Below are 88440 nucleotides of genomic sequence, written 5' to 3' on the forward strand. Positions count from 1 at the left end.
GAAGATTCAGATTTTTTCTTTTCAAAACAGGCACTTAGAAAGCACCGAACCAAGAGAAGAAAGACTGGAAAACTTCGCTCCCCAACCGCGCTCAGCGGCGAGGGAGGCGTATAATAGTCTTTTTGCGGCCGCTGTCAACGGCCGCCATGGGGAAAGTTGAAAGAAAGATGACAATCAACAGAAAGGAGCGTCCACGAATCTTATTTTAAGGTGACCCGAGCCAGTTTTTTCTTGCCAGCCTGAATCAAATAATCACCAGCGCCCAACTTCAAACCAGCCTCGACTACTTGCCAGTCAACTTTGACGCGGCCGTTTTTCAACATGTCACGCGTTTGCGCCGCGTTTGTGGCCAGTCCCGCCTGATTCACGATGGCGGATATCGGCAACTCTGCTTGATCACCCAACTCCAAAACCACTTCCGGCGTGTCTTCCGGCACCTCGCCTTCGCGCACAATATTACCTGCCCCTTTATGGGCGTTGGCGGCCGCTTCATCGCCATGGAAGCGAGCGACCAGTTCGCGCGCCAGTTCGATTTTGATGTCGCGAGGATTAGCACCCTCATTTATTTGATGTTTCAGCGAATCGATTTCGTCCAACGTTTTAAAGGACAACAATTCGTACCAGCGCCACATCAATGAATCAGGAATCGAAACGATCTTCTGGAACATAGCGCCCGGGCTTTCAGTGATACCAACATAGTTACCCAGCGACTTGGACATTTTTTTCTCGCCGTCCAGCCCTTCCAACAAAGGAGTCATCATGACCACCTGAGGTGTCTGACCTTCGGCTTTCTGCAATTCGCGCCCGACCAGCAGGTTAAAGCGCTGATCGGTTCCGCCCAGCTCGACATCGGCCTCCAGCGCCACAGAGTCGTACCCCTGAACCAGAGGATAGAGGAACTCGTGAATAGCAATGGGCTGGTTGGATTTATAGCGCTTTTTAAAGTCGTCCCGCTCGAGCATCCGCGCCACACTGTGCTGGGCGGCCAGCTTGATCATGCCGGCAGCACCCAGCTTGTGCATCCACTCTGAATTGAACCGGACTTCGGTTTTCTCCGGATCCAGAATTTTAAACACCTGCTCTTTATAAGTTTCCGCATTCTGCGCAACTTCTTCGGGCGTCAGTGGCGGACGGGTCGCATTCTTGCCCGATGGGTCACCAATCAGGCCAGTGAAGTCACCAATCAGAAAAATGACGGTATGGCCGCGCTCTTGGAATTGGCGCAACTTATTAATAAGAACCGTATGGCCCAGGTGCAAATCCGGTGCGGTTGGATCAAACCCCGCCTTGATGCGCAGCGGGCGACCGCTTTTCAACTTTTCAACCAGCTCGTCTTCCAGCAGAATCTCTTCGGTTCCGCGTCGAATTTCCGCCAGTGTCTGCTCCAGAGACATGAAGGACCCTCAAAAGAATTTACATATAAACAGAAGACGTATTATATCAGTATGTGCTATCAGTTAGCACTCGACGGATCTACTGTTAAGATATTAGATTAACTTTACGAGCCAATTACCTGTTTTCAAGATGATCAGTACGCTCCTATACCGCATTCAAGCCTTTCCTCGCTGGCACGCTATTGGTGTTGGCAGCCTCACTGCGTTGATGCTGCTATTGACACTTTGGCCCGCCACCAGTGAATCCGTCATTGTCGAGATTCCCGCCCGGCTGCAATTGCAGTCATCGCCTCCGGCTGGGGATTCAGCCGATTCCTTCAGCCGCGTTGCAGCGGAGGTTCGCCCTGGTGATACCTTGTCGACGCTGTTCGAACGAGCGGGCGCGGGCGTCAGCGTCCTGTATCGTATGCTGGCCGATGATGAGATCAGCCATTCGCTCGATCGCATCTACCCAGGACAATCCTTCAGTTTCGGTTTTGACAGCACGGAAACACTCAGAGAAGTCACCTTCAGCGAATCACAAATGATTCAGCACCGCATCACGCTGGGGGATGAAAGCTTCGAACTTGAACAAATTGTTCGCGAACCGGAAATCCACACCCGCTTTACTCAAGGCTCTATCGATACCTCCCTCTACCTGGCAGGCAAAGACGCCGGCCTCAGCGACAATATGATCATGGAATTGGCGACGCTGTTCGGGTGGGACATCGATTTTGTGTTGGATATCCGCTCCGGCGATTCATTTTCACTGATCTATGAAGAGCACTTCCTGGACGGTAAAAAGCTGAGCGATGGCCCTATCTTGGCGGCACGCTTCATTAACCAGGGCCGTGAAGTAACCGCTATTCGTTATACCGATGCTGGCGGTCGTACCGATTACTACTCGCCCAACGGCGACAGTATTCGCAAAGCTTTCCTGCGTACTCCGATGGATGTTTTCCGAATTTCTTCGGGTTTCAACCTTAACCGGCGTCACCCCGTACTCAATACCATTCGGGCCCACCGTGGCACCGATTATGCCGCACCGACCGGCACCCCAATCAAAGTGACGGGCGATGGCAAAGTTATCTCCGCCCGTCGCAGCAGCAGCTATGGCAACGTGGTGGTGGTTCAGCACGGCGGCGGCATGCGCACTCTTTACGCCCACATGAACCAGTTCTCCCGCTACGCCCGAGTCGGCAACCGGGTCAGCCAGGGGCAGATTATTGGCTATGTAGGGTCCACCGGCCTGGCTACCGGCCCACATCTGCACTATGAGTTCCTGGTAAACGGTGTACACCGCAACCCACAAACCGTGCCTCTGCCCACTGCCCAGCCACTGGAAGAGCAATACCTGACGGCATTCCAGGACTTCGCATCCAACATGATGGGCCAGCTAGATGTCTTTAATGGCAACTACGCTCAGGCCAACAGCGACTGATCCCAGTCGCTATCTCAGCTCTCCACAAACTTGGTTTATCGGGCTATCGATCAGAAATGGTCATAGCCCTGTTTGAGCAATTGTTGCTCAACAGCGGGACCATAAGGAACGGTAGAAACAAAAGGCGGTAACTGATCCGCCGACACGGCATTATCACGCATCCAGGTTTCACACACCTGCACATCAATGACGTTATAGGCATCCAGGCGAGCAGCCTGATCAACCAGCGCTCTGTTGGTGGAGTAGTTTGCTTTGAGGAAAGCTCGCGTCTCGTCTCCGTGCAGGATTAACGCGATGGGGCTTTGGCTGGGGTAACCCTCGGCGGAATCAAGCAAGGATTCAGCACGCCCTAAAATCGTCGACACTTCTTCAGGCGTATGCGCCTGCAAATAGGCAACCCAATGCTCGTCAGTTGCATTTAGACTCGGCGTTTCGGCCTTGGCCAAGCCCAACTGCAACACCAGCGTGAACGCAGCCAGTCGCCGAAGCATGAATCTGGAGTTAGATAGAGAACGAGGATCCGCAGCCACAGGTTGTCTCCGCAGCCGGATTATCAATAGTGAAGCGGCTACCATCCAGCCCTTCGGTGTAGCTCACCGTTGAGCCATGCAAATACTGCACACTTAATGAATCGACCAGAAACCGCACACCTTCACGCTCGATCACAGTGTCATCGTCGGCCAGTTCATCATCAAAGGTAAATCCGTATTGGAACCCAGAGCAGCCGCCGCCGGTGACAAAGACCCGCAGCATCAGTTGCTCATTACCTTCTTCTTCAACCAACTGACGGACTTTGATGGCAGCCTGGTCAGTCACCAGCAAGGCATCATCTTGAATTGCAGTTTCAGTCATCACCATTACTCAATCATCAGTCTGCCAACACAAGCCTGCGCAGTGCAGGCCCGCTGTTGCACGACGAGATCAGGGCCATGAAACCGTTTTTCAATGGCCCCTACGCTTACTTGAGTGTAGAACTGCCAGTCGGTGTCGTTTTCGGCTTGTTGTCGCTAGCCCCAGGACCAGACTGAAGGTTCGCGGCCGGAGACGACAAACCCGTGGCGCTGTTAGAGCTTGTGTCAGCGGTATTTTCGGACGCCGCTGGTTTGGCCTTCTTGCTCTTATCGGTCGCCACGTGCAACAACTTACCGTTGACCTTGGCGCCCATGACCATTTCCATCATGACGTAATGAACGTCACCGGTGACCACCGCTTTTTTAGCCAGCTCAATATGTTCGGAAGAGTAAACGTCGCCTTTGACTTCGCCATTGATGACGATGTTGGGGGCACGAATCTCACCTTCCACCAAGCCTTTGTCGCTGATACGCACCGCAGCACCACTGTCCGGATCGGCCAGGATATTGCCTTTGATACGTCCATCGACATGGAGGCCTCCCGAAACCCGGATGTCACCGTTGATTTCGGCCTTTACTGATATAAGAGTTACGTCGTTAGCCACTGTTTTCTTATTGCCCCACATTGTTTCCGTTCTCCAAATCCGACCAGCTATAAGCGCGTTCTACCCGAGCGGAACGATTGCCCACTGCTTGCGCCACGACTTGAATCTGGTCGGGAATGAACCCTTCCGGTAACACTAAGTCACCTGCGATTTCTTGAAAATAGCGGTATCGAAAACGGATATCTACCTCATCCACATCATCCGATACATCGGCGAGCGTCATCGCAACTCGCTCACCGTTCTGGCTACCCACGAGGTTGACGCCAACAAATCCCTGCAAATACTGAGAGTTATTGCCAACCTGAGTCAGCATCAGATTATACCGATAGCGATCCGGTGAACTGGTCGGTTCCAAACGGACTTCCTGTACACGCAGACCTTCGGCATTCATTGAAGGCGCCATAATGCCTTGATAAAGCGTCACTTCTTCTTCAAGGCGAGCAATTCTATCACTAAGCTCCCGATTCACCTGGCGGACTTCTTCGGTGGCCTGACGGTCCACATCCGAGCCCCGCTCCAGCGTCGCCACCCGCAAACGCAACTCTTCACTGCGCTGTACCGATTGTCGTAAAGCGGTTTGCAATCGATTGCGCTCGGCAACCAAATCGACCTGAGCATCAAATCCAGCTTGGCGACCATACAGGTAAGCGCAATACACCACCAGGACCAGAATCACAGTTCCAATCGCTGAAACGACCCTACGTCGCCAGGGTTGATAAGGCACGACCGACATCCGGTCAAAGCGCGACAGCTGTTCTTTCGCCATTAGGACTCCAAGGCCAATGAAGACATCCAGTGCAACTTGCAGCGTAGCGCACCAATTACCAATGCGTATCACTCAAGGCACGACAGCACTGACCGGCTGTAACCGGTGACCCCAAGGGTCGTGGCAATCAATGCGTAAGCCCCCTATGATAAGGGCCGATCGAAGCCAGTGACAAGCCGCCCTCCATGCCAAATACTCGCTTTACGTTGTTTCGTACCTGGCTGAGTAGGCCTGAAAGTTTGTTGGTACTGGTGTTACTCGGCATGGTTACCGGAGTCGCAACCGGACTCGTTATGACTGGCTTTTTGCTGTTGCTCAATAGCTTGCTCGGCCTGCTCAACGGCGACTCTTTGGAAGATTTTGAATCCCTTTCCCTACCCATGCGCTTTGCGCTTCCTTTACTAGGCAGTCTTGTCCTGATCGCACTCTATCGATGGACGCCTAGCCGGGTTCACAATGTGGGCATCGCTCATGTGATTGATCGCCTGCAGCGCGGTCGCGGCAAATTGGCCGCCGGTAACGCCTTCTTTCAATTGGCCGCCGCCATAGTGGCATTGGGTAGTGGCCATTCGGTCGGCAAAGAAGGTCCAGCGGTGCATATCGGTGCTGGCATTGCCAATCAGCTGGGACAACGCACCCACCGGGTTCCAAGCCAGCTCCGTTTGCTGATCGGTTGTGGTACAGCGGCGGCGATTTCGTCAGCGTTCGATACGCCCTTAGCCGGTGTTTTATTTGCCATGGAAGTGGTGCTGATGGAGTACAGCCTGCTCGGCTTCACGCCCATTATAGCGGCGGCCGTAACGGCTTCGGCGACCAGTCGCTGGTTAATCGGCGAACACCCCAGTTTTATCGCCATTGAACTGCAATCTGCGCACATTTCTGATTGGCCATTGCTGGTGCTCACCGGCCTGGCAATCGGCCTGCTGGCAGTAGCCTTTCACCATCTGGTTCGATTAATGCAACGGCATGGCCCGGCGCGGCGCTCAACCCGTTTGCTGCTCGCCGGTTTGCTGGTGGGCAGCCTGGCGACGCTGGTTCCGGAAATTCTCGGCTCCGGTTTCGATACGGTTAACCAAACCCTCAGCGACCCTCAGCCCTGGCAAATTCTGGCGTTAATACTAATCGCCAAAATAATTGCCACCGCCTGTGCCGTAGGACTGGGCATCCCTGCCGGCGTCATCGGCCCCATCCTCGTTATTGGCGCCTGCGGTGGTGCTCTTATGGCAGCCGTTCTGCCTGCCTCCGATATGGCGCTCTATGCACTACTGGGTATGGCCGGCATGATGAGCGCCGTACTGCATGCGCCGCTGGCTGCACTGGCAGCGGTATTGGAGTTATCACTCAGCGCTCAGGCGATGTTTCCGGCGATGATCGTTGTGCTGTCGGCCAACCTGGTTTGCCAGCACGGGTTCCGGTTGCCATCGTTGTTTCGCGGCATCCTTGAAGCTCAGGGACTGTCGATTCAGACTCACCCGGTGCGCACGGCTCTGGCGCAACGTTATCTGTCGGAGCTGGGCACTCGGCAGTTCGACAGCTGCGATCCAGCCACCGAAAGCGAACGCATCGCCACTCTGGCTAAAAGTCCTTATCGATGGGTGGTATTACAACTCGATAACAAAGCTTACCTGCTGGCGCGCGAACGACTGACCGCCTGCCATCAGGATTGGATTCAACTGGAAGCCGACATACGGCCACCCTTCGCCGAGGCGGTTCAATCACTGATCGGTCCATACAGCCGCCTACACCCACTGACAGAAGACATTACCCTGCTTGAAGCCGTCAAATCCCTGCAACAGGAAGAGACCGCCGGTTTCTTACTGCCGCTGGATGATGGCAACACCGGACTGGTCACCCGTGCGCAACTGGTCTCGGTACTCACCTCAGAAGGAGACATCCAATAATGCTGTATCTGTGGCTTAAGGCCTTCCACATCATGACCGTCATCACCTGGTTTGCGGGCATCTTTTATCTGCCAAGGTTATTCGTCTATCACGCCATGGCCGAAGACGAGGCCAGTAAGGAACGCTTCAAGATCATGGAGCGCAAACTTTATCGCGGCATCATGACACCCTCGATGGTGCTGGCGCTGGCCTTTGGGATCGGCATGCTGTTCACCGCCAGCGGACAAGTCTGGCTGAGCATGGGTTGGTTGCACGTCAAGCTGGCGCTGGTGCTGGCTTTGATCGGTTACCACCACGCCTGTGGCCGCCTGGTACGCGCTTTCGCAGCGGACGCCAATCGACATTCACATCGCTGGTTCCGCTGGTTCAATGAAATGCCGGTCATTGCCCTGGTGGGTATTGTGCTGCTGGTGGTGCTAAAACCCTTCTAATCACACTGTCGAGCAGACACAAAAAAAGGCCAACGACCGCCAGGTCGTTGGCCAATGACTACCTATCAACTAGACAATCCCCAGATCATAAAATCTGACGATCAGCGCGAGTCTAGACGCTAAACGCCACTGACTCCAGAGCCAGGGCAGCGCCTGCGTTTGCCAGAGTTGAGTCGAAACAGGACAATGGCCGGCATCGCATAACCAATAGGCAATACAGACCATGACCGATTCCTTTGCGGCGCTGTTCGAACGCGCCCAGAAAGTCATCCCCGGTGGCGTCAATTCACCCGTGCGTGCGTTCAAGGGCGTCGGCGGCACCCCCGTCTTTTTCAAGCGCGCCGAAGGCTCCCGCCTGTATGACACCAACGACAAGGCGTACATCGATTACGTCCTTTCCTGGGGACCGCAAATTCTCGGCCATGGCGATGAAAGCGTGCGCGCGGCCATTCACCATCAGGTTGATCAGGCTCTGACCTTTGGTGCGCCCAGTGAACTGGAAACGCTGATGGCAGAAAAAGTCTGCGCCCTGGTACCGTCCATCGAAAAGGTACGCATGGTTAACTCCGGTACCGAAGCCACCATGTCGGCCATTCGGCTGGCACGTGGTTTTACCGGGCGCGACCTGCTGGTGAAATTCGAAGGCAACTATCATGGTCATTCCGACAGCCTGCTGGTCAAAGCCGGCTCCGGCATGTTGACCACCGGCGTACCCACTTCGCCCGGCGTGCCGGCCAACATCGCCGAGCACACCCTGACGCTGGAATACAACAATGCCGAGGCCGTGCGCAGCTGTTTTGCCGAACTGGGCGAGCGCATTGCAGCGGTGATCGTCGAACCCGTCGCCGGCAATATGAACTGCGTCTTGCCCGAGGCGGGCTTCCTGGAAACCCTGCGCGAACAGTGCGATCAAAGCGGCGCTGTGTTGATCTTCGATGAAGTAATGAGTGGTTTCCGCGTTGCCCTCGGTGGCGCTCAGCAATACTTTAACGTCAAACCCGACCTGACTACTTTGGGCAAAGTCATCGGCGGCGGCATGCCGGTTGGCGCCTTTGGTGGCCGAGCCGACATCATGGATTATCTGTCACCGGTCGGACCGGTTTACCAGGCGGGTACCCTGGCCGGTAACCCAGTTGCCATGGCTGCCGGACTAGCCGTGCTGAACCAGATTGATCAGCCCGGCGTGTACCAGCAACTCACCGATCGCACCACAGCCCTGACCCAAGGCATGCGCGACCTGGCCAAGGCTGCCAACATTCCATTCACCACCAATGCCGCTGGCAGCATGTTCGGCCTGTTCTTCAGCGAAGAAGAAACCATCAGCCGCTTCAGCCAGGTGATGGCCTGCAACAGCGAACGCTTTAATCGCTTTTTCCACGCCATGCTCGACCAGGGTATTTATTTGGCGCCTTCCAGCTTTGAAGCCGGCTTTATGTCGTTGTCGCACAGCGAAGAAGACATCGAACGAACCCTTCAGGCTGCTCAAAACGCTTTCAGCCAACTGTCCTAACACCAGCCAGTTAAATGCAGATGGCCACCAGTAGGTGGCCATATTCCGAATTTAGCGCTTTTCGAAGACATTCCCTCCCAAATCCTGCTTGTTCAATACCAATTGATTCTTGAGTAACGGTTCACATCTGAGTTCAGTCTGGTAAGGTGAAAAACGTTTAAAAAATACTGAACGTTCAGAACACTGGATTTTTCCGGATTTGGATCCGAACCATGTCACCATCGACGCCTTCACAAGCCAGAACCGAAGACGACACCCTGTCGCTAGATGATCGCCTGGAAGCAACCCGCGGTCTGGTCGTGGATGCCATCGCTCAGACGATGGACCACTATGGCGTCAATGCCTCTACGGCTTTGCTTTATGGCCTGATGTATTTTCACAACGATCCCATCACGCTCGATGAGATGTGCGACAAGATGGGCATGAGTAAGGCCAGCATGAGCACCGGCGTGCGCAAGCTGCAAGACAACCGCATGGTGCACCGGGTATTTCGTCCCGGCAGTCGCAAAGACCTCTACCGCGCCGAAGAAGACTTTCATAAAAACTTCATCAACTTCTTCTGTCGACGCTGGGAAGAAGAAGTCACCATCAATAGCAAAGCCATCGCAGCGGCGGAACGCCAATATCAGGCATTACTCGACGACCCCAACCTGGACGCCAAGACCGAACGCGAAATTGAACGCGATCTTGCCAAGATCGACGAATCCAAGCATTACTATCATTTTTTGGAAAAGCTCATCGCTCGTAGTGAGTCCGGTGAGTTATTCCGCTGGTTGGCCGACGACTCCCCCGGTTAGCCCGTTCTACGCAAACTATTAGATTGGATGTTCAGCGCTTGCCCAGGCAACGCACTGGCCAATCCAGCCCATAAAAAAAACTGCGCGATACGGAAACAACAACGAGGAGATAGGACGATGTCCAACGAACTGAATTTTTTGACTGAACAGGCCCGTCGAGGCCGCATTTCCCGCCGCGACTTTCTCGGCCGCGCCATGGCATTGGGTATGGCCTTGCCTTTCGCCAGCAGCGTTTTTGCCGACGCCGTTTCCGGCACACCAATCAAAGGCGGTTTGCTCAAGGCCGGCATGCAAGGTGGCTCATCAACCGACAGCCTGGACCCGGCGTCCTGGACCAGCCAGGTGCAATTTATGTTTGGTAAGTCCTGGGGGGAATGTCTGACCAACGTTGCCCCCAATGGCGATCTGGTGCCGCGTCTGGCTGAAGAAGTCCGCTCATCCTCCGATGCCAAAACCTGGACGTTTAAACTGCGTCAGGGCGTGCTGTTCCACAATGGCCAGGAAATGACCGCTGCCGATGTCGTGGCCACTTTAGAGCGGCACTCCGACGAAGCCTCCGAATCAGGCGCACTGGGTATTATGCGTGGCCTGGCTGACATTCGCGCCAATGGCAAATACGAAGTCGTGGTGACCACCACCGAAGCCAACGCCGACCTGCCTTACCTGTTCTCCGATTACCACCTGATGATCCAGCCCAATGGTGGCAAAGACGCGCCGGACGCGGGCATCGGCACCGGCCCATACAAGGTCACCGAGTTCGAACCGGGCGTGCGCCACAGCGCTGAACGCTTCGCCGATTATTGGAATCTCGATGAATGGGGCCACGCGGCGGAAATCGAAATCACCGTCATCAACGATCCGACCGCTCGAATGGCTGCACTGCAAAGCGGCCAGGTACATATGATCAACCGCGTTGAACCGCGCGTTGTCGACATGGTGAAACGCCTGGCCAATATTGAAGTTCACAACGTCTCCGGCCCGGCTCATTACGTCTTCCCAATGCATTGCGACACCGCTCCGTTCAGCAACAAAGACCTGCGCATGGCGTTGAAACTGGCGATGAATCGCGAAGATATGGTGGAGCGCATCCTGCGTGGCTATGGAAGTGTCGGTAACGACTTCCCGATCAACAGCGCTTACCCTCTGGCGCCAACCGACATTCCGCAGCGTGAATTCGATCCAGACCAGGCGCGCTTCCTGTACGAGCGTTCCGGCCACAGCGGCCCCATTGTGCTGCGCACCTCTGACGTTGCCTTCCCGGGCGCCGTCGATGCCGCTCAGCTCTATCAACAAACCTGCGCCCAGGCCGGCATCAACCTGGAAGTGGTACGCTCACCGGGTGATGGTTATTGGTCTGACGTCTGGAACAAAGAGCCGTTCTGCGCCTCTTACTGGAGCGGTCGTCCGACTCAGGACCAGATGTACTCCACCGGCTACGTTTCCGGCGCCGACTGGAACGACACCCGCTTCTTCAATGAGCAGTTCGACCAACTGGCCGTTCAGGCTCGCGGCGAACTGGATCAGACCAAGCGCGCCCAGATGTACCACGACATGGCGATGATTCTGCGTGACGAAGGTGGCTTGCTGCTGCCGATGTTCAACGACTACATCGAAGCGCATAACAACCAGGTTCAGGGTTGGGTCGATCATCCGCAGTTTGAGATGATGTCCGGCTTCGCACTGAGCCGCTGCTGGTTGAGTGCCTGAGCGACCAAACCATGAACCTAATCGTCGCAAGACTGATCGCCCAGCGCCTCGCGCTGGGCGTCTTACTGCTGTTCGCTGTTTCCATCCTGATCTTTGTTGGCACCATGATGCTGCCGGGCGACGTCGCCCAGGCCATCCTGGGTCAGTCCGCTACGGATCAGGCGGTTGCCAATTTACGCGCCGAGCTAGGGCTGAACGATCCAGCCTGGATGCGTTATCTCGACTGGCTCGGTGGCATCCTGACCGGCGACCTGGGAACCTCCCTTTCCAACGGCCAATCCATTGCCGACTCTTTGCTGGGTCGTGCTGGCAATACTTTCTTCCTGGCGTTCTGGACGGCGCTGATTGCCGTTCCTCTGGCTATTTTGCTGGGTCTGGTGGCGGTGCGTTACCAGAACCGCTGGCCAGACAGAGTCATTTCCGGGGCGACCTTAACCACCATTTCACTGCCCGATTTCTTTATCGGCTACCTGCTGATCTACTTCGTCGCAGTCAAACTGGGTTGGTTCCCGAGTGTGTCCACCGTCTACGACGGCATGCCTTTTGTGGAACGCATGCGCGCCATCGCGCTGCCGGCATTCACGCTGACGCTGATCATTCTGGCGCACATGATGCGCATGACCCGCGCCGCCATTTTGAATGTCATGCAGTCGGCTTACATCGAGACGGCCGAACTGAAAGGGCTGGGCGGACTGAAGATCATCTGGCGTCACGCCTTTCCCAACTCCATCGCACCGGTGATTAACGTCGTTATGATCAACCTGGCGTTTTTGGTAGTCGGGGTGGTGGTGATTGAAGTGATCTTTGTCTATCCGGGCATGGGCCAGTACCTGATCGACCACGTGGCCAAACGCGACGTCCCCGTCGTTCAGGCCTGCGGGCTGATCTTCGCCACCGTTTATATCGGTCTGAACATCATCGCCGATGTGGTGTCCATCCTCTCCAACCCGCGCTTGCGGCATCCGAAGTGAGGCGCAGCCGATGAAACTCCCCAATAACCCTCTGGCCAATATTCCTATCACCGCGCTGATCGGCCTGATATTGACCACCTTGTTTGTGCTGGCGGCGGTCTTTGCGCCCTGGATTGCGCCCTACAGCCTGTCCGAATCGGTCGGCGATATGTGGGAATCGAGCTCCACCATTCACCTGCTGGGTACCGATAACCTGGGCCGCGACCTGTTTTCTCGCCTGCTCTATGGCGCCCGCACCACCATGACCATCGCTGCACTGGCGACCGCTCTGGCATTTGGTTTGGGCTCGATTCTGGGCATTCTGGCGGCGGTACTCGGCGGCTGGGCCGATCAGCTGATGTCACGCACTATCGATCTGCTGATGTCCATTCCGACGCTGATTTTTGCCTTGGTCGTGCTCTCGGTCATGCCCAGCACCACTCTGATACTGGTGCTGGTTATGGGCATTCTCGATTCCACCCGTGTTTACCGGATCGCCCGGGCGGTATCCGTCGATATCAACGTTCAGGACTTTGTCGAAGCCGCCCGGCTGCGTGGCGAAGGCCGGGTATGGATCATCTTCCGTGAGATTCTGCCCAACGCCTTATCGCCTTTGGTCGCGGAGCTGGGTCTGCGCTTTATCTTTGCGGTGCTGTTCTTATCGTCGCTGTCGTTCCTGGGCTTAGGCGTTCAACCGCCGGAAGCCGACTGGGGTTCCATGGTGCGCGAAAACCGCCAGGGCATTGTCTTTGGTGTTCCCGCCGCGCTGATTCCTGCGGGCGCCATCGCCTTGCTGGCCATCTCCGTCAATCTCGTTGCCGACTGGGTGCTGCGTCGCACCACCGATCTCAAAGGAGGCCGCAGTGGCTGATCAATTACTGGAAATTACCGATCTGCGCATCGGCGCCACCGTTTATCCGCCCGGCGAAAAGCCGCGTGATGTCACTCTGGTCAAGGACGTCAGCCTGACGCTGGAAAAAGGCAAAGTGCTGGGGCTGATCGGTGAATCCGGCGCCGGGAAATCGACCATCGGCCTGAGCGCTGCCGGCTACGGCCGTGGTGGCGTGCGCATTACCGGTGGTGAAATCCGCGTCAACGGCGAAGACATTCTGGCCAACGGCCAAGGTGGATTGCGTCGCCTGCGCGGTAAAACCGTCTGCTACGTAGCGCAGTCAGCAGCTGCGGCTTTTAACCCGGCGCATCGACTCATGGACCAGGTGATAGAGGCAACGCTGGCGCATGGCGTGCTTGGCCGTGCCGACGCCGAAGCTCGTGCCGTTGAGTTGTTCAAAAAGCTGGGGCTGCCTGATCCGGAACACTTTGGGCAGCGTTATCCGCACCAGGTCTCCGGCGGCCAGTTGCAACGCGCCATGACGGCCATGGCGCTGTGCTCAGAACCCGATTTGATCATCTTTGACGAACCGACGACGGCGCTCGATGTCACCACCCAGATTGATGTATTGGCCGCCATCAAAGATGCCATTCACGACACCGGCGTCGGCGCGCTCTATATCACTCACGATCTGGCGGTTGTCGCTCAGGTAGCCGATAACATTCTGGTGCTGCGTAACGGCGATGCCGTGGAATACGGCCCAACGCGTGACATCATCGAGCGCCCTAAAGAAGACTACACCCGAGCCCTGGTCTCGGTCCGCTCCATTGACCACCAGGCGCGTCAACCACAGGCGCAACCATTGCTCGAAGTCGATGCTGTCAGCGCGCGCTACAGTACTGAGTTACCACCAGTATTGAAGCAAGTGTCGGTGCAGCTCTCTGCCGGCCAGACGCTCGCCGTGGTAGGCGAATCAGGCTCTGGTAAATCAACGCTAGCGCGTTGCATTACCGGCTTGTTGCCAATCGAATCTGGCGCTATTCGCTTTGCTGGCCAGTCCTTACCCAAGGCGTTAAAAAGCCGTGATAAAGAAACGCTGCGCCAGTTGCAGATGGTCTATCAAATGGCCGATGTGGCGATGAACCCACGCCATACCGTAGCGACCATCATTGGTCGCCCGCTGACGTTCTATTTCGGTTTAAAGGGTGCCGCTCGCCGCAAGCGTGTACTGGAGCTGCTCGACGCCATCGAACTGGGTCCGGAATACTATGACCGTTACCCGGCCGAGCTCTCCGGCGGACAGAAGCAACGCGTCTGTATCGCTCGGGCCTTAGCCGCCGAGCCTAAGCTGATCATCTGCGATGAAGTGACCTCAGCGCTCGATCCGCTGGTCGCCGACGGCATCCTGAAACTCTTGCTGCGCCTGCAGGAATCCGCCGGTGTCGCCTACCTCTTTATTACTCACGACTTGGCGACAGTGCGCGCCATCTCCGACTCCATAGCGGTGATGTTGCAAGGTGAGGTGGTGCGCTACGGCACCCATGAACAGGTTTTGACGGCACCTTTCGATGATTACACTGACTTATTGTTGCGTTCCGTACCCCAGATGAAACTGGGCTGGCTTGAAGAAGCCATCGACGGTCGGAAAATGCAGAGTCAGGACCAGTAAGCGGCCTCAAGCCGTTGTTTTGGCAGTGGTTTTTCGTGGAAAACGGGAAAGACTGTTGACAGCGGCCGGGCCGCTCACTAAGATGCGCGCCTGCTTACCGACGGTGAGTGCATCCGGAATGCCTGGGTGGTGAAATTGGTAGACACGCTAGCTTCAGGTGCTAGTGGGGGCAACCCCGTGGAGGTTCAAATCCTCTCCCAGGCACCATCTGTACGACTCTTTTATTACTCAATCCGACCTTTCATAAATCGCTCGCGGTTCTCGCTTTTCTTGCGTTCGCTTTTGCGCAGCAGCACATAAAGCGCACCAACGCCGCCGTGGAAATTCTGCGCCGAATGAAACGCCAATACCGCCGGTATCTGTTTCAACCAGGTATTCACGCAGCTTTTTAGAAATGCCTGAGGTTCGCTGCGCTCGCCCTTGCCGTGCAGAATCATCGCCGAGCGTACGTCATATTTCAGACAGTCTTCGATAAAGCCAAACACCTCAGCACGCGCCTGCTGCATGGATTTTCGATGCAGATCCAAACGGGCATCGATCGGATACTGACCCCGTTTCAACTTGCGATAAACACCATGCGAAACACCATCGGTGCGGTACTCCAGCACATCAAGCGGATGTACCAGATCGATGATTTCTTCGGTCAGATGATTGCTGTCTTTTGCGGTTGTGGTCACCGCCATCTGGCGCCGATGAATCAGACTCGGCTGAGGTGTCGACCCCTTCGCCAGATCCACCTTGGGTTTGGTTTTCAGCGGCTGAACGCCCTTCATCTCCTGCAGGAAGAGGTCCAGTTCATCGTCATCACTCATAGGACACCTAAAGCTTTTGGCGCTATTCTATCAGCTAGTACAGGCGCCGCCTAAGGCGCTCGGGGCGGTGTAAACGAGCGGTAAAAGGAATCGCGAGCCTCCAACGGTTGGGACAAACTAATGGCCATGAATGAAGCGCATATCCTCCTCATTGACGATGATCGTGATCTGGCCGAACTGCTCGGCGAGTATCTCGACGCCGAAGGTTTCCGCCTGAGCGCCGCCCACAGCGGTGAAGAAGGCATCCAGGAACTCAGTCGTGGCGACTACGACCTAGTCTTGCTGGATGTCATGATGCCTGGCATCGATGGCTTTGAAACCCTCAAACAGATTCGCAACACCTCTGCCGTTCCGGTCCTGATGTTGACCGCCAAAGGCGAGGAAACCGACCGGGTACTCGGCCTCGAACTGGGCGCCGATGATTACCTGGCCAAACCTTACAGCCACCGCGAGCTGCTAGCCCGCATAAAAGCCTTGCTACGCAGGATCGAACTGGATCGTGCCCAGAAAGAAAACGATACCGGCACGCTGGAGTGCAATGGCGTCACCCTGAATTTCGACACCTACGAAGTCGACTGCGATGGGCAGACACTGCCCATGACAACCAGCGAATTCAAAGTACTGCGCGTACTGATGAGCCGTGCCGGCAAAGCGGTTCCCAAAGAAGACCTTTATCGCGAAGTTTTGGGTCGTGAAATCATGGCTTACGATCGCTCTATCGATATGCACGTCTCCAACGTGCGTCGTAAGATTCAGACCGTCACCGAAGACCCCAAAATCCAAACCATTCGAGGCATCGGCTACCTCTTTGTTGAAGCCAGCTAATCAATGTCTCTGCCTGTACCATCCGTGACCTGGTCCAAGCTGAATCCACTGGGGTCTGTGTTTGGCAAGATCTGGATCAGCTTCTGGGTCACCTTGCTGCTCATCGTACTGGCCGTCGCCTTCGTCTCGCATCAGGTGGCGCAGGTCTATCAGATCGGCGCTCCCAACTCCAACCACATCCGCCTGCTTAACCGCGTCAAACTGCCCAATATCGATCGCCTGGCCAGCAGTCGCCAGGAAATCATTGACGAGCTAGACCGCTTCAACAGTCAGTCCAGCTATCAATGGTATCTGGTCGATGACACCTACCACCTGCTCGGCACACCCAGACCACCTCGTCGCATTCTGGTCATGTTGTCGGAAATGATGGAAATGGAAGGCGTTAAAGTCGGGCAATGGCGTCAGGAAACCTGGATGGGGCCGATCACCATGTCGGTCGGTGGCGAGGTGTACCGGATGTTTATTCGTGGCGTGCCTCCTTTGCCGCCACCCAATCTGCCACTCTGGCTCGACAGCCAATGGCTGCGCATCATCTTCGGTCTGGTCGTTTCCGGTTTAATGAGTCTGTTGCTGGCTTGGTCTTTCACCCGGCCACTGGAACGCTTGCGTCGGGTATCACGTCAGCTTGCCGGTGGCAGTCTGGATGCCCGGGTTGGCGATTCGGTCACCCACCGCGCTGACGAACTGGGCGAACTGGGTCGCGACTTCGATGACATGGCCGAACGCCTGCAGCAATTGGTTTCCGCCCAGCAACGTCTGCTCAGCAACGTCAGTCACGAACTGCGTTCGCCGCTGACGCGACTGCAGGTCGCCCTCGGTATTGTGCGACAAAAAGCACCCACCGATTTGGAAAGTGCCCTCAATCGCATTGAGCGCGAAAGTGATCGACTGGAAAGTCTGATCGCTCAGGTACTGAAACTGTCGCGCTTTGAAAACGACATGCAGCAGCTCGATCCCAGTGAAGTACAACTGGATGATCTGGTGCATCAGGTCGCTGAAGACGCTCGGTTTGAATCACGCCAACGCGAGGTCAATATCGTCGAAATCATCGACCAACCGACAACCCTCTATAGCGACGGACAACTGATTCACAGCGCGCTGGATAACGTGGTGCGCAACGCTTTGCGCTTTTCACCGGATGGCAGCGAACTGCGTATCGAACTGCACAGCGATCGGCATCATGCCACCATCGAAGTGTCGGACCAGGGCCCAGGCGTCCCCGACGACAAGCTGGAGCAACTGTTTGATCCCTTCTATCGGCTCGACCAAAGCAATCCCGGCGCTGGACTGGGTCTAAACATTGCCCGTCACGCCATCCAGGCACACAAAGGTGAAATCCGCGCCTTTAACCGAGCCGAAGGCGGACTCTGTGTGCGCATCGTGCTGCCGAAACCCCGCCAACGCTAAAGCGCAACTTGCCGCTTTCGGGCGGAATCGCTAGCCTGTTGCGCTTTAGCGGAGTCAGTAGCGTGCAGATTCGCCCCTTTCAGGAAACCGACCGGGAAGCCGTTATCCAGCTTTGGCAGGATTGCGGCCTCACAGTGCCTTGGAATGATCCCAACAAAGACATCGATCGCAAATGCCAGGTCGGCGCGGAATTGTTTCTGGTCGGCGAACGCGACGGCACGGTCATCGCCTCAGTCATGGGCGGTTATGAAGGCCACCGCGGCTGGGTGAATTACTTGGCGGTGGACTCCAACCACCAGCGCCAGGGTCTGGCTAAACAACTGATGCAAACACTGGAGCTGAAACTGACCGCGCTCGGCTGCCCGAAGATTAACCTCCAGGTGCGCAGCAGCAATGCTAGCGTTTTGGCGTTCTACGAAGCGCTGGGTTATCAGGTCGATGCGGCGGTCAGTCTCGGCAAACGCCTGATCAGCGACCAGCCATGACGCTGAACGACACCAGCCAATTTCCATTGCGTCTGACCGTCCTGGCCAGTTGGCCACGCCTGCTGTTACAGACCTTTGAAAAACTGGGACTGCCCGCCGATCAATTGGCGCGTGAAGCAGGGCTGCTGCCGGAACAACTGGTTGATGCCAATGCCCGGGTTCCGTCCATGGCGGTGGTCCAGTTATGGCGTCTGGGACTGGCTCAAACCGATACCAATCTGCCCATCGCCATTGCCGAACACGTCAATGCAGGCACCTTCCATGCGCTGGGATTTGCCATGGCCAGCAGCGAAACCGGGCGCGATGCACTGGCCTTACTGGAACGCTATTACTCTCTGTTAACCACCACCATTCAGTTACACAAAGTCGAACGGCCCGGCCAATGCGGCCTGCGCATGCACTCCAGTCCGTTGCTGCATCATCTGTTGGAAAACTTTGTCGAAGCCGATCTGAACGACAGCTTGGGTCAGTTGCGTGAAGCTGGCGCCCTGGCACTGGTGTCGCTGTGCCGACACTATTTCGGGGTGCACTTTACGCCGCACTCGGTCAGCTTTCGCCGCGATCTCGGCACCAGCCGTGACGACTACGCGCGCATCCTCGGCTGCCCGGTTCAGGACAACGGCAACCAAGACACCATCTGGTTTGATAACGACCTGCTCGACCGGCCGCTACCGTCGGCCAACGCTCATCTGGCAACCGTCAACGAACAGGTTGTCGCCAGCTATCTGCGCTTGCTGCAACAAGACTGGCCCAGTCAGGTGGTATCAGAAATCATCCTGCAAATGCCCGCCGGCAAAGTCTCCCAGCAGAGCGTCGCCGACGCCTTACACCTGTCATCGCGCACGCTGCAACGCCGCTTGAACGAAGCCCAAGTCAGCTTTCGCGAATTACTGCAGCAGGCGCGTCAAGAGCTGGCCGTGCAGTACATTCGCCACAGCGACATTCCCATTTTAGAAATCGGTTATCGCCTGGGTTTCAGCGAACCGGCAAACTTTACGCGGGCCTTTCGTCAGTGGACCGGGGAAGCGCCGGCACGGTTTCGCGAACGGGCACGCAACGCAACGCCATAGCCAAACCGCCATAGAACAACGCCAACAACCAGAGTCCCCACGCCGAGGCATCGACGCCCATAAAAGCGGTTCCCAACAAAGCCTTGGCGGCTTGTGTCGCCGGTAACCAGTCAGTCAGCGGCAGCAACCAGTCGGCCATGGCAAAGTGTGGCCAGCTGATACCAGTCAGCAATAACAGCGGTACCGACAAGGGCAACAACCACAACAGCGGCGTTTCCAGTCGTTGCATCGGTCGCGAGACGATCATCCCGAACCAGATAGCGCTGAGCACAAACGGCAAACCAAAGCCGAACAACTGAGCGCCATTCAGCGCTGGCCAAACACCTTCCAACGGCAACGCCCAACGAAACAAATAGAGCACCAACACCAAACCGTGCACGCCATAAATTAAGGTTTGGGCGAAAAATCCATAACAGGGTTTAGCGAAGGAACCCTCTTCACGCTGCGCTCCCCAGTGCATGCCCACGGCCAGCATCAGCACTTGCTGCACTAAAAACAGATAAACGCCTGGCACCAGATATTGCAGATAAGAACGATCCGAATTGAACAGAGGCGTCAGCGCCAGCTGCAACGGCTCCGCGCGAGCCTCGGCTTGCACAGCATTGCCCAGCGTTTGCAGTCGATGCGGCTGCGCCCAGCGATCCGACTCGGCGCGAATCACCTGCGCCATAGCACGCGCTGCGGTACCGTAAACCAGGAAATTACTGGCACTGCCGCCATAGGCCAGCGTCACGGCTTCACCGCGCTCCAAATCAGCCTGCATACCCGCCGGTATATTCAGATAGGCCTGCACCTCACCGGCAACCAAGGCTTCGGAACGACCGGCATCGGTTGGCGTCACCTGGTCTACCCGCAATTGGGGGGCCGCATCCAAACGATCAATCAGACGCCGGCTGGCCTGGCTTTGATCGGCATCGACGACCCAAAGCCCAACCTCAGTCACCACCGCCGATTGATAGGGCAGCGGATAAAAAAATGAATAGAACAAAGGCGCGAAGATCAGAATCAACAGGATGCCGCGATAACGAAACAGCAACGCCCATTCAGCTTTTAAGCTCGACCACATCGGACTCAACCTCATCAGTAATGCCCGGTCCATTTGGGATGAACCACCTTCTGACGCAACAGCAACAGCGCCGGCTGCCAGAGCAATAAAGTCACCAAACCCAAAGGCCATAACTGCGGCCACAAAACAGCCAGACTGACGTCAAAGTGCAGCACCTGATCCTGCCAGCGAATGAGACTGCCGACCGGTAACAGCGACTGCCAGAAGCGCGCCGCGCCGATCATATTGGTCACCGGAAAGGTCACCCCGATAAAGGCAAAGGCGGGCAGGGTGTAGATCGCCGCTACCGACAGCGCCTTGCGCAGGTTATGCAACAAGGCCATCACCAACACCGCAGCACTGATATAAAAAGCCGCCACCCAGGCGCTGAGCAGCAGTAAACGCGGCAGTCGCCAGCCCCAAGGCAATTGCAGTGAGTGCAACGCCAGCAGATGAAACAGCGCCGCCCAACCCAGCAAGACCAGCGTTAACGGCAGCAGCTTGCCCATCAGGGCGACACCCAAACGCTCGCCACTGGCCCGCCACCAATCCTCGGTCGTGCCCTCACGAAATTCACGACCTAAGGCATAGAGCGTGCTCAGCACCAAGAGCACATGCCAGACATGGCTGTGCAGAGAGGCCCGCAAAAAGGACTGATAATTCAGCCACTGATTACCGGCCACCGAACGCTCACCGCTGATCGGCACCACCTGCGCTTTGGCCTGAGCCTTGGTCTGGCCGTGCACCACAAACTGGCTGGCGGTTTCGCGCAAACTGTTTTCAATAACGAAGCGCACCAACTGGTTAGTGAGCAAGGTACCCATCATGTAACTCTGCTGATTCACATACGCAGGAATCTGCTGTGGCAAACCGATTTGTAGCTGTTCGGCGAAGCCTTCCGGGATCACCAGATAACCAAAGCTGCGTTGCGCGCGAACCTCCGCCAGTGCCGCCTCACTGCCGGCATGAACCAGGCTGACATCCAATGTCGGAGAGCTGTTTAAGCGATATGCCAGATCACGGCTGGCCGGGCTGTTGTCCTCATCGACCACCTGAAACGGCACCGACTGCACCGCAGGCGTCGAGACGATGCCACCGAGCAGGATTGCCGCCAGCGCAGGAGCACCGAACAACAAAAACAGATAGCTCGGCTGACGCACCAGGGTGCGCAACTCACGCCGCAACACCTTGATCACCGCAAACTCAGCCATGTTCAGCCGCCGTCTCAATGATCACCGTCATACCGGCGCGCCAGTCATCGATGGGTTCTACCGGCCGGGCGCGTACTTCAAAGGTGCGCAAATCCGCTTCGCCGGTGTGGGTGGCGCGCCAGGTCGCGTATTCACCCAAGGGCGAGACGTAGCTCACGCGCAGCTCAACGCTGCGATCCAAGGCCGGCAGATAACCCTGAACGATGGCGTCTTGGGCAAACTCAACCAGACGATCTTCGCGCACATGAAAACGCACCCAGGCATCGCTCAGGTCGGTCAGAGTGACCACTGGAAAACCCGCCGGGGCGATTTCGCCGCTGTGAATCAACACCTCAGTCACTTCGCCCGCCGCCGGAGCGGTAATGCGCGTTTCGGCAACCATCGACTGCACTTCTGCCAGTTGCGCCTCGGCGGCATTGGCTTCGCTGCGCGCGGCGGTACGCAATTCATCATCGGTGCCGTTTTGCGCCTGGATGTATTGCTGATGCGCGGCCTCAGCGGCAAAACCGGCCGACTCGGCCTGCGTTTCAGCCTCGTCTAAACGCTGCTGTGACACCAGGCCATCGGCTTTCAGATTGCGCAATCGCTCGGCCGTGGTCTGCGCCAAGTCGGCCGCGGACTGAGCGCGCTGCCACTGATCGCGCGCTTGCGCCAGTTCTTCTTCGCGCGCACCACGATCGGCGCGCTCACTCATCGCCTGTTTGGCACTCACAGCTGCCTGCGCCTGATCAAGCCGCGCCTGTAATTCCGGGCTGGTCAGTTCAAACACCAACTCGCCAGCGGCGACCTGGTCACCTTCGCGCACCGCAACCTGAGCCACTCGGCCGGCGATCTTGCCGCTGACACGAATGGTCTGGGCATCAACAGTACCCTGCAATAAGGGCTGCGGTGCCTGGGCTTGAGTCATATAGCCGTAGCCGAGAATGCCACCCAAAGCGGCCAGATAGGCCAAACTGAGGATCATGGCTTTGTTATTCATGGTGATCGGTTCCTGCGGTCAAAAAGATAATAAAAGTGGCGCTCAGAGCGCCGCCGAACGATCCAGCAAAGCAAAGAAAGCGGCGCTGTCACCAGCGCGAATATAGAGCCGCGCCATGGCCTGATGCTGCTCGATCACGGCCTGCAAACGCTGCAACCGAACCGCCGCCAAAGCGGTTTCTGCCTCGATACGGTCGAGGTCGGTGCTCAGACCCTGGTGGTAACCGCGCTGCGTCAGCTCTACCTGCTGCTGCACCAACGCTTCGGTTGAAGCCAGTGAATCGATATTGGCTTCGGCGCGACGCACATCGCGGTAGTCCAACTGCAAGCGACTGCTCAGATCGCTTTCACTCTGAGTGCGTTGCTGCTGCACCTGATCCACCCGCGCCAGGGCGGCCTGACGTTGGTGCCATCGATTACCGCTGTCGAGCAGCGACCATTGCATCGACACACCAGCGGCCCAACGCGGATCGAGCGCGGTCAAACCGTCCGGCAGTAATTCATAACGACCGAACAGCGCGACCGTCGGTAACCAGCTGGCATCACTGCCATCGGCGCCCGCAGCAGCCAACTGCTGTTTGGCCTGCAACTGCGCTATTTCCGGTGATTGCGTCAACAGCAGTTGGTGCAGACGATCGAGATCGGGGTTAGCTGATAAAGGCGCCAATTGGCCGGGCTGCGGCAAGGGGACAGACGCCCCGACCAACTGACGATAAACCAGGGTGGCCAATTCCAGATCGGCCTGGGCGTTGGACAGTTCGCGTCGCGCTTCATCGCGTTCAACCTCAACAGCCAGACGATCGGCCGTGGCGATCAGACCTTCCTGTTCGCGCCGCTCGGCGCTGTAGACCTGACGATCGAGGCTGTCGAGCCGGCGCTGGCGGATATCCACCGCTTCGCTCGCCAACACCAGGCTGTAATAGCGATCAACCAACTGCAGCAAAACCGTCTGCTGTTGCTGCTCGGCCTGCGCCTGCTGATCGTCGATACGCGCATCGGCGGCGGCCACCGCCGCTTGCAGACGCCCACCGGTATAGACCGGCAAGGTCGCTTCGAGTGTGGCGGTGGTGTAGTGATCTTGCTGAATGGTTTCGCGCATCGGCGGTGCCAATGGATTCAAAGCACTGATATCGACGCTTAACGACAGGTCGTCATTCAATTGCGTATAGCGACTGTTCAAAGTCAAAGTCGGGCCATAACGCCAGCGCTCGGAACGAGCCTCAGCCTGGCTTGCCACCACCGCTGCCGACTGTGCCTGCAAGCCCGGGTTCTGGGTTTGTACCTGATGCCAGAGTGTTTCCAACTCGGATGCTTGTGACAGTGGCGTCAGCAAAACACCGACCATCACCAGCAGGTAAGACTGTTTCATAACGCCTCTTTCGATTGATCGCTGGGCGCCGAGTTTAGGAGGATGGGTGAGGAGCCCGGCTGTCATTTGCCGCCAAGCAGTTGTCAGTGGTGACGTTATTTTCGATACTCGCTCGACTTAGCTGTCATCGAGATCCTTATGTCCGTTATTACCCTGGCCTCCGGCGCCCAATTGCGGCCGGCCACCGCTGACGATCTATCCGCCATTCTTGGCTTTATCTGCGAATTGGCTGACTACGAACATTTGCGTCACGAAGTCACCGCTGACGAAGAAAAACTGCGCGCTACGCTGTTTGGTGAGCAGCGCTACGCCGAAGTTATCCTCGCGGAAGTCGACGGCAAGGCTGTCGGTATGGCGTTGTTTTTCCACAACTACTCGACCTTCTTGGCGCAGCCAGGCATTCATCTGGAAGACTTGTATGTGCAGCCAGGACATCGCGGCCTGGGTCTGGGCAAAGCCTTGATCACTCGCCTAGCGCAGCTGGCGGTAGAGCGCGACTGTGGTCGCCTGGAGTGGCAGGTGCTGGACTGGAACGAACCGGCACGACAGTTTTATCGCTCCTTAGGTGCCAAGGCACTCGATGGCTGGCTGACCAAACGCGTCACCGGCGACGGCCTTACTCAGATGGCCAATCAATTCGAGACCTGCCTGTGACACCGGCGGTTAACCAACTCGACAAAGCCAAAGTCGACTATCAACTGCACCGCTTTGAAGTAACCGACAGCGACGAAGGTTATGGCCTGGCGGCTGCCAAGGCGTTAGGGGTCGCACCGGAACGGGTTTTTAAAACCCTGCTGGTCAGTTTTAACGGCGATGCCAAATCGCTGGGTGTGTGTATTTTACCGGTCACTTCTACGCTCAATCTCAAGCGTGCCGCCAAGGCTCACGGTCAGAAATCGGCGCAGATGGCCGACCCGGCGATTGCCGAAAAAACCACCGGTTATGTGGTCGGCGGTATCAGCCCCTTGGGTCAGAAAAAGCGCCTGCCGACAGTGCTCGACAGCAGCGCTGAAAGCTTGCCCAGTATTTTTGTCAGCGGTGGCAAGCGCGGGCTCGATCTGGAACTGGCAACCGAGTCACTGCAAAAACTGACCGGCGCCAGCTTTGCGATGCTGGTCAACGACTAAGCTGCAGCCCAGCGGCAACGTACAAGAGACCCAGCCATGTCCTTCACCATTCGCGCCAGCGCCAGCTACCTGCCACGCCAGGCGATAACCGCCGAACAGTTGGACCAACGTCTCAGCCTGCCGGAAGGAAGCTGCCGTTCGCGTTACGGTGTTGACACACGCCACTATGCTGCAGCCGACGAGACCGCACTTTATATGGGCGCTCGGGCAGCTCAAGCAGCGCTCAATGACGCTGGCCTGTCGCTGGCCGACATCGACTTATTGCTTTGTGCCAGCGGCACCAGCCATCAAGCCTTGCCTTACAACGCGGCCGGAATATTGCGAACCTTAAAAGCCCCGGTTCCGATCGCCAGCATGGACGTCAATGCGACTTGTCTGTCATTTCTGGCCGCGCTCGATCTGGCCGATGCAGCCCTGGCGCGCGGCCGTTATCAACGCATCCTGATCGTCTCCAGCGAAGTCGCCAAAATCGGCGTGCTCGATCATGAAATCGAAACCGCCACCCTCTTTGCCGACGGCGCAGCGGCCTTTATTCTCGAAGCCAGCGACAGTGACAGAGGCTTGTTGACCAGCCGTTTTCACACCTACCCGGAAGGCTATGAGCTGTGTCAGATTCGCGCCGGCGGCAGCGGGCTACACCCACGCCGACACGGCGCTGAAGCCGCCGCCCAGGGCAGCTATTTTGAGATGCAAGGCAAGGCGCTGTACCGATTGGTATCACGACTGGCGCCAGACTTTATTCAACAAGGCCTGGCGCCCTTAGGCTTAACGCTTGCCGATATCGACTACTACGTTCCCCATCAGGCCAGCCACGCCGGCCTGGTCAATCTGGTGCGGCAGTTGGAACTGGATAATGACAAGGTAATCAACCGCTTCGCCACCCTGGGCAACCAGATAGCGGCATCGATTCCCATCGCCCTGGATTACCTGTTACGTAACCGACCGACGAGCAATAATCAGACGGTATTACTCTTTGGCTCGGCGGCGGGCTTGTCATTAGGGATGGGAGTATTGCGGCTGTGAAATTGCTGATCACCGGCGGCACCGGCATGCTCGGCCAAGCCCTGGTGCGCCTTTATCATGACCGTTTTGACATCCGTTTTAGCGGTCGCAATCGCACCCTCGGTAACGCTCTGGCTGCCGAAACTGGCGCACAGTTTTTTGCCGTTGATCTGGCTGACCAGGACGGGCTCGAACAGGCCTGCCAAGATATCGATGCAGTGATTCATTGCGCAGCCCTGTCCAGCCCCTGGGGCCGACTGAGTGATTTCGAACAGGCCAATCTGCACGGCACCCAACAGCTATTGACCGCTGCCGAACGGCAAGCCGTGTCACGCTTTGTGCACATCTCCACGCCCAGTTTGTATTTTCAGTTTCGCGATGCGCTGGATATCCACGAAACCCAGCCGTTGCCACAACGTTTTTGCAATCACTATGCGACGACCAAAGCCGCCGCCGAACAGGCGGTTATCAACAGCGCAATACCGAGCGTTATTTTGCGCCCGCGGGGTATTTTCGGACCAAACGACAACGCCATTTTGCCGCGCATTATTGCCGCCGTGCGCAATGGCACTTTGTGGTTGCCATCCGGACGTAATCCCCGTGTTGACCTGACCTATGTCGACAACGTCGCCGATGCCGCCATACTGGCCGCAACGCGCGAAATGACATCCGGTTCAATCTACAACATCAGCAATGGTGAGCCGGTGCAGTTACTCGATGCGCTGTCGTTATTGTTCGAGCAATTAGCGAGTCCAACGCGCATTCGCACTCTGCCTTATCCGCTGTTGGCGCCAGTCATTGCGGGCGTGGAAAAATGCTACCAACACTGGCCCGGCCAACCTGAACCCACCCTGACGCGCTACAGCGCGGCACTGTTTCATTATCACCAGACACTGAATATCGAACGGGCTCGTCGCGATCTAGGTTACCAGCCCAAAATCTCTATCGATGAAGGAATTCAACGCTATGTCCAATGGCGTCAGCGTTCGCTGGTTTGAAGCCGGCCACTGCGTACATCCGGGTTTTATGGTCAAACCGGGCTCGGGATTAGCCCCGCGCCATTTTCCGGCAGGCGTGGCTTTGGTTGACCATCCCAGGTCAGGCAAGCTGTTATTCGACACCGGCTATCACGCTCAGTTTGCACAGAGCACTCGGCATTTTCCGGAGCGTTTTTACGCCCTGGTCACGCCTCATACCTTGCACGGTGGTGACAGCGTTAAAGAACAATTAGCGGCGCTAGAAATTTCCGCTGACGATATCAACCATCTGGTGCTGTCGCATTTTCATGGCGACCATGTTGCTGGTATCTGCGACTTCGATCATGCGCAACTGCACTGCCATCCCGCTGGCTATGAATTCTTGACCAAACGCAATCGTCTGCAACGTTTGCGCAAAGGTTATCTGCGTGATCTACTGCCTGCCGACGCCGAAAAACGCCTGCATTTTGTCGATCAGTTTGATCAGGATCTGGGTGATATTCTACAGCTGGACGACGGACCACTCGGGTTATCGGCAATCGATTTATTCAAGGATCAGTTATTGTATCTGGTCAACCTGCCCGGACACGCCGCCGGGCAGATTGGCTTGCTGGTTCGGCTGCAATCCGGTTTTATTTTCTTTCTCGCCGACGCCTGCTGGTTGATCGATAATCTGCGCGAAAACATCAACCAACATTGGCTGGCCAATATTCTCTGTGATGATCGCCAGCTTTATCTCGATACACTGAATAAACTGCGCCACTGTTATCAACAAGCCGGCGATCGTGTGCGTTTTGTGCCGTCGCACTGTCAGGAAACCTCGCAGCAGCTGTTGCGACTAGGCTGGATAAGCTGAAAATTTTTTACAACGTTCTTTTAGAAAGTCCTTATGGAAAGCCCTTATGGAAACGACGTTATGGAAAAGCTGACCATTCTGCGCCACCTGCTTGCGACACGCCTGCGACGCTTTTCGTCACGGTCGCAACTGGAAGCCTGGCAACAGCAAAAACTGCGACAACACCTCGACTGGGTTTGCCAGCACTCGCCGCTGTATCGTCATTACCAAGGTCAACCGCTGGATACTTTTCCGTTAATGGACAAAGCCAGCATGATGGCGAATTTCGATCAGCTGAACACCAGAAATCTAAAGCGCGACGACCTGTTTGAACGCGCGCTTAGCGCCGAACAAAATCGCGATTTCAGTCAGTCACGCCTTGGTGATGTGACCGTCGGTTTATCATCTGGCACCTCCGGACAACGCGGTCTGTTTTTGGTATCGCGACAAGAGCGATTGGAGTGGGCCGGCGTGGTTCTCGCCAAGTTATTACCCTCACTTTTTGCGCGCCAACGCGTCGCCTTGTTATTGCGCGCCGACAGCCCGCTCTACCAGACCGTCGGTAAAGGCCGCATCGAGTTTCACTACGCCGACCTAACTCAACCGGCTGACCAATGGCTGGCAAAACTCGAAGCCTTTAATCCGACGCTATTGGTCGGCAGCGCCCAGGCGTTGCAATGGTGCGCCCGTCACAGCCAGCAGCTAAAGCCGTCGCTGGTTATCTCCGGTGCCGAAGTATTAACGCCAACCGACCGCCAATTACTGGCCGATCGTTTTGCCTGTCCGATTCACGAAATCTACCAATGCACTGAAGGCTTTCTGGCCTGTACGCACAGCGATGGTGTGCTGCGTTGGAATGAAGACGCCGTGCATATAGAACCGCTTTGGCTCGATAAAGAGCGGCGTCATTTTTCGCCCATCATTACCGACTTCCGGCGCCGCACTCAGCCCATTATTCGTTACCAACTTGATGATGTTATTGAAGCAGGCGATGCGCCTGGTGTGTTTCGCGCCATCGCCAGCATAGGCGGCCGCCGCGGCGATCTGCTAAAACTGCCGGGCCTAGAAGGCACCGTTCCTGTACTGCCCGATCTGATTTATCGTGCTATTGCCTTAGTCAGCGATCAACCGCTGGATTATCGCATCAGCCAGATAGCCGCCGAGCGAGTTCGCATTGAAAGCGACCAGCAACACCAAGACATCGAGCAGGCATTGCGCCGCTTATTTATCAGTCAGGGCGTGGTCGAGCCGTTGCAATTCGATAAAGCACCGGCACCGGTTTGGACGGCTACGAACAAACAGCGGCGAGTGATTAATCCATGGATGTCCTGATCACTGGCGCTCGTGCCCCGGTCGCCTTGGAATGGGCCCGACTGGCTTTGGCCGGTGGTCACCGAGTGTGGCTGGCAGACAGCCTGAAGTGGCCGTTAGGTTGCTTTCTAAAAGGCATTGAAGGTTATCTGCAGTTACCACCGCCACGACTGGAAATCGATGCCTTTGCTCAGCAACTGAATCAGTTTCTGCAAAGGCAAAATATCGACCTGCTGATACCAACCTGTGAAGAGATTTTTTATCTGGCACAGGTGCGTGCGCGTTGTGAATCGTCCACTCAGTGGTTAATGCCCGACACAGATTTATTGTTCCAGTTGCACCATAAATACCAGTCTTTGTCGTTGCTCGATGGTCTGGCCTCGGTACGGGTTCCCGCGACACTGCTGTGCGAACATCCCGACCAGATATTGGACGATCCAAACACCATTCTTAAACCGGTTTACTCGCGCTTTGGACGACAGTTTATTGCACAGGTTAAGCACCACCTACTGAGTGCTGATCAGGTTAATACTGAGTTTCCCTGGGTGCAGCAAGAACGCATCGAGGGTCAAGCGTTGTGCAACTATGCATTGTTCAACCATGGCGAACTGATCGCGCACCAGGCTTATCAACCGCGTTATTTATTAAACCGGGCCGCATCCAGTTATTTCGATCCAATAAACGATTCAAGGCTGCAACAATTTGCGCAAGCCTTTGGTCAGAAGACAGGATTTCATGGTCAGGCGGCTTTTGATTTTATCGACCGCCATGGCGAGTTGTTTTGTCTTGAATGCAATCCACGGGCAACCAGTGGACTGCACCTGTTACGGCATCAATTGCAGTTCACCCAAGACGGTCATTTTAAATTGATCGAAGGCACGGCCAAAGCGTGTCGTGTTGGTTTTTCTTTACCGCTGATGTTCGGATTATCGGCAATTAAAGCGGGCAAGTTTCGCCAACTCTTGCGCGATTATCGTCGCGCTGAGGATGTGCTCAAAGACAAGAGCACACCGCTCAAACATCGAGCGCCCTGGCTCGCCTTATTGGAAATGCTGTATCGCATGATTCGCTGGCGTAAACCAATCACCGATGCCAGCACCTTCGATATTGAATGGAATGGCCCGGATCCGGGAGCAAAGATCTCATGCTGAAGGCGAGCGAACAGAACCGTCGTTTCTTTGAGCAGATGCAGCAACCCGGTTTGATCCGTAATCTGCAAACCGACTTTATTCTTTACAGCCAGGATTCAGTGCTGGTACCTACCAGCGTTAATGAAGCACATCCGGATAATTGCTGGGTCGTCTCACCCCTGACTCAGATCATCGGCTACGCCCAGGATGAATTGCCCAAAATTGGCTCTGTTATTGTGCGTGCTTTGAGCCGATTGTTAATTGCGGTTCTGGCTATCCCATTACGGCTGGCCAGACTGGATCGGCTACAGGTGTTCAATAACCAATGTTTGTCGACCAACCTCTATGCCGACGAATGGCAGCGTGTGAATCTTTGTCAGTTGCGCCAACAAGCCTTACAAAAATACCCCGACCATACGTTAATGTTGCGTTCGCTGAACGATATTCAGAACGCCAATATTATACATCAGGCCAAGCGGGATGGATGGCGTCCCATCGTTACCCGCCAGGTGTATTTGTATCAGGATCGAGCCCTATGGTGGGCACGCCATAATGCGCGCATGGACGATCGTTTATTGCAACAAAGCGGTTGGCGTTTTCAATTATTGGATCCAGACAATAGTGCTCAGATGGCTCGCGCCGAGCAGCTCTATAATCAGCTCTATCTTGAAAAATACAGTCGCCACAACGTGCAGTTTTCGGCCGACTGGCTGCGCACATTTTCGGCCACGGGATTAATCGAGCTGTACGGACTTTTTTACCAGGAAGAGTTGCTTGGTGTTGCTGGTTTATACGGCGTCGATCAAACAATCACAGCACCAGTGATTGGCTACGATACCGAACGACCAATGCGCTTAGCGTTGTACCGACGCTTGATCGCCTTTGTCATTCGTTATGCCATGGACCATCAGTTAACGCTCAACCTCAGCGCTGGCTCGCCCGATTTTAAGCGTCGTCGCGGTGGCGTAGCGGCCATCGAATACAGCTACGTTTATGTGCGCCATCTGGGTCTTTACCGACGAGCGGTTTGGTGGCTGTTATCCTGGCTTAGCCAACATTTTTATCGACCCTTATTGGAGCGGTTCAAATTGTGAACGACCTTACCGATTTCCCCTATCCCGGTGTCGCGGGTTGTTGGCATCCGCTGCTCGCCAGCCGCGATTTAAAAGATAAGCCGGTCGCTGTCTCGCTGATGGGAATACCCCTGGTGCTGGCCCGACTGGAAGGTGCGCCGCGCCTTTTTACTGATCGCTGCCCGCATCGGTTAATTCCACTGTCGCAGGGATTTATCGCCAGCGACCGACTGGTCTGTCCTTATCATGGCTGGGCGTTCGACGCCGCCGGTCAGTTGCAACGCACACCGGGCACAACGACATGCAGCACACACGCCAAACTGAGTGCTTACCCACTGATGGAACGTGATGGCTTGTTGTGGACGCGCTTGCAAGAGGGTCAGGATGAACCTCTGGGTTTTTCCGATTTACCCGGTTACGTCTATGCCAGCGCTTACCGCCGCTTGCCCTGTAATCTTTTTCAAAGCATCGAGAATTTTCTCGACCCCTGCCATACGCCCTATGTGCACAAAAGCCTGCTACGCAATCGCGGTGCGCAGCAGATGGACATTTCACAAAGTGTACATAACGGCGGTTTCCGTACTCAGTTTAAGTTGACCCAAAAACAAAATGGCTGGATTAATCGGCTGTTTGATCCGGGTGTTGACCACAATGTCGGTCGCTTCGATCTGCCCGGCCGGGTCGAGTTGGATTATCTGAAAAAAGATAAAATTCTGTTGCGCGTGGTGCTGTTTTTTGTGCCACACAGCGAAAGCGAAACCGGACTCTTTGCACGCCTCTATGCGCCCAAATCCTGGTTGCCAGCCAGCCTGCGTTTTGCCTTGTTCAAACCCTTTGCCGAAACCCTTTTCCGTCAGGACAGAGCCATGCTTCTTCAGCAGCAACAGGCGGTGGAAAACTTCGGCGAGCACTATCGTTTTGCTGAAACCGATATCGTGGCCCGGCCGTTGTGGGCGCTGTTGCACGGTCAAGCGGCCAAAGCCGGTGCTGATATCAGGCTGGATGTCGAAGCCGGACAGTGACGGCATTGCCGATAACGGCTCGCCGGATCGTCACCGCCAGTGCACTAATGTTGAATAAAGCTCACGAACTGTCGCTTCCAGCTTGAGCCGGGATCGGAATTTGCTATGTTGCATGCATCACAGTCACAAACGGAACAACAACAATGAAAAGCCTGATTTCTACCGTGATCGCTCTGGGCCTGCTGCTGCCACTGGCGGCCTTTGCCGAATCCATGTCCGCAGAAGGTAACTGGCGTACCATCGACGACGAAACCGGTGAAGCCAAAAGTATCGTGCGTATCTGGAACGACGGCGGCGAACTGAAAGGTGAGATCGTCGAGTTACTGAACCCCAGCGAACCCAACCCGGTCTGCAGCGAGTGCAAAGGCTCACGCCGCAACCAACCGCTGGTCGGCCTGAACATCATCTGGGGCCTGGAGCAGGATGGCGATGAATGGGTCGACGGCAAGATTCTCGATCCGCAAAACGGCAAAGAATACAGCGCCCAACTTAAAGTCACCGAAGGTGGCAGTCAGTTGGAAGTCCGTGGCTATCTCGGTTTCGCACTGATCGGTCGAACCCAAACCTGGCACCGGGTTGACTGATAAAATCGACTGATAGCGTCGACTGATAAGGACAGCGGTAACCGCCAAGCGCTTGCCGCTGACTGGCCTTCCATCCCCCCGACACCCTAGAATGCGGCCCAACGTTAACCTTTGGATGCCCGCTTGTGAGTCTGTTGATTGCCCTCGTTCTGGCGGTTGCCTTGGTCGCTTCGCCTGACGCCCTCCGCTTTGAATTATTTCGCGCGCTGCGTGCCCAACCTGAGCGTCTGTGGTCCGCTGTGCTCTGGCGTCTGCTGACCACCACAACGCTGACGCTGCTGCTGGCCTGGCTGGTTCATTTTTGGGCAGCGTCGAACCCGGCAGGACCGGCCATGGTGGTATTCAGCGGCGTGCTGACGGCGCTGTGGTTGTGGATGCGTTTTTGGACCCGCACCTTTATCGCCGATCCGGATCATCCCTTCTTCCGCACCGATGCCGGTGCCATCGTCTTATCGGCCCTGTTATCGCTGACCTTGTGGCTGGCGATCTTTACGCACCTGGCCTTACTGGTGGCCTGGACCGGAGCCTCAGCGCAGTTATTTATAGTGGCGCTGATCTGGCCGCTGGCCGACGCCATCGTGCTGATCTGGGGGAGTCGTTCTGAGCGTGCCGGCGAATGGCTGGTAGAAGAAAGCACTCAGCAGCGCTGGGGACGTGGACTGGGTTTGTTGTTGGTGATTATCGCTTTTTGGGCCATCTGGGCCGTCCTGGCCCAGGGTTGACTGGCGCGCTGTCAGTAGAATTCGCCGTCTTCGGCCATGGTGTTGATGACGGTGAGCTGCTTGACGCCATCGGGCGTACCCAGCAACAGAACATCGGCCGGACGCAACGCAAACAAGCCGTTGGTGACCACGCCGGGAATGTTGTTGATGTCTTTTTCCAGTGCTACGGCGTCTTTGATGTCGAGCTCAAAGACATCGAGAATCTGATTACCGTTGTCGGTAACAGCGCCTTCGCGATACACCGGATTGCCACCCATGGCTTGCAGCTTGCGCGCCACCGCACTGCGCGCCATCGGAATCACTTCCACCGGCAGCGGAAAACCACCAAGCTTTTGCACGGCCTTGGATTCATCGGCGATGCAGATAAAGGTCTTGGCCACCGAAGCGACAATTTTCTCCCGCGTCAGCGCCGCGCCACCGCCTTTGATCAGCTGCAATTTGCGGTTGGCTTCGTCGGCACCGTCGACATAGACGGTTAACTTATCGACTTCGTTCAGCTCGAACACTTCAATGCCGTGACCACGCAAACGCTCAGCGGTGGCATCACTGCTGGCGACGGCGCCGCGGAAATTGTCTTTGACAGTGGCCAACTCATCGATAAAGCAGTTGGCGGTAGAGCCGGTGCCGACACCAATAATGGCGTCCGCTTTAAGGTCCGGCTTGATGAACTTCAGCGCCGCCTTGGCGACGGCTTGTTTCAATTCATTCTGATCCATATCGGTCTCTCGTCATCTCTGGCTGCATTATAGCCCGCAAAGGGACCTCGGTTGAAAAACAGTATGCCGCAATTCGCGGCCGTCGTGCATTTCCGGGCCATAGCAAAAACCGTACAATCCCAAAGCGCCCAGCGCGCCCCATTCATCCGGACAGTAGGATTCGTTCATGCTCGAACAGACCGTTAAGAAAATCCTCAACGCCAAAGTCTACGATGCCGCCATCGAAACGCCTTTGGAACCCGCTGCATTTCTCAGCCGCCGGATGAATAACCAGATTTTGATTAAACGCGAAGACCTGCAGTCGGTGTTCTCGTTCAAATTGCGTGGCGCCTACAACAAAATGACCACCCTGACCCAGGAGCAACTCGACAAGGGCGTTATCTGCGCCTCGGCCGGTAACCACGCTCAGGGTCTGGCCGAGGCCGCCCGATTAATGGGCGTCAAAGCCACCATCGTGATGCCCAAGACCACACCCGACATTAAGGTCGCCAATGTCCGCGCCCGCGGTGGCAAGGCCGTGCTGGTCGGCGATTCGTTCGACGAAGCCCTGGCGCACGCGCAAAAACTGGAACAGGAAAAAGGCCTGACCTTTATTCATCCGTTCGACGATCCGGACATCATCGCCGGTCAAGGCACCGTCGCCCGCGAGATTCTGCATCAGCATACCGGTGCGCCCATCGACGCCGTCTTTATTCCGGTTGGCGGTGGCGGCCTGGCGGCGGGTATGGCCGCTTACATCAAATACCTGCAGCCACAGATCAAAGTCATCGGCGTCGAATTTGAAGAAAGCGCCTGTCTGGCGGCGGCCATGAAAGCCGGCAAAAGAGTCACGCTCGATCAGGTTGGCATCTTTGCTGACGGCATCGCCGTGGCGCAGATCGGCAAACACAGTTGGAAAATCTGCAAAGATCACATCGACGAAGTGATCACCGTAACGTCCGACGAAATCTGCGCGGCGGTCAAAGACATCTTCGATGACACCCGCTCAATCACCGAACCGGCCGGCGCCACCAGCGTTGCTGGCATGAAAAAATTCGTCGCCCGTGAAGGCTGGGAAGGCAAGACGCTGGTAACCATCTCCTCCGGCGCTAATACCAATTTCGATCGCTTGCGCTATATCGCCGAGCGCGCTGAAGTTGGCGAACACCGCGAAGCGATTTTGTCGGTCACCATTCCTGAACGTCCCGGTGCTTTTAAGCAGTTTATTTCCATCATCGGTAAACGCGCGGTGACCGAATTCAATTACCGTTACGCCGACGACAAAGAAGCGAAAATCTTTGTTGGCGTCAGAATCAGCAGCAACGAAGAACGCCAGGAACTGGTGCAGGCGTTGCGCGACGCAGACCATCCAGTGCTGGATTTGACCGACAACGAAGTGGCCAAATCGCATATCCGTCATATGGTCGGTGGCCACGCGCCGCACATTACCGACGAGCGACTGTACCGCTTCGAATTCCCGGAACGCCCCGGCGCCCTGGGTAAATTCCTCACCACCCTCGGCGGCAACTGGAACATTTCTTTGTTCCACTACCGCAACCACGGCGCGGCCTATGGTCGAGTGCTGGCGGGCATCCAGGTGCCCAAAGCGGAACTGAAAGAATTCCGCACCAAGCTGGATGATCTGGGTTATCCGTACTGGGATGAATCGGAGAATCCAGTTTACAGCGTGTTCCTGGGGTAACCGCCGGGAGACGCTGGGTTTGCGTAACTTGCGTCTCCCGTCTCCCGGGTGCGCAGCACCCAAGCGTCGCCCACTTCCCGCTATACTCCCAGACTCACCCAAAACCCCCGCACCAAATGACTCCCGCCGAACAGGAAAAGATAGAACTAGAACATCAAGCTGCGCGGCTGTTTATGCGCCATTGGGAGCGCGAGCAGGGCGTGCCGATCCGGCATATCTGGCACAACCGGCCGGATAAACCGGACGTCTCCTGTTTTCTCGACGGCGAACGGCTGGACCTGGAAATCGCTCATCTGTACGGCAGTGAAGCCGAAGCCATGGCCATTCTCGGCCGCGAACTCAGCGACACCACCCTCAGCGAGCTGGCGCTATTGAATGCCGGTGATACTGACGGTCGTTTGGTGCGCGCCCTGAACCGCATCCTGGCGATCAAGGCCGAGAAAACCTACAACAGCGAGCGCGTCTGGCTGGTCATCCGTAATTCCAACCCGCACTGGTCACGTGCGGAGATCGAAGCGCTGCAGCATCGTATCGAAGTGCCTGGCGGCCATCCGTTCGAGCAAATCTGGCTGGTGGCGGATATGCAGGCCGACAGCGGTATTGTGCAGTTGTATCCATAGTGACGCTTGACGCTAAACGGGAGCGGTACGCCGCCCGGACTTCAGACGCCAAAGACCGCTAACACAGCGTCCTGCGTCTCCCGTTTAGCGTCTCCCGGCGCAACGCGCCAATCTGATCCTTTTTTATTCAGCCTAAGCGGTTATAATGCGCGCCCCTTATTTCCCGGAACACTGACGTTGTGATCGATAACCTGCGTAATATCGCCATCATCGCCCACGTTGACCATGGTAAAACCACCCTGGTCGACAAGCTGCTGCAGCAGTCCGGGACCCTCGGCCGCAAGGACCAGGGTTCCGAGCGCATCATGGACTCCAATGACCAGGAGCGTGAGCGTGGTATTACCATTCTGGCCAAAAACACGGCCATTAAATGGCAGGACTATCGCATCAACATCGTCGATACCCCCGGACACGCCGACTTTGGCGGCGAAGTAGAACGGGTTCTGTCGATGGTCGATTCGGTCTTGTTGCTGGTCGACGCCGTTGACGGCCCTATGCCGCAGACGCGTTTTGTGACCTCCAAGGCGTTCGAAAAAGGCCTCAATCCTATTGTTGTTATCAACAAGATCGACCGCCCGGGCGCGCGTCCGGACTGGGTTATGGATCAGGTGTTCGATCTGTTCGACCGCCTCGGCGCTACCGATGAACAGCTGGATTTCCCGATCATCTATACCTCGGCGCTGAACGGCATTGCCGGAGACGATCCGGAGCACATGGCCGAAGACATGACGCCGCTGTTCGAAATGATCACCCGCCAGGTGAAAGCGCCCAACGTCGAGATGGACGGCCCGCTGCAGATGCAGATTTCCGCCCTCGACTACAACTCCTACGTTGGTGTTATCGGTGTTGGCCGCATCAAGCGCGGCAAGCTGAAAACCAACGATCAGGTGGTGGTGGTTGGCCGCGACGGCAGCAAGAAAAAAGGCCGTATTCTGCAGGTGATGGGTTACCACGGCCTGGAGCGCGTCGAAGTGCCTGAAGCCGAAGCCGGCGATATCGTCTGCATCACCGGCATCGAAGGCCTGAACATCTCCGATACCATCTGCGAACCGAACACTCCTGAAGCGCTGCCGGCGCTGACCGTTGACGAACCGACGGTGAGCATGACCTTCCAGGTTAACGATTCCCCCTTCGCCGGTCTGGAAGGCAAATTCGTGACCTCGCGCAACATCAAGGATCGCCTGGATCAGGAATTGATCGCCAACGTCGCGCTGCGCGTTGAGCAGGGCGACACTGCCGACAAATTCAAAGTCTCTGGTCGTGGCGAACTGCACCTGTCGGTGCTGATCGAAAACATGCGCCGCGAAGGTTTTGAACTCGCCGTATCCCGTCCGGAAGTGGTACAGAAAGTGATCGACGGTGAAATTCAGGAACCGTACGAGCAAGTTGTTATCGATATCGAAGAGCAACACCAGGGCGGTGTCATGGAAGAACTCGGTTTGCGCAAAGCCGAGATGACCAACATGGAAAACGACGGCAAAGGCCGTATCAAGTTGGAATTCATCGTACCGTCACGCGGCCTGATCGGTTTCCGTGGCATGTTCCTGACGCTGACCTCTGGTTCCGGCATCATGACCTCGATCTTCGATCACTACGGTCCGGTCAAAGGCGGTGATATGGCGGGTCGCCAGAACGGCGTGCTGGTGAGTATGGCCAAAGGCAAGACGCTGGCCTACAGCTTGTACCAGTTGCAGGATCGCGGTCGTCTGTTGCTCGGTCACGGTGAAGAAATCTACGAAGGTCAGATCATCGGCATTCACAGCCGCGACAACGACCTGGTGGTTAACCCGACCAAGGCCAAGCAGCTAACCAACATCCGTGCCGCCGGTACCGATGAAGCGCTGACGCTGAGTCCGCCGATTCGTCATACCCTGGAACAGGCGCTGGAATTTATCGAAGACGATGAACTGGTTGAAGTCACCCCGGAATCCATCCGTCTGCGCAAGAAACTGCTGACCGAGAACGAGCGCAAGCGCGCCGGTCGCAGCAAAGGCTGATAAAACAGCGGGCAAAGCCTCAGCTTTGCCCGCTTTTCCAACCCGCTCACGGCATTCCATAGCCAGCTGAACTACACTCTTCCACTTGATGTCTGTTCGCTTAGTGGAAGAGCGCCTGTGCCCAAACCTGTCCTGGCTCCGTCACGGAAACGACTGTCCTTGTCCCGGCGTTTATTGGTCTGGATCGCCGGCCTGTTCGTTACCCTGGTGGTGCTCACCACCAGCATTCAATTAAGCCTCGAATACTCACTCGAAGAAGAATCCGGTGCCCGCGACATTGCCTTCACTCTGGCCAGCAGCCGCGATGTCTTAGCCAATGCTTTGTGGAGTTTCGATCCGGTTCAGATTGAAGCCTCTGCCGACCTGCTCTATGAACATCCGCTGATCACGGCGGTGTTTATCGAATCCGAAGACATCGCGCTGAACGAATGGCGCGGCCCGCACAATACCTGGCCCAGCCCCAGCCAGCGTTTTGAACTGAACGACTATCCCGACATCCACATCGAAAGCATTGGCAACCTGATCAACAAGCGGCTACGTTTTACGCTCGATATCGTCTTCCCGGCCAACGGTGTGCAATACCCGGTCGGTCGCGTCGAGGTTTACTCTGATGTCGGCGTTATCCTGGGCAAAAGCTGGCGCAACCTCACCTTCACCGCCATCAGCGCGGTTTTGCTGTGTGTCATCCTGGTGCTGGTAACGGCCGTGTCGGTGCGGCGTCTGGTCGAAAACCGGCTGCAGGCAATGCAGGACGTCATCGCCACCATCGAACCTGAAGACGATGTTTTTCGGGCCCAATTGCTGCCCGCCTGGCTGACCCGCGAAGGCGACGAGATCGGCCTGCTGGCGGTCACCTTGAATCGCCTGCAGGTGCAACTGGCCGACCGTTCGTTGCGCATCAAACAACATCAGCAAAACCTGGAACAACAGATCCAGCAACGCACTCAGCAACTGGAAGATACGCTGACGCAGTTGCGCATCAGCAACGCCCACAAGAACGAATTCCTGGCCAATATGAGCCACGAAATTCGCACCCCGATGAATGGCATTATCGGCATGGCCGAACTGATGCAGGACAGCGAACTGAGCGCCACCCAACACGATTATCTGGCCACCATTCTCAATTCTGCCCAGGCCCTGACCACCATCCTCAATGACATTCTTGATCTGTCGAAAATCGAAGCCGGCAAGCTGGAACTGGAAATCATTGATTTCGATCTGCCCGATCTGGTCGACGAAACGCTGGCGCTGTTTATCAAGCCGGCCGAAGACAAAGGTCTGGCGCTGACCGTCACCCTCGATCCCGACTTACCAAGACGCGTCAACGGTGACCCCAATCGCTTGCGCCAGTTGCTGTTGAATCTGCTCGGCAATGCATTGAAGTTCACCGACCAGGGACAGATCGAAGTGCGGGTGCGCTGTACCGACCGGCCCAACCAGATGCATTTTGAGGTCAGCGACACCGGTATCGGCATCAGCCCGGATCAACAAAGCGCGCTCTTCGATGCCTTCTTCCAGGCGCACAGCCAGGGCCATTATGGCGGCACGGGTTTGGGTCTGGCGATCTGTCAGCGCCTGGTTGAACTGATGAATGGCCGCATCGGTTTCACCAGTCAGCCGGGACAGGGCTCGACCTTCTGGTTCGATATTGAACTGAGCCAATATCAGGGCGCACCGGTCCAGGCGTCAGCGCAGCACCAGGAAGCGCCGCAGCGACCACTGCGTCCCGCCCATCTGCTGTTGGTGGAAGACAATGTGGTGAACCAGCGTGTTGCCGAAGGCATGTTGCACTATCTGGGCATGTCGGTGGTGCTGGCCGAAAATGGCGCAGAAGCTCTGGCCCGACTGCAGACGGAAGCCTTTGATCTGGTACTGATGGATTGTGAAATGCCGGTGATGGATGGCTACGAAGCATCGCGGCGCATCCGCGCTCTGGACGATGAAGCCTTGCGTCGGGTTCCCATTATCGGCCTCTCCGCCCACGCCATGATGGACCACCAGCGCGAAGCGCTGCAGGCTGGTATGGACGGTTATCTGACCAAACCGCTGCGCCGTCAGGCACTGGCCGCCATGCTGGCCCGCTGGCTGCCGGCCGATCAGTCGGGATAAAGCTGGGTCGGGTCTGGCTCGGTTGGTTGTGCCCGGCGCTGGCGTTTTATCAGGGCTGCCAGTAACACCTTGCGTTCGGCGCGGCTCGGTGCCGCTATCGATTGCCGACCGTACAGGCCGGCATTTATACGTCCCCAGACCGCAGCCGCCGAACCGGACAGTTGCGCCAGTGCCTGATACGGTTCCATGCCTTCCTGTTCCAGCCAAGCTAACAAGGCCTGCCGAAAGCGCAGTGGATCGGACTCGGCCAGCAAATCCGCCGGGCGCAACGCCTTGGCGGGAGTCGGTGCTTTGGCTGAATCTGCGGCTTTGTTCAGTGTCTTGCGCCGACGCCTGAACCACAACACCAACGCAGTGAACAACCACCCCACCGCCAGCGCCAGGCTGATCCAGGGCCAGACAAGGCGGCTCGGCAAAACCGTTTCAGGCGATACCGACTCCGCCAAGGGTGTCGGTTGCAGCGCCTGGCTGGCCTCCGGCGTCACCTCAACGGTACGCGCCGGAAGCTCGGCATAGGCCAGTTGATCGCGCTGCAGATCCCACCAGGGTAAACGCACCGCCGGCAAGCGCTGACGGCCGGGTTTGGTAAACACCAGGGCCGCCAAATCGCGGCGCTGGTGGTCATCAAACTCCGGCGCGTTGCGATACAGACGCCAGGCATCGCCACCCAGGCCGGCCAGCGGGTCAGGCAGGCGCGTCGGTGGCAGACCTTCAACTTCGGTGGTGACAGTCCACTCCTGATGGGCGTGGGCCGCTAACTGCAATTGCCCGGGCAGATTATCACTCAGACTTAATTGCCGCGCCGGCAGCCAGGCGGCATCGTCAGGGTACTCAGCGGGAATGGGTTTCACCGCTATGCCGATCGCCGCATGCGTGCGTTCAACCGAGCGCCGTTCACCATAAGGGCCGGCCTGATATTGGCCGACAAAACGAATCGGCGGCAGTTCCAGTTGACCGGGATGATCCGCCGTCAGCCGGTAGATTAAACGATAGCGCCGCAACTGCCGGCCATTGCGGTATTCGGTGACGTTGTTTTCATCGAGCAGTTCGACGTTAAAGTCGCCAAAACTCAAATTCGCGTATTCGCCCTGCAAGCGCACCTGATACCACAGATCGATGGTCAGTTGCGTCGGCTGGCCGATGTACAGCTCGCGCTCGGCCAGATTCACTTCCAGGCGAACGGCGTCAGCCGGCAGCGCATCACCACGATTGGCCGGATCGAGCACTTCAATCAGAATGCGTTCGCTGCGCTCATCGCCCAATCGAAACGACGGCACCTGCAAGGTGCCAATATGACGCGGCCGCAACCACAGATGCCACTCGCGCCAGGCTTGAATGCTGCCATTGCTGGCGCGCCGCAAACGCTGACCCTGGCTTTGCTGATCGATATCAAAGAGCGCCGATAACGGCGTCAAATCGAGCGGATAGCGGGCGCTGTCCGGGTCGGCGCGAATGGTGAGTTCCAGCCGTTCATCCTGATACAGCCGGCTGCGATCGACCTCGACTTCGACCGCCGCCCAGACGCGCCCCAAGGCGACGCTGAGCACGAATATCAATAGCAGCAGACGAGCTACCATAGCGTCGCTCCCGGATCGTCACTCGGCGCCTGGCGGTATTCCTGCTGCAGCCGACGCTCCAGCAGATTGCCACGCGGTGGTGGCACCCGATTCAGCAACTGCTCCAGACGCGCATTTTGCACCCGCTGTTGCGCATCGAGAATGGGATCGGCCGTCGCATCACCCTGGGCGGACTGAGCGTCCGTCTCGCTTTGATCGAGACCGAGCGACTGCGTCGGCTGCGCTTCCTCTTGCTGTGCATGGTCTTCTTCCGGTGGCCGGTTCTGCGCCAGAAAATCGGCCACCAACTGACGATTGTATTGGGCCGCCGGGTGGTCACTCTTCGCCAGCGCCTGGTCATAGGCCGCCAACGCTGCTTCCAACTCACCCTGATACACCAGAGCGTTGCCTCTGTTGTAATGCGCATCGGCACTGTCGAGCTGGCTCCAATAGCGCGCGGCCGTGGCGTAATCGCCAGCCTCGAAGGCCAACTGAGCCTGGAGTTCAGGGCGTTCGGTTAAGTCACGGCTGCGTTCCAGCTCGCCATGACGCCAGGCCTGAAAAGCCTGCTGCTCCGAGTTCTGCAACAGCGCTTCGGCCGCAACCGGAATCGGCTGCCAGAGCAACAGTTGCGCTACCAAAAACGGCAGCGCAAACACCAGACCACGCCGGTACCAGGGCAACAGCAAGACTAACGCCGGCAGCAATAACCAGGGCCCGATATCCTGCAACGACGACCCGGCCAGACCGACACTGCGGCGCGCCGTCAACCACTGTTCGGGTGGTTCAGAACCCAAGGCCAGTAACTGACCATCGAGCCGCCGGGCAGCGCGTTGAAAGGCGTCGCGGTCCAGACTGGCGACCACCAGACGATCACCGTCGGTGACAAAGCCATCGCCATTGGGCAGCGGAATAGGGCCACCCTGTTCCGTGCCGACCGGCATGATCCAGGTGCTGCCACCGGCAGGGTTGCTGCTGTCGACCTCGGCCAGTAAGTCGCCGCCCGGATCGTCAGTCAGCCACAGCCGATGCAGTGGCTGACCCGCCAGTTGCGACTGTTTTTCACCGAGCAGTTGAAAGGCCAGATCAGGACGATTGCCATAACGCGGCATCTGGAAGGGGTCCAGTTGCTCCAGTTGCAGCGCCAGGGTTTGGGCGTCTTCGGTCAAGGGCATCAGCCAATGCGCCGAGGCGGAATAGATGATGACGGCGGTGCGTTCGAACAAACCCGAATCGGCCCAGTCGAGCACGGTGCGACGGGCGCGCTCCAGCCGCGAGGGCGTCAGATCCTCAGCGGCCATCGACAGGCTGTTATCCAGGATCACCACCAGATTGCCGTAACTCAGCCCGGTGGTGGTCGGCTGGGTGCGCGCCGGCCCGGCCAGGGCGACGATGATCAGCACCCCGGCCAGGCCCAGCATCCACTGATGACCGACCGGGTCACGACCAGGTTGATGATCGAGCGCGCGGAGTAACTCAGGCTGAATCAAGCGCGACCAGCTGCCGCTGCGACGGCGACGCCGGCTCCACCACCAGGTCAACATCCAGGGCAACAGCAGCAGCAACAGCCAGGGGCGCAGCAACATCATGCCGAGTTCCTCTGGCTATGCATCACCCGACCCAACGTCAGCAAGCCTAACGCCGCCAACGACGGCAGCCAGAACCAGTCGTGGGTCTGACGACTGTTCAGCGACCGTTGCCGGCTCGGCTCTAAAGCATTGAGTTGCTGATACACCGTCGCCAGCTCCTGCGTCGAACGCGCCCGGAAATAACGCCCCCCGGTTTGTTCGGCAATAGCCGACAGGGTGGCTTCATCGACGGTGCTGTTGGTCATGCTGAAGACGCCTAACCGCGGGTCGGCGCCAAAACCGATGCTGTGCACGCGCACGCCACTGGCCTCGGCCGCCTCCGCGCCTTGCCACGGCTGCAACTCGCCGGCGGTGTTTTCACCATCCGATAACAGAATAATCACCGCCTCTTCGGCCTGCGCCTGACGCAAGCGCTGCACCGCCAGCGCCAACGCATCACCAATGGCGGTACTGTTACCGGCCATGCCCGGCTGCAAGGTGGCCAATACCGCTTCAACTGCATCGACATCCGGCGTTAACGGCGCCTGTAAGGCAGCAAAATCACCAAAGACAATCAGCCCCAGGGCATCGCCGCGACGCTGGCGTACAAAGTCACCGACCACCGCCTGTACCGCCTGATAGCGACTGACAGTCTGGTTCTGCCACTGCATATCGGCCTCGGCCATGCTCAAGGACAGATCCACCACCAGCATCATGTTGCGCCCGGGTTGCGCCGGTATCAGCGGTGGACCCAGGGTTTGTGGGCGAGCCAGCGCGACGATTAACAGCGCCCAGACCAGCCACAACCAGAATCCGGCCCGACCGGAACGCGCCGGCTCGCGCTCATTGCTGTCGCCCAGCCAACCTTGCACCACTGGATGCCGCAAGCGATCGGCGGTGGCACGTGCCGGCAAACGCCACCACAGCAGCCAGGGCAAGGGCAGCGCCAGCAACGCCCAGGGCCAGGCGAAAATCATCGGCACCACCGCCGAATCAGACGGCGCGCATCGCGCCAGTTAATGCGTACAGTGCGCCGCCGATAGTGAGCGTTTACCCAGGCCGGCGCCGTGGATTGCCCCAACGTCTGGGCAATAACATCGGCGAACGCCTGGGCGTTGAGTTGCCGCACCCGGGCGCCACCAGCGTTGCGCAGCAAGGCGTGTAATAAGCGCAGCCGACTTTGCGGCGGCCGCTTTTTCAACTGCCGCAACGCCTTCAGATAATGGCGCCGGCGCGCACTGGTACGCAGGTAAACCACTAGGAGCACCAGCGCAGCGATCAGCAGCAAAGCCAAAACCCAGAACGGCCAGGCCGGTGGCCAGGCAGAAGGCGCCGGCGGCGCACTGTTAGCCAGCAACTGCGCACTCAGCTGACTCAGATCGGCAGCGGCCATTGGCGCACCTCCGACCAGTTAAAGGCTTGGCTGGCGGTCGGCAACCAATGCGCCTGGCGACGCTTCGACCACTGCCGCCAGTCATCCTGACGTTCGGCAAAAGCCTGACGATGACGATGTCGAACCCGGGCAGCATCGGTCGACAGACGCTGTTCACGGGCACCATTGTTTATCGACAGCGTACCCACCGCCGGCAATTCGGCCTCCACCGCATCGACCGGTTGCAGCACGGTCAAATCGTTCAGCCGTTGCATCGGCAGCGCCAGATCCAGCGCCGTCGGTGTCCAATGGCTCAGATCCGACAACAACCAGAGTGTCGGCCGCCCCGATAACGCCGCCTGGATACGTCCGACCGACGGCGCTGCGCTGCCATTCAGATGAGCCTGAGCCAACTGACCGTGCGCCTGCGCCAAGCGCTGACAGGCGGCCGCCACGTCGGCCGGACGTCGTAAATTAAGCCACAGCTCGATGCCCGGGCCGGTCACCAGCAAACGCACCGGCTGACCCAGACTGATCAGCCGCCAGCAGAGAAAGGCCGCCCAATGGCTGGCCAGTACCGACTTAAATACCTTGGTCGTACCGAAATAGAGGCTGGCGCTGAGGTCCAGCCAGATCAGTTGCGGCTGACGACGTTCAGCTTCGAACAGGCGCACATAGGGTTCATTACGCCGGGCGGTGACGCGCCAATCGATGCGGCGCACATCTTCGCCACTTTGATAGGCGCGCAGTTCGGCAAATTCGCGGCCCTGACCACGCTGGCGGCTGCGTTGCTCGCCGTCCAGATGATGGTGCGCCGGGCGCGACGGCAGGCGCGACAGATCCGTTGCGATCAACCGCAACGCCAATAATTCCGCCAGCCGGACCTCGGTGCCCGCCGGCGCCAGATCGGCCTGCATCAGGGTACCGCCACGCTGTCCAACAGATGATCGACCACGGCGCTGGGCGTCCAGCCTTCGGCCTGGCCAGACAAGGACAGCACCAGCCGATGCTCCAGAATGCGATGCGCCAAACGATGCACCTGATCCGGCGTAACAAAGTCCTCTCCTTCGAGCCAGGCCAGGGCGCGCGCGCACCGTTCCAGCGCCAGGGTGGCGCGCGGTGAGGCACCGAATTCGATGACATCGGCCAGGCGGCCGCTGTAGTAAGCCGGACGCCGGGTGGCATCGACCAGATGCACGATGTAGTCGCTCACCGCCTCGGCCACGTGGACATCGTTCAAGGCCCGTCGCGCTGCGCTAAGCTCCGCCAGACTGGCCAGGGTGACCGGTTCGTCGGCCACCTGGGCTTCACGCCGCCGCGCCAGTTCCAGCACGCGGCGTTCGGTGGCGGCATCCGGGTAATCCAGTCGCACGCGCATCAAAAAGCGGTCCAGCTGCGCCTCCGGCAAGGCGTAGGTGCCTTCGTGTTCAATGGGGTTTTGCGTGGCCATCACCAGAAACGGATCGGGCAAGGTATAAGTAGTACCACCCACGGTAACCTGACGCTCCGACATGGCTTCGAGCAGTGCCGACTGCACCTTGGCCGGTGCCCGGTTGATCTCATCGGCCAGCACCAGGTTGGCGAACACCGGGCCGGGCTGAAACTCAAAGCGATGGGTTTCGGCGCGGTAGATGTCCGAGCCGGTGACGTCAGCGGGCAGTAGATCAGGGGTGAACTGAATGCGCTGGAAATCGCCATCAATGGCGGCGGCCAAGGCCTTAATGGCCGTGGTCTTGGCCAGGCCTGGCGCGCCTTCAACCAGGAGATGACCGTCGGCCAGCAGCGCTAACATCAGGGACTCGATCAGCTCCGGCTGACCCAGAATGCGTGTCTGCAGCGCCATCTGCAGCCTGGACAGGGATCGATCGGTGGTCATGGCACGCCTTTGGCTAAAATTTGTTCTGATTCTAGGGCCTGACCGGCGCGCTGCAAAGGTTTGTCAGGCAGCGTTCGATGACGCCGGCTTCTGGCCGCGCACAAAGGCATCGACCCGCTCCAGGGGAATATGGTCGCTGGTATCGCGGCCATACCACAGATCAACCACCTGGCCGTGTTCATCGATCAGGAAGTCGGCCGGAACCAGACGAATATGCGGATTGTTCGGATCGGGACGACCACCCACCCTCAGGCTGCGCACAATACGCGGCAACTTAAACACCACCGCCTTGAATAACGCCAACAGCGACTGCTCGACACCATAGTCGTTATAAAGCTGCAGATCGGGATCGGCAATCAATCGAAACGGCCGTGGATGACGCGACACATGGCGCCGCACGTCCTGGTCGCTGCAACTGAAGACGGCGAGAATTTCCAAGCCTTGCTGTTGCCAGTCCGGGTAGCGATGCGTCAATTCGTGCACTCTAAAACTGCAGAACGGACAGGCGGCATCGCGGAAAAAACTCAGCATGACGCGACGGCCACGATAATCGCTCAAGCGAATCGACTGGCCGTAAACATCCTGAACGGTAAAATCCTGACTGTTGCAGGGCGCGGTCAAGCGCATGCGAACCTCGTTAAACTGTGAATACCCGAATGGCTCAATACGTACAGACTAGCCGTCTGGATCGACCGTCACTGGAACGGTCCATTCAGCAGCGGCAGTCGAGCCAGCCGCACCGCTTCGGTTATGCTTGTACGATGCAACCGTCCACTATCCTGCCATGACCACAAACTCACCGGCCAGCGCCAATGCCTGGCGTTTCCGGCTGGCCGGCTGGACGCTGATGGGCGTTATTACACTGGCCATCAGCGCTGCCCTCTATGATCCCTGGCCTGCCTGGTCCGCCGGTGTGCTGGTCTGGTTAGCCGCTTTATTGTTACTCGGCAGCCTGAAAGGTCCGCAACGCTGGCAGGTGCGCGCCATGTTCGCTTGCGGCGTGCTTGGACTGAGCCTGGGTTTACTGCGCGGTGCCGACTGGCTCTATTTGCGCAAAGCCCTGGAAGCCAACCAGACGGTGATCGCCATGCTGATGGGCGTCAGCTTTTTGCGTCTGGTCGGCAGCACGGCAATCGACGGCGCCGATGATCGCCCGGTCGGTAAAGCAGCGCTGATTCGTACCTTGCTCGGTGGCCATTTGATCGGTTCGGTGATCAATATGTCGACCATCGCCATCATCGGCGACCGCTTATCCCAGTCCGGAAAACTCAGCTCATTACAGGCCTTGGTGATACTGCGCGGTTTCAGCACCGCCGCTTTCTGGTCGCCGTTTTTCGCCGCCATGGGTATCGCCCTGATCAGCGCCCCCGGTGCGCAACTGGCAACGCTGGTCACTGTTGGTTTGCCCGCCGCTGCGGCCGCCCTGGCCATCACCATCTGGCAGATCAGCCGCCATCCGCAGGTTGATCAAACCCTCGGTTACCCGATGCATCTGGATTCACTCTGGCTGCCCATGCTGTTGGCCGTGCTGGTGATGGTCGCGCACCAATGGTGGCCAAATATTTCGGTGTTGACCTTAGTGACGCTGATTTCCGTGCTATTCGCGCCGTTATGGGTAACGCTGCGCCAGGGCCGCAGCGGCGTGCGCGCCACGGTCGATCATATTCAATTGGGTTTATCGCGCCTCGGCGGTGAGGTGTCGCTGTTTCTCGCCGCTGCAGTCATGGCCGCTGGCGTGGCGGCACTGCTGGCGTCGTTCAACGTCGAAGTTCGCTTTGAGCAGTTTGGCGCCAACCAGGCTTTTGTGGTGCTGGTGATCATGATTGGCCTGGCCATGATCGGTATGCATCCGGTCACCACCGTGGCGCTGGCAGGCAGTTTACTGATGCCGGCCATCGACGATCCCAATCTGCTCGGCCTGGTGTTTTTGATGAGCTGGTCGTTGGGCGTGGCGCTGTCGCCCTTTTCCGGCATCCAGCTGGCGCTGCAATCGCGCTATGGCGTCTCGGCCCGTGCCCTGCTGCGCCTGAATCGGTGGTACGCGCCGCTGCTGCTGGGCATCGATTTTATTGCCCTGCACGCCTACCAGTTGTGGCTCGCTTAAGATGCCGAGCCTGGCTTGAGGTTGTACACTGCCGTCCATTAAAACCGGTGTCGACGCGCACCGTTGCCCAACAAAAAGGAAAGCCCCATGAAACAGAGCACCGATCGCATTCTCACCACCCACGTCGGCAGTCTGCCGCGCTCCCAGGCCGTGGTGGATGTATTGATGGCCCGCGAGCACGGCGAGGAAACCGATCCCAGCAAATTTGAAGCCGTGGTTTCCGAAGCTGTGCGCGAAGTCGTCAAGCTGCAGGCTGAAGCCGGCATCGATGTCATCAGCGATGGCGAGCTGAGCAAGATCGGCTACGCCACTTACATCAAGGATCGTCTCAAAGGTTTTGACGGTCACCAGGCGCGCAAGGTCGCCCTGGATCTGGCCGACTACCCGGAATATCAGGAAAAGATGGCGCTGGTCGCCGGCAAGCAAAGCTTTAAGCGACTGTGCTGCACCGGCCCGGTGGAAGTCTCGACCACCGAACCGCTGGAATTCGATCTGAAGAATTTCAAAAGCGCGGTCGATGGCGCCGGTGTCACCGAAGCCTTTATGAACGCCGCTTCGCCCGGTGTGGTTTCCGCCTTCCAGCCGAACCAGTACTACCCGAGCATCGCCGAATATCTGGAAGCCATCAGCAAGGCGATGCAGGCCGAATACGAAGCCATCGTTGATGCCGGCTTTATTCTGCAACTGGATTGCCCGGATCTGGCCATGGCGCGTCACACCGGTTTTCAGGATTTGAGCGAAGCCGAATTCCTGGCCCAGGCCGAATTGCAGGTCGAAGCCTTGAACGCGGCGCTGGTGAATATTCCGGCGGAAAAACTGCGCATGCACGTGTGCTGGGGCAACTATGAAGGCCCGCATACGCACGACATCGACTTGCGCAAAATCATGAACGTCATCTTGAAAGCCAAGCCGTCGGCGATTCTGTTCGAAGCGTCCAACCCGCGCCATGCGCACGAATGGCAAATCTGGAAAGACACCAAGTTGCCCGACAACAAAATTCTGGTGCCGGGCGTGATTGATTCCACCTCCAACTACGTTGAGCATCCGGAACTGATCGCCCAGCGCATTCAGCAATTCGCCGACATTGTCGGTCGTGAACGCGTTATGGCTGGCACCGACTGCGGTTTCGCCACCTTCGCTGGGGTCGGCAAGGTCGACTCCAAAATCGTGTGGAAGAAACTGGCGTCACTGGCCGAAGGTGCGGCTTTGGCGAGTAAGAAACTGTTCTGATTGATCGATGGCGCCGACTCAGTCGGTCGGCGCCTGTTCCCGGTCATAACGACCGTAGTCGCGCAACACCTGCGCTACCCGCAAGCGATAATCCGCAAAAATTTCCGTTTTCCCCAACTGCTGTGCCTGGCGATGATCGCTCTGTTCGCGCCACAACCGCACCGCCGTTTCGTCCTGCCAAAACGACAGCGACAGCAACTTGGTCGACTTGCTCAAACTTTGAAATCGTTCAATAGAAATAAAGCCTGGCTGATTGGCCAGATGCGCCCGCAACTGTTCAGCGGCAGCGAGATAATCGTCCTGCCGCGCCTCGTTGGCTATCGCCTCAAAAATCACCGCTATCATTGCGCAGCCTCCGTCAACCAATCACAGCTTTCCGGAACCGGCGCCAGAAAAGTCCGCCGCTCTTCGAGAATAAAACCCTCGCGCTGGGCAAACTCAAAATTGGCACGGCCGTCGGGATCGCTTCGCAACCGCGCCCGATAGGCTTCATAGTCCGCCAGACTGGCGAAACTGATCAGCCCCCAGGCTTGATAGTTAGTGCCTTCCCAAGGCAGAAAATAACCCAGTAACTGACCGCCACAAGCAGGAATAATTCGGCCCCAGTGACGCGCATATTGCGCAAACTGCTCGCGCTTGGCCGGATCGATGCGATACTCAATAAAACAGCTGATGGTCATAGCAAGACTCCTGGTCATTGGAGTTGCCAGAGTAGAAAGGCCGCTCTCGCCTTGCTTCGATGAGCATCGAAGTATTCACCATCGAATTCACCCAAACTGGCTGCGCTTGCACAGCAACGAGACCGCACCATGCAACCGGACATCGCTCAACTCGCCGCCGAACTGGGTGACCCCAGCCGCGCCCAAATGCTGACTGCTTTAATGAGTGGTCAGGCACTGACCGCCACCGAACTGGCGCTGTGTGCCGACATCAGTCCATCGACGGCGAGCAGCCATCTGGCACGCCTGGAGCGCAGCGGTCTGATTCAATTGCGCAAACAGGGACGGCATCGCTATTTCGAATTAAGCGGCACAGCAGTGGCGGAATTACTGGAGCAATTGATGGGTTTAGCGGCCGCTCAGGCGCCGACCATTGCCACCGGACCGGATGACTTGGCGCTGCGCCATGCCCGCCTGTGCTACGACCATCTGGCGGGCGAACTGGGAGTGCAATTGCACGACGCCCTCTGTGATCAAGGCCTGATCGACAGCCATGCCGATCAGTGCCAACTGACGGACCTTGGTTCAGCGCATTTCGCTGCTTTGGGTTTTGCGCCACAACGCAGCCGCCGGCCGTTATGCCGCGCCTGTCTCGACTGGAGCGAGCGGCGCAGCCATCTGGCAGGTCAGTTGGGGCAATGGATTCTGGAGGATTTACTGCACCGCGGCTGGGCCAGGCGCGATCTGCAAGCGCGCAGTCTGAGGTTTAGTCCAGCCGGAGAACGCGCTTTTCGCCAGCGCTATGGCATCAATGACGACGCCATCTCACTGTCAGCCTGAGTTCGAATCAACGCTCAAACAAGCCCGCAAAATCGGCGAAGCCTTTGACTTCAATCGGATTACCGAAGGGATCGTAGAAGAACAGGGTGTGCTGTTCACCGGGCTGACCGGCGTAGCGTTGCGTCGGCGGAATCACAAAATCCGTTCCTGCCTGCTGCAATCGATCAGCCAGTTGCTGCCAATCATCCAACGGCAAGATCACACCGAAATGCGGCATCGGCACCGCCACGCCATCGACCTGACCGGTGTTGCGCGTGGTCCAGACGTCACCCAGATGCAACGACAGTTGATGGCCGTAAAACTCGAAATCGACCCAGGTGTCGGTAGAACGTCCTTCGCTGCAACCGAGTACCTCACCGTAAAAGCGCCGCGCTTCGGCCAGATCGGTGACGTTAAACGCCAGATGAAATAAAGATCGCCTCATTTCGATGCCATTCAACCGATAACAGGAGCGCCACCGCTGAGCGCCAAGTTAACCAGATAGGTTGTGTACGCCAGGTAGATCACCAGCAAAAAACCACCTTCAAGACGGTTAATACGACCCTGACGCTTGCGCGTACCGATGCCCATAACCAATAGCAGCACCGTCAGCGCTGTCATCAGAACCCAATCACGAGTGAGCACCGCCGACTCAATCTGCATCGGGCTGATGCTGGCGGCCAAACCGACCACGGCCAGCGTATTGAATAGACCCGAACCGATCACATTGCCCAGTGCCAGGTCGTGTTGTTTTTTGCGGATCGCCGCCAGCGAAGACGCCAGTTCCGGCAATGAAGTACCAATGGCAACGACGGTCAGCCCGACGATCAGGTCGCTGACGCCGAGGTCGATGGCAATTTCCACCGCGCCCCAGACCAAAGCCCGTGAACTGAGCACCAGGCCAGCCAAACCGACCACCAGCCAGAGCAGCGCAGCGCGCAGCGTCATGGCGTGGCTGTCGAGGTTATCGGTGTATTCGGTCTCGAGCACATCGCCCGGCTGACGGCCCTGCAACACCGACCAACCCATGGTGCCGGCGAACAGCAGCAGCAACAGGAAGCCATCGAGGCGGGACAGGTCGTTATCGAGCAGTTGCCAGCCGGCAAAGAGGGTGATCAGCAGCAGGATGGGCAGTTCACGACGCACGATGCTGGACTGCACCTGAATGGGCGCAATCACCGCCACCAGCCCGACTACCAGACCGATGTTGGTGATGTTGGAACCGTAAGCGTTACCCAGTGCCAGGCCCGGATTGCCGTCGGTCGCCGCGATCACCGACACCACCAGCTCCGGTGCCGAGGTCCCAAAACCAACGATCAGCATACCGATCAACAGCGGTGACATACCGGCGTAACGAGCGGTTCCAGACGCGCCATCGACAAAGCGATCCGCACTCCAGACCAGCACCACCAGACCGATTAAGACCGCCAACCAGGCTAACAACATAACGCCCTGCTCCAGAAAAATGAGGCCGTATTAAGCCAGAGGTGAGGGCTGTTGAACAGCCACAGGGGCGGCAGAGTACCGCCCCGAATGGTTGCCGGATTAGGGCGAGGTGACGCTGTCTTCCTCCGCCTCGCTTTGCCACAGCGGCGCGGTGTTTGCCAAAGCAGAACCGGTACCGTTGGACAGACCAAAGAGGCCTGGGTATCGACTGCTGCTCAGCGCATAACGATCACCTTCCTGGAACAGTTGATAACGGCCGGCTTCGCCAAAGTCGACCGTTAATACCGGTCCGTCAGCGGTAAAGGCCGAGGCGTCTTCAGCGGCGATCAACCGGCTGACAATCAGACTTTGCCAACGCTGCAACCAATCTTGCCAGGCACTCAGGCTGAACTCGGTCTGAGTGTTTTGTGGCTGCCACTGGCCGTCTTGCTGAAGCAACTGAATGTCGTCGACCTGCGCCTCACTCAACGCCTGCGGATCGACCTGCAATAAGCGATTATCCAGCCAATGCTGCGCATCGGCACTGAGCTGGCTGGCATCCAGATCGATGCTATAGACCGCGTCGTCGCCGTCACGTCGGACATAAAGCTGCTGATAGGACGGTGAGGTACCGAAGTAAAACTGCTGTTCGCCCTCAGCAGTGACCAGAGTCAGCTGTTGGCGAAAGTGGTCGGCGTCGGTGGCAAAACGTTCGGCGGCACCACCGCTGGACGCTACCGGCCAGTTCAGTTCGGTATCACTCAACAGCGTCAGCAAGGCTTCAACCAGACTCGGTGACGCTGGCAGGGTGCGGCCGTCGACATCGAACTGCCAACCGTTGTCAGCCTGAGTCAGCGTCAGTTGGCTGGGTTCGTCGTCGCGTTGATCCACTAGTTGCAACTCAGTGACCTGGGTTGACGACAACGACAGCAAAGGCTCGGCCGATGGGCCGGAATGACCCAGCCAGCGACCACTCAATAAGGCGACGATCAGCAGCAGTTGTGCTGCCAACGCCACCAGTAACCAGCGATTTATTTTGTTCAGCATCATCGTCTCCTCAGATCCATTGCGCCAAGTGCTGCAAGCGTTGCCGACGCCGCCAGCGCTGTACCGCGATCAACACCAGCAAACACAGCAACACAGCGGCATAGGTGCCGTATTCGAGCCAGTGTTGCGCGCTGGGCGTGAGGCTGGGCAAGGTGCGATTGAAGCGATTACCGGAGCGAATACTCATCAGCCCGCTGTCGTCCAGCGACCACTCCGCCAGGTTGGCCAGCAACGGCAGTTGACCGCTGTCATCGGCACCACTGACCGCACTGGCCAGTTGCAAGGTGGTGTCGGTGGCAAAGTCGTTGGAGCCGATAACGATCAAGCGCGCCGATTCCGCCGAGCGATTGATCACCGAACCCACCACCGGTGTCTCGCTGTCCGCGTCTGCGTCTGAAACCGGATCATCCAACAGCGGCGACGGCTGACCGGCAAAGGCCGAATCAAAGCGGCCACTCAGCGCCAAGACCACCGGCTGGTTTGCGCGCTCTTCGCCCGGCTGATAATTCACCTGGCCGTTGCTGTCGAGCCGTGGCATCACCTGGTCGGGCGAACCGAGCCAGGCCTGCGGCGAACTCTGCGCCAGCGTCACAGCGGTGACGGACGAGTCGTCCGAGGTCGGCTGATAACTCAGCGCTGACGCCCAGGGCACTGTCAGTCGCGGCAGGCTCGCCGTGGCCGGGTGCTCACTGTTCAGCCCGTCGCTGCGGATATCGAGGAAGTAGGGGTAATCCAGCATGCGGAAATCCTGGAAGCTTAAGCCGCCGGCCTGACGCACTACAGGTAATGGGAAGGCGGCGTTTTGCGGATCCATCACCAGATTATCGCTGAGCGTAACGCCCTGGTCGGCCAGCCAATCACGGATACCAGAACTCATTGGACTGGCATTCAGGCTTTGCCGGGTCAGCTCGATGTTCTGGCTGCCGGTGGTCAGCACCACCCGGCCACCGCGCATCAGATATTGATCGAGCGCGAAGACGGCGTTTTCATCCAGATTTTCCGGCGCCATCACCAACAACAAGTCGATGTTGGCCGGTACCTGGCCGCTGTTAAGGTCGACATTGCGCACCGCATAGCTGTCGGCCAGCCATTGACGCAGCGAACTGAACTGACGCGCCGCTGGCTGCGGTCCCATGGGCGATTCGACCCGACTCGGCGCCACCAAACCGATGGTCGCATTCAGTCCGGCGGCGAAGCGTTTCAGGCCGCTGTCCAGGCTGGCGCGCAGTGCCGTATCGGTCAGCTCTGCGGGCAACGGCAAGATGACATTCTGGTTTTCGCTGTGCAGGCGCAGATAGAAATAGAACGGATTGGGGTCGAGCAAACCGGCGACCATCGGCTGCAAACCGTAGTCCTGAGCAATTTGCTGCGCCAGGCTGCCATCGCCCGCTTGTGGGTCCTGGATTTGCCAATCAAAGTGACCGTCGGCTGCGGCCTGCATCGACTCGGCGGTATCCACCAGCGTCTGTCGGAACTCTGCCAGCGTCGCCGGCAACTGTGCCTCGGGCGAGACGTAAGCAGTCAGAGTGACCGGTTGGTCCAGCAGCGCATAGATATCGCCACCGGCACGATATTGTTCCACCACCGCTTTGACCGTCTTGGTCAGGTCGTATTCGGGGTTCCGCAGTTGCACTTCAATATCGCCCTGGGGTGTCGGCCGGACTTCGATCAGGTCATCGAAACTGAGTACCTTTTCTTCATCGCCGTATTGCACGCGGATATCGAAATAGGAACTGACCACCGACGACTGATAACGATCCGAAACCCGGAAAGGTGTGGCTTCAATGCCGTAGCGTTCGTTGATGGTTTGTTCCACTTCAGGGTTGGCAGTGGGGTCGACAAACTCTACCTCGACCTGTCCATGACCGAGCGCCTGATATTCGCGCATCAGGTCTTTCAATTGCGGAATCAAAGGCGCCAGCAAGGGATGCGTACGGGCACTGAAATAGCCATGCAGCACCAACGGCTCCTGCAGTTGCGCCAGCGTCTGACGGGTCACCGGTGATACCGAATACAACTGCCCGGCCGTGGTATCGGCGCGCAGCGCGGTCACCGGTTGCAGCCACAAATTGGCGACCAGCAGGTTCAGCACCACCAGCGTCACGCCCAAGCGCCAACGCTGATGCAAGGGCCGGCGCTGGCTGCTGTCCCAGCGCACCTGTTCCAGGCTGTAAACATTGAAGGCCAGAAAGGCGAGCGTCAGGCTGAGGTAGTAATACAGATCGCGCACATCGAGAATGCCGCGGGTGATCGACTCAAAGCGCGCGCCACTGCCGAACAACGATAAGGTTTCGGCCACACCGGCGGGCAACAGCTGAGTGATCATCGGATGGCCAATCAACCAGAAAGCGCCGGCCACAGCGACGGTCACCAACAGGCTGATCAGGGCGTTATCGGTGCGGGCACTGACCGCCAGACCGATCGACAGATAGAGCGCGCCGAGCAACAGCGTCGCCAGATAACCCGCCCAGACCGGGCCCCAATCCAGTTCGCCGATCCAGGCCACCATCATCGGAATGGGCAGGGTCAACAGCAAGGCCATCGCCAGCATCGCCCAGGCCGCGAAAAACTTACCCAGCACGAAACTGGCGCTGCGCACTGGCAGCGTTAACACATGCTCTAAGGTGCCACTGCGGCGTTCCTCACTCCAGGAACGCATCGTCAAAGCGGCGGCGAGAAAAATCAGTATCACCGGCATCCAGGCAAACAGCGGCCGGACATCGGCGATATTACGAGCAAAAAAAGCATCAACCCAAAAAACGATAAAGACGGTTACCAGCGCGAAGGCGGCCAGGAATAAATAGGCCAACGGTGACGAAAAATGAATGCTGATTTCCTTACGCGCAACCTGCAAAGCCGATTTAAGCCACATAAGCAGTCTCCCGTTGCTGGGTTGCTTCGCTGGCGAAGAACAACCGCTCCAGATCCTGGGATTCACTGCGCAGGCCATACAGATCAACACCGGCCTGCACCAAACGGCGACCCACTTCTGCCGCCAGACGATCGCGGTCAGACGCTTCAGCTAATGCCAGGGACAGCACGCCATCACTGTGGCTGTCGATGGCTTCAATACCCGAAACGTCGGCCAACAAGCGCCGAGCCGCCTCGCTATCGGCGCAGCGTATTTGCAAACGCTGGCTGGCATTAAGTTGTGCCATGGTGGCATCCAGTTGCAGGTGTCCTTGCTGCACCATCAACACCCGGTCACAGACGGCCTGCACTTCCTGCATGATGTGCGTCGAGAGGATGACCGTGGCCGACTGGCCCAGGCGTTTTATTAACTCGCGCATATGCTGCGTTTGTTCAGGATCAAGACCGTTGGTCGGTTCATCCAGCACCACCAAACGCGGTTCAGTGAGCAGCGCCTGAGCGACACCCACACGCTGTTTGTAACCGCGCGACAGAGTCTGGATGCGGCTGAATAATTTCGGTTCCAGTTGGGTATCGGCAACGACTCGACGCACCGCCTGACGACGTGCGGCGATGTCTTTTAAACCGCGCAAGCTGGCGCAGTAATCCAGATATTCGATCAACGTCATTTCCGGGTAAACCGGCAATTGTTCAGGCAGGTAACCGATAGCGCGGTGCAATGCCAAAGCGTGGCTTTGCAAGTCTTGGCCGTCCCAGAAAACGCGGCCGGAGGAAGGTTCCAGTGCGCCGGTTATCAAGCGCATGATGGTGGTTTTTCCGGCCCCGTTATGGCCGAGCAAGCCGATAATCTGGCCGCTATCCACCCGAAAACTGACATCATCAACCGCCATAACGTCACCAAAACGGCGGCTGACACTCTGACATTCGAGCATCGCACACTCCTTCAAAGTCCAGTTAGTTGGGGTTGTCGGTCGGGGCCAGAGCGGCCCCTGGCACTTGCGGACGCAAGTGCGACAGACGCGGCTGTTTTAAGAAGCGGGTGCTTAAAGTTCAAGCGGCCGAGGGGAGTCTTACCAATCGCCAGCAATCCCTTTGCAGAGCGCTGACAGAGAACCAAAAAGTTCTAACGTTTTCGGATTTTTTAAACGTTTTTTAAAACGATTTATAGCTTGTGCATGGTCAGCACCACCTGGCCAACATCGAAGCCGAACTTACTCATATCGGTGACATTGATCAGGGTGTTGTCGTCAACCTGGTAGAGCCAATCATCCATGGTCACTGCAATGGTGCGACCACTCGACAACGGCACCAGCAAACGGTAATTCATGTTCACGGCGTTGCCGGCGTAGTGCATCTCGGCGGTGCCTTTTACATCACCCGCCCGGCCGACAAAGCTGCGTTCACCATCGCGCTCGAAACGCCAGACTCGCGTTTGGCGTTCGCCGTCGCTCCATTGGAAAACTTCATCGAGCACGCCGCCATTTTTGTCCCAGCTCGCGTCGATGGTGGCGATAAAATGTCGACGTACTTCGCCGCTGCGACTGAGCACCACACCCTGAGCTTCGAGCGGGCCATTAAAGAAAACCAGCGGATCGAAAGTCGGTTCACGATCGGCGTAGTCGGACACCGAAACTCCGGCACAGCCGGTCAGAATTAATGCCACTAAGGCGGTACACAGCAATCGAATCACAAGGACGCTCCTGAATGGAAAACGGAGCACAAGATACGCGTGGCGATGGCCAACGGATGCCTAACGGATCGTTATTCGTCGAGCCATTCCAGCATGGGCCAGGTCTGGCTGCGGTCAAATTGTCGCACCTGACCATCGCGCACAAAGCGAATACTGAGGCGGCTGCCATCGTCGTCGAGCAAACGGCCGGCGCCGAATTTCGGATGACGCAAACGTCGCCCAGGTTCGGCAGCCTGATCGTCGATAACCGGCGCTTCCCAGTGAATGGTCAACTGACGTTGCTGGGCGTTCAGGTAACGCTCGACCACTTGCCGGTTCATCGAGGCAGGCAGGCTGACCTCGGTTGCCGATTGCGCCAGCGCCTCGGCCAAAGTTCGACAACCATCCCAGTTCATCTCCACCAGAAAAGGACTGTCCGGTGTTTCCTGGCGATTGAGCGGCGTCAGCAACACTGCTTCGTCACGCGCCCGGGTCAGCGCCACGTAGAGCAGGCGTCGCTCGCTGTCTTCCGAGGCCGGTCGGCTTAGATCGCCTTCGGGATGGTACGGATAAAACCGTGCATTCAATTCCGGCAGCAGCACGCACGGCCATTCGCGGCCTTTGGCTTTATGAATCGAGGTCAGGGTGACGCCGTGCTGACCGGTGGCGCGTCGCTGTTCCTGCAGCGCTCTTAGGTGATCGCCAGCTTCTGACGACGGCCAGCGTTGAGCGGCGATAAAGTCGACGAAGGCAGTCACGGTGGCGATTTGATCGTCCACTTGCTGAGCGGAAAAAGCGTTGTCACGCAGGGCGTTCAGATAGTCAGTGCCAATCAGCCAGCCGCTGACCAGTTCGCTGGCGCCGACGCGACCTTCTTCGGCGCGCTGAATCAAGCGGGCGCGTTCCAGCAGTTGGTCAGCCTGAAAACTGGCTAAATTATCGGGCAGTGCGTTGCGCAACTGACGAGCGGTATCGTGCGCGACGTTGGTAAGCCGGCCGAGTAATTCATCGACCACCCGCTTGCGAATTTTCAGGTAGGGCTGGGTCAATAAAGTTCGCCACGCCTGGCGACGTTGCTCATCGCTGTAACGACTGAACTCACCACTGGCCAGATCGAGCAACACCCAGAACGGCGCCAGCTCAAAACGTTCCAGCACGGTGCGATGATTTTCCAATCGATAGGGCAGATTCGCCGCCAGCAGTTTCAGTTCCAGCCGGGCGCTGTTGGCCCAGAGTCGGTTAAGCACGGCGATGTCGGTCAACGGCCGCGTTTGCTGCCAATGGCGAATGCAATCCAGTGCCGCCTGGGCACTGTCGTCGCTGCGCAGCTGACGCACTCGGGTATTGGGTGTGCTGGCGTGGGAAAAACACAGTGTGTCGGCAGCAGTCCGGTCCGAGCCGGCCTGAATCAAATGGTTGGCCAGCAGCGATAATTGATGACCGTAACGAAAGGTCCAACTCAGTTGATAATCCTGGGGCTCGGTAAATTGCTGCTGAAAAGCCTCGGTCAGCAGCGCCGGTTCGGAACCGCGAAATTCGTAGATGGTCTGGTCCGGATCGCCGACCACCATCACCTGACCACGACCGCCATGCAGAATCTCCAACAGCGCCTGCTGGATCGGATTGATGTCCTGATATTCGTCGACCAGGATTTCCTCCATATGACCGGCAAAGCGCTGCGCCACTTCCGGCCGCGCTAGCAGACAACGCACCGGATCGTAGAGCAGATCAGCGAAAGTCAGACGGCGTTGGTCAGCACGCCATTGCTCAAACTGGTCGAAAACCTCGATAAAAAGGCGACACACCTTCGGCAGTCCGCTTTGCTCGAAGACTTCGGTCGGGCTCGCCAGACTGCTTTTGACCAGCTCGAAATAATTCAGCGCCGGCTCGACCCATTTTTTCTTGCGGCTAAGGATGTCTTCGGCCTGCTCCTCATCCACCGCTGCGGCACGCAACAAGCGCCACACTACTGGTTCGATTTGAGCATCGTTAAGCAAATCCCAATTCACCGGCGGCAAGTCACCGTCGTGCACCAGACGTTGCAGAATGCGATAACCGAGCGAATGAAAGGTGCGCACTTCGGGCAGCCGCTGCTGGGGCTGTTCGGTGGCCAGACGACGCGACACATCCTGCTGGGCGGCCTTGTTGTACATCAACACCAACAGGCGGCGCGGATTGACGCCTTCGTTCAGGCGACGCGCCAGATAGGCAGTCAGCGTCGAGGTCTTGCCGGAACCGGCCACGGCGACGATACGGGCATGACCAGAAGGGTGCGCAATGATGGCGTGCTGTTCGTCGGTGAAGTGCATGGAGGTCCTCGCAGCGGGGCGCACAAGGTACCAGAAGCGCCCACGACTGTCTTAGTCACCACGCTCTGGTCTCAAGCTTGGTGGCACTCGGCCGATGTTCTGGTTTGCAGCTTGGCAGACCCCTGACTAGGCTGAATAGGAGGGTTGGTGTGAACCAACCATAAGGAGCCGATCGATGACGATGTCGAACGAAATGTGGGTCGTGGTGTATCTCGACCAGGAACCTCTGGCCTTTCCGGCTACCCTGATCAAGGAAGTGGTACCCTGGCAGCCACTCAATCCGGTACCCAGTACCGCTCTGGGTGTCATGGGTCTGGTCGGTTTACGCGGCGAAACGCTGGCGGTGATTGATCTGTTACGGATGACCGGACACGGTCAGTTGGATGAACCGCAATTCATGCTGATCGTCGACTTCCCCGAATCGCGCATGGGCCTGGCAGTCGCCAAGGTCGAAGGTGTGCAGTATTTCAACACTCAGGACGCCGACACCAATATGGCGGGTGGCTACATAGCTGCAACCGCCGAACGCGATGGCCGCCTCTATCAATTGATCAATCCGACCGGACTGGAGCAACTGATTGGTCAGCACACCGATGTCGGCGCTCTGGTGCGCGATTTTTAAGTCGTCTTGCGCAGCAACTTGTCACACACCTCCACCCGGTTACGCCCGCCTTCTTTAGCCTCATAGAGGGCGTGATCGGCGCCTTCGGTCAACGTCTCTGGAACATCGTGCTGTCTTGGCTGGCCAACACAGACACCTGCGCTGATGGTCACCACCGCTGCTGCTTCGGAGAAAGCGTGCGGTAACTGCAAATCTTCCACTACCTGACGACATTGCTCAGCAACCTGAGCCGGGTCTTCGGTATGCGGCAGAATGATGGCAAATTCCTCACCGCCATAGCGCGCCACCAGATCGAGTGGTCGCTGGGCGATTCTCTGCAGCGCGGCGGCAACGCGGCGCAGACACTGATCGCCGGCTGGGTGACCGTATTCATCGTTGTAGTTTTTGAAGTGATCGATGTCGATCATGATCAACGCCACCGAGGTGCCTTCGCGTTGCGCCCGGGCCCATTCCTGCGTCAGGTGCTGATCAAAATGACGACGATTGGCCAGACCAGTGAGGCCGTCGGTTAAAGAGATGCGTTCCAACTGGTCGCGGGCGGCCTGCAGTTCAGTATTACGTCTTAAGGTGGCGATGACATAGCCACTGAGCAGGACAATAAATAAGAGCCCGCCACCGAACACCAACCAGGGCAGATAGCTGCGCTGCTCAACGGCGAAACTCCGGGCGGGAATGGCTTCGATCAACCACTGACGACCGCCGACATCAAAGACGTCCGACTCGTAACGCCAAGGCATATGCCAGGCCTTAACATCGGGCGGGATATTCTCGAACAACACCTCATCCTGACCACTGGTGCGGTCGATGATGCGTATGCAGATATCTCCCGGGGAGGTCACGCCGATGGATTGCTGAAACAGCGCGCCAACCCGGAACACCCCATTGAAAAAACCACGCAACCGGGCGCGTCGTTCTTGTGGTTGCTGGGGTTGACCGTCATAGAGTGCCGAAAACACCAAAAAACCTTGCTGGTTTTCGGGTTCCTGGACCAATCGAATGCCCGCCGTTGCGACCAGGGCTGCGCTATCGCGAGCCTCAAGCAGGGCGTTCAAGCGACGCTGTTCACTGGCCAGATCGAAGCCCACCGCTGCCTGGTTGGTGGCCAGCGGCTCGATGAAAACCACCGGCACGTACCAGTCGCGTTGCGCCACAGCGACGGCGGCGGTACCGGCCCGTTCGAACACTTCAAAGTCGGGAATCCACTGGCGTATTTGCTGCTGCATGGGTTGCAGCTGTGGTTGATCAACCCAGGGCGCCCAGGCGAAAGCCTGTATTGCCGGAGAGCGGCGCAACACCCCTTCAGTGACGCGTTCAAACAAGGCCGGATCGATCGTCTCGACCGTCGACAAGGCTTGATTCAGAGCGTACAGAATTTCCAGGTTCAGCAACACTTCGCGTTCAAAGGCCACGGCGTGCTGATCCACCTCAAGTTGGAAACTTTGCCGGATAGCGACACTTTCATTGTCGTATAAACGGTGCGCCAAGACGGCCAGGCAAACGATCCCAATAACGGCAAGGTTCAAAACCACCCGGTTGGTACTTACTTTCACTACCGCCACGCCTCCCGGGCAAAACGTTTATTGCATTGCCTGTTAAGCCTAGACCAGGTTGTGACAAATGGGAGCTTTCGCAGCAAAGACTCAGCCAGCGGGCGCCAGACCGAGTGCCGATAGCGGGATGCCAAGCTTCTTCAACGCCAACTGCAGGGTCGAGCGCACCAGACGTGGGTTATCCAGATGCAGCAATCCCGCCACCACCTGTTCGGCCCAGTCGGTATCGATTTGCCGCAGCACCGATTTAACGCGCAATAAATTTGAGCTGCTCATCGACAACTGCCGATAACCCAGTCCAACCAGTATCACCGCACCCAGCGCATCGCCGGCCAATTCACCGCACAGACTCACCGGTACACCGGCGGCGTTACCGGCATCGATCACCACCTTCAATGCCTTGAGCACGGCCGGGTGGAGGGCATCATAGATGGCGGCCACGCGCGGATTGTTGCGATCGACCGCGAGCAGATACTGGGTCAGGTCGTTACTGCCGACGGAAATAAAGTCCACCTGGCTGGCCAGTTCGGCTATCAGATACACCGCCGATGGCACCTCGACCATCACACCAACATCCGGTACCCGAACCGCCAAACCTTCTTCGTTCAACTCCATTACCGCGCGATGAATGATCGCCAGCGCCTCTTCAACCTCACTGACGCTGGTCACCATGGGCAGCATCACCTTGAGGTTATTCAAGCCTTCACTGGCCCGCAGCATGGCGCGCACCTGAACCATAAACAGCTCAGGGTGATCGAGCATGACGCGAATGCCGCGCCAACCGAGGAAGGGATTGTCTTCAACGATGGGAAAATAGGTCAGGCTTTTGTCGCCGCCAACATCAAGCGTGCGCATGGTGACCGGACGCGGTGCAAAGGCTTCCAACTGAGCGCGATAAATAGCCGCCTGTTCTTCTTCGGAGGGAAACCGCTGGCGCATCATAAAAGGGATTTCGGTGCGGAACAGACCCACACCGTCGGCGCCTCGATCTTGCGAGCGGATGATGTCGGTCTGCAAACCGGTGTTCACCAGCAAGGTGATGGCCAGGCCATCGCGGGTGGTGCCCGGCTCGTCTTTCAGCGACTCCAGCCCCGCTTCACGCGCGGCCTCTTCCCGACACACCGCTTCGAAATGCTGGCGTTTTTCATCCGACAGCCGGTAATAGAGGTGGCCGCGATAGCCATCAATCACCAGGTCTTCGCCCTGCAGCGCCTGCCAGGGCAGCTCTTGCACCCCCATCACCGTGGGAATATCCAGCGCCCGCGACAGAATGGCGATGTGCGAGTTGGCCGAACCACGGGTACAAACAATGCCGGCGATCTTGGCGCCGGTCAGTTCGCCAAACACCGTCGGTGATATTTCTTCGCCGATCAGAATGGCGTTTTCAGGGATCGCCTGTATCGGCGTCGATTCCTGCAGATAAGCGAGCACTCGCCGACCCAGATCGCGCATATCGGCGGCACGTTCACGCAGGTAGGCGTCGTCCATGCTTTCAAAATGGTCAATATAGCCGCGCATCACACCAGCCAAAGCGCTCTGCGCCCATTCGCCCTGGCGAATGCGTTCGATCACCGCTTCGCCCAGCGCAGCATCATCGAGGATGTCGACATAGACGTTAAACAGCGCTAACTCTTCCGGACGCAGCTCAACCTGTAACTTATCGCGAGTGGCCCGCAAATCAGCACGCACACGACCCAAGGCCTGATGGAACAATGCTATTTCAGCATCGACATCCTCTGCCGGCCGAAACCGCACGGCCTTCAAATCCGCCGTCGGCAACAACACGTGCCCCTGGCCGATGGCAACACCCTGGGCACCGGGCACGCCCTGGAAGCGCACGTCCTTTTGCTCGTCACCGAGAAGGTTCAACCCTGACAGCGCGCCGGTGGCTTCGGCATGCGCAATAACGCCGGCCAACTGCGCCGACAGCGTGACCAGGAAGGCTTCTTCTTCATCGCCAAAACGACCGGCTTCGGTCTTCTGGATGGTCAGCACACCGAGCAGTTTGCGGTGGTGGATGATCGGCACCGCCAGCGTGCCTTTATAAGGCTCTTCGCCCAGGCCGGGCACCAGATGGTAATTGGGGTGGCGGGTGGCATCGCCGAGATTGATCGGTTCTTCACGCTTGCCCACCAGGCCGATCAGGCCCTGATTCTGGGTCAGCGTCAGTTTGCCGATGGCGTCTGGGCTCAAGCCGTCGGTGGCCATCAACACATAGCGCTCGACGTGCGCATCCCACAGAAATACCGAACACACCTGCACATCCATACCCGCGCGAATGCGGCCAACGAGGGTACGCAGGGAGCTTTGCAGATCCCGGGCGCTGTTGACTTCTTCGACCACCTGGCGAAGCAGGTGCAACATGTCAGCCACGAATACGCTGCTCCCGATTGATGCGCGGCGCCAGCTCGGCCATCGCCTGACGATAGACCGAGCGCTTGAACGACACCACCTTAGCCAGCGGATACCAGTACGAAACCCATTGCCAACCGTCGAATTCCGGATCGTCACTGACATTGAGTTGGACGTCTTCATCGGCGCACAGCATGCGCAACAAAAACCACTTCTGTTTTTGTCCGATGCAAATAGGCAGGGCGTTATAACGAATCATGCGTTTGGGCAGCCGGTAACGCAGCCAATCGCGAGTACAGGCGAGCACTTCAACGTCGTCCTCGCCCAAGCCGACTTCTTCGCGCAGTTCGCGATAGAGAGCATCCAGCGGCGTTTCCTGGGCACGGATGCCGCCCTGCGGAAATTGCCAGGCGTCCTGACCGATACGCCGGGCCCACAGAACCTGGTTCTGGCCATTAGTCAGAATGATGCCCACATTGGGGCGATAGCCATCGGAATCGATCATCGCCACTGCCGCTTTATCGCAGGGCCGGCACGGGGTGCCGGCCGGTTCACCGGGCCCCTGAGGGGTCTGTGAGGGCAGCACTGAAGCGAAACCCCCATGCAGGCATTGTTCCACAAGCCTTGGCAAACACCAAACAGGTGCGTCTGCGACCGCCAGGCGCTTGTACCGTCTGGTTAGAATCCGTACTCTTAGCAGCCTTAAGCGCCCGGCTTGGGCGCGTTTTTTGTCTAAGGAAGTTGTCTTGACCCTGGCCATTTTTGACCTCGACCAAACCCTGCTCAGTGGCGATTCCGATCACGCCTGGGGCGAATTTCTGGTCGAGTCCGGTCTCGTTGATGCGCACACGGTATTAACCGCCAACGACCAGTTTTTTGCCGACTACCAAGCCGGTCGACTCGATATTCAGGCTTACCTGCTGTTCGTGCTGGAGTTCCTCGCCGACAAAGACCCGGCAGAACTGGCCGAACTGCATCGGCGTTTTATGGACGCCAAAATCATTCCCATGATTCAGGCCGGTACCGAGGCGCTGCTCAACAAGCATCGTGATCTGGGTCACACCCTGATGATCATCACCGCCACCAACCGTTTTGTTACCGGCCCCATCGCCCAATATCTCGGCATTGAACATCTGATCGCCTGCGAAGCCGAGCAGATTAATGGTCGTTATACCGGTCGGCCGGAAGGCGTTCCCAGTTTCCGCGAAGGTAAGGTGACACGGCTTAACGACTGGCTGGAACAGCACGATGAAACGCTGGACGGTGCCTGGTTCTATAGCGATTCGCACAATGACCTGCCGCTGCTGTCCCTGGTCGATCATCCGGTCGCGGTAGACCCGGATGAGCGTTTGCAGGCCGAAGCACAACAACGAGGTTGGTCCATTATCAGTTTGAGGGAAACACATGCCGAATTTTAAGCGTCCCGGCATCCGCCACAGTGCCATCCTGCTCAGCTTGGGACTGATACTCAGCGCTTGTTCGGATCCCGATCCGGAACCGATTGAGCTGGAATCCTTGTTGCCGTCGGAAGCAGCACAAGACGAAACCGTCGACACTGGGCCGCGTTTTGCAGCCGCTGCCGACCTGGTGCGCTCAACCGCCCAGCGCCAGGGCGCCGCTTTGATGCTGGCCTGCAACGATCTCGATGCCGGCGTGACCGACTTTCTGGCCGAGCCGAACACCGCTAACCGCGATCTGGCGCGTGCAGCCTGGCATGACTGCTACGAACAGTGGAATCGTCTCCGTCCGTTTAACCAGCGCGCCTTCAGTGTCACCGAACAGGCTCAGTTCCGACGCACCCAAAGCCTGATCAACATCCGGCCGTTCCAACCCGGCTATATCGACGGCTTGCCAGATTACCCTTACAGCGGCCTGGTGCATGAAAGCGGGCTGGACCTGACCTTGGACAACCTGGTCGAGCAGCACCAGATGATGGATTCGGAATCGCCTTCCCTGGGTTTTCCGGTGGTGGAAACCTTCCTCTGGCGTGAACCTCTAACCGAATCCTGGTTACCGGTTGCCAACAATGATGCCGCCGTGGTCGAACGTCGTCATCGATACTTGCGCCTGGCGACCGATCATCTGCTGAGCCAATTGCAGGTCTCCGCCAACCGCTGGCAGGGTGAGACCGGTTTCGATCTGCTCACCGAAGAAGGTCAACTGCGGTTAACCTGGCAAAGCCTGCAACGCCTGGCTCAGGTTGAGTTGCTCAGCTACAGCTTTGCCGACGGTACGCTGGAAGAAAGCAGCTGGCATCACCTCAGCGCCGAAGCCGGCCAGGGCCGACGCCATCTGCTGGCCCGTCTGGACGGCATGCAGGCGTTGCTGCAGGAAAATGAGGAAGACGCCGGGTCACTGGCTTCCTGGCTCGACCGCGCCGATACCGATGTGACCAGCGCCATCATTAACGAGCATCTGGCAGCGGCGCGAACGGCTATTGCAGCCTTGCCGGAAAATTACACCTTTGGCGATATCGACCCGGACACCTGGCAGAGTACGCGTCAGGTAGTGGCGCAGGTGGCGGTCGACTTCAATACGCTGTCGCGCCAGTTGGGCCTGGAACTGTTCACCGAATAAATCCGGGCTTCAGCGATTCAAGACCGTTGGCAACAGGTCTGGATCCGACACCGCAACAAACTCGGGGTTGAGCGTATCGGCTTTGCCATATTCCAACGCCGAGCCATCCCACTGCACCAAAGCGCCGCCGGCTGCTTCCAAAATGGCTTGTGGCGCGGCGGTATCCCACTCACTGGTCGGCCCCAGGCGCGGATAAATATCGGCCTGGCCTTCAGCCAGGTGCATGAATTTAAGCGCCGATCCCACCGATTGCGTTTCCACCTGAAAGCCCGCCGCTTCCAGTCGGGGCCGCCACTGACCGCGCCAATCGGTACGACGACTGCCGAGCACACGAACCACCTCACCAGAACGACCGGCGCGCAATGGCTGTGGCTGATCAGGCCACCCCATCTGGGGTGCGACTGCAACGCCACCCCACCAGGCCCGGCCGGTAACCGGCTGATAGAGCATGCCAAACACCGGCTGGTTGGCGTCCATAAAGGCCACGTTGATGACAAATTCCCCGCTGCGATGCAGGAACTCGCGCGTGCCGTCCATCGGATCGACCAGCCAATACTGCTGCCAATGGCGCCGCTCTTCCCAGGCAACCACAGCTTCTTCGGACAGCACCGGCCGATCAATCACCTTGGGCAAGCCGGCTACTAACGTCTCGCTGGCCGCTATATCGGCGGCCGTCACCGGAGAATCATCGGCTTTGCGGTTGGTCTGCCAGCGGCTGGAATCACCGTACACTCTCAGAATACGATCCCCGGCTTTCTGCATCAGTTGATACAGCGAAGCGATGCGTTTCGGGCCAAATTGAGGATCGAGCGACATAGGGTGTCAGCTTGAGATAAGAGTGAAGCGGCAGTTTAACACGCCACCCCTTGCAGAAGGCGACCGGGGCCCGCATCTTGGGCGCTTCATGCATCAACAGCGGAATCGGCATGACCGACAGTACGCCGGTGCGGCTCGACAAATGGCTTTGGGCCGCCCGCTTTTACAAGACGCGCAATCTCGCCAAAGAAGCCATCGAGGGTGGCAAAGTGCATTACAACGGCGCCCGCGCCAAACCCAGCCGCACCGTAGAAACCGGCGCAAGCGTGCGCTTGCGTCTAGGCTGGGATGAGATGACGGTGGTGATCGAAGCCGTCAGCGACAAACGTCGTGGCGCGCCCGAGGCCCGCCTGCTGTATAACGAGACCGCCGATTCGGTCACCCAGCGCGAACAACGCGCAGCCCAACGCAAAGCCGAACAGGCACACCGACTGGCACCCGACCAGCGACCCAGCAAAAAACAGCGGCGCGATATTCGTCGCCTTAAAGACACTCTCAATACCTGACCGCGGATGACCCGAGTTACATGAGCAGCCCAGACCAAACACAACGCTTTCTGTTCGACCAATCACAGATTCGCGGCGAAATCACCGGCCTCGGCCAGAGCTACCTGGACGTGCTGGACAAGCACAATTATCCCGAACCGGTACAACGCCTGCTGGGAGAGTTTATGGCGGCGGTCGCGCTGCTCAGCGACACGCTGAAATTCGAGGGCCGCTTGAGTCTGCAGGTGCGCGGTGCCGGTCAGGTACGCATGCTGATGGCCGAATGCCGCAACCACGAAGCGGTGCGCGCCATCGCCCAGTACACCGACGATTTCAGCACCCAGGCGCCCTTGTTAGGGCAAGGCCAGATGGCAATTACCATCGAACCGGATCAGGGCAAGCGCTATCAGGGCATCGTGCCGATTGATGACGATGACCAATCGCTCGCCCGCGCCGTGGAAGATTATTTTCGCCAGTCCGAACAGATTCGCACCCGACTGTGGCTGGCCGCTGATGGCCAGCGCGCTGGCGGCGTACTGATTCAGGCGATGCCCGAATCTGCCAGCGAAGGCAGCCTGGAAAACCCGGACACCGATGCCTGGGATCGAGTCACGCATCTGGCCGATACGCTGACCGACGAAGAGCTGCTGCAACTCGATAATCAGACCTTACTGCACCGGCTGTTCCACGAAGAGCAGTTGCGTCTGTTCGACGCTCATGAATTGCGTTTTGAATGCACCTGCAGCCGCGAACGCTGCGCCAATGCGATACTGACGCTGGGTGAGGAAGAAGCCTTGAAAGTGGTTGCAGAGGAAGGCGTACTGCACAGTGATTGCCAGTTCTGCCACCAGCAATACCGCTTTGATCAGAATGACATCACCACGCTCTTTGCCGACTATCGCCAAAACCTGAACTGAGCGTTGCGCTCAGTCCAGGTTCTCAGCGCTGGTCCGCTGAGTTATTGCCCCATCAAAGGCCGCCACCAGGCATCCGTCTGGAGGCTGGCCACATCCGCCAGCGACATGGCTTCACCAATGCGCGGTGTCACCAGGGTTTCGCCCTGAGCTTCGGCCAACGTCGCCAATCGTTCCAACGGATCAAACCAGGCATGCAGCGCCAGATCAAAGGTGCTGTTGTGGATCGGGAACAGCCGCTGGGCACCCAGATCGCGATAGGCCTGCAGCGTTTCCTCCGGCGTCATATGCACGCCCGGCCAGGCCGGGTCGTAGGCACCGGTTTCCATCAGTGCCAGATCAAAACCACCAAAGGCAGCGCCGATGGTTTTGAAGCCGGAGAAATAGCCGCTGTCGCCGCTGAAAAAGAGTCGTTGCGACGGCGTCTCTATCACCCACGACATCCACAGGGTGGCGTCACGGTCGAAGAGTCCGCGGCCGGAAAAATGCTGCGCCGGCGTGGCGGTGAAAGACAGCCCGCCGACTCGGCTTGACTGCCACCAGCGGTGCTCGCGAATACGCGCCGGATCCACGCCCCATTCCACCAGCGTCGCCGCTACACCTTCGGGCACCAGGAATTGCTGCACCTTGTCTTTCAGTAACTTGATACTGGTTTTATCGAGATGATCGTAGTGGTTGTGCGAAATCAGCACACCGCTGATCGGCGGCAGTTGTTGCGGATCAATCGGTAACTCGTGGAAGCGTTTGGGGCCTGCCCACTGCACCGGAGCAGCGCGCTGCGACAACACCGGATCGGTCAACCAAAGCTCGCCGTCCAAGCGCAGCAGCAAGGACGAATGCCCCAGACGATAAATCCGGTCTTCACGGCCAGCGAGCAGATCGTCAGCACTCATCGGCACCACCGGAATCGTTCCCGGCTCGGGTTGTGAGCGATCACTTTTCTCAAAGAAGTAGCGTTTGAGAATGTGCCACATCGACGCATTGGGTCGCATCGGGTCGATGTTGGCATAACGACCGTTTGCAGTAGCCGCAGTCGTTTGTGGGGAAGTCAGTTCCTGGGCCATAAAGCCTCCTATCAAGGTGATCGCTGCGACGGCCAGTGCCAGCAATAAGATCCGGCGTTTCATAAAAAATGCCTCTGACAAAAAGGGGAAAAGCAGAGGCCGTAGCCCGTTGCGCGAACTCAAACTATACGCATCAGTTTACTTTTCGGATTCAAAGAGTAAACCGACGAGTGTAATATTGTGACTTCCAGCCAATGGGACAGAAACTTGATGACCGCGAGAAAGGGCGTCAGCGCACGCAAGCACCAGGCAATACTCGATGCCGCCGCCGAGGAATTTAAAGAATTTGGTTTTCAGGGCGCCAACATGGACCGCGTCGCCCAACGGGCCGAGGTGTCCAAGCGCACCGTCTACAACCATTTCGCCAGCAAGGAAAAGCTGTTTGAGAGCATCACTCTGAACGTCTGGCGTCAGGCGCAAGCCGCGACCGAACTCGCTTACCACCCCGACCAGTCGATACGCAGCCAGCTAATAACCCTGGCCGAGCAGGAATTGACGCTGTTGCAATCGGCCGACTATTTGCGGCTGACGGCGGTCCTGGTGGCCGAATTTGCCCGCACGCCCAGCCTGGCGGATCAGGCGCGGGAATGGATGACGCAGGAAGAGAGCGGCGCACGCCGCTGGATGGGCGCTGCCGTCGCCGCCGGTCGGCTAAACACCACCGATGCCGACCTGGCTACAGCGCATTTCTTTAACCTGATTAAAGGTCAGGCCTTCTGGCCTCAAGTGGTCTGGCACGCGCCCATTCCGACGGATTCAGAACGGGCGCAGATCGCCTCCGACAGCGTGGCCATTTTTCTCGACCACTTTGGCATCGATCACTGAGACCGTGACATCCGACCTCAGCGGTCAAACAATGAATCGCCCAGCTGATCGATCATCAGCCTGGCTTTGAGGACGGTAAAATCGCAGGCTTCATCCTGGCCAGCAACCAGATCAGAACGGATAAAACGGTGGCGTTTTTCCGCATCAGACAAGGACTCAATAACGCCACTGACCCGGAACTGCCCGCCTTCGACCAGCGGCGTCGGGGTGATGCGATAACCCTTGTACTCAACGGCTTCGCCCTGAACCTGCTTAGCACCCGCCGAAGCGGAACTGGCCAGCCAGTCTTTAATACGTTTGAACATCTATAAACCCTTCGTTCGGTAAACCGGCCGGGATTGTAACGCCTTTGCCGCGCTGAGGTGTCAAAAATACGCCCATAGGACCCGAAGCGTCCTGAAATCGATTACAAAAAACGCACACAACTCAGTCGAGATGTTACCGACATCTGTGAAGTGTTACCGATTCACACGTCAAGAAGCCGTAAACGAGAATGAAATTGATCAGATATTAACCGATTGAATTTAACTTATTGTTTTTATTGAGTTTTTCAAATCTGGCACAGCACCTGCTCTATACTAGACACAACGATAAAGACGCCCCTCAATAACAACAACAAAGGGGTGAGATAAGAACGATAAGCGCCCATCCAAAAACAAGAACAAGGGCGCTGTTTTTATTTAAGGCCTTCCAAAAACAAAAAAAGGGCCAGCTTAACTTCCCGCCAGACCCTATCTGTTACACCCAGTCCAGTTACACCCATTTCAGCTTTATTCCACTGTTATTTCAGCGCCAGCCAGACAACTCCTGCGTGACGATTTTCTCAAGCATCTCGATGCTCTCATCACTGTCGTTCAGACAGGGCAACACCGCGCAGGCTTCGCCACCAGCCTCCAGAAAGGTTTTGCGACCTTCGATGCCAATTTCTTCCAGCGTCTCAATGCAATCCGACACAAAGGCCGGCATCACCACGGCAATACGCTTGATGCCCTCTGCCGGCAACTGCTGTAACACCTCGGCGGTATAGGGTTTAAGCCACTGCGTGGGTCCCAGCCGGCTTTGGAAAGTGACCCGCACCCGCTGTTCCGGCCAGCCCAGCGCTTCACGCACCAGCCGCGCGGTTTTTTGACAATGGCAGTAGTAGGGATCACCCAGATCAAAATATTTCTGCGGTAGGCCATGAAAGGAAAACAGCAGCACATCCGGTTCCTGTTCGAGCTCCGCCAGCTCTGTGCGGATGCGCTGAGTCAGTGCCTGAACATGGGCCGGATGATCGTACCAGGGATGCGCCACTCGCAGGGTCGGTTGCCAACGCTTGGCTTTGAGCGCATCGAACACAGCATCGGTTACCGAGGCGGTGGTGGTGGCAGAATATTGCGGATAAAGCGGCACGATCAGAATGCGGTCACAGCCAGCGTCCGTTAACGCATCGAGACGCTCGGCAATGGATGGCTTGCCATAACGCATGGCCCAGTCAATCACCACGTCATCGAAGCGTTGCTGCAAACGTTCCGCCTGACGTCGAGTGTAATAACGCAGCGGCGATTCGTTGTGATCCTGCAACCAGATTTTGCGATAAGCCTCGGCCGATTTACGCGGCCGGAAAGTGAGGATGGGACCATTGAGCACCGGCCACCACAGCAGCGGATGCAGTTCGATGACTCGCCGATCGGAGAGAAACTCCTTCAGATAACGCCTTACGCTCCAGTAGTCGGTCGCCTCAGGGGTACCCAGATTGACCAATAACACGCCAAGACGACCATAGGCGACGGCAGGGTGTTGCGTTGCTTCTTTCATTGACTGCATCCAGAACAAGGCGGTCATCAGCTGCTTGCTGATAAACCACGGAGAATTCAGTGCCGATACCGCTCATGTCTTAACGACAACTAATGTCTAAACGACTATTCATGTCTAAACAAAGGCATCAACATGTTGATAGTTATACGCTAGAACATCATCGACCTTAAATTTGTCAGACCTATCAAAGCCATACGGTGCCGCTGAGGCTTTCTGGTACTATTCGTTCGAGCCGCCGTCCAGGATCACCGCCGGCGCGAGCGGCGCAATAATAACAAAGACGAGACTGCTATCGTGATGAACCCCTGGTCCATCTTTATGCTGGCCATCGCCTATGTGACGCTGCTGTTCGGCTTAGCGCTCTTCGGCGATCGACAAAAAGAACGCCGCTGGCCGAACTGGGTGAATGCCACCATCTACGCGTTGTCGCTGGCAGTCTATTGCACCAGTTGGACCTATTACGGTGGCGTCGGTCGCGCCGCCAGCGGTGGTTGGGATTTTCTGCCGATCTACCTGGGACCCATCCTGGTGTTCGTCTTTGGCGGTCCGCTGCTGCACAAGGTGGTGAAGATCGGCAAGCGGCAGAATACCACCTCCATCGCCGACTTTCTGGCATCGCGCTATGGCAAACGCAATGGCATTGCGCTGCTGGTTACCGGCATCTGCACCCTGGCCGGAGTGCCCTATATCGCGCTGCAATTAAAGGCGGTTTCAACCAGCCTGGAAGTCTTGGTCGACCCGGCCCTGATGGTGCAAAGCGGCATTACCGACACCGCCCTGGTTGTCGCCCTGGCGATGATTGGTTTCGCCACGCTGTTCGGCACGCGTCAGGTCAATGTATCTGAACATCACCGCGGCATGATGTTCGCCATCGCCTTTGAATCCGTGGTTAAACTGGCCGCGCTGATCAGTCTGGCGGCCTTTGTTATTTTCGTCTTCTTCACCGGGCCGAGCGAATTTTCCCAAATTTACCACCAACTGGGGGCCTTTCAGTGGCACGGCATGTCGCTGAATTTTCTGACTCAGGTGATTCTCGCCGCCAGCGCGGTACTGGTATTGCCACGCCAGTTTCACGTCACAGTGGTGGAGAACACTGACCGCGATCACGTCAACGTCGCGCGCTGGGTGTTCACCGGTTATCTGGTGTTGATCAGCCTAGTCATTTTACCGATCACCACCGCTGGCTTGTCGCTGTTTCCGGTGGGCAGCGTCAACGCCGATACCTATGTGTTGCTGATTCCACAGGCCAGTCAGCAAAACTGGCTGTCGGCGCTGATGTTTATCGGTGGCTTCTCGGCGTCGACGGCGATGATCGTCATCACCACCCTGACGCTGTCCACCATGCTCAGCAACGATGTGGTACTGCCGCTGGTTATGCATCGGCGCCTGGCTGAACCCCACGCTCAGGTTGGCCCCATGCTGATTCTGCTGCGCCGTGGCGCCATCGTTGCCGTAATTCTCGCCGCCTGGCTGTATCACCACTCCTTCGGTGGCATTGATGAACTGTCGACCATCGGCCTGCTGGCGTTTTCGCTGGTGGTGCAATTGATGCCGGCACTGCTCGGCGGGCTGTACTGGACCAAGGGCAATGCCTGGGGCGCTTACGCCGGCATGTCGGTCGGCACCTTACTCTGGGCCTGGACGCTGATGCTACCCACGCTGGTGCGTTCGACCATGCTGCCCGAAGCCCTGCTCAGCGATGGTCTCTTTGGTCTCAGTTGGCTGCGCCCGGAGGCCATGTTCGGCTTCGAGTTTTCTGACTCCTTAAGCCACGGCGTTTTCTTCAGTCTGATCGCCAACATCACTCTTTATGTCTGGGTCTCGCGGCGGACTCATCCCAGCCTGAACGACCGCATGCAGGCCACCGCCTATGTGAAGATGGACGAACATCTGCATCAGCCGGGTCAGCTGCCCAAAAAGAGCACCATCCGTGTTGCTGATCTGGTGTCGATGCTGGAACGTTTTGCCGGGGTCGGCCGCAGCCGCGAGCTGGTGGAAGACTTCGAGCGCGTTAACCATCTGCAACTGCACGATCAGGAACCGCCGACGCCCGACTTTATCCGCTACGTCGAACGCACCCTCTCCGGGGTGATTGGCGCCAGTTCGGCGCGCGCTTTGATGCATTCGGCGTTGTCGGGTCGGCATCTGAATTTCGAAGACGTGGTCACCTTCTTCGACGAAACCACCCAGGCCATTCAGTTCAACCAGAAGGTGCTCTCGGCGACGCTGGAGAACATCGACCACGGCGTCTCGGTGATTGATCGCGATATGTGCCTGGTCGCCTGGAATCGCAAATATCTGGAAATGTATTCCTACCCCAAAGGTATGATTCGCGTCGGCGTTCCGGTCGCCAGTCTGGTGCGCTACAACGCCGAACGCGGTGAATGCGGCCCGGGTTCACCCGATGAACACGTGCGCCGGCGCCTGGACCACCTCAAGCAAGGCTCTTCACACCGTTTTATCCGCGTGCGCACCGACGGCTCGGTGATCGAAATGCGTGGTAATCCACTGCCTGGCGGTGGCTTTGTAACCACCTTCAACGACATCACCGAATTCGTCCGGGCCCAGGACGAATTGGAAGACGCCAAAAACACCTTGGAAATGCGGGTCACCGAGCGTACCGAAGCGCTGCGTGAGGAAATCAAGGAGCGCGAACGCGCCGAAACCGCCTTGCTCGCCGCCAAGAGCGAGGCCGAACGCGCCAACGCCAGTAAGACGCGCTTTCTGGCGCTGGCCAGCCACGACATTCTGCAACCCTTGAATGCCGCCCGGCTATATGCCGCCTCTTTGAGCGAACAATGGCCCGGGGAAAGCACCTTGCTGAAACTGGACCAGTCGTTGCGCACCACCGAAGAGTTGATGTCGACGCTGCTGGAAATTGCCCGTCTGGATGGCAACGATGAACCCGTCCAACCGGAAGCGCTGAGTTTATCGACCCTGTTTGAAAGCATTCGCAATGAATTCACGCCTGTCGCCGAAGAGAAGAACCTGATTCTGCGCGTGCGCCCAAGCAACTTAACGGTGTTGTCGGTGCCCAATTCGCTGCGCCGGATCCTGCAGAACATGGTCTCCAACGCTATTAAATACACTCGCTCCGGCGGTGTTCTGCTCGGTGCTCGCTTGCGTGGTGACCAGGTGATTATTCAGGTCTGGGATACCGGTCTGGGTATCGATGATCAGGACCTCAAACGCATCTTTCAGGACTTCACCCGCCTCGATCAACACAGCCAGGAAGCTCAGGGCGTGGGTCTGGGCCTGGGTGTGGTAGCGCGGCTCAGCCAGCTGCTGAATCATCCGGTGACGGTACGATCTCGTCCGGGTTTTGGCTCTTGTTTTGAGGTCAGCCTGCCGCGCGGTCAGCTCAATCGGGTCGTACCGCTCATGCCCACCTTGGCGCGCGAACAGGGTGATTTCGGTTTCCGCGTGCTGGTCATCGACAACGAACCGCAGAACGTCGATGCACTGGTCACGTTGCTGGAACGCTGGGGCTGCCAGACCGATTTTGCCAACCGCTCCGAGCAGGCACTGCAATCGCAACTGCCCGATCTGGTCTTGCTCGACTACCATCTGGGCGAAACTGAGACTGGCCTCAGCCTCTATCCACGCCTGCTCGAACATTGGGGTGAGAAAATTCCGGGGATTTTGATCACCGCGCACCCGGATGAGCAGTTGCGCGGTCAGGCCGAAGCCTTGGGACTGGGATTTCTGCGCAAACCGGTCAAGCCAGCGGCGCTGCGGGCACTGCTGCGCGCCCGCGTCGGCTGATTCAGCCAGGCAGAGAGGGGTCCGCTTCCATCGCCAAACGGTTAGCCAGGATGACCGCCTGAGTGCGGTTGAGCACCCCCAGCTTACGGAAGATAGCCGTGACATGCGCTTTAACGGTGGCTTCAGAGATACTCAGATCATAGGCGATCTGCTTATTCAGCCGGCCACGTTGCAACTGCTGCAAGACTCGTAATTGCTGGTCGGTGAGGTCTTGAATGCGCTGGGCGATGTCGGCTATTTCGGCGTCGTCCTCGCGCTCCGGCAAGCCTTCCGGCCAGACTTCATCTCCGGCCAAGACTCGCGCTACCGCAGCCTGAATATCCCTGGTCGAAGTCGATTTAGCGATAAAACCCAAAGCACCCAGGGCGCGGGTTCGAGCCACGATTACCGGGTCATCACTGCCAGAAATAACCACCAGTGGCACCTCGGGAAATTCCTTACGAATCTGAACCAGACCAAAGAACCCTTCGCTGCCGGGCATGCGCAGATCGAGCAACAAAAGGTCATATTCGTTGCCGGCACTGAGCCGTTCGCGGGTTTCATCAAGCGTTGAAGCCAGTTCGATACGGCAGTCCGCCAGCTCTCCGGTCTGTAACGCCATGGTTAAAGCATCGCGGAACAACGGATGATCATCAGCAATAAGTAACTGGTAAGACATCAATGATTTCCTGGCGCAGAACGGTGCACAAAACCTAGCCATCACCGTTCTATATTGTTGTTTTCGTTCGGACGCAGTTTGACGCTTTTTTCACCAAGTGTGAACCGTGGCACAAAAAAAGCCCGGCCAGGCCGGGCTTCGATGGGCCGGAGTAGGCTCCGGCAGGGCGCGGTTTACTGATTCAGGCGGTGCTCAATCAGATCATCAACCACAGAAGGATCCGCCAAGGTTGAGGTATCGCCGAGGGCATCGTGCTCATTGGCGGCAATCTTGCGCAAAATACGGCGCATAATTTTACCTGAACGGGTTTTCGGCAGACCGTCGGCCCACTGAATCAAGTCTGGCGAGGCGATGGGACCAATTTCCTTGCGCACCCACTGCACCAGCTCTTTGGTCAGTTCCTCGGTCGGCGCAATGCCAGCCATGGGGCTGACGTAAACGTAGATACCCTGACCTTTGACGTCGTGTGGATAACCCACCACCGCCGCTTCCGATACGGCCGGGTGAGCGACCAGTGCGCTTTCGATCTCAGCGGTACCCAAGCGATGGCCAGAGACGTTGAGAACGTCATCGACGCGGCCGGTGATCCAGTAATAACCGTCTTCATCGCGACGCGCGCCGTCACCGGTGGTGTAGACGCCTTCGTAAGCGCTGAAGTAGGTCTGGATAAAGCGTTCGTGGTCGCCGTAGACGCTGCGCATCTGGCCGGGCCAGGAATCAGTAATCACCAGATTGCCCTGCACAGCGCCTTCCAGAGTGCGGCCGGCGTTATCGAGCAAGGCCGGCTTGATGCCGAAGAACGGACGAGTCGCCGAACCGGGTTTTAGGTCGGTGGCGCCGGGCAACGGCGTGATCAGAATGCCGCCGGTTTCGGTCTGCCACCAGGTATCGACGATCGGCAGCTTGGCGTTGCCGAAGTTCTGGTGATACCACTCCCAGGCTTCGGGGTTGATGGGCTCACCCACCGAACCGAGCAGGCGCAATGATGACAAGTCAACGCCGGTGTAGGCCTCATCGCCCTTGGCCATCAGGGCGCGAATGGCGGTCGGGGCGGTGTACAGGACGTTGACCTTATGCTTCTCAATAACCTGAGCGATGCGCTTGACCGACGGATAGGTCGGCACACCTTCGAACATCAATGTCTGGGCGCCGTTGGCCAGCGGTCCGTACAGAATATAAGAGTGACCAGTCACCCAGCCCACATCCGCGGCACACCAGTAAACATCGCCGTCTTGATAATCGAACACATACTGGTGGGTGATGGACGCATAGACCAGGTAACCACCGGTGGTGTGCAACACACCCTTAGGCTTGCCGGTCGAGCCGGAGGTGTAGAGGATAAACAGCGGGTCTTCGGCGTTCATTTCTTCGGCCGGGCAATCATCCGATGCCTGTGCCACGGCGTCGTGGTACCAGACATCACGACCCTCTTTCCAATCGACTTTGCCACCGGTACGACGCACCACCAGCACCTTGTCGACACAGTCGGTACCGGGCTGTTCCAACGCTTTATCGACGTTAACCTTGAGCGGTACCTTCTTGGCGCCACGCAAACCTTCGTCAGCGGTAATCACCACATTGGAGGTACAGTCTTCAATACGGCCCGCCAGAGCATCCGGAGAGAAGCCCCCGAAGACCACCGAATGAATGGCGCCAATACGCGCACAGGCGAGCATGGCGTAGGCGGCTTCGGGCACCATCGGCATATAGATGGTGACCCGGTCGCCTTTTTTGACGCCCAGGTCTTTCAGGGCGTTGGCGAGACGGCATACATGGCCGTGCAACTCGCGATAACTGATGGTTTGTTTTTCGTCAGTCGGCTCATCCGGCTCGAAAATAATGGCCGGCTGATTGCCGCGGCTTTCCAGATGGCGATCGATGCAGTTATAAGCAACGTTCAAGGTGCCATCGTGGAACCATTTGATGTGCAGATCGCTTTTATCGAAGCTGACATCTTTAACCTGAGTATAGGGTTTGAACCAGTCCAGCCGTTGTCCCTGCTCACGCCAGAAGCCTTCGTTGTCATCAACCGACTGCTGATACAGGCGCTGGTAATCTTCGCTTTTGATCAGTGCCCGTTCACGGGCTGCACTGGGCACCGGATAGACTTTGCTTTCCATTTTATTTCCCCTGTTTTTGTTCTAAATTCAGTCTTAGGGACTACATTGTTGTGTTGCGTTGTCGACTCACAATGAGACATTAGTCGATTCGCATTTAATGCCCGGCAACCAGCCAGGCATTCAGCTTAAGACGGCATCATCGCTTTGCCTAGCACCAAAGCCGCTCAGCCATCTTCATCGGTCTCCTGATAATTCTCGAACAGCTGTTTAAGCGCCGCCTGAGCGCGACCATTGACGCTGTCTTTCGGAAACAGACCACCACTGTCCATCTGGCCAGGCGTCTGACCGGTTAACAGCTCCAGCGCCTGGTACACATGTCGCACCGCCAGAATACGGAATTGACCGGCTGCAACGGCATCGATTACCGATTTACGCAACATCAGATGCTTAAGATTGTCCGCCGGAATAATAACGCCTTCCTGGCCGGTTAAACCGCGCTGCTCGCACAGTTTGAAAAATCCTTCGATTTTTTCATTGATACCACCGACGGCCTGGACTTCACCGAGCTGATTCATCGAGCCGGTTATCGCCAGACATTGCTGCACCGGAGCCTGAGCGATGGACGACAGCAGCGCACAATATTCAGCCACGGTGGCGCTGTCACCATCGACATGACCGTAGCTTTGTTCCATGGCTATGTGCGCCGACAAGGTCAACGGAAAACGGCGACCGAAATCGTGGCCCAAAAAGCCGCTGAGAATCATCACACCTTTGGAGTGAATGGCCTGACCGAGTTCAACTTCACGCTCGATATCGACCACGCCTTTGGCGCCGACATGAACGGTGGCGGTGATACGTGCTGGCGAACCAAAACGGCTTTCACCAATTTCCATAACAGTAAGGCCATTAACACAACCGACGCGTTCGCCCGTGGTATCAATCAGTACAGTGCCTTCCTGAATTTCGGTCAGCATCTGATCGGCAATGCGGCCGTTACGATACTCCGCTGCCGTTAACGCCCGTTCAACGTGTTCGTAATCGATCACCTTGGCTTCATCGTGACGACACAGGAAATCCGCCTCAGCAAAAACCTTGAATACTTTGATCACCTGAGCAGAGAGTCGACCTTGATGCTCCGCCTCGCGCAGGCTGTATTCAATCAACCGCTCCAAGGCGCTGCGTGTTAGAGGACGCAGACCCTTATCTTCACCATAGGCCTTGATGCGCAAAATAAGGTTATCGACCGTTTCCTGATTACGCGGAATAAAATTATCGAAATCGACCGGCACTCGGAACAGTTCATTAAACTCCGGATCCCATTCCTGCAACTGGTAATAAATATCGCGCGAACCGAGCAAAATAATCTTCACATTCAGCGGAATACTTTGCGGGCTGAGCGTCACCGAGTGCATCAAACTGGCATCGATAAAGGGCGACTCCATTTTCAACTCGCGCGTTTTTAGAGCGAGTTTTAATGCATCCCAGGCAAAGGGCTCAATCAGTAATTTTTCAGCATCCAAAATCAAATAACCGCCGTTGGCTTTAAGCAAACTGCCCGGGCGAATTAATTGAAAATTGGTAACCGGCATTCCCTGCTGAGTGGCGTATTCGATACGGCCAAAAAGATTTTGGTAGGTCGGCAGCATTTCATAAACCACCGGCACGCCGGCGTTCATTTCACGCTGTGTTAACAGGTTCGGTTTCAGGTAGGCCTGCAACGCCTGTTTGCGTTCCTGGTCGCTGCGCGCTTCCAAGCCCAGCTCATCGGCATAAAGTTCCAGAATCAATGGCGGCAGATGGGTTTTTATGGCCCGCAAATAACGCAACACGCTGAGTTGGCTTTGGTATTTAACTTCCAACTCTTTGAGCATCGGCTTAATCGCCTGCTGCACGGTTTCTGTGTTCAGCTGACGCAGCTGTTCCGAGGTGTTACGTCGCCAGGTCGGCAGTTCGAGCAGTTGTTCATTAAGATATTCTTCAATTTCACTGATGCGCTTTTGGAACTCACCACGCAGGTCTTCTGGCAATTGAGCGAATTCAGTTTCATCGAGCGCTTTGCCATCTATGACTGGCAACAACATCACGCTGTTTGAGTCGGAAACAACAGCCACATCCTGCTGATTGGCAAAGCGTTCAACCGTTGCCATGGCGGCGTCGTATTTTTGATTGAAATCGCGATCCAGCGCGGTGCGTTTGCGCTGATATGTCGGGTTCTCAAAAGCCGCCGGAAAGGTGTCCATCAAATCTTCGATAAAGCTGTTGATCGCCTTCGCCAGATCCTCACCCCGGGCCGCCGGCAGCTCCAGCGTCATCGGTTCCCGCGGCGTTTCAAAATTATTGATGTAGGCCCATTCGGATGGCGCCGCCTGGCTTTCAGCCAAATCTTTGACATAGTTGGACACCAGCGACTGACGCCCGGTGCCTGACTCCCCCATCACATAAAGATTGTATCCGGTGCCGCGCATGGCGATGCCGAATTCTAGGGACTCTTTAGCGCGTGGTTGCCCCAGAAACCCACTACTTCCCTCCAGGTCTGCAGTGGTTTCGATATTCAGATGGCTCAGATCAACCTGAGCTTTGAGCTGATGCGCCGCCAACGGACGCAAGGAAGCGGGATCGTACTGAGACATGAAGGTCCTTCAGCGGGCAGTGCCCGACGTCAAACGGCCACCTCGCCTTTGATGTGCGGGTGCGCCTGATAGTCGACAATTTCGAAATCTTCGAATCGATAGTCAAACAGACTGTCCGGTTTGCGCTTAATCGACAAGCGTGGCAACGGATAGGGTTCGCGAGTCAGCTGCAGATCGGTTTGCTCTGCATGATTGGAGTAGATATGCACATCGCCGCCGCTCCAGACAAAATCACCGACCTCCAGGCCAGCCTGTTGCGCCACCATATGAGTCAGCAGTGCATAAGAAGCGATGTTAAAGGGCAGCCCCAAAAAGACATCACAGGAGCGTTGATAAAGCTGGCAACTGAGCCGGCCATCGGCGACATAAAACTGGAACAGGCTGTGGCAGGGCGGTAATGCCATACGGTCGACATCGGCCGGGTTATAAGCCACGACCAACATACGGCGACTGTCCGGATTGGTTTTCAGGGTATTCAAAACCTGGCTGATCTGGTCAATGGTGTCACCATCGGGCGTACGCCAGCTGCGCCACTGCTGACCGTAAACCGGACCCAGATCGCCGTTTTCATCAGCCCACTCATCCCAGATTCGTACACCGTTTTCTTTTAAATAATGAATATTGGTGTCGCCGCTAAGAAACCACAGCAGTTCGTGGATGATTGAGCGCAGGTGCAATTTCTTGGTGGTGACCAGCGGAAAACCCTGCTGCAAATCGAAACGCATCTGGTAGCCGAACACACTGGTGGTGCCGACACCAGTGCGGTCTTCTTTAGTAGCGCCGTGGGCCTTGATGTGACGAATAAGATCCAGGTATTGCTTCATGCGCGCTTGCCTTTTTTCTCCATGGTGTCGGTTTCATAACGTGGATGCCGATAGGCCCAAATCAACATAAACACACCTATCAGAATCATCGGAACCGACAGCAACATGCCCTGAGTGACGAAGCCCAATGCCTGGAAGCCCAGATGCGCATCCGGCTCACGGAAGAATTCAGCAGCGATGCGCAATACCCCGTAGCCCACCATAAAGAAGCCCGATACCGCCATACGCGGACGCGGTTTACGGCTGAACCACCAAAGCACCAGAAACAACAACAGACCTTCGCCAGCCATCTGATAGAGCTGCGACGGGTGCCGCGTCAGACCATCGACTTGCGGAAAAATCATGCCCCAGGGAGCATCGGTCGGCCGGCCCCAGAGTTCGCCATTAATAAAATTGCCCAAGCGACCAAAGAACAGTCCGGGCGGAACCAGTGGCGCAACGAAATCACCCACGGTGAAGATCGCCATCTTGCGGCGCCGGGCAAACAACACCACAGCAACAGCCACACCGATAAAGCCGCCATGGAAACTCATGCCGCCATCCCAGATACGGATCAGGTAGAGCGGGTTCTGGAAAAACAGATCCAGATGGTAGAACAGGACATAGCCGATACGGCCACCAAGGACGATGCCGAGCACGATATAAAACAGCAGGTCACTGACTTGTTCGGGGGTAAAACCACGCCAACTTTGGCGCTTGGCACGCCAGATGCCCAAATAGAGCCCGGCCACAAAACCAAGCAGGTACATCAAACCATACCACTGCACCTGGATAGGCCCCCAGATGTGCAGCGCAACCGGATCAAATTGCGGGTGAATCATCGGCAAGTCCTCGACACTGAAGACGGCATCATACCAGAGCCGCTATGGCGCTCCTATGACTGCCGCCTTCAGCCAGAACCGGTATTTAGCCGTTAAAACGATCCCGGTCGTGAGGGGCATCAAAGCTCAGCTGTGGTCCTTTGGGGACCACACGATGTGGGTTGATGGTGTCGTGACTGTAGTAGTAATGCCGCTTGATGTGCACGATGTCCACCGTTTCGGCGATGCCGGGCTGCTGATACAGATCGCGGACATAGTTCTGCAGGTTGGGATAGTCGGCAATACGACGCAGATTGCATTTAAAGTGTCCGACGTAAACAGCATCAAAACGAACCAGCGTCGTGAACAGTCGCCAATCCGCCTCGGTAATCTGATCACCTGCCAGGTAGCGCTGTTGTGACAATCGTTCTTCCAACCAGTCCAGGCTGTCGAACAGCTCATCAAAAGCCGCTTCATAGGCCGCCTGAGTGGTCGCGAAGCCGGCTTTGTAAACGCCGTTGTTGACCGTGTGATAGACACGCTCGTTGACCGAATCGATGGTGTCGCGCAGCGGTTCAGGATAGTAATCCAGTGTATTACCGGTAATGCCATCAAAGGCGGAATTAAACATGCGGATGATTTCCGCACTTTCGTTGCTGGCAATGGTTTGTTGCGCTTTATCCCACAACACCGGAACCGTTACACGCCCGGTGTAATCGTCTTTAGCGCGCAAATAGAGTTCGTAATGGCGTTTAAGACCATATAGATCGTCACCGATCGCTGTCGAATCAGGCAACTCAGGACCATCATAGACCCAGCCTTCCTCCAGCATATCCGGATGAACTACCGACAAACCGATATGCGACTCAAGCCCTTTCAGCTTACGAAAAATCAAAGCGCGATGCGCCCAGGGACAGGCCATGGAAACATACAGGTGGTAGCGCCCGGACTCCGCCTTGAAGCCGCCTCGCCCGGATGGCCCCGGTTCACCATCAGCGGTTACCCAATTGCGGAAATACGCATCTTCACGCTGAAATTTCCCGCCTGTTTTGCTGGTGTCATACCAGCGATCCTGCCATTGACCGTTAACCAAAAGACCCATGAAAACCCTCGCTTCAGCACCCTAATGCATGCTGATTGATACATTTAAACCAGTGATAGTTAGTCTAGATATTAGTTCGGTGACGCCATAATCACAGCAGAACATCCTGACTCTGGTCTTCAGAATATTTGAAGCGCAGCTAAGGACGACTGGCCAAAGGTGATCTATGCTTGATTGCAAGTTAATGATGTCGCGGCTGCATGGAAATGGATGTTCAGACAATACTGAACGAGACTCTGGAAGCAACTCAGGTCGGGATCAATATTTGCGACCAGCAGGATCGCCTGATTTATTGTAATCCGGCCTGTGCTCAGCTATTCAACTTACCGATCGAGAACGTGCTGGGCCGCTCCTGGTATGACGTCATGCGTCATTCCTACTATGAAAACGGCACCCTGGCGATTGATACTGATGACATAGAAGCCTGGCTTGAATCTGCACGCCAGAAACGTCAGTTTAGCGACTACCGCACCTTTGAAATGGATACCCGCGATGGGCGCTGGTTTCTATGCTCCGAATACCGTCACCCGTCCGGCTGTCTGGTCTTTCAAGCCACCGAAAATACCCGCCAAAAACGGCTCGAATTGCAACTGGTCGAAACCAAGCGCCAACTTGAAGAATTAGTGAGCCACGACGACTTGACCGGCCTGCATAATCGTCGCTTTTTCTTAGAGGAATTGCACCGAACTCTGGCACAGAGCGAATCGCTAGCCAATGACTCAAGCCTGCTGATGATTGATCTGGATTTTTTTAAATCGATTAACGACAACTTCGGTCATGCCAGTGGCGACCAGGTACTGAAGGAATTTAGTCACCTGCTTCCCGAACTACTGCGCCCTTATGACCATGCCGCCCGTATCGGCGGCGAAGAGTTTGCCGTCTTCCTTCCGGACACCCAGGCTGAGGAAGGATTACGCATCGCAAACCGGATTCGTGAAACGATCAGCCAACATCACTGGTCTGGTTTCGAACCGGATTTCCGTCTTACCTTATCCATTGGCGGCATCAGCTGTCGTCCTGGTGAGGTTGCACCTGATGAACTATTAGCCAGGGCTGATAAGGCTCTTTATCAGGCTAAATCAGATGGGCGTGATCGAGTCGTTTGGGAAGGTTATTCCGACCATTAAAAAGGCGACCCTAGGTCGCCTTTTTAATTCTTGCTGGTCCGGCTATTACTGAACAGCGGCCAGCATATGGTCAACAGCAGCTTCCACTTCTTCATCGCTCAAGCTGCCATTACCACCTTTCGCTGGCATGGTGTTGAAACCATTGATGGCATGATTATAAAGCGTATCAACGCCTTTCTCGATGCGAGGAGCCCAATCACCGGCATTACCCAGGCGCGGCGCGTTCAAAACACCACTACCGTGACAAGCAGCACAGACATTGCTGTAAACCTGATCGCCACTCATCGGCTCATCGCTCGCTGATGAGGCAGCCGCTACATTAGCCGTCTCACAGGGTTGTCCTTCTATACAAACGTTACCGGCTGGCGTCAAACGGTCCCGCACCTGGTCTTCGTAAGACTCGCCCCAGGCCAAGCCAGCCAACAATGTGAAGGTCATCAGCACTAGCAATTTTTTCATTATCGGACCCGCATCTTTAGATATTCGAAGGTGGCGCAAGTATAACCAGTAACGAGGCCATTGAAAAACCAGAACGTCCGTCTAAAACAACCCTGGGGAGTGGGGCGGCACTAGGCCGCCCTTAGAGGCTGCTCTGAGCTGGGTAGGTATTAAAAGCCTAAAAATGAATAGCTCAATAGAAGCCCTTAGTTAGGCCCTGACCTACTCGGGGTGCCGAGCATGCTCGGCATCGCTGCGCGACGCGTTCCGCGCCCCAGCCGGGCACCTTCGGTGCAGCGGCTGTCACATGGGCCCCAGGGAGCAGTAAAACTGCGTCATCCGGTTTTCAAAATAAAAAACCCCGCCCTGCTAGGCAGGACGGGGTTGTTTATTTAAAAGCTTGACGATGACCTGGGCGGCACTCCGTCGGCCGGCGCCCCGGTTGGTCCGACACATCGGTTCGTAGAGTCCCGGAGCGCCGGCCGAGTCATCGTGGTGCTTGTGTTCTCCAAGCAATAAAAAACCCCGGACCATCTCTGGCCCGGGGCGGTATTAAAAGCTTGACGATGACCTACTCTCACATGGGGA

At 57.2% G+C, this 88440-nt stretch carries 80 protein-coding genes and 1 tRNA gene; 40 read left to right on the forward strand and 41 right to left on the reverse strand.

The genetic code is table 11. From position 1 onward, the window contains the following. Positions 1-200: 200 nt before the first annotated feature. On the reverse strand, positions 201-1394 hold the full coding sequence (gene tyrS / locus ABMA60_RS16955) for a tyrosine--tRNA ligase (protein WP_392805617.1): 1194 nt from the start codon (positions 1392-1394) through the stop codon (positions 201-203). Between the two features lie 130 nt (positions 1395-1524). Here tyrS and ABMA60_RS16960 point away from each other — a divergent pair, with 130 nt between their 5' ends. Next, positions 1525-2814, forward strand: coding sequence for a peptidoglycan DD-metalloendopeptidase family protein (locus tag ABMA60_RS16960; RefSeq protein WP_392805620.1), 1290 nt, complete (start codon positions 1525-1527; stop codon positions 2812-2814). Positions 2815-2864: 50 nt separating this feature from the next. Here ABMA60_RS16960 and ABMA60_RS16965 read toward each other — a convergent pair whose 3' ends face one another. The 4 genes from ABMA60_RS16965 to ABMA60_RS16980 all read right to left on the reverse strand — a co-directional run bounded on the left by ABMA60_RS16965 (position 2865) and on the right by ABMA60_RS16980 (position 5036). Further along, positions 2865-3305 (reverse strand): hypothetical protein, encoded by a 441-nt coding sequence (locus ABMA60_RS16965; protein WP_392805623.1) that lies wholly within the window; start codon positions 3303-3305, stop codon positions 2865-2867. Between the two features lie 10 nt (positions 3306-3315). Then, on the reverse strand, positions 3316-3666 hold the full coding sequence (gene erpA, locus ABMA60_RS16970; protein ID WP_392805626.1) for an iron-sulfur cluster insertion protein ErpA: 351 nt from the start codon (positions 3664-3666) through the stop codon (positions 3316-3318). Positions 3667-3772: 106 nt separating this feature from the next. Beyond that, positions 3773-4270, reverse strand: a complete 498-nt coding sequence (locus tag ABMA60_RS16975) for a polymer-forming cytoskeletal protein (protein WP_392805629.1) — start codon at positions 4268-4270, stop codon at positions 3773-3775. A 7-nt stretch (positions 4271-4277) separates the two neighbouring features. Continuing rightward, positions 4278-5036, reverse strand: a complete 759-nt coding sequence (locus tag ABMA60_RS16980) for a DUF6776 family protein (RefSeq protein ID WP_392805631.1) — start codon at positions 5034-5036, stop codon at positions 4278-4280. Positions 5037-5329: 293 nt separating this feature from the next. Between ABMA60_RS16980 and ABMA60_RS16985 the strand changes: the two genes are divergently transcribed. From ABMA60_RS16985 to ABMA60_RS17025, 9 genes are all read left to right on the forward strand, one after another. After that, positions 5330-6937 carry a chloride channel protein gene (locus tag ABMA60_RS16985; RefSeq protein WP_392805633.1) on the forward strand — a complete coding sequence of 536 codons (1608 nt, stop codon included), beginning with the start codon at positions 5330-5332 and terminating at the stop codon, positions 6935-6937. After that, the gene (hemJ, locus tag ABMA60_RS16990; RefSeq protein WP_392805636.1) at positions 6937-7368 is read left to right on the forward strand and encodes a protoporphyrinogen oxidase HemJ; all 432 of its coding nucleotides are present in this window, start codon (positions 6937-6939) and stop codon (positions 7366-7368) included. Before ABMA60_RS16985 ends, hemJ begins: the two co-directional genes overlap by 1 nt. A 223-nt stretch (positions 7369-7591) precedes the next feature. Further along, positions 7592-8878, forward strand: coding sequence for a glutamate-1-semialdehyde 2,1-aminomutase (gene hemL, locus ABMA60_RS16995; RefSeq protein WP_392805638.1), 1287 nt, complete (start codon positions 7592-7594; stop codon positions 8876-8878). Between the two features lie 212 nt (positions 8879-9090). Further along, on the forward strand, positions 9091-9675 hold the full coding sequence (locus tag ABMA60_RS17000; RefSeq protein ID WP_392805640.1) for a GbsR/MarR family transcriptional regulator: 585 nt from the start codon (positions 9091-9093) through the stop codon (positions 9673-9675). Between the two features lie 117 nt (positions 9676-9792). After that, complete coding sequence (locus tag ABMA60_RS17005; RefSeq protein WP_392805643.1) at positions 9793-11382, forward strand: ABC transporter substrate-binding protein; 1590 nt, start codon at positions 9793-9795, stop codon at positions 11380-11382. Positions 11383-11393: 11 nt separating this feature from the next. Next, positions 11394-12353 carry an ABC transporter permease gene (locus ABMA60_RS17010; RefSeq protein ID WP_392805646.1) on the forward strand — a complete coding sequence of 320 codons (960 nt, stop codon included), beginning with the start codon at positions 11394-11396 and terminating at the stop codon, positions 12351-12353. A gap of 10 nt (positions 12354-12363) precedes the next feature. Continuing rightward, entirely contained in the window at positions 12364-13203 is an 840-nt protein-coding gene (locus ABMA60_RS17015; RefSeq protein WP_392805649.1) for an ABC transporter permease, read from the forward strand. Further along, on the forward strand, positions 13196-14833 hold the full coding sequence (locus tag ABMA60_RS17020) for an ABC transporter ATP-binding protein (protein ID WP_392805652.1): 1638 nt from the start codon (positions 13196-13198) through the stop codon (positions 14831-14833). Before ABMA60_RS17015 ends, ABMA60_RS17020 begins: the two co-directional genes overlap by 8 nt. Positions 14834-14953: 120 nt before the next feature. After that, positions 14954-15040 (forward strand) — tRNA-Leu (locus ABMA60_RS17025). Between the two features lie 17 nt (positions 15041-15057). Here ABMA60_RS17025 and smrA read toward each other — a convergent pair. Further along, positions 15058-15645 (reverse strand): DNA endonuclease SmrA, encoded by a 588-nt coding sequence (gene smrA / locus ABMA60_RS17030; protein ID WP_392805655.1) that lies wholly within the window; start codon positions 15643-15645, stop codon positions 15058-15060. 120 nt (positions 15646-15765) lie between these two features. Here smrA and ABMA60_RS17035 point away from each other — a divergent pair, with 120 nt between their 5' ends. The 4 genes from ABMA60_RS17035 (at position 15766) to ABMA60_RS17050 (ending at position 19432) form a co-directional block, all read left to right on the forward strand. Further along, entirely contained in the window at positions 15766-16470 is a 705-nt protein-coding gene (locus ABMA60_RS17035) for a response regulator (protein ID WP_392805657.1), read from the forward strand. A gap of 3 nt (positions 16471-16473) precedes the next feature. Beyond that, a complete protein-coding gene (locus ABMA60_RS17040; RefSeq protein WP_392805659.1) occupies positions 16474-17877 on the forward strand; it encodes an ATP-binding protein in 1404 nt (467 codons plus the stop codon). Between the two features lie 62 nt (positions 17878-17939). Then, positions 17940-18362, forward strand: a complete 423-nt coding sequence (locus ABMA60_RS17045) for a GNAT family acetyltransferase (protein WP_392805662.1) — start codon at positions 17940-17942, stop codon at positions 18360-18362. Next, on the forward strand, positions 18359-19432 hold the full coding sequence (locus tag ABMA60_RS17050) for an AraC family transcriptional regulator (protein ID WP_392805665.1): 1074 nt from the start codon (positions 18359-18361) through the stop codon (positions 19430-19432). The genes ABMA60_RS17045 and ABMA60_RS17050 overlap by 4 nt, the downstream gene beginning before the upstream one ends. Here the strand turns inward: ABMA60_RS17050 and ABMA60_RS17055 are convergent. The 4 genes from ABMA60_RS17055 to ABMA60_RS17070 are packed head-to-tail and all read right to left on the reverse strand — an operon-like array spanning position 19356 to position 24035. Then, a complete protein-coding gene (locus tag ABMA60_RS17055) occupies positions 19356-20498 on the reverse strand; it encodes an ABC transporter permease (protein ID WP_392805668.1) in 1143 nt (380 codons plus the stop codon). The two genes, ABMA60_RS17050 and ABMA60_RS17055, sit on opposite strands and share 77 nt — an antisense overlap. Positions 20499-20512: 14 nt before the next feature. Then, positions 20513-21688 (reverse strand): ABC transporter permease, encoded by a 1176-nt coding sequence (locus ABMA60_RS17060; RefSeq protein ID WP_392805671.1) that lies wholly within the window; start codon positions 21686-21688, stop codon positions 20513-20515. Beyond that, a complete protein-coding gene (locus tag ABMA60_RS17065; RefSeq protein WP_392805674.1) occupies positions 21681-22667 on the reverse strand; it encodes an HlyD family secretion protein in 987 nt (328 codons plus the stop codon). The genes ABMA60_RS17060 and ABMA60_RS17065 overlap by 8 nt, the downstream gene beginning before the upstream one ends. 42 nt (positions 22668-22709) lie before the next feature. After that, positions 22710-24035, reverse strand: a complete 1326-nt coding sequence (locus ABMA60_RS17070; protein ID WP_392805677.1) for a TolC family protein — start codon at positions 24033-24035, stop codon at positions 22710-22712. Between the two features lie 138 nt (positions 24036-24173). Here ABMA60_RS17070 and ABMA60_RS17075 point away from each other — a divergent pair, with 138 nt between their 5' ends. From ABMA60_RS17075 to ABMA60_RS17125, 11 genes are all read left to right on the forward strand, one after another. Further along, a complete protein-coding gene (locus tag ABMA60_RS17075) occupies positions 24174-24689 on the forward strand; it encodes a GNAT family N-acetyltransferase (protein WP_392805681.1) in 516 nt (171 codons plus the stop codon). Continuing rightward, on the forward strand, positions 24686-25162 hold the full coding sequence (ybaK, locus tag ABMA60_RS17080) for a Cys-tRNA(Pro) deacylase (RefSeq protein ID WP_392805684.1): 477 nt from the start codon (positions 24686-24688) through the stop codon (positions 25160-25162). Before ABMA60_RS17075 ends, ybaK begins: the two co-directional genes overlap by 4 nt. A gap of 36 nt (positions 25163-25198) precedes the next feature. Further along, positions 25199-26185, forward strand: coding sequence for a 3-oxoacyl-[acyl-carrier-protein] synthase III C-terminal domain-containing protein (locus ABMA60_RS17085; protein WP_392805687.1), 987 nt, complete (start codon positions 25199-25201; stop codon positions 26183-26185). Further along, positions 26182-27162, forward strand: coding sequence for an NAD-dependent epimerase/dehydratase family protein (locus tag ABMA60_RS17090; RefSeq protein ID WP_392805690.1), 981 nt, complete (start codon positions 26182-26184; stop codon positions 27160-27162). Before ABMA60_RS17085 ends, ABMA60_RS17090 begins: the two co-directional genes overlap by 4 nt. Continuing rightward, entirely contained in the window at positions 27131-27997 is an 867-nt protein-coding gene (locus ABMA60_RS17095) for an MBL fold metallo-hydrolase (RefSeq protein WP_392805692.1), read from the forward strand. The genes ABMA60_RS17090 and ABMA60_RS17095 overlap by 32 nt, the downstream gene beginning before the upstream one ends. Before the next feature lie 60 nt (positions 27998-28057). Continuing rightward, positions 28058-29308, forward strand: a complete 1251-nt coding sequence (locus ABMA60_RS17100; protein WP_392805695.1) for a F390 synthetase-related protein — start codon at positions 28058-28060, stop codon at positions 29306-29308. Then, complete coding sequence (locus ABMA60_RS17105) at positions 29296-30438, forward strand: hypothetical protein (RefSeq protein ID WP_392805697.1); 1143 nt, start codon at positions 29296-29298, stop codon at positions 30436-30438. Before ABMA60_RS17100 ends, ABMA60_RS17105 begins: the two co-directional genes overlap by 13 nt. Then, on the forward strand, positions 30432-31511 hold the full coding sequence (locus tag ABMA60_RS17110; RefSeq protein ID WP_392805700.1) for a GNAT family N-acetyltransferase: 1080 nt from the start codon (positions 30432-30434) through the stop codon (positions 31509-31511). The genes ABMA60_RS17105 and ABMA60_RS17110 overlap by 7 nt, the downstream gene beginning before the upstream one ends. Continuing rightward, the gene (locus ABMA60_RS17115; RefSeq protein ID WP_392805703.1) at positions 31508-32512 is read left to right on the forward strand and encodes a Rieske 2Fe-2S domain-containing protein; all 1005 of its coding nucleotides are present in this window, start codon (positions 31508-31510) and stop codon (positions 32510-32512) included. The genes ABMA60_RS17110 and ABMA60_RS17115 overlap by 4 nt, the downstream gene beginning before the upstream one ends. 143 nt (positions 32513-32655) lie before the next feature. Continuing rightward, positions 32656-33096, forward strand: a complete 441-nt coding sequence (locus ABMA60_RS17120; RefSeq protein WP_392805706.1) for a DUF2147 domain-containing protein — start codon at positions 32656-32658, stop codon at positions 33094-33096. Between the two features lie 125 nt (positions 33097-33221). Next, positions 33222-33818, forward strand: a complete 597-nt coding sequence (locus ABMA60_RS17125; RefSeq protein WP_392805709.1) for a hypothetical protein — start codon at positions 33222-33224, stop codon at positions 33816-33818. Between the two features lie 11 nt (positions 33819-33829). On the opposite strand, the gene rpiA is transcribed toward ABMA60_RS17125, so the two are convergent. Continuing rightward, positions 33830-34534 (reverse strand): ribose-5-phosphate isomerase RpiA, encoded by a 705-nt coding sequence (rpiA, locus tag ABMA60_RS17130; protein WP_392805712.1) that lies wholly within the window; start codon positions 34532-34534, stop codon positions 33830-33832. A 166-nt stretch (positions 34535-34700) separates the two neighbouring features. Here rpiA and ilvA point away from each other — a divergent pair, with 166 nt between their 5' ends. The 4 genes from ilvA (at position 34701) to ABMA60_RS17150 (ending at position 40941) form a co-directional block, all read left to right on the forward strand. Further along, complete coding sequence (gene ilvA, locus ABMA60_RS17135; protein WP_392805715.1) at positions 34701-36215, forward strand: threonine ammonia-lyase, biosynthetic; 1515 nt, start codon at positions 34701-34703, stop codon at positions 36213-36215. 116 nt (positions 36216-36331) lie between these two features. Continuing rightward, a complete protein-coding gene (locus ABMA60_RS17140) occupies positions 36332-36835 on the forward strand; it encodes a hypothetical protein (protein ID WP_392805717.1) in 504 nt (167 codons plus the stop codon). A gap of 179 nt (positions 36836-37014) precedes the next feature. Beyond that, positions 37015-38832, forward strand: a complete 1818-nt coding sequence (typA, locus tag ABMA60_RS17145; RefSeq protein ID WP_392805719.1) for a translational GTPase TypA — start codon at positions 37015-37017, stop codon at positions 38830-38832. 117 nt (positions 38833-38949) lie between these two features. Beyond that, the gene (locus ABMA60_RS17150) at positions 38950-40941 is read left to right on the forward strand and encodes an ATP-binding protein (RefSeq protein WP_392805722.1); all 1992 of its coding nucleotides are present in this window, start codon (positions 38950-38952) and stop codon (positions 40939-40941) included. Here ABMA60_RS17150 and ABMA60_RS17155 read toward each other — a convergent pair. The 7 genes from ABMA60_RS17155 to ABMA60_RS17185 all read right to left on the reverse strand — a co-directional run bounded on the left by ABMA60_RS17155 (position 40929) and on the right by ABMA60_RS17185 (position 47940). After that, on the reverse strand, positions 40929-42518 hold the full coding sequence (locus ABMA60_RS17155) for a BatD family protein (protein ID WP_392805724.1): 1590 nt from the start codon (positions 42516-42518) through the stop codon (positions 40929-40931). The genes ABMA60_RS17150 and ABMA60_RS17155 overlap by 13 nt on opposite strands. Beyond that, the gene (locus tag ABMA60_RS17160) at positions 42512-44086 is read right to left on the reverse strand and encodes a VWA domain-containing protein (protein ID WP_392805726.1); all 1575 of its coding nucleotides are present in this window, start codon (positions 44084-44086) and stop codon (positions 42512-42514) included. The genes ABMA60_RS17155 and ABMA60_RS17160 overlap by 7 nt, the downstream gene beginning before the upstream one ends. Continuing rightward, positions 44083-45042 carry a VWA domain-containing protein gene (locus ABMA60_RS17165; protein ID WP_392805729.1) on the reverse strand — a complete coding sequence of 320 codons (960 nt, stop codon included), beginning with the start codon at positions 45040-45042 and terminating at the stop codon, positions 44083-44085. Before ABMA60_RS17165 ends, ABMA60_RS17160 begins: the two co-directional genes overlap by 4 nt. Beyond that, positions 45039-45458, reverse strand: a complete 420-nt coding sequence (locus ABMA60_RS17170) for a DUF4381 family protein (protein WP_392805732.1) — start codon at positions 45456-45458, stop codon at positions 45039-45041. The genes ABMA60_RS17165 and ABMA60_RS17170 overlap by 4 nt, the downstream gene beginning before the upstream one ends. Next, positions 45440-46354, reverse strand: coding sequence for a DUF58 domain-containing protein (locus ABMA60_RS17175; RefSeq protein WP_392805735.1), 915 nt, complete (start codon positions 46352-46354; stop codon positions 45440-45442). Before ABMA60_RS17175 ends, ABMA60_RS17170 begins: the two co-directional genes overlap by 19 nt. Continuing rightward, entirely contained in the window at positions 46354-47313 is a 960-nt protein-coding gene (locus ABMA60_RS17180; RefSeq protein ID WP_392805738.1) for an AAA family ATPase, read from the reverse strand. The genes ABMA60_RS17175 and ABMA60_RS17180 overlap by 1 nt, the downstream gene beginning before the upstream one ends. Before the next feature lie 63 nt (positions 47314-47376). Next, positions 47377-47940 carry a peroxiredoxin family protein gene (locus ABMA60_RS17185; protein ID WP_392805741.1) on the reverse strand — a complete coding sequence of 188 codons (564 nt, stop codon included), beginning with the start codon at positions 47938-47940 and terminating at the stop codon, positions 47377-47379. A 157-nt stretch (positions 47941-48097) separates the two neighbouring features. On the opposite strand from ABMA60_RS17185, the gene ABMA60_RS17190 reads away from it, so the two are divergent. Both ABMA60_RS17190 and ABMA60_RS17195 read left to right on the forward strand, forming a co-directional pair. Beyond that, complete coding sequence (locus ABMA60_RS17190; RefSeq protein ID WP_392805743.1) at positions 48098-49417, forward strand: hypothetical protein; 1320 nt, start codon at positions 48098-48100, stop codon at positions 49415-49417. A gap of 87 nt (positions 49418-49504) precedes the next feature. After that, on the forward strand, positions 49505-50647 hold the full coding sequence (locus tag ABMA60_RS17195) for a cobalamin-independent methionine synthase II family protein (protein WP_392805745.1): 1143 nt from the start codon (positions 49505-49507) through the stop codon (positions 50645-50647). 18 nt (positions 50648-50665) lie between these two features. On the opposite strand, the gene ABMA60_RS17200 is transcribed toward ABMA60_RS17195, so the two are convergent. Both ABMA60_RS17200 and ABMA60_RS17205 read right to left on the reverse strand, forming a co-directional pair. Beyond that, positions 50666-50992 (reverse strand): antibiotic biosynthesis monooxygenase family protein, encoded by a 327-nt coding sequence (locus ABMA60_RS17200; protein WP_392805747.1) that lies wholly within the window; start codon positions 50990-50992, stop codon positions 50666-50668. After that, positions 50989-51327 (reverse strand): NIPSNAP family protein, encoded by a 339-nt coding sequence (locus tag ABMA60_RS17205; protein WP_392805749.1) that lies wholly within the window; start codon positions 51325-51327, stop codon positions 50989-50991. The genes ABMA60_RS17200 and ABMA60_RS17205 overlap by 4 nt, the downstream gene beginning before the upstream one ends. 129 nt (positions 51328-51456) lie before the next feature. On the opposite strand from ABMA60_RS17205, the gene ABMA60_RS17210 reads away from it, so the two are divergent. After that, positions 51457-52146, forward strand: a complete 690-nt coding sequence (locus tag ABMA60_RS17210; protein ID WP_392805752.1) for an ArsR/SmtB family transcription factor — start codon at positions 51457-51459, stop codon at positions 52144-52146. Positions 52147-52153: 7 nt separating this feature from the next. Here ABMA60_RS17210 and ABMA60_RS17215 read toward each other — a convergent pair whose 3' ends face one another. The 7 genes from ABMA60_RS17215 to ABMA60_RS17245 form a co-directional block, all read right to left on the reverse strand. Then, positions 52154-52570, reverse strand: a complete 417-nt coding sequence (locus tag ABMA60_RS17215) for a VOC family protein (RefSeq protein WP_392805755.1) — start codon at positions 52568-52570, stop codon at positions 52154-52156. A gap of 11 nt (positions 52571-52581) precedes the next feature. After that, the gene (locus tag ABMA60_RS17220; protein ID WP_392805757.1) at positions 52582-53571 is read right to left on the reverse strand and encodes a calcium/sodium antiporter; all 990 of its coding nucleotides are present in this window, start codon (positions 53569-53571) and stop codon (positions 52582-52584) included. Positions 53572-53670: 99 nt separating this feature from the next. Then, positions 53671-54597, reverse strand: a complete 927-nt coding sequence (locus ABMA60_RS17225; RefSeq protein ID WP_392805759.1) for a DUF4340 domain-containing protein — start codon at positions 54595-54597, stop codon at positions 53671-53673. Positions 54598-54607: 10 nt separating this feature from the next. Then, positions 54608-57469 carry a Gldg family protein gene (locus ABMA60_RS17230; protein ID WP_392805761.1) on the reverse strand — a complete coding sequence of 954 codons (2862 nt, stop codon included), beginning with the start codon at positions 57467-57469 and terminating at the stop codon, positions 54608-54610. Further along, complete coding sequence (locus tag ABMA60_RS17235; protein ID WP_392805763.1) at positions 57459-58400, reverse strand: ABC transporter ATP-binding protein; 942 nt, start codon at positions 58398-58400, stop codon at positions 57459-57461. The genes ABMA60_RS17230 and ABMA60_RS17235 overlap by 11 nt, the downstream gene beginning before the upstream one ends. 230 nt (positions 58401-58630) lie before the next feature. Beyond that, positions 58631-59158, reverse strand: coding sequence for a DUF3833 domain-containing protein (locus tag ABMA60_RS17240; RefSeq protein ID WP_392805766.1), 528 nt, complete (start codon positions 59156-59158; stop codon positions 58631-58633). A gap of 71 nt (positions 59159-59229) precedes the next feature. Further along, a complete protein-coding gene (locus ABMA60_RS17245; RefSeq protein ID WP_392805768.1) occupies positions 59230-61446 on the reverse strand; it encodes an ATP-dependent helicase in 2217 nt (738 codons plus the stop codon). 175 nt (positions 61447-61621) lie between these two features. Between ABMA60_RS17245 and ABMA60_RS17250 the strand changes: the two genes are divergently transcribed. Then, positions 61622-62068 (forward strand): chemotaxis protein CheW, encoded by a 447-nt coding sequence (locus ABMA60_RS17250; RefSeq protein WP_392805771.1) that lies wholly within the window; start codon positions 61622-61624, stop codon positions 62066-62068. Here ABMA60_RS17250 and ABMA60_RS17255 read toward each other — a convergent pair. The 3 genes from ABMA60_RS17255 to ABMA60_RS17265 all read right to left on the reverse strand — a co-directional run bounded on the left by ABMA60_RS17255 (position 62065) and on the right by ABMA60_RS17265 (position 66475). Beyond that, entirely contained in the window at positions 62065-63618 is a 1554-nt protein-coding gene (locus ABMA60_RS17255) for a diguanylate cyclase domain-containing protein (protein ID WP_392805773.1), read from the reverse strand. The two genes, ABMA60_RS17250 and ABMA60_RS17255, sit on opposite strands and share 4 nt — an antisense overlap. Positions 63619-63708: 90 nt before the next feature. Beyond that, on the reverse strand, positions 63709-65982 hold the full coding sequence (ptsP, locus tag ABMA60_RS17260) for a phosphoenolpyruvate--protein phosphotransferase (RefSeq protein WP_392805829.1): 2274 nt from the start codon (positions 65980-65982) through the stop codon (positions 63709-63711). Position 65983: 1 nt separating this feature from the next. Then, entirely contained in the window at positions 65984-66475 is a 492-nt protein-coding gene (locus tag ABMA60_RS17265) for an RNA pyrophosphohydrolase (protein WP_392805776.1), read from the reverse strand. 241 nt (positions 66476-66716) lie between these two features. Here ABMA60_RS17265 and ABMA60_RS17270 point away from each other — a divergent pair, with 241 nt between their 5' ends. Next, the gene (locus ABMA60_RS17270; protein WP_392805779.1) at positions 66717-67388 is read left to right on the forward strand and encodes an HAD family hydrolase; all 672 of its coding nucleotides are present in this window, start codon (positions 66717-66719) and stop codon (positions 67386-67388) included. Further along, a complete protein-coding gene (locus tag ABMA60_RS17275; protein ID WP_392805782.1) occupies positions 67375-68547 on the forward strand; it encodes an imelysin family protein in 1173 nt (390 codons plus the stop codon). The genes ABMA60_RS17270 and ABMA60_RS17275 overlap by 14 nt, the downstream gene beginning before the upstream one ends. Before the next feature lie 9 nt (positions 68548-68556). On the opposite strand, the gene ABMA60_RS17280 is transcribed toward ABMA60_RS17275, so the two are convergent. Next, positions 68557-69363, reverse strand: coding sequence for a 3'(2'),5'-bisphosphate nucleotidase CysQ (locus tag ABMA60_RS17280; protein WP_392805785.1), 807 nt, complete (start codon positions 69361-69363; stop codon positions 68557-68559). A 110-nt stretch (positions 69364-69473) separates the two neighbouring features. Here ABMA60_RS17280 and hslR point away from each other — a divergent pair, with 110 nt between their 5' ends. Further along, the gene (hslR, locus tag ABMA60_RS17285) at positions 69474-69869 is read left to right on the forward strand and encodes a ribosome-associated heat shock protein Hsp15 (RefSeq protein ID WP_392805787.1); all 396 of its coding nucleotides are present in this window, start codon (positions 69474-69476) and stop codon (positions 69867-69869) included. 20 nt (positions 69870-69889) lie between these two features. Then, on the forward strand, positions 69890-70765 hold the full coding sequence (gene hslO, locus ABMA60_RS17290; RefSeq protein WP_392805791.1) for an Hsp33 family molecular chaperone HslO: 876 nt from the start codon (positions 69890-69892) through the stop codon (positions 70763-70765). A 41-nt stretch (positions 70766-70806) separates the two neighbouring features. Here hslO and ABMA60_RS17295 read toward each other — a convergent pair whose 3' ends face one another. Then, positions 70807-71889, reverse strand: coding sequence for an MBL fold metallo-hydrolase (locus ABMA60_RS17295; protein ID WP_392805794.1), 1083 nt, complete (start codon positions 71887-71889; stop codon positions 70807-70809). 147 nt (positions 71890-72036) lie between these two features. Here ABMA60_RS17295 and ABMA60_RS17300 point away from each other — a divergent pair, with 147 nt between their 5' ends. Then, a complete protein-coding gene (locus ABMA60_RS17300) occupies positions 72037-72651 on the forward strand; it encodes a TetR/AcrR family transcriptional regulator (RefSeq protein ID WP_392805797.1) in 615 nt (204 codons plus the stop codon). Between the two features lie 17 nt (positions 72652-72668). On the opposite strand, the gene ABMA60_RS17305 is transcribed toward ABMA60_RS17300, so the two are convergent. Together ABMA60_RS17305 and hemH are read right to left on the reverse strand one after the other, a co-directional pair. After that, complete coding sequence (locus ABMA60_RS17305) at positions 72669-72956, reverse strand: HlyU family transcriptional regulator (protein WP_392805799.1); 288 nt, start codon at positions 72954-72956, stop codon at positions 72669-72671. Positions 72957-73437: 481 nt separating this feature from the next. Beyond that, on the reverse strand, positions 73438-74475 hold the full coding sequence (gene hemH / locus ABMA60_RS17310; protein ID WP_392805802.1) for a ferrochelatase: 1038 nt from the start codon (positions 74473-74475) through the stop codon (positions 73438-73440). 270 nt (positions 74476-74745) lie between these two features. Between hemH and ABMA60_RS17315 the strand changes: the two genes are divergently transcribed. Further along, complete coding sequence (locus ABMA60_RS17315) at positions 74746-78213, forward strand: PAS-domain containing protein (protein WP_392805832.1); 3468 nt, start codon at positions 74746-74748, stop codon at positions 78211-78213. A 1-nt stretch (position 78214) separates the two neighbouring features. Here ABMA60_RS17315 and ABMA60_RS17320 read toward each other — a convergent pair whose 3' ends face one another. From ABMA60_RS17320 to ABMA60_RS17345, 6 genes are all read right to left on the reverse strand, one after another. Then, positions 78215-78871 carry a response regulator gene (locus ABMA60_RS17320; RefSeq protein ID WP_392805805.1) on the reverse strand — a complete coding sequence of 219 codons (657 nt, stop codon included), beginning with the start codon at positions 78869-78871 and terminating at the stop codon, positions 78215-78217. Between the two features lie 173 nt (positions 78872-79044). Then, positions 79045-80991 (reverse strand): acetate--CoA ligase, encoded by a 1947-nt coding sequence (gene acs / locus ABMA60_RS17325; protein WP_392805807.1) that lies wholly within the window; start codon positions 80989-80991, stop codon positions 79045-79047. 164 nt (positions 80992-81155) lie between these two features. Next, positions 81156-83561, reverse strand: coding sequence for a Lon protease family protein (locus ABMA60_RS17330; protein ID WP_392805811.1), 2406 nt, complete (start codon positions 83559-83561; stop codon positions 81156-81158). Between the two features lie 29 nt (positions 83562-83590). Further along, positions 83591-84385: a thymidylate synthase gene (thyA, locus tag ABMA60_RS17335; RefSeq protein WP_392805814.1), complete on the reverse strand. Its 795-nt coding sequence runs from the start codon at positions 84383-84385 to the stop codon at positions 83591-83593. After that, entirely contained in the window at positions 84382-85206 is an 825-nt protein-coding gene (lgt, locus tag ABMA60_RS17340; RefSeq protein ID WP_392805817.1) for a prolipoprotein diacylglyceryl transferase, read from the reverse strand. The genes thyA and lgt overlap by 4 nt, the downstream gene beginning before the upstream one ends. An 85-nt stretch (positions 85207-85291) precedes the next feature. Then, on the reverse strand, positions 85292-86287 hold the full coding sequence (locus ABMA60_RS17345; protein ID WP_392805820.1) for a glutathione S-transferase family protein: 996 nt from the start codon (positions 86285-86287) through the stop codon (positions 85292-85294). Between the two features lie 200 nt (positions 86288-86487). On the opposite strand from ABMA60_RS17345, the gene ABMA60_RS17350 reads away from it, so the two are divergent. Continuing rightward, complete coding sequence (locus ABMA60_RS17350) at positions 86488-87414, forward strand: diguanylate cyclase (RefSeq protein ID WP_392805823.1); 927 nt, start codon at positions 86488-86490, stop codon at positions 87412-87414. Between the two features lie 45 nt (positions 87415-87459). Here the strand turns inward: ABMA60_RS17350 and ABMA60_RS17355 are convergent, their stop codons facing one another. Further along, a complete protein-coding gene (locus ABMA60_RS17355; protein ID WP_392805826.1) occupies positions 87460-87873 on the reverse strand; it encodes a c-type cytochrome in 414 nt (137 codons plus the stop codon). Positions 87874-88440: the final 567 nt, after the last annotated feature.

Source organism: Saccharospirillum sp. HFRX-2 (assembly GCF_043196805.1).
In the GTDB taxonomy this organism is placed as follows: domain Bacteria; phylum Pseudomonadota; class Gammaproteobacteria; order Pseudomonadales; family Natronospirillaceae; genus Saccharospirillum.

Excerpts from the sequence above, each read along its gene's own strand:
- tyrS (WP_392805617.1), bottom strand. The coding sequence starts at position 1,394 with ATGTCTCTGGAGCAGACACTGGCGGAAATTCGACGCGGAACCGAAGAG.
- ABMA60_RS16960 (WP_392805620.1), top strand. The coding sequence starts at position 1,525 with ATGATCAGTACGCTCCTATACCGCATTCAAGCCTTTCCTCGCTGGCAC.
- ABMA60_RS16965 (WP_392805623.1), bottom strand. The coding sequence starts at position 3,305 with ATGCTTCGGCGACTGGCTGCGTTCACGCTGGTGTTGCAGTTGGGCTTG.
- erpA (WP_392805626.1), bottom strand. The coding sequence starts at position 3,666 with ATGACTGAAACTGCAATTCAAGATGATGCCTTGCTGGTGACTGACCAG.
- ABMA60_RS16980 (WP_392805631.1), bottom strand. The coding sequence starts at position 5,036 with ATGGCGAAAGAACAGCTGTCGCGCTTTGACCGGATGTCGGTCGTGCCT.
- ABMA60_RS16985 (WP_392805633.1), top strand. The coding sequence starts at position 5,330 with ATGACTGGCTTTTTGCTGTTGCTCAATAGCTTGCTCGGCCTGCTCAAC.
- hemJ (WP_392805636.1), top strand. The coding sequence starts at position 6,937 with ATGCTGTATCTGTGGCTTAAGGCCTTCCACATCATGACCGTCATCACC.
- hemL (WP_392805638.1), top strand. The coding sequence starts at position 7,592 with ATGACCGATTCCTTTGCGGCGCTGTTCGAACGCGCCCAGAAAGTCATC.
- ABMA60_RS17000 (WP_392805640.1), top strand. The coding sequence starts at position 9,091 with ATGTCACCATCGACGCCTTCACAAGCCAGAACCGAAGACGACACCCTG.
- ABMA60_RS17005 (WP_392805643.1), top strand. The coding sequence starts at position 9,793 with ATGTCCAACGAACTGAATTTTTTGACTGAACAGGCCCGTCGAGGCCGC.
- ABMA60_RS17010 (WP_392805646.1), top strand. The coding sequence starts at position 11,394 with ATGAACCTAATCGTCGCAAGACTGATCGCCCAGCGCCTCGCGCTGGGC.
- ABMA60_RS17015 (WP_392805649.1), top strand. The coding sequence starts at position 12,364 with ATGAAACTCCCCAATAACCCTCTGGCCAATATTCCTATCACCGCGCTG.
- smrA (WP_392805655.1), bottom strand. The coding sequence starts at position 15,645 with ATGAGTGATGACGATGAACTGGACCTCTTCCTGCAGGAGATGAAGGGC.
- ABMA60_RS17035 (WP_392805657.1), top strand. The coding sequence starts at position 15,766 with ATGGCCATGAATGAAGCGCATATCCTCCTCATTGACGATGATCGTGAT.
- ABMA60_RS17040 (WP_392805659.1), top strand. The coding sequence starts at position 16,474 with ATGTCTCTGCCTGTACCATCCGTGACCTGGTCCAAGCTGAATCCACTG.
- ABMA60_RS17050 (WP_392805665.1), top strand. The coding sequence starts at position 18,359 with ATGACGCTGAACGACACCAGCCAATTTCCATTGCGTCTGACCGTCCTG.
- ABMA60_RS17055 (WP_392805668.1), bottom strand. The coding sequence starts at position 20,498 with ATGTGGTCGAGCTTAAAAGCTGAATGGGCGTTGCTGTTTCGTTATCGC.
- ABMA60_RS17060 (WP_392805671.1), bottom strand. The coding sequence starts at position 21,688 with ATGGCTGAGTTTGCGGTGATCAAGGTGTTGCGGCGTGAGTTGCGCACC.
- ABMA60_RS17065 (WP_392805674.1), bottom strand. The coding sequence starts at position 22,667 with ATGAATAACAAAGCCATGATCCTCAGTTTGGCCTATCTGGCCGCTTTG.
- ABMA60_RS17070 (WP_392805677.1), bottom strand. The coding sequence starts at position 24,035 with ATGAAACAGTCTTACCTGCTGGTGATGGTCGGTGTTTTGCTGACGCCA.
- ABMA60_RS17075 (WP_392805681.1), top strand. The coding sequence starts at position 24,174 with ATGTCCGTTATTACCCTGGCCTCCGGCGCCCAATTGCGGCCGGCCACC.
- ABMA60_RS17085 (WP_392805687.1), top strand. The coding sequence starts at position 25,199 with ATGTCCTTCACCATTCGCGCCAGCGCCAGCTACCTGCCACGCCAGGCG.
- ABMA60_RS17095 (WP_392805692.1), top strand. The coding sequence starts at position 27,131 with ATGTCCAATGGCGTCAGCGTTCGCTGGTTTGAAGCCGGCCACTGCGTA.
- ABMA60_RS17100 (WP_392805695.1), top strand. The coding sequence starts at position 28,058 with ATGGAAAAGCTGACCATTCTGCGCCACCTGCTTGCGACACGCCTGCGA.
- ABMA60_RS17105 (WP_392805697.1), top strand. The coding sequence starts at position 29,296 with ATGGATGTCCTGATCACTGGCGCTCGTGCCCCGGTCGCCTTGGAATGG.
- ABMA60_RS17110 (WP_392805700.1), top strand. The coding sequence starts at position 30,432 with ATGCTGAAGGCGAGCGAACAGAACCGTCGTTTCTTTGAGCAGATGCAG.
- ABMA60_RS17120 (WP_392805706.1), top strand. The coding sequence starts at position 32,656 with ATGAAAAGCCTGATTTCTACCGTGATCGCTCTGGGCCTGCTGCTGCCA.
- rpiA (WP_392805712.1), bottom strand. The coding sequence starts at position 34,534 with ATGGATCAGAATGAATTGAAACAAGCCGTCGCCAAGGCGGCGCTGAAG.
- ilvA (WP_392805715.1), top strand. The coding sequence starts at position 34,701 with ATGCTCGAACAGACCGTTAAGAAAATCCTCAACGCCAAAGTCTACGAT.
- ABMA60_RS17140 (WP_392805717.1), top strand. The coding sequence starts at position 36,332 with ATGACTCCCGCCGAACAGGAAAAGATAGAACTAGAACATCAAGCTGCG.
- ABMA60_RS17155 (WP_392805724.1), bottom strand. The coding sequence starts at position 42,518 with ATGGTAGCTCGTCTGCTGCTATTGATATTCGTGCTCAGCGTCGCCTTG.
- ABMA60_RS17160 (WP_392805726.1), bottom strand. The coding sequence starts at position 44,086 with ATGATGTTGCTGCGCCCCTGGCTGTTGCTGCTGCTGTTGCCCTGGATG.
- ABMA60_RS17165 (WP_392805729.1), bottom strand. The coding sequence starts at position 45,042 with ATGATTTTCGCCTGGCCCTGGGCGTTGCTGGCGCTGCCCTTGCCCTGG.
- ABMA60_RS17170 (WP_392805732.1), bottom strand. The coding sequence starts at position 45,458 with ATGGCCGCTGCCGATCTGAGTCAGCTGAGTGCGCAGTTGCTGGCTAAC.
- ABMA60_RS17175 (WP_392805735.1), bottom strand. The coding sequence starts at position 46,354 with ATGCAGGCCGATCTGGCGCCGGCGGGCACCGAGGTCCGGCTGGCGGAA.
- ABMA60_RS17180 (WP_392805738.1), bottom strand. The coding sequence starts at position 47,313 with ATGACCACCGATCGATCCCTGTCCAGGCTGCAGATGGCGCTGCAGACA.
- ABMA60_RS17185 (WP_392805741.1), bottom strand. The coding sequence starts at position 47,940 with ATGCGCTTGACCGCGCCCTGCAACAGTCAGGATTTTACCGTTCAGGAT.
- ABMA60_RS17190 (WP_392805743.1), top strand. The coding sequence starts at position 48,098 with ATGACCACAAACTCACCGGCCAGCGCCAATGCCTGGCGTTTCCGGCTG.
- ABMA60_RS17195 (WP_392805745.1), top strand. The coding sequence starts at position 49,505 with ATGAAACAGAGCACCGATCGCATTCTCACCACCCACGTCGGCAGTCTG.
- ABMA60_RS17200 (WP_392805747.1), bottom strand. The coding sequence starts at position 50,992 with ATGATAGCGGTGATTTTTGAGGCGATAGCCAACGAGGCGCGGCAGGAC.
- ABMA60_RS17205 (WP_392805749.1), bottom strand. The coding sequence starts at position 51,327 with ATGACCATCAGCTGTTTTATTGAGTATCGCATCGATCCGGCCAAGCGC.
- ABMA60_RS17210 (WP_392805752.1), top strand. The coding sequence starts at position 51,457 with ATGCAACCGGACATCGCTCAACTCGCCGCCGAACTGGGTGACCCCAGC.
- ABMA60_RS17215 (WP_392805755.1), bottom strand. The coding sequence starts at position 52,570 with ATGAGGCGATCTTTATTTCATCTGGCGTTTAACGTCACCGATCTGGCC.
- ABMA60_RS17220 (WP_392805757.1), bottom strand. The coding sequence starts at position 53,571 with ATGTTGTTAGCCTGGTTGGCGGTCTTAATCGGTCTGGTGGTGCTGGTC.
- ABMA60_RS17225 (WP_392805759.1), bottom strand. The coding sequence starts at position 54,597 with ATGCTGAACAAAATAAATCGCTGGTTACTGGTGGCGTTGGCAGCACAA.
- ABMA60_RS17230 (WP_392805761.1), bottom strand. The coding sequence starts at position 57,469 with ATGTGGCTTAAATCGGCTTTGCAGGTTGCGCGTAAGGAAATCAGCATT.
- ABMA60_RS17235 (WP_392805763.1), bottom strand. The coding sequence starts at position 58,400 with ATGCTCGAATGTCAGAGTGTCAGCCGCCGTTTTGGTGACGTTATGGCG.
- ABMA60_RS17245 (WP_392805768.1), bottom strand. The coding sequence starts at position 61,446 with ATGCACTTCACCGACGAACAGCACGCCATCATTGCGCACCCTTCTGGT.
- ABMA60_RS17250 (WP_392805771.1), top strand. The coding sequence starts at position 61,622 with ATGACGATGTCGAACGAAATGTGGGTCGTGGTGTATCTCGACCAGGAA.
- ptsP (WP_392805829.1), bottom strand. The coding sequence starts at position 65,982 with ATGTTGCACCTGCTTCGCCAGGTGGTCGAAGAAGTCAACAGCGCCCGG.
- ABMA60_RS17265 (WP_392805776.1), bottom strand. The coding sequence starts at position 66,475 with ATGATCGATTCCGATGGCTATCGCCCCAATGTGGGCATCATTCTGACT.
- ABMA60_RS17275 (WP_392805782.1), top strand. The coding sequence starts at position 67,375 with ATGCCGAATTTTAAGCGTCCCGGCATCCGCCACAGTGCCATCCTGCTC.
- ABMA60_RS17280 (WP_392805785.1), bottom strand. The coding sequence starts at position 69,363 with ATGTCGCTCGATCCTCAATTTGGCCCGAAACGCATCGCTTCGCTGTAT.
- hslR (WP_392805787.1), top strand. The coding sequence starts at position 69,474 with ATGACCGACAGTACGCCGGTGCGGCTCGACAAATGGCTTTGGGCCGCC.
- hslO (WP_392805791.1), top strand. The coding sequence starts at position 69,890 with ATGAGCAGCCCAGACCAAACACAACGCTTTCTGTTCGACCAATCACAG.
- ABMA60_RS17295 (WP_392805794.1), bottom strand. The coding sequence starts at position 71,889 with ATGAAACGCCGGATCTTATTGCTGGCACTGGCCGTCGCAGCGATCACC.
- ABMA60_RS17300 (WP_392805797.1), top strand. The coding sequence starts at position 72,037 with ATGACCGCGAGAAAGGGCGTCAGCGCACGCAAGCACCAGGCAATACTC.
- ABMA60_RS17305 (WP_392805799.1), bottom strand. The coding sequence starts at position 72,956 with ATGTTCAAACGTATTAAAGACTGGCTGGCCAGTTCCGCTTCGGCGGGT.
- hemH (WP_392805802.1), bottom strand. The coding sequence starts at position 74,475 with ATGACCGCCTTGTTCTGGATGCAGTCAATGAAAGAAGCAACGCAACAC.
- ABMA60_RS17315 (WP_392805832.1), top strand. The coding sequence starts at position 74,746 with ATGAACCCCTGGTCCATCTTTATGCTGGCCATCGCCTATGTGACGCTG.
- ABMA60_RS17320 (WP_392805805.1), bottom strand. The coding sequence starts at position 78,871 with ATGTCTTACCAGTTACTTATTGCTGATGATCATCCGTTGTTCCGCGAT.
- acs (WP_392805807.1), bottom strand. The coding sequence starts at position 80,991 with ATGGAAAGCAAAGTCTATCCGGTGCCCAGTGCAGCCCGTGAACGGGCA.
- ABMA60_RS17330 (WP_392805811.1), bottom strand. The coding sequence starts at position 83,561 with ATGTCTCAGTACGATCCCGCTTCCTTGCGTCCGTTGGCGGCGCATCAG.
- thyA (WP_392805814.1), bottom strand. The coding sequence starts at position 84,385 with ATGAAGCAATACCTGGATCTTATTCGTCACATCAAGGCCCACGGCGCT.
- lgt (WP_392805817.1), bottom strand. The coding sequence starts at position 85,206 with ATGATTCACCCGCAATTTGATCCGGTTGCGCTGCACATCTGGGGGCCT.
- ABMA60_RS17345 (WP_392805820.1), bottom strand. The coding sequence starts at position 86,287 with ATGGGTCTTTTGGTTAACGGTCAATGGCAGGATCGCTGGTATGACACC.
- ABMA60_RS17350 (WP_392805823.1), top strand. The coding sequence starts at position 86,488 with ATGGAAATGGATGTTCAGACAATACTGAACGAGACTCTGGAAGCAACT.
- ABMA60_RS17355 (WP_392805826.1), bottom strand. The coding sequence starts at position 87,873 with ATGAAAAAATTGCTAGTGCTGATGACCTTCACATTGTTGGCTGGCTTG.